The organism is Nonomuraea sp. NPDC052634 (genome assembly GCF_040678535.1).
Lineage (GTDB): Bacteria > Actinomycetota > Actinomycetes > Streptosporangiales > Streptosporangiaceae > Nonomuraea > Nonomuraea fastidiosa.
Window position 1 is genome coordinate 113,644 of the sequence record NZ_JBFATY010000010.1, and the last position, 112,029, is coordinate 225,672.

Annotated in this window: 103 protein-coding genes and 4 pseudogenes (1 of these 107 only partly in view); 59 read left to right on the plus strand and 48 right to left on the minus strand. The window is 72.0% G+C overall.

Going from position 1 to position 112,029, the window contains the following annotated elements; genetic code table 11:
* Positions 1-2,076, minus strand: the 5' portion of a protein-coding gene (locus AB0K67_RS32290; protein ID WP_364067857.1) for a BTAD domain-containing putative transcriptional regulator. It extends 957 nt beyond the left edge of the window; the window shows 2,076 of its 3,033 coding nt (coding positions 1-2,076); its start codon is at positions 2,074-2,076; its stop codon lies beyond the left edge, outside the window.
* Positions 2,077-2,355: 279 nt separating this feature from the next.
* Between AB0K67_RS32290 and AB0K67_RS32295 the strand changes: the two genes are divergently transcribed.
* A complete protein-coding gene (locus AB0K67_RS32295) occupies positions 2,356-3,519 on the plus strand; it encodes a low temperature requirement protein A (RefSeq protein WP_364067859.1) in 1,164 nt (387 codons plus the stop codon).
* 3 nt (positions 3,520-3,522) lie between these two features.
* Here AB0K67_RS32295 and AB0K67_RS32300 read toward each other — a convergent pair whose 3' ends face one another.
* Positions 3,523-4,044 carry a cupin domain-containing protein gene (locus AB0K67_RS32300; protein ID WP_364067860.1) on the minus strand — a complete coding sequence of 174 codons (522 nt, stop codon included), beginning with the start codon at positions 4,042-4,044 and terminating at the stop codon, positions 3,523-3,525.
* 123 nt (positions 4,045-4,167) lie between these two features.
* Between AB0K67_RS32300 and AB0K67_RS32305 the strand changes: the two genes are divergently transcribed.
* Complete coding sequence (locus AB0K67_RS32305; protein ID WP_364067862.1) at positions 4,168-4,827, plus strand: TetR/AcrR family transcriptional regulator; 660 nt, start codon at positions 4,168-4,170, stop codon at positions 4,825-4,827.
* A gap of 174 nt (positions 4,828-5,001) precedes the next feature.
* On the opposite strand, the gene AB0K67_RS32310 is transcribed toward AB0K67_RS32305, so the two are convergent.
* Positions 5,002-11,274: an RHS repeat-associated core domain-containing protein gene (locus AB0K67_RS32310; RefSeq protein ID WP_364067864.1), complete on the minus strand. Its 6,273-nt coding sequence runs from the start codon at positions 11,272-11,274 to the stop codon at positions 5,002-5,004.
* Positions 11,275-11,685: 411 nt separating this feature from the next.
* On the opposite strand from AB0K67_RS32310, the gene AB0K67_RS32315 reads away from it, so the two are divergent.
* Genes AB0K67_RS32315 through AB0K67_RS32330 form a run of 4 tightly spaced genes read left to right on the plus strand, consistent with a single transcriptional unit; the run spans position 11,686 to position 13,976 of the window.
* A complete protein-coding gene (locus AB0K67_RS32315; RefSeq protein ID WP_364067866.1) occupies positions 11,686-12,021 on the plus strand; it encodes a PadR family transcriptional regulator in 336 nt (111 codons plus the stop codon).
* Positions 12,018-12,407: a DUF1048 domain-containing protein gene (locus AB0K67_RS32320; protein WP_364067868.1), complete on the plus strand. Its 390-nt coding sequence runs from the start codon at positions 12,018-12,020 to the stop codon at positions 12,405-12,407. Before AB0K67_RS32315 ends, AB0K67_RS32320 begins: the two co-directional genes overlap by 4 nt.
* A gap of 34 nt (positions 12,408-12,441) precedes the next feature.
* Positions 12,442-13,218, plus strand: a complete 777-nt coding sequence (locus AB0K67_RS32325; protein WP_364067870.1) for an ATP-binding cassette domain-containing protein — start codon at positions 12,442-12,444, stop codon at positions 13,216-13,218.
* Positions 13,215-13,976: an ABC transporter permease gene (locus AB0K67_RS32330; RefSeq protein ID WP_364067872.1), complete on the plus strand. Its 762-nt coding sequence runs from the start codon at positions 13,215-13,217 to the stop codon at positions 13,974-13,976. Before AB0K67_RS32325 ends, AB0K67_RS32330 begins: the two co-directional genes overlap by 4 nt.
* Positions 13,977-13,985: 9 nt before the next feature.
* Here AB0K67_RS32330 and AB0K67_RS32335 read toward each other — a convergent pair whose 3' ends face one another.
* From AB0K67_RS32335 to AB0K67_RS32355, 5 genes are all read right to left on the minus strand, one after another.
* Positions 13,986-14,732 (minus strand): class I SAM-dependent methyltransferase, encoded by a 747-nt coding sequence (locus AB0K67_RS32335; protein ID WP_364067874.1) that lies wholly within the window; start codon positions 14,730-14,732, stop codon positions 13,986-13,988.
* A gap of 556 nt (positions 14,733-15,288) precedes the next feature.
* On the minus strand, positions 15,289-17,409 hold the full coding sequence (locus tag AB0K67_RS32340) for an alpha-galactosidase (protein ID WP_364067876.1): 2,121 nt from the start codon (positions 17,407-17,409) through the stop codon (positions 15,289-15,291).
* 41 nt (positions 17,410-17,450) lie between these two features.
* On the minus strand, positions 17,451-18,356 hold the full coding sequence (locus tag AB0K67_RS32345; protein WP_364067878.1) for a carbohydrate ABC transporter permease: 906 nt from the start codon (positions 18,354-18,356) through the stop codon (positions 17,451-17,453).
* Positions 18,353-19,267 (minus strand): sugar ABC transporter permease, encoded by a 915-nt coding sequence (locus tag AB0K67_RS32350; RefSeq protein ID WP_364067880.1) that lies wholly within the window; start codon positions 19,265-19,267, stop codon positions 18,353-18,355. The genes AB0K67_RS32345 and AB0K67_RS32350 overlap by 4 nt, the downstream gene beginning before the upstream one ends.
* On the minus strand, positions 19,264-20,589 hold the full coding sequence (locus tag AB0K67_RS32355) for an extracellular solute-binding protein (protein WP_364067882.1): 1,326 nt from the start codon (positions 20,587-20,589) through the stop codon (positions 19,264-19,266). Before AB0K67_RS32355 ends, AB0K67_RS32350 begins: the two co-directional genes overlap by 4 nt.
* Positions 20,590-20,785: 196 nt before the next feature.
* Here AB0K67_RS32355 and AB0K67_RS32360 point away from each other — a divergent pair, with 196 nt between their 5' ends.
* From AB0K67_RS32360 to AB0K67_RS32370, 3 genes are all read left to right on the plus strand, one after another.
* Positions 20,786-21,922: an ROK family transcriptional regulator gene (locus AB0K67_RS32360; RefSeq protein ID WP_364067884.1), complete on the plus strand. Its 1,137-nt coding sequence runs from the start codon at positions 20,786-20,788 to the stop codon at positions 21,920-21,922.
* 277 nt (positions 21,923-22,199) lie between these two features.
* Positions 22,200-23,408, plus strand: coding sequence for a D-mannonate dehydratase ManD (gene manD / locus AB0K67_RS32365; RefSeq protein WP_364067886.1), 1,209 nt, complete (start codon positions 22,200-22,202; stop codon positions 23,406-23,408).
* 75 nt (positions 23,409-23,483) lie between these two features.
* The gene (locus tag AB0K67_RS32370) at positions 23,484-25,055 is read left to right on the plus strand and encodes a glycoside hydrolase family 31 protein (protein WP_364067888.1); all 1,572 of its coding nucleotides are present in this window, start codon (positions 23,484-23,486) and stop codon (positions 25,053-25,055) included.
* A gap of 6 nt (positions 25,056-25,061) precedes the next feature.
* Here AB0K67_RS32370 and AB0K67_RS32375 read toward each other — a convergent pair whose 3' ends face one another.
* Positions 25,062-25,883, minus strand: coding sequence for an FHA domain-containing protein (locus tag AB0K67_RS32375; RefSeq protein ID WP_364067890.1), 822 nt, complete (start codon positions 25,881-25,883; stop codon positions 25,062-25,064).
* A 185-nt stretch (positions 25,884-26,068) separates the two neighbouring features.
* Here AB0K67_RS32375 and AB0K67_RS32380 point away from each other — a divergent pair, with 185 nt between their 5' ends.
* Positions 26,069-26,236 (plus strand): hypothetical protein, encoded by a 168-nt coding sequence (locus AB0K67_RS32380; protein WP_364067892.1) that lies wholly within the window; start codon positions 26,069-26,071, stop codon positions 26,234-26,236.
* 92 nt (positions 26,237-26,328) lie between these two features.
* Here AB0K67_RS32380 and AB0K67_RS32385 read toward each other — a convergent pair whose 3' ends face one another.
* Together AB0K67_RS32385 and AB0K67_RS32390 are read right to left on the minus strand one after the other, a co-directional pair.
* Positions 26,329-27,657 carry an LLM class flavin-dependent oxidoreductase gene (locus AB0K67_RS32385; protein WP_364067894.1) on the minus strand — a complete coding sequence of 443 codons (1,329 nt, stop codon included), beginning with the start codon at positions 27,655-27,657 and terminating at the stop codon, positions 26,329-26,331.
* Between the two features lie 436 nt (positions 27,658-28,093).
* Entirely contained in the window at positions 28,094-28,636 is a 543-nt protein-coding gene (locus AB0K67_RS32390) for a leucine-rich repeat domain-containing protein (RefSeq protein ID WP_364067896.1), read from the minus strand.
* Positions 28,637-28,768: 132 nt separating this feature from the next.
* Between AB0K67_RS32390 and AB0K67_RS32395 the strand changes: the two genes are divergently transcribed.
* A complete protein-coding gene (locus tag AB0K67_RS32395) occupies positions 28,769-29,599 on the plus strand; it encodes an alpha/beta fold hydrolase (RefSeq protein ID WP_364067898.1) in 831 nt (276 codons plus the stop codon).
* Positions 29,600-29,976: 377 nt separating this feature from the next.
* On the opposite strand, the gene AB0K67_RS32400 is transcribed toward AB0K67_RS32395, so the two are convergent.
* From AB0K67_RS32400 to AB0K67_RS32420, 5 genes and pseudogenes are all read right to left on the minus strand, one after another.
* Complete coding sequence (locus AB0K67_RS32400) at positions 29,977-30,267, minus strand: TraR/DksA C4-type zinc finger protein (RefSeq protein WP_364067900.1); 291 nt, start codon at positions 30,265-30,267, stop codon at positions 29,977-29,979.
* A 115-nt stretch (positions 30,268-30,382) separates the two neighbouring features.
* Entirely contained in the window at positions 30,383-30,775 is a 393-nt protein-coding gene (locus AB0K67_RS32405) for a hypothetical protein (RefSeq protein WP_364067902.1), read from the minus strand.
* A 160-nt stretch (positions 30,776-30,935) separates the two neighbouring features.
* Entirely contained in the window at positions 30,936-31,748 is an 813-nt protein-coding gene (locus AB0K67_RS32410) for a hypothetical protein (protein ID WP_364068056.1), read from the minus strand.
* Between the two features lie 70 nt (positions 31,749-31,818).
* Positions 31,819-32,250: pseudogene (locus tag AB0K67_RS32415) on the minus strand (protein kinase); the annotation flags it as partial.
* Between the two features lie 66 nt (positions 32,251-32,316).
* Positions 32,317-33,009, minus strand: a complete 693-nt coding sequence (locus tag AB0K67_RS32420) for a GntR family transcriptional regulator (RefSeq protein WP_364067904.1) — start codon at positions 33,007-33,009, stop codon at positions 32,317-32,319.
* A 101-nt stretch (positions 33,010-33,110) separates the two neighbouring features.
* Here AB0K67_RS32420 and AB0K67_RS32425 point away from each other — a divergent pair, with 101 nt between their 5' ends.
* The 8 genes from AB0K67_RS32425 to AB0K67_RS32460 are packed head-to-tail and all read left to right on the plus strand — an operon-like array spanning position 33,111 to position 40,022.
* The gene (locus AB0K67_RS32425) at positions 33,111-33,890 is read left to right on the plus strand and encodes an FAD binding domain-containing protein (protein ID WP_364068051.1); all 780 of its coding nucleotides are present in this window, start codon (positions 33,111-33,113) and stop codon (positions 33,888-33,890) included.
* 11 nt (positions 33,891-33,901) lie between these two features.
* A complete protein-coding gene (locus tag AB0K67_RS32430) occupies positions 33,902-34,420 on the plus strand; it encodes a (2Fe-2S)-binding protein (RefSeq protein ID WP_364067905.1) in 519 nt (172 codons plus the stop codon).
* On the plus strand, positions 34,417-35,802 hold the full coding sequence (locus tag AB0K67_RS32435) for a molybdopterin cofactor-binding domain-containing protein (RefSeq protein ID WP_364067906.1): 1,386 nt from the start codon (positions 34,417-34,419) through the stop codon (positions 35,800-35,802). The genes AB0K67_RS32430 and AB0K67_RS32435 overlap by 4 nt, the downstream gene beginning before the upstream one ends.
* Positions 35,803-35,805: 3 nt before the next feature.
* On the plus strand, positions 35,806-36,822 hold the full coding sequence (locus tag AB0K67_RS32440; RefSeq protein ID WP_364067908.1) for a molybdopterin cofactor-binding domain-containing protein: 1,017 nt from the start codon (positions 35,806-35,808) through the stop codon (positions 36,820-36,822).
* Positions 36,812-37,696, plus strand: a complete 885-nt coding sequence (locus AB0K67_RS32445) for a MoxR family ATPase (protein ID WP_364067909.1) — start codon at positions 36,812-36,814, stop codon at positions 37,694-37,696. Before AB0K67_RS32440 ends, AB0K67_RS32445 begins: the two co-directional genes overlap by 11 nt.
* On the plus strand, positions 37,689-38,804 hold the full coding sequence (locus AB0K67_RS32450; RefSeq protein WP_364067911.1) for a VWA domain-containing protein: 1,116 nt from the start codon (positions 37,689-37,691) through the stop codon (positions 38,802-38,804). The genes AB0K67_RS32445 and AB0K67_RS32450 overlap by 8 nt, the downstream gene beginning before the upstream one ends.
* Positions 38,805-38,809: 5 nt before the next feature.
* Positions 38,810-39,703 (plus strand): amidohydrolase family protein, encoded by an 894-nt coding sequence (locus AB0K67_RS32455; RefSeq protein ID WP_364067913.1) that lies wholly within the window; start codon positions 38,810-38,812, stop codon positions 39,701-39,703.
* Positions 39,704-39,737: 34 nt separating this feature from the next.
* A complete protein-coding gene (locus AB0K67_RS32460; protein WP_364067915.1) occupies positions 39,738-40,022 on the plus strand; it encodes a YciI family protein in 285 nt (94 codons plus the stop codon).
* Positions 40,023-40,080: 58 nt separating this feature from the next.
* On the opposite strand, the gene AB0K67_RS32465 is transcribed toward AB0K67_RS32460, so the two are convergent.
* The gene (locus AB0K67_RS32465) at positions 40,081-40,512 is read right to left on the minus strand and encodes a nitroreductase family deazaflavin-dependent oxidoreductase (RefSeq protein WP_364067917.1); all 432 of its coding nucleotides are present in this window, start codon (positions 40,510-40,512) and stop codon (positions 40,081-40,083) included.
* Between the two features lie 48 nt (positions 40,513-40,560).
* Positions 40,561-41,358 (minus strand): GNAT family N-acetyltransferase, encoded by a 798-nt coding sequence (locus AB0K67_RS32470; protein WP_364067919.1) that lies wholly within the window; start codon positions 41,356-41,358, stop codon positions 40,561-40,563.
* Positions 41,359-41,526: 168 nt separating this feature from the next.
* On the opposite strand from AB0K67_RS32470, the gene AB0K67_RS32475 reads away from it, so the two are divergent.
* The 3 genes from AB0K67_RS32475 (at position 41,527) to AB0K67_RS32485 (ending at position 44,533) form a co-directional block, all read left to right on the plus strand.
* Entirely contained in the window at positions 41,527-43,020 is a 1,494-nt protein-coding gene (locus AB0K67_RS32475) for a phosphoesterase (RefSeq protein ID WP_364067921.1), read from the plus strand.
* A gap of 590 nt (positions 43,021-43,610) precedes the next feature.
* Positions 43,611-44,261: an SPFH domain-containing protein gene (locus AB0K67_RS32480; protein ID WP_364067923.1), complete on the plus strand. Its 651-nt coding sequence runs from the start codon at positions 43,611-43,613 to the stop codon at positions 44,259-44,261.
* Positions 44,258-44,533 carry a hypothetical protein gene (locus AB0K67_RS32485; protein WP_364067925.1) on the plus strand — a complete coding sequence of 92 codons (276 nt, stop codon included), beginning with the start codon at positions 44,258-44,260 and terminating at the stop codon, positions 44,531-44,533. The genes AB0K67_RS32480 and AB0K67_RS32485 overlap by 4 nt, the downstream gene beginning before the upstream one ends.
* A 196-nt stretch (positions 44,534-44,729) precedes the next feature.
* Here the strand turns inward: AB0K67_RS32485 and AB0K67_RS32490 are convergent, their stop codons facing one another.
* From AB0K67_RS32490 to AB0K67_RS32500, 3 genes are all read right to left on the minus strand, one after another.
* Complete coding sequence (locus tag AB0K67_RS32490) at positions 44,730-45,038, minus strand: hypothetical protein (RefSeq protein WP_364067927.1); 309 nt, start codon at positions 45,036-45,038, stop codon at positions 44,730-44,732.
* 103 nt (positions 45,039-45,141) lie between these two features.
* Complete coding sequence (locus AB0K67_RS32495; RefSeq protein ID WP_364067929.1) at positions 45,142-46,380, minus strand: Ig-like domain-containing protein; 1,239 nt, start codon at positions 46,378-46,380, stop codon at positions 45,142-45,144.
* 192 nt (positions 46,381-46,572) lie between these two features.
* Entirely contained in the window at positions 46,573-48,405 is a 1,833-nt protein-coding gene (locus AB0K67_RS32500; protein WP_364067931.1) for a serine hydrolase domain-containing protein, read from the minus strand.
* Between the two features lie 119 nt (positions 48,406-48,524).
* On the opposite strand from AB0K67_RS32500, the gene AB0K67_RS32505 reads away from it, so the two are divergent.
* On the plus strand, positions 48,525-48,662 hold the full coding sequence (locus AB0K67_RS32505) for a hypothetical protein (RefSeq protein ID WP_364067933.1): 138 nt from the start codon (positions 48,525-48,527) through the stop codon (positions 48,660-48,662).
* Here AB0K67_RS32505 and AB0K67_RS32510 read toward each other — a convergent pair.
* Complete coding sequence (locus AB0K67_RS32510) at positions 48,646-50,151, minus strand: alkaline phosphatase D family protein (protein WP_364067935.1); 1,506 nt, start codon at positions 50,149-50,151, stop codon at positions 48,646-48,648. The genes AB0K67_RS32505 and AB0K67_RS32510 overlap by 17 nt on opposite strands.
* A gap of 224 nt (positions 50,152-50,375) precedes the next feature.
* Between AB0K67_RS32510 and AB0K67_RS32515 the strand changes: the two genes are divergently transcribed.
* On the plus strand, positions 50,376-51,326 hold the full coding sequence (locus tag AB0K67_RS32515) for a teichoic acid biosynthesis protein C (protein WP_364067937.1): 951 nt from the start codon (positions 50,376-50,378) through the stop codon (positions 51,324-51,326).
* A 123-nt stretch (positions 51,327-51,449) separates the two neighbouring features.
* Here AB0K67_RS32515 and AB0K67_RS32520 read toward each other — a convergent pair whose 3' ends face one another.
* Entirely contained in the window at positions 51,450-51,824 is a 375-nt protein-coding gene (locus AB0K67_RS32520; RefSeq protein ID WP_364067939.1) for a helix-turn-helix domain-containing protein, read from the minus strand.
* A 102-nt stretch (positions 51,825-51,926) separates the two neighbouring features.
* Between AB0K67_RS32520 and AB0K67_RS32525 the strand changes: the two genes are divergently transcribed.
* The 4 genes from AB0K67_RS32525 to AB0K67_RS32540 all read left to right on the plus strand — a co-directional run bounded on the left by AB0K67_RS32525 (position 51,927) and on the right by AB0K67_RS32540 (position 55,161).
* Positions 51,927-52,529, plus strand: a complete 603-nt coding sequence (locus AB0K67_RS32525; RefSeq protein WP_364067941.1) for an LLM class flavin-dependent oxidoreductase — start codon at positions 51,927-51,929, stop codon at positions 52,527-52,529.
* Between the two features lie 26 nt (positions 52,530-52,555).
* Positions 52,556-53,569: an NADPH:quinone reductase gene (locus AB0K67_RS32530; RefSeq protein WP_364067943.1), complete on the plus strand. Its 1,014-nt coding sequence runs from the start codon at positions 52,556-52,558 to the stop codon at positions 53,567-53,569.
* A 229-nt stretch (positions 53,570-53,798) separates the two neighbouring features.
* The gene (locus AB0K67_RS32535) at positions 53,799-54,200 is read left to right on the plus strand and encodes a hypothetical protein (protein WP_364067945.1); all 402 of its coding nucleotides are present in this window, start codon (positions 53,799-53,801) and stop codon (positions 54,198-54,200) included.
* Between the two features lie 10 nt (positions 54,201-54,210).
* Positions 54,211-55,161: a hypothetical protein gene (locus AB0K67_RS32540; RefSeq protein ID WP_364067946.1), complete on the plus strand. Its 951-nt coding sequence runs from the start codon at positions 54,211-54,213 to the stop codon at positions 55,159-55,161.
* Between the two features lie 165 nt (positions 55,162-55,326).
* On the opposite strand, the gene AB0K67_RS32545 is transcribed toward AB0K67_RS32540, so the two are convergent.
* The 3 genes from AB0K67_RS32545 to AB0K67_RS32555 all read right to left on the minus strand — a co-directional run bounded on the left by AB0K67_RS32545 (position 55,327) and on the right by AB0K67_RS32555 (position 57,652).
* On the minus strand, positions 55,327-55,635 hold the full coding sequence (locus AB0K67_RS32545) for a YbaB/EbfC family nucleoid-associated protein (protein ID WP_364067947.1): 309 nt from the start codon (positions 55,633-55,635) through the stop codon (positions 55,327-55,329).
* A 215-nt stretch (positions 55,636-55,850) separates the two neighbouring features.
* Positions 55,851-57,107, minus strand: coding sequence for an FAD-dependent oxidoreductase (locus AB0K67_RS32550; RefSeq protein WP_364068052.1), 1,257 nt, complete (start codon positions 57,105-57,107; stop codon positions 55,851-55,853).
* On the minus strand, positions 57,104-57,652 hold the full coding sequence (locus AB0K67_RS32555) for an OsmC family protein (RefSeq protein ID WP_364067948.1): 549 nt from the start codon (positions 57,650-57,652) through the stop codon (positions 57,104-57,106). Before AB0K67_RS32555 ends, AB0K67_RS32550 begins: the two co-directional genes overlap by 4 nt.
* Before the next feature lie 79 nt (positions 57,653-57,731).
* On the opposite strand from AB0K67_RS32555, the gene AB0K67_RS32560 reads away from it, so the two are divergent.
* The 8 genes and pseudogenes from AB0K67_RS32560 (at position 57,732) to AB0K67_RS32595 (ending at position 68,427) form a co-directional block, all read left to right on the plus strand.
* Complete coding sequence (locus AB0K67_RS32560; protein WP_364067949.1) at positions 57,732-58,952, plus strand: homoserine O-acetyltransferase; 1,221 nt, start codon at positions 57,732-57,734, stop codon at positions 58,950-58,952.
* The gene (locus AB0K67_RS32565) at positions 58,949-60,307 is read left to right on the plus strand and encodes an O-acetylhomoserine aminocarboxypropyltransferase/cysteine synthase family protein (RefSeq protein ID WP_364067950.1); all 1,359 of its coding nucleotides are present in this window, start codon (positions 58,949-58,951) and stop codon (positions 60,305-60,307) included. Before AB0K67_RS32560 ends, AB0K67_RS32565 begins: the two co-directional genes overlap by 4 nt.
* On the plus strand, positions 60,304-60,786 hold the full coding sequence (locus AB0K67_RS32570; RefSeq protein WP_364067951.1) for a CoA-binding protein: 483 nt from the start codon (positions 60,304-60,306) through the stop codon (positions 60,784-60,786). The genes AB0K67_RS32565 and AB0K67_RS32570 overlap by 4 nt, the downstream gene beginning before the upstream one ends.
* A gap of 93 nt (positions 60,787-60,879) precedes the next feature.
* Entirely contained in the window at positions 60,880-61,647 is a 768-nt protein-coding gene (locus AB0K67_RS32575) for a DUF899 family protein (protein ID WP_364067952.1), read from the plus strand.
* Between the two features lie 21 nt (positions 61,648-61,668).
* Positions 61,669-61,800: pseudogene (locus AB0K67_RS32580) on the plus strand (S-adenosylmethionine--2-demethylmenaquinone methyltransferase); the annotation flags it as partial.
* A 424-nt stretch (positions 61,801-62,224) separates the two neighbouring features.
* Positions 62,225-62,440 (plus strand): hypothetical protein, encoded by a 216-nt coding sequence (locus tag AB0K67_RS32585; RefSeq protein WP_364067953.1) that lies wholly within the window; start codon positions 62,225-62,227, stop codon positions 62,438-62,440.
* A 10-nt stretch (positions 62,441-62,450) separates the two neighbouring features.
* Positions 62,451-67,895, plus strand: coding sequence for an amidoligase family protein (locus AB0K67_RS32590; RefSeq protein ID WP_364067954.1), 5,445 nt, complete (start codon positions 62,451-62,453; stop codon positions 67,893-67,895).
* 28 nt (positions 67,896-67,923) lie between these two features.
* The gene (locus AB0K67_RS32595) at positions 67,924-68,427 is read left to right on the plus strand and encodes a hypothetical protein (RefSeq protein ID WP_364067955.1); all 504 of its coding nucleotides are present in this window, start codon (positions 67,924-67,926) and stop codon (positions 68,425-68,427) included.
* 12 nt (positions 68,428-68,439) lie between these two features.
* Here the strand turns inward: AB0K67_RS32595 and AB0K67_RS32600 are convergent, their stop codons facing one another.
* On the minus strand, positions 68,440-68,784 hold the full coding sequence (locus tag AB0K67_RS32600) for an STAS domain-containing protein (RefSeq protein WP_364067956.1): 345 nt from the start codon (positions 68,782-68,784) through the stop codon (positions 68,440-68,442).
* A 411-nt stretch (positions 68,785-69,195) separates the two neighbouring features.
* Between AB0K67_RS32600 and AB0K67_RS32605 the strand changes: the two genes are divergently transcribed.
* On the plus strand, positions 69,196-70,734 hold the full coding sequence (locus AB0K67_RS32605; protein ID WP_364067957.1) for a pectate lyase: 1,539 nt from the start codon (positions 69,196-69,198) through the stop codon (positions 70,732-70,734).
* Positions 70,735-70,925: 191 nt separating this feature from the next.
* Here AB0K67_RS32605 and AB0K67_RS32610 read toward each other — a convergent pair whose 3' ends face one another.
* Positions 70,926-71,279: a helix-turn-helix domain-containing protein gene (locus AB0K67_RS32610; protein WP_364067958.1), complete on the minus strand. Its 354-nt coding sequence runs from the start codon at positions 71,277-71,279 to the stop codon at positions 70,926-70,928.
* A 64-nt stretch (positions 71,280-71,343) separates the two neighbouring features.
* On the opposite strand from AB0K67_RS32610, the gene AB0K67_RS32615 reads away from it, so the two are divergent.
* The gene (locus AB0K67_RS32615) at positions 71,344-72,237 is read left to right on the plus strand and encodes an LLM class flavin-dependent oxidoreductase (protein WP_364067959.1); all 894 of its coding nucleotides are present in this window, start codon (positions 71,344-71,346) and stop codon (positions 72,235-72,237) included.
* Between the two features lie 133 nt (positions 72,238-72,370).
* A pseudogene (locus AB0K67_RS32620) lies at positions 72,371-72,493 on the plus strand (FAD-binding protein); the annotation flags it as partial.
* Positions 72,494-72,754: 261 nt separating this feature from the next.
* Here the strand turns inward: AB0K67_RS32620 and AB0K67_RS32625 are convergent.
* From AB0K67_RS32625 to AB0K67_RS32660, 8 genes are all read right to left on the minus strand, one after another.
* Positions 72,755-73,573 (minus strand): carbohydrate ABC transporter permease, encoded by an 819-nt coding sequence (locus AB0K67_RS32625; RefSeq protein ID WP_364067960.1) that lies wholly within the window; start codon positions 73,571-73,573, stop codon positions 72,755-72,757.
* Positions 73,563-74,480: a sugar ABC transporter permease gene (locus AB0K67_RS32630; RefSeq protein ID WP_364067961.1), complete on the minus strand. Its 918-nt coding sequence runs from the start codon at positions 74,478-74,480 to the stop codon at positions 73,563-73,565. Before AB0K67_RS32630 ends, AB0K67_RS32625 begins: the two co-directional genes overlap by 11 nt.
* Positions 74,481-74,482: 2 nt before the next feature.
* Complete coding sequence (locus tag AB0K67_RS32635; RefSeq protein WP_364067962.1) at positions 74,483-75,703, minus strand: sugar ABC transporter substrate-binding protein; 1,221 nt, start codon at positions 75,701-75,703, stop codon at positions 74,483-74,485.
* Between the two features lie 12 nt (positions 75,704-75,715).
* A complete protein-coding gene (locus AB0K67_RS32640) occupies positions 75,716-77,284 on the minus strand; it encodes an FAD-dependent oxidoreductase (protein WP_364068053.1) in 1,569 nt (522 codons plus the stop codon).
* A gap of 17 nt (positions 77,285-77,301) precedes the next feature.
* A complete protein-coding gene (locus tag AB0K67_RS32645) occupies positions 77,302-78,309 on the minus strand; it encodes a LacI family DNA-binding transcriptional regulator (RefSeq protein WP_364067963.1) in 1,008 nt (335 codons plus the stop codon).
* Between the two features lie 167 nt (positions 78,310-78,476).
* Entirely contained in the window at positions 78,477-78,794 is a 318-nt protein-coding gene (locus AB0K67_RS32650) for a DUF3040 domain-containing protein (RefSeq protein ID WP_364067964.1), read from the minus strand.
* A gap of 658 nt (positions 78,795-79,452) precedes the next feature.
* A complete protein-coding gene (locus tag AB0K67_RS32655; protein WP_364067965.1) occupies positions 79,453-79,869 on the minus strand; it encodes a nitroreductase family deazaflavin-dependent oxidoreductase in 417 nt (138 codons plus the stop codon).
* A gap of 143 nt (positions 79,870-80,012) precedes the next feature.
* Positions 80,013-80,441, minus strand: coding sequence for a hypothetical protein (locus tag AB0K67_RS32660; protein WP_364067966.1), 429 nt, complete (start codon positions 80,439-80,441; stop codon positions 80,013-80,015).
* Between the two features lie 123 nt (positions 80,442-80,564).
* Between AB0K67_RS32660 and AB0K67_RS32665 the strand changes: the two genes are divergently transcribed.
* Positions 80,565-81,155: a TetR/AcrR family transcriptional regulator gene (locus AB0K67_RS32665; protein WP_364067967.1), complete on the plus strand. Its 591-nt coding sequence runs from the start codon at positions 80,565-80,567 to the stop codon at positions 81,153-81,155.
* The gene (locus tag AB0K67_RS32670) at positions 81,152-81,397 is read left to right on the plus strand and encodes a hypothetical protein (protein ID WP_364067968.1); all 246 of its coding nucleotides are present in this window, start codon (positions 81,152-81,154) and stop codon (positions 81,395-81,397) included. Before AB0K67_RS32665 ends, AB0K67_RS32670 begins: the two co-directional genes overlap by 4 nt.
* Before the next feature lie 12 nt (positions 81,398-81,409).
* On the opposite strand, the gene AB0K67_RS32675 is transcribed toward AB0K67_RS32670, so the two are convergent.
* Together AB0K67_RS32675 and AB0K67_RS32680 are read right to left on the minus strand one after the other, a co-directional pair.
* On the minus strand, positions 81,410-82,255 hold the full coding sequence (locus tag AB0K67_RS32675; RefSeq protein WP_364067969.1) for a universal stress protein: 846 nt from the start codon (positions 82,253-82,255) through the stop codon (positions 81,410-81,412).
* A gap of 75 nt (positions 82,256-82,330) precedes the next feature.
* Positions 82,331-83,767: a cellulase family glycosylhydrolase gene (locus AB0K67_RS32680; protein ID WP_364067970.1), complete on the minus strand. Its 1,437-nt coding sequence runs from the start codon at positions 83,765-83,767 to the stop codon at positions 82,331-82,333.
* A 471-nt stretch (positions 83,768-84,238) separates the two neighbouring features.
* Here AB0K67_RS32680 and AB0K67_RS32685 point away from each other — a divergent pair, with 471 nt between their 5' ends.
* On the plus strand, positions 84,239-85,069 hold the full coding sequence (locus tag AB0K67_RS32685) for an alpha/beta hydrolase (protein WP_364067971.1): 831 nt from the start codon (positions 84,239-84,241) through the stop codon (positions 85,067-85,069).
* 8 nt (positions 85,070-85,077) lie between these two features.
* On the opposite strand, the gene AB0K67_RS32690 is transcribed toward AB0K67_RS32685, so the two are convergent.
* Positions 85,078-86,082, minus strand: a complete 1,005-nt coding sequence (locus tag AB0K67_RS32690) for a substrate-binding domain-containing protein (RefSeq protein ID WP_364067972.1) — start codon at positions 86,080-86,082, stop codon at positions 85,078-85,080.
* Between the two features lie 153 nt (positions 86,083-86,235).
* Positions 86,236-86,667, minus strand: coding sequence for an STAS domain-containing protein (locus AB0K67_RS32695; RefSeq protein WP_364067973.1), 432 nt, complete (start codon positions 86,665-86,667; stop codon positions 86,236-86,238).
* A gap of 161 nt (positions 86,668-86,828) precedes the next feature.
* Here AB0K67_RS32695 and AB0K67_RS32700 point away from each other — a divergent pair, with 161 nt between their 5' ends.
* From AB0K67_RS32700 to AB0K67_RS32715, 4 genes are all read left to right on the plus strand, one after another.
* The gene (locus tag AB0K67_RS32700) at positions 86,829-87,158 is read left to right on the plus strand and encodes a helix-turn-helix domain-containing protein (RefSeq protein WP_364067974.1); all 330 of its coding nucleotides are present in this window, start codon (positions 86,829-86,831) and stop codon (positions 87,156-87,158) included.
* Between the two features lie 21 nt (positions 87,159-87,179).
* Positions 87,180-87,857 carry an alanyl-tRNA editing protein gene (locus tag AB0K67_RS32705; protein WP_364067975.1) on the plus strand — a complete coding sequence of 226 codons (678 nt, stop codon included), beginning with the start codon at positions 87,180-87,182 and terminating at the stop codon, positions 87,855-87,857.
* Positions 87,858-88,206: 349 nt separating this feature from the next.
* Positions 88,207-91,551 carry a family 16 glycoside hydrolase gene (locus tag AB0K67_RS32710; protein ID WP_364067976.1) on the plus strand — a complete coding sequence of 1,115 codons (3,345 nt, stop codon included), beginning with the start codon at positions 88,207-88,209 and terminating at the stop codon, positions 91,549-91,551.
* Positions 91,552-91,833: 282 nt separating this feature from the next.
* Positions 91,834-92,067: a DUF6289 family protein gene (locus AB0K67_RS32715; RefSeq protein ID WP_364067977.1), complete on the plus strand. Its 234-nt coding sequence runs from the start codon at positions 91,834-91,836 to the stop codon at positions 92,065-92,067.
* A 1,018-nt stretch (positions 92,068-93,085) separates the two neighbouring features.
* On the opposite strand, the pseudogene AB0K67_RS32720 reads toward AB0K67_RS32715, so the two are convergent.
* Together AB0K67_RS32720 and AB0K67_RS32725 are read right to left on the minus strand one after the other, a co-directional pair.
* Positions 93,086-93,274 (minus strand): annotated as a pseudogene (locus AB0K67_RS32720) (histidine kinase dimerization/phosphoacceptor domain-containing protein); the annotation flags it as partial.
* Positions 93,275-93,621: 347 nt separating this feature from the next.
* The gene (locus AB0K67_RS32725; RefSeq protein ID WP_364067978.1) at positions 93,622-93,768 is read right to left on the minus strand and encodes a hypothetical protein; all 147 of its coding nucleotides are present in this window, start codon (positions 93,766-93,768) and stop codon (positions 93,622-93,624) included.
* Positions 93,769-93,910: 142 nt separating this feature from the next.
* Between AB0K67_RS32725 and AB0K67_RS32730 the strand changes: the two genes are divergently transcribed.
* Both AB0K67_RS32730 and AB0K67_RS32735 read left to right on the plus strand, forming a co-directional pair.
* The gene (locus AB0K67_RS32730; RefSeq protein WP_364067979.1) at positions 93,911-94,213 is read left to right on the plus strand and encodes a hypothetical protein; all 303 of its coding nucleotides are present in this window, start codon (positions 93,911-93,913) and stop codon (positions 94,211-94,213) included.
* Positions 94,210-94,620, plus strand: a complete 411-nt coding sequence (locus AB0K67_RS32735) for a hypothetical protein (RefSeq protein ID WP_364067980.1) — start codon at positions 94,210-94,212, stop codon at positions 94,618-94,620. Before AB0K67_RS32730 ends, AB0K67_RS32735 begins: the two co-directional genes overlap by 4 nt.
* A gap of 128 nt (positions 94,621-94,748) precedes the next feature.
* Here AB0K67_RS32735 and AB0K67_RS32740 read toward each other — a convergent pair whose 3' ends face one another.
* Both AB0K67_RS32740 and AB0K67_RS32745 read right to left on the minus strand, forming a co-directional pair.
* On the minus strand, positions 94,749-95,651 hold the full coding sequence (locus AB0K67_RS32740) for an alpha/beta hydrolase (RefSeq protein ID WP_364067981.1): 903 nt from the start codon (positions 95,649-95,651) through the stop codon (positions 94,749-94,751).
* 78 nt (positions 95,652-95,729) lie between these two features.
* Entirely contained in the window at positions 95,730-96,704 is a 975-nt protein-coding gene (locus AB0K67_RS32745; protein WP_364067982.1) for a helix-turn-helix domain-containing protein, read from the minus strand.
* 142 nt (positions 96,705-96,846) lie between these two features.
* Here AB0K67_RS32745 and eno point away from each other — a divergent pair, with 142 nt between their 5' ends.
* Positions 96,847-98,124: a phosphopyruvate hydratase gene (gene eno / locus AB0K67_RS32750; RefSeq protein ID WP_364067983.1), complete on the plus strand. Its 1,278-nt coding sequence runs from the start codon at positions 96,847-96,849 to the stop codon at positions 98,122-98,124.
* A 109-nt stretch (positions 98,125-98,233) separates the two neighbouring features.
* On the opposite strand, the gene AB0K67_RS32755 is transcribed toward eno, so the two are convergent.
* Positions 98,234-98,758 carry a CGNR zinc finger domain-containing protein gene (locus AB0K67_RS32755; RefSeq protein ID WP_364067984.1) on the minus strand — a complete coding sequence of 175 codons (525 nt, stop codon included), beginning with the start codon at positions 98,756-98,758 and terminating at the stop codon, positions 98,234-98,236.
* A 92-nt stretch (positions 98,759-98,850) separates the two neighbouring features.
* Between AB0K67_RS32755 and AB0K67_RS32760 the strand changes: the two genes are divergently transcribed.
* The 4 genes from AB0K67_RS32760 to AB0K67_RS32775 all read left to right on the plus strand — a co-directional run bounded on the left by AB0K67_RS32760 (position 98,851) and on the right by AB0K67_RS32775 (position 102,203).
* Complete coding sequence (locus AB0K67_RS32760; protein WP_364067985.1) at positions 98,851-99,810, plus strand: DUF523 and DUF1722 domain-containing protein; 960 nt, start codon at positions 98,851-98,853, stop codon at positions 99,808-99,810.
* A gap of 61 nt (positions 99,811-99,871) precedes the next feature.
* Positions 99,872-100,714, plus strand: coding sequence for a hypothetical protein (locus tag AB0K67_RS32765; RefSeq protein WP_364067986.1), 843 nt, complete (start codon positions 99,872-99,874; stop codon positions 100,712-100,714).
* Positions 100,630-101,157, plus strand: a complete 528-nt coding sequence (locus AB0K67_RS32770; protein WP_364067987.1) for an MATE family efflux transporter — start codon at positions 100,630-100,632, stop codon at positions 101,155-101,157. The genes AB0K67_RS32765 and AB0K67_RS32770 overlap by 85 nt, the downstream gene beginning before the upstream one ends.
* Positions 101,158-101,231: 74 nt before the next feature.
* A complete protein-coding gene (locus tag AB0K67_RS32775) occupies positions 101,232-102,203 on the plus strand; it encodes a threo-3-hydroxy-L-aspartate ammonia-lyase (protein WP_364067988.1) in 972 nt (323 codons plus the stop codon).
* Positions 102,204-102,692: 489 nt separating this feature from the next.
* Here the strand turns inward: AB0K67_RS32775 and AB0K67_RS32780 are convergent, their stop codons facing one another.
* Both AB0K67_RS32780 and AB0K67_RS32785 read right to left on the minus strand, forming a co-directional pair.
* Positions 102,693-103,283, minus strand: coding sequence for a WHG domain-containing protein (locus tag AB0K67_RS32780; protein ID WP_364067989.1), 591 nt, complete (start codon positions 103,281-103,283; stop codon positions 102,693-102,695).
* Positions 103,284-103,354: 71 nt separating this feature from the next.
* A complete protein-coding gene (locus tag AB0K67_RS32785) occupies positions 103,355-104,338 on the minus strand; it encodes a BtrH N-terminal domain-containing protein (RefSeq protein WP_364067990.1) in 984 nt (327 codons plus the stop codon).
* A gap of 91 nt (positions 104,339-104,429) precedes the next feature.
* On the opposite strand from AB0K67_RS32785, the gene AB0K67_RS32790 reads away from it, so the two are divergent.
* The 4 genes from AB0K67_RS32790 (at position 104,430) to AB0K67_RS32805 (ending at position 108,965) form a co-directional block, all read left to right on the plus strand.
* The gene (locus AB0K67_RS32790) at positions 104,430-104,786 is read left to right on the plus strand and encodes a bacteriocin fulvocin C-related protein (RefSeq protein ID WP_364067991.1); all 357 of its coding nucleotides are present in this window, start codon (positions 104,430-104,432) and stop codon (positions 104,784-104,786) included.
* A 405-nt stretch (positions 104,787-105,191) separates the two neighbouring features.
* Positions 105,192-106,085 (plus strand): NmrA family NAD(P)-binding protein, encoded by an 894-nt coding sequence (locus AB0K67_RS32795; RefSeq protein ID WP_364067992.1) that lies wholly within the window; start codon positions 105,192-105,194, stop codon positions 106,083-106,085.
* 53 nt (positions 106,086-106,138) lie between these two features.
* Positions 106,139-106,318, plus strand: coding sequence for a hypothetical protein (locus tag AB0K67_RS32800; RefSeq protein ID WP_364067993.1), 180 nt, complete (start codon positions 106,139-106,141; stop codon positions 106,316-106,318).
* Positions 106,319-106,445: 127 nt separating this feature from the next.
* Complete coding sequence (locus AB0K67_RS32805; protein WP_364067994.1) at positions 106,446-108,965, plus strand: polysaccharide lyase family 8 super-sandwich domain-containing protein; 2,520 nt, start codon at positions 106,446-106,448, stop codon at positions 108,963-108,965.
* On the opposite strand, the gene AB0K67_RS32810 is transcribed toward AB0K67_RS32805, so the two are convergent.
* Positions 108,946-109,824: an alpha/beta hydrolase gene (locus AB0K67_RS32810; protein ID WP_364067995.1), complete on the minus strand. Its 879-nt coding sequence runs from the start codon at positions 109,822-109,824 to the stop codon at positions 108,946-108,948. The genes AB0K67_RS32805 and AB0K67_RS32810 overlap by 20 nt on opposite strands.
* 85 nt (positions 109,825-109,909) lie before the next feature.
* On the opposite strand from AB0K67_RS32810, the gene AB0K67_RS32815 reads away from it, so the two are divergent.
* Positions 109,910-110,476: a CGNR zinc finger domain-containing protein gene (locus AB0K67_RS32815; protein WP_364067996.1), complete on the plus strand. Its 567-nt coding sequence runs from the start codon at positions 109,910-109,912 to the stop codon at positions 110,474-110,476.
* Between the two features lie 103 nt (positions 110,477-110,579).
* Complete coding sequence (locus AB0K67_RS32820) at positions 110,580-111,815, plus strand: lectin (protein ID WP_364067997.1); 1,236 nt, start codon at positions 110,580-110,582, stop codon at positions 111,813-111,815.
* The last annotated feature ends 214 nt before the right edge of the window (positions 111,816-112,029 follow it).

The following is a 112,029-nucleotide window of genomic DNA, read 5'->3' on the forward strand; positions in this document are numbered from 1 at the left end:
GTGCAGGCCGCGGGTCTCGAACAGGTTCATGGCGCTGGTCGCCCAGTCCCAGGACAGCTCGCCGAACCCGAGCGCGGCGCACTGGCGGACGCCCGCGACGACGTTCGCCCGCTCGGCCTCGATCCAGGCCAGCGGGTCGCCCGCCAGGCGGTCGGCGCTCGCCTGGCCGGGCCGCCAGGTGATGCCGTCGCCGTGGACCACGCGGTAGTCGCCGCCGCACAGACGGCCGTGCGCATGCCGGGTCAGCGCCACCCAGCCGCTGAACGCGCGGCGCAGCGCGGCGGCCCGCTCGTGCTCGTCCTCTTCCTCCTCGGCGCGTTCCCGCGCGTACGCCCTGGTCAGGTCGTGGAAGCGGAACCGCACCGCGCCGTCGGCGCCGTGGCCCGCCACGTCGAGCAGGCGGACGTCGGCGAGCTGCTCGATGAGCTGCTCGGCCGCCTCCTCGGTGGTGTCGAGCAGCGCCGCGCCCGCCCAGACCGGGAACTCGGGCGCCTCGAGCAGGCCGAGCCGGCAGAACATGCGCTGGGCCTGCGGCGGCAGGCCCTGGTAGCCGAGGCCGATGCTGGCCCGCACCTCGTCGGAGCCGTGGGAGAGCTGGCTGAGCCGGCCGCGGACGTCGCTCATGCGCGAGACCAGATGGCCCAGGCTCCAGTGGGGGCGGGCGGCGAGCCTGGCTCCGGCGATCCGCACGGCGAGCGGCAGGCCGCCGCAGAGCCGTACCAGGTCGCGGGCGTCGTCGGGTGACCGCGCGGTCCTGTCGGCCCCGATGATGTTGCCGAGCAGCTCGACCGCGTCCTCGACGGGCAGGACGTCGAGGTCGACGCGCTGCGCGGCGGGCAGCGCGGCCAGGCGGTGCCTGCTGGTGATGAGCACGGCGCAGCCGCGCGTACCGGGTATGAGCGGGCGTAGCTGGGCCTCGTCGGCGGCGTTGTCGAGCACCACGAGGTAGCGCGAGTCGGCCAGGCGCTCGCGGTAGAGCTCGGCGCGCTGGTCGAGATCGCCGGGCAGCGCCGAGCTGTCCAGGCCGAGCGCGCGCAGGAAGCGGGCCAGCGCCTCGGCGGGGTCGAGCGGGTGCCGTTCGGCCCCGCGCAGGTCGATGTAGAGCTGGCCGTCGGGGAACTCGCCGCGCAGCCGGTGCGCGACGTGCACGGCGAGCGTGGTCTTGCCCACGCCGCCGGGACCCGAGATGGCGCTGACCGGCGGCGCGGACGAGTCGTCGCCGCGCACCGATGACAGGGCGGCCGTCACCGTGGCCACTTCGGCCTGCCTGCCGACGAAGTCGGCGTGCACCGGCGGGAGCTGGCAGACGGGTCTGCGCCGCTCCGGCCCGGCCGCCGGGAGAGCGTCGGCCAGGATGACGGCCTGCAGCCGCCGCAGCTCCTCGCCCGGCTCGATGCCCAGCTCGCCGACGAGCCGCTCGCGGGCCTGCCGGTACGCCTCCAGCGCCCGGTGCCGCTGCCCCGCCCGCGCGTAGGCGAGCATGAGCAGCCGCCAGGCCCGTTCGCTGAGCGGCTGCTCGGCGAGGAACGGCCGCAGCTCGCCGATCACCTCGGTGTGCAGGCCGATGCCGAGCATCGCCTCGGCGCGGTCGAGCCGCGTCTCGCCGAGCCGCTCCTCCAGCTCGGCCGCCCGGGACAGCGCCCAGTCGTGCAGCTGGACGCCCTCGGCCGGGCGGCCCCGCCACAGCCGCAGCGCCTGCTCGAAGCGGTGCACGGCGGCGGCCAGGTCGCCCTGCTCCATTTCGGCACGCGCGCGCCGCGTCTCCTGCTCGAAGACGAGCAGGTCGAGCTCGCCGGGCGCGACCTCCAGCAGGTAGCCGGGGCCGACGGTGGACAGCCGGATGTCGGCGGCGAACGTCTTGCGGACGCGCGCGACGTGCGTCTGCAGGTTGGGCACGGCGGAGGCGGGCGGCGTCTCCCACAGGGCGTCGATGAGCCGCCTGCGCGAGACCGGCACGCCCGCGTTGAGGAGCAGCGCGGTCAGCAGCGCGTACTCCTTGCCCTTGAGTGCGACCTCCCGCCCGTCCGCCCGGCGCGCGTGGACGGGGCCGAGGATGCCGAACGTCGCTCCCGCCATGGCCTCCCCTGGATCGGACTCCGGGTCACCAGTAAGCGGGCAAACGCCCGCACCCGTCAAGATTGCCGATCATGATCGGCGGCCGGCGTCCTGCCGCCATGTGACGTACAGGCGGGTGATGGTGGTCCGCACGAGGGGATGGGCCCGGCGAGGCCGGGGGTTGCGCGGAACGCCGGCAATCTTCGCGGCTTTCGTCCGGATAATGAGGTATGCGGGGTGATCCTCTACGATGCCCGCGACACTCGATTACTTGATTACACGCCTCCTGGAAGGCCCGGCATGCGGCTCCCCCACTGGTTCACCGAGCGGCCCGGCGACGCCGACGACGAGCCCGACCTGCGCGTCTCCACCCTGGAGCTCTTCTTCGACCTGGTCTTCGTCTTCACCGTCACCCAGCTCACCGCGCTGCTGACGGTGGGCATGGAGGAGCCCCGCCCCGGGCATCCGGCGGTGAGCGTCGCAGAGAGCGCGCTGCAGGCGCTGCTGGTCTTCGGCGTGCTGTGGTGGATGTACGCCGGTTACGTCTGGCTGCTCAACGCGGTGCCGCCCGCCCGTCCGGCGCGGCGGATCCTGGTGCTGCTCGGCATGGCCGGGTTCCTGCTCATGGCGCTGGCCATCCCGAGCGCGTTCGACGGCGGCGGGGTCGCGTTCGCCGCCGGCTACCTGCTGCTGATCCTGGTGCACGGCGCGCTCTACGCGCAGGCCACCAACGCGATCGTGCGGGTGCTGCCGTTCAACCTGGCCGCGGCGGCGCTGGTCGGCGTCGCCGGATTCCTCCAGACGCCCTGGTCGTACCTGCCGTGGACGGCCGCGCTGCTCCTGCTGTGGGGCAGCCCGTACGTCATCGGCCAGCGCGGGTTCGCGCTGCGCGCCGCGCACGTGGTGGAGCGGCACGGGCTGCTGGTCATCGTGGTGCTCGGCGAGTCGATGCTGGCGCTCGGCATCGGCGCCAAGGACCTGCCGGTCGACCTCGGCCTCTGCGCGGCGGGGGTGCTCGCGCTGTGCCTGGCGGCCTGCCTGTGGTGGGCGTACTTCGCGGGCGAGGACGAGACGGCCGCCGAGCGCACCCTGGCCGCCACCGAGCCGGTGCGGCGGACCAGGATGATCCTCGGCGCCTACTTCTACGGCCACATCCCGATGCTGCTCGGCGTGGTGGCGGTGTCGGCCGGGATCAAGAAGGTGATCGGGCATCCCGTCGATCCGCTCAAGCCGTCGGCGGCGCTCGTGCTGGCGGTGGGCGTGACCTTGTACCTGGCGGGCGACTTCTGGTTCCGCCGGGTGCTGGAGCTGCCCTGGGCGCGGGTCAAGGGCGTGGTCGCGGTCGCCGCTCCGGCCGCCGCCCTGGCCGGCCTGTGGGCGGGGCTGGCGGAGCTGGCGGTCCTGGTCGCGCTGCTGGTGGCGATGCTGCTCGCCGAGCGCCGGCGGGCTCCCTCCGCCGGATGAGCGTCAGTCCCAGTCGTGGCCGGTGGGCAGCAGCACCATGTTGTGCGCGCCCAGGATGTCGATCATGCCGTTGAACTTCTCGTCCGTCCACGGCTGTGGCTCGCCGTCGGTCTCGCCGTACGCAAGGAAGAAGGACTCGGGGCCCGCGGGCAGGTAGAACACGAGTAGCTGGGCGGGCGCGTCGCCGGCGTTCCTGAAGCCGTGGCGGGTGCCCTTGGGGATGTAGAGGAAGTCGCCCGCGCTCGCGGTGATCTTGCGGTCGCCGTTGATGAACTCGAACGTCCCCGAGACCACGTAGAACGCCTCGTCCTCCTTGGAGTGGACGTGCGGAACGTTGCCGTGCCCCGGCTCGATCATGCCGTCCATGAAGGCGAACGCGCCCTCGGTCTGATCGCCGGTGACCTTGACGGAGAAGACCTCGTGGCCGGAACGGCGGATCACGCCGTCGCCCTTGCGCACGATGAAGCCGTTGGCCGCCGTCCAGACCGGGTTGTCCTTGGACGGCAGCGGCAGGTCCAGAGCCATGGCGGGCTCCTCTCGTAGAGGATCGTATTTTCGTTGAATATAAGTCAATGAATGACAGTCAATCAACGGGCCACCGCTACTCTGAGAGCCGGACATCCGCCCGAGTGCCGGAAGGAACACGACGTGACCCCGCCCGTCACAGGCAAGCCGCCCACCCGGCGGCAGCTCGCCGCCCGGGAGACCCGCCGCAAGCTTTTGGAGGCGGCGCTGGAGCACTTCACCCGGCGTCCGTACGCGGAGGTCACCGTCGGCGACATCGCCCGCACCGCCGGGGTCGCCCACGGGCTGCTGTCCCACCACTTCAACGGCAAGGAGAACCTGTACGCCGAGACCGTCCGCGAGATCGACCGCCGCCTGCGCGCCGCGGCCGCCATCGGCGACGACGGCGCCCCCGTCGAGCGGCTGCGCCGCCATATGGCCGGCCACCTGCGTTTCCTCGCCGCGAACGAGGACGCCGCGCTCAACCTGATCCTGCGCCGCGCGGAGGCCACCGACATCGCCCAGGAGGCGTTCGAGGCGACCCGCCGCGAAGGGCTCGCCGCCATCTGCGGGCTGCTCGGCCTCGACCCCGCCGAGCCGGCTTTGCGGCTGCCGCTGCGCGGCTTCGCCGCGGCCTGCGACGAGACCGCGCTGAGCTGGCTCAGGGACGGCCGGCCCTGCTCGATCGATGACCTGGTGGAGCTGTGGCTCACCTTCCTGAAGGCCGCCGTCGCCGCGGCCCGGGACGCGGCGCGCACGCCCGCCCTCGACGCGGCGTACGAACTGCTCACACCCGGCTCCTGAGGGCCGTGGACGCGGCCGGCCCCCGCGAAGCCCGGCCCGGCCCGTGAAACAGCCGGCCGTGAACGCGGGGAGCCCGCCCTGGAAAGAGCCGGAACGCGGGGAGCCCCCGCTCCGGACGGGGGTTCCGTCCGGAGCGGGGGCTCGGTGCGTCCTTTCTCTTGCGTATCCGATCGATCAGGAGGGAGGCGTGGCCGGCGGCCGCAGGATCTCCCAGATGCGGTAGGCGATCACCCAGCCCCTGCGGTCCGAGCGCGGCGTCTCCGACACGTACGGCTTCGACGCCGGGCCCCAGCCGGTGCCCTGGTGCGCGATGGTGTCCGCCTCCCTCGGCGTCGCCCTGGTGTACGACCCGGTGGGATGCACCCGGCCGAGCTGCTGGTCGATCGAGCGCTTCTGCGCCTCGGTCAGCCCGCGCGGCTGGGAACTGTTCGTCGGCGTCCGCTGGGCCTTGGGCGGCGCCTGCCGCTGCACGGCCTTGCGGCTGGTCGGACGGACCGCCGGACGGTGCCGGTAGGTGGTCTTGGGCTTGCTCGCCCGCCTGGTCACGGCCCTGCGCGCGGCCGCCGCGCGCCGCTTGGCCGCCGCCGCCCGCCGTGCCGCCGCCGCCGCACGCCGCTTGGCCGCCGCCGCCCGCGCCCGCTGCCGGGCCAGCGCCGCCTTACGCCTGGCGATGGCGGCCGCCCGCCGCTTGGCCGCCTCCGCGGCGCGCTTCCTCGCCTCTGCCGCCGCCCGCTTCCTGGCGGCTTCCGCGGCACGCCGCCTGGCCGCCTCGATGGCGCGCTTCCTGGCCAGGGCCGCGGCCCTGCGCCGGGCCGCCGCGAGCGCCGCACGCCGGGCCGCCGCCGCTGCCGCCCGCCGCGCCGCGGCCTGGGCCGCCTTCTTGATCGCCCACCGCGCGGCCACCCGCGCGGCGATGCCGACCACGAACCAGACGATCTGGCCGTCGGGGTCGCTCATCGACACCGGGCTGTTGTTGGCGTAGGCGTAGCCGTTGAGCTGCTGCGGGTCCGCCGCGTCGATGATCGGGTCCACCGACAGGAAGCGGCCGTTGGCGGGGTCGTACTCGCGGGCGCCGAGGTGCACCAGCCCGGTGGTGGCGTCCTTGGTGCCGCCGACGAAGCCGCGTTCACCCGGCCACCATGGTGGCGGTGTCCCGCGATCCTCACCGAACGGGGTCTGCCTGCGGATGGCCACCTCACCGGTGCCGGCGTTCACCATCGCCTGCGCCGTGCCCTGGTGGTCGTTGCCGATGAAGTAGACCTGGTTGTCCGGCGTGCGGACCGCGATGGCCTCGTTGCCGATCGTGTAGTACCGGGTCTGCTCGACGGCGTTCTTGGCGTAGTCGAACCGCAGCTCCATGTCGTCGATGTAGAGGGTGGCGTCGGTCGGCGTCTTGCGCAGCAGCCGATCGCCGTCGGCGTCGTAGATGAACGACGTCGTCTTGCCGCCCTCGGTCACCGACTCCAGGTTGCCCTCGGCGTCCCAGACCAGGGTCTGGTCGGCGTTGCCGACCTTGCGCCTGATCGTGTTGCCCGCCTCGTCATAGGCGAACACGTCGGAGCCGACGCTCTGCAGCGCGTGCGGCTGCTTCTCGCCCGCCTTCGGGTAGGTGAAGGTGCGCACCTTGTCGGCGGTGCCGCCCCAGCCGTGCTTGACCTCCTTCGTACGGTTGCCGGTGACGTCGTACTCGTAGCTGACGGCGTACGGCGCCACGCCGCCGATCTTGTCCGCCTGCGGCGAGCCGCTCGCGCAGTCATCGGTGGCCGTCCACGCCGCGGTGAGCCGGCGCAGATGGTCGTGGGTGAAGCACTGCGTGTCCTGGTTGGCCCGGTCGGCGATCTTGGTGATGTTGCCGACCGCGTCGTAGCTGTAGGTCAGGTCGAGGTCGCTCTTGGACGCCCCGGCCCGGTCCATCCGCATGCTGGTGAGCCTGCGGTTGCCCTCGTCGTAGGTGTAGGTCAGCCAGGTCTTCTTGCTGCCCTCGCCCAGCTCGTACTGGAGCGTCTCGCCCAGCTTGCTGTAGCGGGCCGCGGTCACGTACGCCGACAGGCCCGTGACCTTGACCGGCTGGTTGAGGTCGTCGTAGGTGTAGACGACCTGCTCGGCCTCCAGGCCGCCGCCGGCCGGGAAGCTGATCGACTGCACCTGGTCGTCGAGCGTGTAGCGGGTGTTGAGCTGGTAGGAGCCGGCCAGCTTGCCCTCCCGTTCCGGGATGGTGATGGTCTGGCGCAGCGTGCGGTAGTCGGCGTCGATCGCGTTGATCTCGGCCTTGTACGCCTGCCCGTCCACGTACCGGATGGAGGCGTGCATGTGCCCCTTGGCGAGCCCGTCGTACTTCCACTCCGCCAGGAGCGTGCCGTTCTCCGAGCCTTCGCGCATCTGGGTCTTGCGGCCGAGCGCGTCGTAGCCGTACCAGAGGGTCCTGCCGCGGGCGTCGGTGGTGGTGACGACCTCGTCGGCGTCGTTGTACGTGGTGGTCGTGACGCCCTTGTCGGGGTCCTCGGTCTTGATCTGGCGGCCGCGCATGTCGTAGTGGTACCGCCAGACGTTGCCCGCCGGGTCGGTCACCGACGCGAGCCGGCCGGCGCGGTCATAGGTGTACGTGGTGGACTCGTACTCCCCTGTCGGCGTGGAGCCCTTGTACTGGCGCAGCTCGATGAGCCGGTCGTGGGCGTCGCCGATCCTGGTCGTGGCGGTGTCGCCGGGCAGCGGGGTGATGTGGATCCTGTCACCCTCGTCCTTGACCGAGACGCGGTACTTCTCCACGCCCTTGACCTTGAAGACCTCGGCGTTCGGCTCTCCCGCGCCGTCGTAGAGCTTGACGACCTGGGAGGGCACGGCGGTGTCCGCCACGCCGAGCAGCTCGGTCGAGGGGTTGCCGGTGGCGAAGTAGCCGGTGTTGGCCTTGGACTCCTCGCCCTGCGAGTTGTAGAAGGTGTCGGTGATCGTGCGGCCCTCGCGCAGCGCCGGATCCGGCGCCGTCTCGTCGATGGGCGCGGGTTCCTGGGTCTGGCGCTCGCGCATCAGACCGTCGAACAGCTCGTGGCTGGTGGTGTAGGTGCCGTCGGCGTTGAGCGTCTTGGTGGTGATGACGCTCGGGCCGTCGTTGCGCACCAGGTAGGAGTACTCGGTGCTGGGCGACTGGCCTGCGGCCTTGCTGCGGTCCGGCTGCCAGACCTTGATCAGCCGGCCGAGCGCGTCGTACTCCATGTCCACGCGCCGCCCGGCCGCGTCGATCTCGGCGACCGGCTCGCCCCAGGCCGGCTGGAGCAGCGTGCGCTCGGTGTGACCGAGCTGGTTGGTCTCGGTCGTCTCCGTCGGCAGCGCGCCCGTGGCCGGGCTGTAGGTGGTGACCGACTTGGTGCCGACCGGGTCGGTCTCGGTGAGCTCGCGGCCGTACACGTCGTACGTGTGGGCGCTGCCGGTGATCGTCTTGCCGTCGGGCGAGACGAGCTCCTGCACCGCCGTCACGTCACCCTTGGTCGGGGCCTGGCCGTTCGACTGGCCGTCGTACTGGATCCTCTCGTCGGAGACGATCTCGTCGGCGGACAGCTTGGCCAGCCCGGTCGCGCAGGCGGCCGCCACCTTCTGCACCCTGCTCGGGAAGTCGAGCATCCAGCTCGTGTCGTTGCGGGCGTAGGTGTAGCGGATGCACTGGTCGTCCTCGCCGGTGGCGAGGTCGCCCTTCTCCTCGACCTGCAGCAGCAGGCCATTGGTGTCGTACGTGCGGTCCTCGCCGGTACGCCGCCACTTGCCGCCCGAGACCGCGGTGCGGGTGACCATCGAGCTCGGCTGCACCATGTGCGCGGCCTTGGTGACGCCGCCCTGCGTGGACTCGGCGGTCTTGGCCGACCAGGCGTCCTGGACGGTGGCGGTCAGGACCGAGCCGCCGTCGCCGTCGTAGAGGATCTCCTCACGCTCGAACCCGGCGAGCTGGTCGAGGTCGTCCTTCTTGACGCCCTCGGAGTCCTCCACCTGGACGTTGCGCTTGGAGCCGTCGGCCAGCCGGTCGCCGTGCATGCCGCGGAAGTAGCGGAACTCCGTCAGCGTGCGCTTGCCGTCCTGGCCGTCGCCCTGGCGGACGCGGACCCGGCCGTAGCCGCGGAAGTCGGCCCACGTGCGGTGCTCGGGCTTGACGAGGATGTTGTCGGCGTAGTGCCAGGCGGCGCCGTCGAGGTACTCGTAGTCGGTGACCACGTTCGGCGAGCCGCCCACCCGGTCCACCTCGATGGTCTGGGTGACCACGTACTTGTGGAACCAGTCGGTGACCTCGGACTCGCCCGGCGGCGCCCAGCGCTGCGGGAAGCAGCGCCTGGTGTTCTTGTCGGCCGCCGCGGGCACGTCGCCCGGCTCGCAGTCGGCCGCCGAGTAGTTGATGCGCAGCTCACCGCCGTACTCGTTGTTGATGGCCTGCACCCGCCACTTGACCAGCGGGGCGCGGCCCTCGTTCGAGTCGACCCTGTTGGGCAGCTGCACGCCGGTGAACGTCACCGGCGGCAACGTGATCGTGCCGCCCACGTGCCCGGTCTGCTGGACGGAGGCCAGCCACAGCGCCGGGCTCATGCCGTCGCCGGAGGCGGGGAAGCTGTGCGTCAGCGTCCAGGAGTCCACCGGGGTGAACTGGCCCGAGCTGTCGCGCACCTGCGTGGTGACCTTGGTGAGCCGCTTGCGGGTGAAGAACGTCGGCGCCAGCCGGTCGGTGCACTTGGCGCCGCTGTCGCAGATCTGGTCGAACGGAACGTCCGGCCAGTGACTCGCGGTGTCCTTCTTGAGCTGGTCGGGCGCGCAGGTGATCGAGCCGCTGGGCAGGCAGCGCTCGGCCACGTCGAACACGACGCGAGCGGCGGGCTGCTTGGTGAACAGCTCGCTGCTCAGGTAGCCGTAGTCGATGCGGGTGAGGTAGGCGGCGCGCACGTACTGGGTGCCCTGCTCGGGCTTCATGTTGCGGCCGTAGTAGTTGGTCTCGCGCTCGTACCAGTACGTGGTGGCGTTGCCGTGGGTGTCCACCTCGTAGTCGAGGTTCCAGCGGTAGGCCTGCTGGCACCAGGCGTTGGCCGGGGTGCTGCTGTAGCAGGGCTCGCCGCTGTTGTTGCCGAACACCGGCACGGTCTGCACGGACTTGGTCTCCGGCTTGCCGCTGCTCCAGCCGGGCAGCCGGTTCATGCCGAAGGTGTACTGGGTGCCGTCCGGCGTGGTGACGCGCCAGTACTCACCGTTGTTGTCGCCGTTGGTGGCGCCGGTGAGCAGCTCGATCCTGGTGCCGTCGTCGCGCTTGGGCCGCCACTGCTTGGTGGTGGCGTCCTTGATCAGCTCGACCGACGAGTTGCCGAGCGACATCGTGGCGTTGTCCTGGTCCCAGCACAGGTCGCCGGTCTTCTTGCCGTCGAGCATGCACGCCTTGTAGCGGCGCTCGATGAACCCGCCGGGGTTCAGCTCGAAGCCCTCACCGACCCAGGACGTCTGGTTGTTGGTGGAGACGGTACGGCCGTCCACGCTCTGCGAGGAGTAGCCGAGCGAGATCTCCGGCTCCTCGCCGCCGAGCGACGGCGGCACGCGCATGTCGTAGCTCCAGTTGAAGTCGCCGGACTGGGTGCCGACGCTCCAGTCGGACGCGGGCGACAGCGACGTGGCGGAGTGGTCGCCCGACGGGCCCGACGCGGCGGCGGTGAGCGCGTACAGGCCGTTGGTCTCGACCTCGGCGGTGACCGTGCCGGCGGTGGCGTTGTTGTCGCTCTTGACGGGCTCCGGCGGGGCGCAGTTCGCCGCACCGGTGAGCGCGCACTCCTCCAGCTTCACCACGCGCAGGCGGGAGCCGTAGTCGCCGCCGAAGGCGTGGCGGAAGCCGGAGTAGTCGATCTCGATGCGGGTCTTCTCCGCCGCCTTGGCGGTCGCGGCGCCCTGTCCCGGCGTGATGCGCATGGCCAGGCCGAGCAGGTCGGTGTCGAGCAGCTCGACGGTGATGGGAGCGGCGTCCTTGGCGCTCTCACCAGATTTGGCTGCTTTCTCGGACTTATCAGCACGTGGTGCCAGTCGGACTGGGAAGTCCGACGCGGTGGTCTTGGCGGTGGCGGCGCCGCCCAGCTCGGCCTTCTGGGGCTTGGGCCAGCTGACGGCGGGCGCGGCCTGCCACGCCTGCTTGGCGGCGGGGTCGGGAAGCGGTGGCTTGACCGGGACCTTGGTGCCGGTCACCGGCTTCTCCCGCTGGACGGCGGGCGCGGAACGGGGTTCGGCCTGGGCGGGCATGGCGAAGACCATGTCCACCATCAGGACGACGGAGAGGAAGGGGGCTAATCTGCGGGGCCAGCGCGAGGGCGGTTTGGCCTCCGCCGTCGCGAACCGGTTCCAGGACTGATCCGGGGCGTCGGTGCCGTCGGTACTGTCCGGTGGCCTCTGGCGCAGGCCGGTCCATCGGGAGTCGGGCAGGGCTAACTCGTCTGGCAGATCCATGAGGGCTCTCCAGTGCTTCGGGACGCCGACCGGGCAGGGGTGCGGTGCCCGGCGCGCCGTGCGTACGAGACCCTCGCGGGTCTCGCTTACGGGGGTGAGGAGACGATCACGACGGTGATCGCATCGTCACCTGCGACAAGCCGGAAATCCAGACTTCTGCTCGTTCTGCTCACGATATTTTCCAGCCACACCGTCGCCGTTGAAAATTTTCGCCCGCCACACGCCCGCCACATCGGCGGAGCGTCCCGCGCGGAGCAGGCGCCCGAGCTGCGCCGCGACAGCGGGTACGTGCCGCTCCTGGACGGGCCCGCTTCGTCATGTCCGCAGGAAAAGATGCTTGCGCTCTCGCCGGTATTCAGCATTACTATGTACCGGTACCTAACATTGCTGAGTAGCTGATGAAGGGCGTCCATGGGCAGGCAGCTGACGGAGATGCTGAAGGGCACGTTGGAGGGGATCGTGCTCGCGATCCTGTCCGGCCGCCCGGCGTACGGCTACGAGATCACCGCGTGGCTGCGCGACCAGGGCTTCTCCGAGATCGCCGAGGGCACCGTCTACGCGCTGCTCGTGCGCATCGAGCAACGCGGGCTCGTCGACGTGGAGAAAGTCCCGTCGGAGAAGGGTCCGCCGCGCAAGGTGTACACGCTCAACGCGCAGGGCCGCGAAACCCTCGACGAGTTCTGGAGGAACTGGAGCTTCCTCGCCGAACGCCTCGACCAGCTCCGCGAAGGAGGCCACCCATCATGACCACGGAAGGCGAGCCCAGGAAGGGCCTGCGGCGCTACGTGGAGGTGCTCACCGGATCGTTCGAGCACAAAAAGCGCTACCGCGACTATAAGGCGCGGGTCGAACGGCTTCCCGCGAGCCACCGCACGGCCGTCGAAGCGCTGCAGCGCTACATGGTCTACTTCGGCCCCGGCACCGGCGAGAGCCTGCTGGCGATGCTGGAGGACCTCGCCGACCTCTTCGAGCAGAGCGCGGCGAGCGGGACGCCGGTCCGCGAGATCGTCGGGGACGACCCGGTCGAGTTCGCCGAGACGTTCCTGCGCAACTACCCGGAAGGCCAGTGGCTGAGCCGCGAGCGCAACCGGCTGGCCGACGCCATCGATCGCGTCGCCGACGACCGGCCGTGACCCGGCGGACGTGACCCGAGAGAACGGACCTGACATGACCACCCACCAGGGGCCCGCCATCAGCGTGCGCGGCCTGGAGAAGTCGTACAAGGACCTGCAGGTGCTGCGCGGCGTGGACTTCGAGGTGGCGCGGGGCAGCGTCTTCGCGTTACTCGGCTCGAACGGAGCCGGCAAGACCACGATCGTGCGCATCCTGTCCACGCTGCTCAAGCCGGACGCCGGCCGCGCCGCCGTCAACGGCCTCGACGTCGTCACCCAGGCCGCCGACGTTCGGGCGTCCATCAGCCTCACCGGCCAGTTCGCGGCCGTGGACGGGATGCTCACCGGGCGGGAGAACCTCGTCATGGTCGCCAAGCTGCGCCACCTGAAGCGGCCGGGCGAGGTCGCCGACGACCTGCTCGCCAGGTTCTCGCTCACCGACGCGGGCGGGCGCAGGGTGGCGACCTACTCCGGCGGCATGCGCCGCCGGCTCGACATCGCGATGAGCCTGATCGGCGATCCGCCGGTCATCTTCCTCGACGAGCCCACCACCGGGCTGGACCCCCAGGCGCGCGTCGAGGTCTGGCGGGCGGTCAGGGAGCTCGCCGGACGCGGCACCACGATCCTGCTCACCACGCAGTATCTGGACGAGGCCGAGCAGCTCGCCGACCGCATCGCCATCCTCCACCAGGGCCGGATCATCGTGGACGGCACGCTCGACGAGCTGCGGCGGCTCCTGCCGCCCGCGGAGGTCGAGTACGTCGAGAAGCAGCCGACCCTCGAAGACGTCTTCCTCGCGCTCGTCGGCGCCGGCTCCAAGGAGGCCACATGACCCGGCACTTCCTCGCCGACACCACCGTGATGCTGGGCCGCTCGCTGCGGCACATCGCGCGCAGCCCTGACACGATCATCACCACGACGATCATGCCGATCGCGATGATGCTGCTGTTCGTGTACGTCTTCGGCGGCGCGATCGACACCGGCCCCGTCGCGTACGTGGACTACCTGCTGCCCGGCATCCTGCTCATCACCGTCGCGTCCGGCATCGCCTACACGGCGTTCCGGCTCTTCCTCGACATGCAGAGCGGGATCTTCGAGCGGTTCCAGTCGATGCCGGTCGCCCGGTCGTCGGTGCTGTGGGCGCACGTGCTGACCTCGCTGGTGGCGAACCTGATCTCGCTGGCGGTGGTCGTGCTGGTCGCCGCGCTGATGGGCTTCCGCTCGCCCGCGGGCCTGCCCGCCTGGCTCGCCGTGGCGGGGCTGCTCGTGCTGTTCACGCTCGCGCTGACCTGGCTCGCGGTCATCCCCGGGCTCACCGCCAAGAGCGCCGACGGCGCCGGCGCGTTCTCCTATCCGCTCGTCTTCCTGCCGTTCGTCAGCTCGGCCTTCGTGCCCACCGCCACGATGCCGGGCCCGGTACGCGCCTTCGCCGAGCACCAGCCGGTGACGGCGATCGTCAACGCCATCCGCGACCTGCTGGCCGGGCACCCGGCGGGTCCCGGCGTGTGGAGCGCCGTCGGCTGGTGCGCGGGGCTGCTCGTCGCGACGTACGCCCTGGCCATGGTCATCTACCGCCGCAAGATCGCCTGATGCCGCTGGTCAGGCGATGAGCAGGCGCAATCCCATATCCGCCGCGTCGAGGCCGAGCAGGTCCCGGTTGCGCTCGGCCCACCGGCCGGAGTCCAGGTCGGCGCGGAGGTCCCGGACGGCTCGCCGTTCGGCCTCCGCGCCGGCCTTCGTCCACACCGAGACGCCGCGGCGGACGCGCTCCTCCAGGTACGCCTCGGGCCGCCGCCAGAACGCCTCGAAGAAGCCGTCCGCGCAGTCCCACGGGATCGGCACCGGCTCGATCCCGGCTCCGATCGCGGCGGCGAGTTCGCCGATCGACGGCCGCCCGATCAGCAGATCGGCCACCTCGGGCAGGTAGTCGCGGGTGAGCCAGAACCGGTCCAGCCATCCGGCGCGGCCGGTGTCGTGGGTGAACACCACCACGCGGCGCGCCACCCGCCGCAGCTCGAGCAGCCCGGCGATCGGGTCAGGCCAGTGGTGCACGGACGCGACGGACATCGCGGCGTCGAAGGCTCCGTCGTCGAAGGGCAGGCTTGCGGCCGAGCCGATGAGGCACGGGGCCGCCTCCGGCGGGCGCTGCGACCGCATCACCGCCGACGGCTCCACCGCGAGGACGTAGCGGTCGGCGGGCTCGTACGAGCCGGTACCGGCCCCCACGTTCAGCACGGTCCCGGCGTCGCCGAGCGCGGCCAGGATCCGGGCGGCGATGCGCGGCTCGGTGCGCCGGGTCGCGGTGTAGCCGGCTCCGATGGTGTCGTACAGCCAGGCTTCTGACATCGGCGCCGCCGCCCTTCGCCCGCGATTCCAGGATGCGTCTTTGCCTCCATCCCAGCATCCCGAGCGCTGTTGAAGAAGGAGGCGGGCGCGAGAAGGGGGTGCGGGGCGCGCGAAGAAGCGCGCGGGCACACGAAGAAGCGCGCGGGTACGCGTCCGCAAGCCGCGCGGGCGTGGAGCGAACGCGCGTACAGCCGCCGCGCGGGCGCGCGGAAATGAGGCGCGGGCGCCGCTGCGGGGCGCCCGCGCGCTTTCCCGGCGGAAGATGCCGGCCAGGGCGAGTCCGGCGGGCGCCTGGCCGGTCAAGGGGGAGGTCGCCGGGAGGAGTCGGCGCGGCCGGCCGTGGAGGGGGTGGGGCCGACCAGCCGCGCCTTCCGAGGAGAGCACAGAGTGCACCGGCTCTGCGTCCGCGCCCCGATGTCCGGCGGGGCGCGGCGGCGGAGGCCCGGCACGCCGTCAGGGTGGGTTCGTCAGGGTCCCCTTTCCGCAGGTCCTCGCTGGCGTGCGCCAGCCTAGGAACACCCGCCACACGTGCACCACAATTCCGCTATACGCACGGTCATGCCGTCGTGCTGACGGCCTCGACGTGCACCAGCACCGACTGCTCGGGGAAGAGCGGCGGGGCGGCGATGCCGGCGGCGGCCAGCGCGGAGCCGGGCAGCTCCAGCTCGCCGGAGGCCCAGGCGGGTGCGGCGCCGCGCGAGGTGAACGGCATCAGCGGGCGGACGCGGTAGACGGTCTCGGGGTCGAGGCCGGGCAGCCGGACAGGGCCGGGCGGCCAGGTGGCGGGACGGCCGAGCACGGCGATCTCGTAGACGGCCTCCGATGCGTCGGCGGCGACGACGCCGTGGGCGCGCACGCTCTCCGGGGTGTCGTCCACGCGGACCATCGTGCCGGTGTGCAGCAGCTCGCGGTGGCGCTTGTGCAGCGCGACCCAGGCGGCCAGCTCGTCCAGCTCGGCGCCGGTCAGGGAGGTGAGGTCCCATTCGATGCCGTAGTGCCCGAAGAACGCGGTGGCGGCGCGGAACGACAGGTCGTGCCGGCGGCCGGTGGTGTGGGAGCGCTCGGCGCCGATGTGGCTGCCGATCAGCTCGGGCGGCAGGAGCTGGGCGGTCCAGCGCAGGATGTCCTGCCGTTCGACGGGGTCGATGCAGTCGCTGGCCCAGACGCGGTCGGTGTGCTGGAGCATGCCGAGGTCGACGCGGGCACCGCCGGAGGAGCACGCCTCGATCTCCAGCCGGGGGTGCGCGGCGCGCAGCTCGTCGAGCAGCCGGTAGACGGCCTCGGTCTGGGCGTGCACGGCGGGCCTGCCGCCGTGCGCGGTGGAGCCGGCGTCCACGAGGTCGCGGTTGTGGTCCCACTTGAGGAAGTCGATCTCGTACTCGCCGACGAGGGCGAGCAGCCGCTCCTTGATGTAGGCGTACGCGTCCGGGTCGGTGAGGTCGAGCACCTGCTGGCGGCGGGCGGGCGGGGGCAGCCGGTCGCCCGCCTTGAGCATCCAGTCGGGGTGGGCGCGGGCCAGCTCGGAGTCCGGGTTGACCATCTCGGGCTCGACCCACAGCCCGAACTCCATGCCGAGCGTGCGCACCCGCTCGACCAGGGGGTGCAGCCCGTCGGGCCAGACGGCGGGGTCGACGTACCAGTCGCCGAGCCCCGCGCCGTCGTTGCGGCGGCCGAGGAACCAGCCGTCGTCCAGCACGAACCGCTCCACGCCGACGCGGGCGGCCCGGTCGGCGAGTTCGAGCAGCCGGTCGAGGTCGTGGTCGAAGTAGACGGCCTCCCACGTGTTGAGCACCACAGGGCGGGGGCGCACCGGGTGGGCAGGGCGGGCGCGCAGGTGCTCGTGGAAGCGGTGCGCCGCCTCATCAAGGCCGCGCCCGTACGTGGCGTACACCCAAGGAGTGCGGTACGTCTCCCCCGCGGCCAGCACGATCTCGCCGGGCAGCAGCAGCTCGCCGCCGCCGAGCATGGTGCGGCCGGTGGCGGTGCGCTCGGCGTAGTGGCGGTGGTTGCCGCTGTGGCCGACGTGCACGCCCCACGCCTCGCCGCGACGGAAGCCGATCCCGGCGGTGGCGGCGAACAGCACGGTCGCGGCGTCGGCCCCGGTACGGCCGCGCCGGTTCTCCCGCAGGTGGGTGCCCACGGTGAGGGCGCGGCGCTGCGGCACGCGCTCCTTGGACCACCGGCCCGCCTGGTCGAGCAGCTCGGTGGGGTTGCCGTGGACGGGGAAGACGAGGTTCAGCGCGTCGAGCGTGTAGGGCAGGTCGTGCCCGTTGCGCAGCTCGGCCTGGGCGCGCAGCAGCCCCGACGGGTCCAGCTCGACGGTGACGGTGAGGCCGAGCCGGGAGTGCGGGTCGCCGCCTGCGGCGACGACGCGCTGCCCGTGCTGCTCGCAGGTGACGTCGGTGAAGGCGGGCGACCAGCCGGTCCCCCCGTCGTGGTGCCCGGACAGCCCCGGCTCCCCCATCCACCCGGTACGCGCCTCCGGCACGATCGCGGTGCGGATCGGCACCTCGACGGTCTGGTCGGACCTGGGCCGCAGCTCGGCGGCCAGGTGCTCCAGGTCGTCGCCGCCGAGCGGCCCCAGATCCGGCCCCCAGTGCAGGATCGCGGGGAGCGCGCCGGGCGGGCATTCGAGCACCACCGACACGCCGGCGGCTCGGAGATGGTGAAGATGCATGCGGTGCTTTCCGTTCGGGGGTGGTTCGTGCGGGCGGCCGGTCAGCCCTTGAGTCCGCCGCTGAGCAGGTCGAGCCGCCAGAAGCGCTGCAGGAAGAGCAGCAGCGCGATGAGCGGGATGACGGACACGGCGGCGCCGACGATGGCGATGCCGTACAGGGCGGGCTCGGAGGAGCCCTTGGCGAGCAGGGTGTAGAGGCCGACGGTGATCGGGAACTTCGACTCGTCGGAGAGCATGATGTACGGCAGCAGGAAGTTGTTCCACGTGCTGACGAAGTGCAGCATGAAGATCGTCACCATGCCGGGCACCATCATGGGCAGCCCGATCGAGCCGAAGATGCGGTACTCGCTCGCGCCGTCGATCCTCGCGGCCTCCAGGGTCGCGTCCGGCACCGACGCGATGGCGTACACGCGGGCCAGGTAGATGCTGAACGGCGAGATGAGGCCGGGCAGCAGGACCGACCAGTACGAACCGACGAGCCCGATCTCCGACATGAGCAGGTACTGCGGGATGGCCAGCGTCATGCCGGGCACGAGGACGCCCGCGAGGATCGCGTAGAACAGGACGTTGCGGCCGCGGAAGTCGTACTTGGCCATGCCGTAGCCGGCCACCGTGGAGATGAGGGTCGAGACGACCGAACCGAGACCGGCGTACAGGGCGCTGTTGCCGGCCCAGGTGAGGAAGCGGCCGTCGCCGTAGGTGAACAGGTCGTGCAGGTTCTCCAGCAGGCCCGTGCCGGGGGCGAAGGTGAAGGTGGAGAACAGCTCGGCGCTGGACTTGGTGGCGGCCACGACGACCCAGGCCACCGGCACCAGGCAGTAGAAGGCGCCGATGAGCAGCACGACGGTGGGCAGGATCTTGGCCCGCTGGTGCGGCAGCGGCTTGGCGGCCACCGCCGCGCCCTTCTTCCCCGTCCTGCCGGGGCGGCTCGCGGTGACGGCGCTCATGACATGCCTCCGAAGGCGCGCTTCTGGGTGACCTTCAGCAGCACCACGGAGACGACCAGCGTGCCGACGGCCAGGACGACCGAGGCGGCCGAGGCGAGCGGCAGGTCGTCGCGGACGAAGGCGCTGGTGTAGATGTGCATGAGCGGCACCCAGCCCTGCGAGATCTCCGTGGTCATCGGTTTGAGCGTGGTCGGCTCGCCGTACACCTGGAGGGTGCCGATGAGCGCGAACAGGCCGGTGAGCACGAGCGCGGGCGCCACCAGCGGGATCTTGACGTGCCAGGCGATGCGCCACTCCGATGCGCCGTCGATGCGGGCGGCGTCGGACAGCTCGGCGGGGATGCCGCGCAGCGACGTGAAGATGATGATCATGTTGAAGCCGACGCCGCCCCAGACCGCGATGTTGGCCAGCGCGGGGAAGATGCCGCCCGCTCCGAGGAACGGGATCTCCCCCAGCCCGAGCCGCTCGGTCACATAGCTGAACGGGCTGGTCGAGGGCAGGTACATGAAGCCCCACAGCAGGGAGGCGGTCACGCCGGGGATCGCGTACGGCAGGAAGATCGCCGTACGCGAGAAGCGGCGGGCGCGCGTGCCCGCGTGGTCGAGCAGCAGCGCGAACAGCAGGGCGAGGCCGAGCGTCAGCGGCACGCTGATCAGCCCGTAGACGGCGAGCCGCCCGAACCCGGCCCAGAACTGCGGGTCGGTCAGCGTGGTGGCGTAGTTGTCCAGCCCGACGAAGACCTCCTCGCGGGTGCCGAAGATGCCGCCGCCGGTCAGCCGCAGGCCGCGCACGCTGAGGTAGAGCGCGTAGCCGATGGGGATCGCGAGGAACAGCAGGAACAGCAGCGCGGCGGGCGCGACGAAGACGTACGGCGCCCGCGTCCCGCGCCGGGCCCGGGACGGCGCGCTCACTGGCCCGCGACCTTGAAGCCCGTGGACTTCATGTCGTCCACCACCACCTGCTGCGTCTTCTTCAGCGCGTCGACCAGCGGCGTCTTGTCGCGGATGGCGGCGGACACGGCGTCTCCGAAGGCGCTCTCCGCGGTCTTGACGTTCGGTCCCCAGGTGATGTGCGGGATCGTGCGCTGCGCGGCCTTCGTGGCGACCTCCCAGTAGTCCTTCTGACCGGCGACCAGCGCGGGCGGGTCGCTGTCGGCGGTGGCCTGCTGGCCCGCGATGGCCGCGGGGTACTCGCCGGCGGAGATCTGAATGTCGTAGGCGGTCTTGTCGGTGTTCATCCACGCAGCGAACTCGGCGGCGGCCTTGGCGTGCTTGGAGTTCTTGGACACGGCGATGGCGCTGCCGCCCTGGAAGGCCACCCGGTCGTCGCCCTCCTTCCACTGCGGCAGGGGTGCGATCGCCCAGTCGCCCGCCTGCTTCTCGGCGACGCTGTAGAGCACGCCGGGAGCCCACAGGGCGCTCGGCCAGCTCAGGATCTTGCCCTTGTTGAGCTGGTTGTTCCACTCGGGGGTGAGCAGCGGCTGGGCCTTGACCAGGTCTCTGTCGATGAGGTCCTGCCAGAACGCGGCGACCTCGGTGGAGGGGCCATCGGCGATGCCGACCGTCCAGGTGTCGCCGTCGAGCTTCCACCAGGAGGAGCCGGCCTGCTGGGCGAGCCCGGCGAAGTTGCCGAACTCGCCGGGTGCGAAGGTGGCGAGGTAGGCCTCGGGGTCCTTCTTGCGCACCTCGGCGGCGACGTCGGCGAACTCCTTCCACGTCTTCGGCGGCTCGATCTTCAGCTCGTCGAAGCGCTTCTTGTTGTAGACCATGACCATCGGGCCGACGTCCTGGGGCACGCCGTAGACGGCGCCGTCGAAGCTGGTCAGCGACCACACCTCGGGCGTGAACGCGTCCTTGATGCCGCCGGTGTAGGCGGAGATGTCGGCCAGCGCGCCGGCCACGATCATGGCGGGCAGCGACTGGTACTCCAGGCAGGCGGCGTCGGGCGCGTTGCCGGCCCGGCTGGCCGTGAGCAGTTTCGTGGCGGTGTCGGTGCCGCCGCCGACGTCGGTGTGCCGCACCTGGATGTCCGGGTGGGCCTTGTTGAACGCCTCGACCTTCTCCTTCTTCCCGGAGCCCCAGCACCAGAACTGCAGTGTGACCGGGCCCGTCTCCGCCTCCTGCGCGGCCGTGTCGCCTCCGTCCGCGCCGTTCCCGCCGCCGGACGAGCAGGCGGCGAGGAGCACGGCCATGCCGAGCGCCGCGACGGACCGGGAGACCCCTTTGATACGCATCTCGCGTCTCCTTCCCGCAAAGCCGCCAACTTGGCTTTGCAGGGAAGCCAACTTAGAGAACAAGTGAGGTCTATGTCACTACTTCTGCACAAATTTCCGATGACAGGAGCGAGCTCAGCGGCATGTTAGCTTTGCAGCGAAAGCAACAGGGAGGGAGTCTGGCGTGATGGCCGTCCGGCCCCGAAGATGGGGCGGCATGTGGGACACGTTGCCCGACGCCGCGCGCTCCATCGTCAAGGAGCTGATCATCCACGGCCCGCAGTCCAGGACCGCGCTGGCCAAGACCCTGCACCTGTCCACCGGCAGCCTGACCCGGCTCACCAAGCCGCTGGTCGACGCCGGCCTCCTCGTCGAGCGGGACGTGGTGCACGACCCGGTCAACGGCCGCCCGACCCGCCCGCTCGACGTCGCCGCGGCCGAGCACCGCTTCCTCGGGCTGAAGCTCACCGCCGACCGGATCCACGCGGTGATCACCGGCCTGCGCGCCGAGGTGATCGCCGCCAAGGACGAGCCGATCGATGACCACGACCCCGAGGCGGTCTGCCGGCAGGCCAGGCGGCTGCTGGACGAGCTGACCGGCGCGCCGGTCGTCGGGGCCGGCGTGACGATCGGCGGCAACGGCCGCGCCGCCACCCAGGTCGGCGGCGAGCTGCTGGTGGACGCGCCGTACCTGGGCTGGCACCAGGTGGAGCTGCGGCCGCTCATGGAGCGGGCGCTCGGCGTGCCGTGCGCGGTCACCAACGACGTGGCGGCGCTCGCGCACCAGCACCACTGGTTCGGCCCCGGGCGGGGGTTGCGGGACTTCGCGCTGGTGACGATCGGGGCGGGCATCGGCTACGCGCTCATCCAGCACGACCACCTGGTGGCGGCGGCCGAGGCCGACCTCGGCATGTTCGGCCACCTGGTGCTCGACCCCGGCGGGCCGCCCTGCCCCGAGGGGCATCGCGGGTGCCCGACGGCGTACCTGGCGAGCCGGTCGGTCGAGATGGCCGCCGGGCTGGCGCTGCGGCGGGAGGTCGGCTACGACGAGGTCATGCGGCTCGCCGCGTCCGGCGAGCGGAGCTGCCGGACGCTCGTCCGCGAGTCGGGCCGGGCGCTGGGCAGGCTGATCGCGCTGGTGGCGACGATCTCGCTGGTCAAGACCGTGATCCTGGCGGGCGAGGGCGTGGAGCTGGCCCGCGTCGCCAAGGACGACCTCGACGCTGCGCTCACCGAGCACCGGCGCGGCCTGCCCGGCTCGGTCGAGGTGGTGATCGAGGACGACGACTTCCGCGAGTGGGCGCGCGGTGGCGCGGTGGTCGCCATCCAGAGCTTCGTCACCGGCAGCGACTAGGCCCCGCCGGGCGCGGCTCGCACGAGCCCACCCGCGCGAGCCCACCCGCGCGCAGCCCGCACCAGCCCCACGCGCGCAGCCCGCACCAGCCCCACGCGCGCAGCCGGCACGAGCCCACCCGCGCGCAGCCGGCACGAGCCCACCCGCGCGCAGCCGGCACGAGCCCACCCGCGCGCAGCCGGCACGAGCCCACCCGCGCGCAGCCGGCACGACGGCCCCGGTTAGCGTCATGGAACAGCCCCCGTACGGGGTGCGCGCGCGTACCTAAGGAGACCGCTTGAAGATCACCGACGTCGAAGTGCTCGTCACCAGCCCGGGACGCAACTTCGTGACGATCCGCATCCGCACCGACGAAGGCGTGTACGGGCTCGGCGACGCCACGCTCAACGGCCGCGAGCTGGCCGTCGCCTCCTACCTGCGCGACCACGTCGCCCCTTGCCTGATCGGCCGCAACCCGTTCCAGATCGAGGACATCTGGCAGTACCTGTACCGTGGCGCGTACTGGCGGCGCGGCCCGGTCACGATGACCGCTATCGGCGCGGTGGACATGGCGCTGTGGGACATCAAGGGCAAGGCGCTCAACGTGCCCGTTTACGAGCTGCTCGGCGGCGCCTGCCGCAACGGCGTCATGGTGTACGGCCACGCCAACGGGCAGAGCGTCGGCGAGGCGGTGGAGGCCGTCGGCCGCTACATCGACATGGGCTACAAGGCCGTGCGCGTGCAGGCGGGTGTGCCGGGGCTGAAGGCCACGTACGGGGTGGGCAGGGGCGACCTGTTCTACGAGCCCGCCGGTGAGGGCCTGCCCAGTGAGGACGTCTGGAGCACGGAGAAGTACCTGGCCACCGTGCCCGAGCTGTTCGCCAGGGTGCGCGAGGAGTACGGCAGGGACGTGCACCTGCTGCACGACGCCCACCACCGGCTCACCCCGATCGAGGCGGGCCGGCTCGGGCGGGAGCTGGAACCGTACTCGCTGTTCTGGCTGGAGGACGCGGTGCCGGCCGAGCAGCAGGAGGCGTTCAGGATCGTCCGCCAGCACACCACGACGCCGCTGGCCGTCGGCGAGATCTTCAACACCATCCACGACGCGACCGTGCTGCTGCGCGAGAACCTCATCGACTACCTGCGCATGACCGTCGTGCACGGCGGCGGCATCACCCACCTGCGCACGGCGGCGGCGTACGCGGCGGTGCACCAGGTACGTACCGGCTGCCACGGCGCCACCGACCTGTCGCCCGTCACCATGGCCGCGGCGCTGCACTTCGACCTGTCGATCCCGAACTTCGGCATCCAGGAGTACATGCGGCACACGCCGGAGACGGACGAGGTGTTCCCGCACGCCTACACCTTCTCCGACGGCTACCTGCACCCCGGCGACGCGCCCGGCCTGGGCGTGGACTACCGGGACGACCTGGCCGAGCGGTATCCGTACAAGCGGGCGTACCTGCCGGTCAGCCGCCTGGAGGACGGCACGATGTTCAACTGGTAGGACGGGGTTTGCGGCGGCCGGGCCGTTGCTTTAGCGTCGATCCGAAATCGCGTGCCTGCCCGCGAAGGGTCCCCGATGACACTTTCTCCCCGCCCCGCTGTCGAGCCGCTGCTGGCCGGTGACGAGCTGGAGCTGGCCGTGGAGGCGGGCGAGCGGTGGTGGGGCGGCTCGGTGGACGACGGGCTGTCGATGCCGTACGGCACGCGGCCCTTCACCCGCGATCTCGGCGGGCCCCGCGAACCCGGGGGGCCGTCCAACCAGAGCGCTCCCGTGCTGCTGTCCACCCGGGGGCGGGTGGTGTGGTCGGAGCGGCCGTTCGCGTTCGCGTTCGACGGCGGCCGGCTGCGGCTGTCGGGGCGCGGCATCGAGGTGAGCAGGGCGGGCGGCACGCTGCGCGAGGCGTTCCTGTCCGCCGCGCACCGTTTCTTCCCGCCGTCCGGGCGGGCCCCCGCCCGGCGGCTGTTCTCCGGGCCGCAGTACAGCACCTGGATCGAGCACCCGTACACGCCCACCCAGGAGGGCGTGCTGCGCTTCGCCCGCGACCTCCTGGACGCCGGCCTGCCGCCGGGCGTGGTGCTGATCGACGATCTGTGGGCGGAGGACTACGGCACCTGGCGGTTCGACCGCGCCCGCTTCCCCGACCCGGCCGCGATGGTCGCCCGGCTGCACGAATGGGGCTGCTCGGTGATGCTGTGGGTGGTGCCGTTCGTCAGCCCCGACTCGGCCGCGTTCCGCGAGCTGGAGGGGCGCGGGGTGCTGCTGCGGGACGCCTCAGGCGAGACCGCGATCCGGCGGTGGTGGAACGGGTTCAGCGCCGCCCTCGACCTCACCGACCCCGGCGCCGTCGAGTGGATCACCTCCCGGCTCGACGCGCTCGTCGAGGAGACGGGGGTGGACGGCTTCAAGTTCGATGCCGGTGACGTGCGCGACTACCGGGCCGATGACCGCACCGCCGAGCCGGCCGAGCCGGTCGATCTGTGCGAGGCGTGGGCGCGGGTGGGGCTGCGGTATCCGTACAACGAGTTCCGGGCGTGCTGGCGGATGGGCGGTCAGCCGCTCGCCCAGCGGTTGCAGGACAAGCCGGCGCTGTGGGGGCCGGACGGGATCGGGTCGCTGATCCCGGAGATGCTCGCCCAGGGGCTGATCGGGCACGCGTTCGTCTGCCCCGACATGATCGGCGGCGGCGAGATCGGCTCGGTGTCCGCGCAGGGGGCGACCGATCAGGAGTTCTTCGTCCGGTACGCGCAGGTCGCCGCGCTCGCCCCCATCATGCAGTTCTCCGTGCTGCCCACCCGCGTGCTCGACGCGACGCACCTGGCCGCCGTCCGCGAGGCGCTGGCCGTCCGCGCCGCGCTGCTGCCCCGCATCCTCGGCCTCGTGGACCACGCCGCCGCCACCGGGGAGCCGATCGTGCGCCCGATGGCGTACCACGCGCCGGGGCTCGACGACGTGACCGACCAGTTCTTCCTCGGCCCGGACCTCATCGTGGCCCCAGTGCTCGCGCAGGGCGCCACCGAGCGGGAGGTCGTGCTGCCGGAAGGCCGCTGGCGAGCCGACGACGGCACGGCGGTCGAGGGGCCCGCCCGCGTCACGGTCGCCTGCGACCTGACGCGGCTCCCCCGCTTCGAGCGCCTGCCCGCCCGCTGAGCGCGGTCAGGAGCCGGGATCGTCCGGCTCGTCGAGGAGGCGGAGGTCGGCGGGGCCGATGGTGGCGCTGACCAGCAGGGCGGTGATGAGGTTGTGGTTGAGCGCGTTGCCCAGCGGCGGCGGGATCTCCTCCTCAAGCAGCCCCGGCACCTTCTTGCTCAGCCGCTTGCGCGTCTGGGTGACGATGTGGGCGGCGCGCTTGGCGGTCCACTGCTCGCCGGGGCGCAGGCGGCTCAGCTCGTCGGCGACCTGCGACCAGGTGAGCGGCTGCGGCCACGGCTCGGGCCGCAGGTAGCGCTGGCCGAGGCAGACCAGCACCAGCCGCTCGACATCGGTGAGCACCCAGCCGTTCGGCTCGCGGGTTTCGGCCTCCAGGCGGGCGCGCGTCTCCGCGTCCGCGCCCCGGGGCACGGACGCCCTGACGATCCGCACTTCGAGCAGGTGTTCCTGCTCGGGGGCGACGATGAACAGCGGCGTGTACGCGGCCGTCAACGGTGTCCTGTGCCCGGTGAGCACCAGGCGGCCGCCGGGCAGGCGGATCGGCAGGTTGCCGAGGTTGCACAGCACCCATTGCCCGTCCTCGCGGACGATGGAGCCGTGGCGGCGGCTGACGTACGGGTCGTCGGCGCCCACGCAGACGTGCACGTCCGGCTCCGAGCGCCCGAACACCACCTCGAACCCCGCATCGGGGGCGACCCTGATCCCGCCGCGGCCGCCCCGGACGTACAGGGTGCCGGGCACGTCGGGCGGCAGGCCGGTGATGTCGTCTCCCTGGGACGTCGGCAGCAGGTGCACCTTGCTGCGCGGCCGACGTTCGGTGCGCGCCATATGGCGATCTTTTCTGTCCCTGCCGCACGAAGTCAACGTCAGTCCTGACCAGCCGGTACGAAAGGCGGTCGTCACGTCTCCGGTACCGCAGACGCGATCTCTCTTCGTGACTTTCTGTTGGAGAGCGGACACATCGTGCAAGATGGTCTCCGCACGACCGCGCCTTTCCGGGGGAGGGCTGCGCGGTGAGATGCGTCAGTCACCAGGCCACGGCGGATCGCCTCATCCGTGACGGCGAACGCGCCCTGGACAACGGGGAGCAGGAACGGCTGCGTGCCATCAACATCGAGCTGCGGTCCCTGCTCCCCGAGCCTCCGCCGTCGCCCAGCCTGAGCACGGTGCGGGCCACCTGAGCACGGTACGGGCTACCCGAGCCCGCCCGCCCCCGCCTGGCCGGCCCGCGCCTGGAGCGGCTCGGCGGCCCCGCTCCCCCGGCCCCGGCCGGTCAGACCGCGACGGGTTCGCGGCGGGCGGCGTAACGGGAGGGCGGCCGGGGCAGGCCGTAGTGGGCGCGCAGGGTGCGGGTGTCGTACTCGTGACGGAAGAGCCCGCGTGCCCGCAGCTCCGGTACGACGTGGTCCACGAACACCTCCAGACCGCTGGGCAGCAGGGGCGGCATGATGTTGAAGCCGTCCGCCGCGCCGTTGAAGAACCACTCCTGGAGCTGGTCGGCGATCTGCTCGGGCGTGCCGGTGACGACGCGGTGGCCACGCCCGCCCGCGAGCCGCGACAGCAGCTGCCTGACGGTGAGGCGTTCGCGTCTGGCGAGCTCGACGACGAGCTTGCGGCGGCTCTGCGCGCCCTCGGTCTCGATGGGCACGTCGGGCAGCGGGCCGTCCAGGTGCTCCTCGGTCAGCTCGATGCCGGTCAGGTAGGACAGCTGCGCCAGCCCGTACGCGGGGATGATGAGCTCGTCGAGCTCTCGTTCCAGGGCGCGCGCCTCCTCCTCGGTCGAGCCGATGATCGGTGAGATGCCGGGCAGGACGAGCAGCTCGTCGTGCCGCCGCCCGTAGGCGGCCAGGCGGCGCTTGAGGTCGGCGTAGAACTCCTGGCCGTCCTGCAGGGTCTGCTGCGCGGTGAAGACGGCCTCGGCGTGGCGGGCGGCGAACTCCTTGCCGTCCTCCGACGAGCCGGCCTGGACGAGCAGCGGGCGGCCCTGCGGGGTGCGCGAGGTGTTCAGCGGGCCTTTGACGGAGAAGTGCTCGCCGGTGTGGTCGATGGGGTGGATCTTGTCGGTGTCGGCGTACGTGCCGGCCGCCCGGTCGGCGAGGATCGCGTCGTCCTCCCAGCTGTCCCAGAGCTTGGTGACGACGTCGAGGAACTCGGCGGCCCGAGCGTAGCGGGCGGCGTGTGCGGGGCGCTCGATGCCGAAGTTGGCGGCCTCGGCCTCGCTCGCCGAGGTGACGATGTTCCAGCCGGCCCGGCCACCGCTGATGTGGTCGAGCGAGGCGAACTTGCGCGCCACGTGGAAGGGCTCGTTGTACGTGGTCGAGACGGTGGCGATGAGCCCGATGCGCTCGGTGACGGTGGCCAGGGCCGTCAGCAGGGTCAGCGGTTCGAGGCCGCCGAGCGCGTTGTGGCGTACCTTGCCGCGCAGCGCGAGCCCGTCGGCGAGGAACACCGAGTCGAGCGCGCCGCGCTCGGCGATCTTCGCGAGCTCCTGGTAGTGGCGGACGTCGGCGATCTTGCCGGGTTCGCTGCGGGGGTGGCGCCAGGCCGCCTCGTGGTGGCCGACGCCCATGAGGAAGGCGTTGAGGTGCAGTTTTCTCGTCACGTGGTCCTCCAGGTGGAAAGCGGCGCTCGGCGGTGGTCAGGCTGCGGGCGCGCCGATGCCCGGGTGCCCGGGTGAAAGAGGGGTTCCTCCCCCGTGCCCGCCCCCGAGGCGGGCACGGGGCGAGGAGGATCCGTGATCAGCGACACTGCGCGCTGGAGACGTGGCCGTGGTCCACGTGCGGGCGCCGGGTCAGGAGAAGGCCCTGGCTCATGCACTCGAAGGTACGATCACGCCCTCATAAAGTCAATATTTCCTATAGGCTATACATGAAATACCAGCTCGATGGTCCCGGGCGGGGCTCAGCGGCGGCCCCAGCGGCCTCGGCGGACTCCGGCTGGAGACCGAGGCGGCAGAACCATCGGTGGCGGGGCGGCGGCCTCCGGCCCGTGCTGCGGGCATCACCGGCGCGCGCCTGCGGAGAGGTCGGGCGCGTTCGTCAGGTGAGGACGACGCAGCCGCGTTCCTCCAGCGCGGCCAGCAGGGAGGGGTCGGGGTCGCAAGGGTTCCAGCGCAGGTCGAGCTTCTCCAGGGCGGGCATGCGGGCGACCCAGCCGGGCAGCCGGGTGATGCGGTTGCCCCGCAGGTCCACCTGGCGCAGCAGCGGCAGCTCGGCGATCGGCTCCGGCACCTCGGCGAGCCGGTTGTCGCGCAGCTCGAGGTGGCGCAGCTCGCGCAGATCGGCCACCGAGGGCGGCAGGTGCTCGATGCGGTTGCCGCGCAGCCACAGCTCGCGCAGGCGGTTGTCGTGCAGGTAGAGGCAGCCGCTCAGGCCGGTCAGCCCACCCAGCTCATCGGGCAGGGACGTCAGCTCGTTGTGTCCCAGGTCCAGGGTGACCAGCCGGCGCAGCCGCACGATCTCGGGCGGGAGCGCCATGAGCCCGGTCTCGGCGAGGATCAGCACCTCCAGCCCGGTACGCTCCCAGACCTCGCCGGGCACCTCGCCGAGCGGCTGTCGCCACAGGTTGAGCACGTCGCGCATGCGGTCCTTTCTCGAACGACCGTTCGTGGCCGCACGCACGGGTCCCCGTCAAGCGCCCTCCGGCGTCCGATGCCCGGGTCCCGTCTGACATGCTGCAACCGGCTTGTCCTGACGTGATGCTTGGAGCGTACGATGACCGATCCTCTCGCCGTCGACCCGCCGCTCGACGCCGAGTTCCCCGCCACCACGCCGGCGGTGACGTTCGAGAGCGCGGGCGAGGACCTGCTCGGCGTGCTGCACGTGCCGGCCGGGCGCGGGCCGCACCCCGTGGTCGTGCTGCTCCACGGCTTTCCCGGCAACGAGCGCAACTTCGACCTCGCCCAGGCGCTGCGCAGGGCGGGATACGCGGCGCTGGTGTTCCACTACCGCGGCTCGTGGGGTGTGGGCGGGTCCTGGTCGTGGGGCAACATGCTGGAGGACGCGGCGACCGTGGTGGCCAAGGTCCGCGAGCCGGAGTTCGCCTCCGCGCATCGGCTCGATCCCGCGCGGCTCGCGGTGGCAGGGCACAGCCTCGGCGGTTTCGCCGCGCTGATGACCGCGGCGGCGGACCCGCATATCGCCGCCGTCGCCTCGATCGCCGGTTTCGACTTCGGCGCGGCCGTCGCGCAGTGCCGCGAGGATCCCGGCCGCCGCGCCGCGTACGTCGAGGCGTTCGCCGGCTCGCTCACCCCGCTCAAGGGCACCAGCGGGGAGGCGCTCGTGGCCGAGATGGAGGCCGCCGGTGACGCCTGGCGGCTCGCCGGCCTCGCGCCCCGGCTCGCCGACCGGCCCGTGCTCCTGGTGGGCACCGGCCGCGACGACGTCACTCCGAGCGAGGTGCACCATGACCCGCTCGTGGCGGCGTACGAGAAGCATCCCGTCGAGCGTCTCCACCACCGGGTGCTGCCCACCGACCACGCGCTGTCGGACCAGCGGGTGACGCTGGCCCGCACGCTCTCGGACTTCCTCGCGCGCTACCTCTGACGGCGTGTGCGGCCGGGGCCGGTCGGCCTGGCCTCGGCGGTCGGCGCCGGTGAGCCGCGGCCCCGCAACCCGTACCCGATGGTCGACGTCACCATCGGCGGACGCCACTACGAGCGGGTGCGGGGAGCCGGCCTTCCGGGGGCGGTCCGGCGGGCGTCCATGCGGCAGGCGCTGGCGCTCACGCCGGAGGCCGCCTTCGTCGCGCCGGACATCGCACGCTTCGGCGGCTGCCGCGAGCACTGCCCGCCGCGATCAGCGCATGCCGGAACGGCGGGTCCCGGGGTGGTCGCGGTGCGGGCGGCGGCCACCCCGGGCGCGCCGGTCAGCGGCGCCGGTCAGGCAACGCCGGTGAGACGGCTCCGGTGCAGCGGCTTCGGTCAGGCGGCGGCCTCCTCGCGGCGTACATGCGAACAGCTCGCGCAGGCCGTACGGTCCGGAGCCTGGAGCAACTGGTCGAAGGGGATGAAGATACCGCAGCACTCACAGATGCCGTAGAGCCCGCGGTCCATGCGGTCCAGGGCGTCGCTGATGCGGTGGGCGGCGGCGTGGTCGAGCACGGGGTCGGTGGCGGCGAGCCGCTCGTCGAGCAGCTCGCGCAGCTCCTCGAGCCGGTTCAGGTGCTCGGTGTAGTGCTGCAGGTGGGTGTGGACTGATCTGTCGTCGGCCATGACGCTGATCTGCTCCTCGCTGTACGCGAAAAGGGGATAACGGCGCGTCCGCGTCGGATGCGGGGGCCTCCAGCGCTGCGCTGGAGTGATGGTGATCATGAAGACAGGGGTGGCGTCAGATCAGGGGTGGGCTGCGTGAGCCCGTGGTGCGGTGCCCGAACTGCTGGGGGTCGCCGGTCAGGTCCGCGTCGGGGCGCGGGCCGGGCAGCAGTGCGAGGTGGGCGGCCTCGTCGTGCGTGCCGCGCAGGGGCGGCCACAACGTCAGCACGGGGTGTTCACGGACGCTGGTGGCCTGCGGTGGCAGGCTGGCCAGGCCGTCGTCGCCGGCGTGTTCGTCGTCGGTCGAGGTCGGGGCCAGGGCTGAACGGGTCACCAGGTGAGGGCCGTTCCAGCCCGAGGGCGCGCCGGCCATCAGGCCGGCCGCGAGCAGGGACAGCAGGAGCAGGCCCATCACGCCGCATAGCGCGAGGGAGCCTCGTGGTGTCGTGGTGCCCCACGGTCCCGCCATAAGCCCGACCATAGCCCAGACCGTATGAAAAAGGGCATCCATCCGCGGAACTGAGTACGGCCCGATTCGGCGTACGCGCCCTCAACCGATCTTCTCCGCAGCGCGGTTTCCCCGTGGACGGCGCGGTTTCGTGCGGCGCCCACCCCTGCGGCGGGCAGGGTCAGATTTTGCAGATCGTGAACGTCAGCGTCTTCGACGCCTTGGCGTGGGTGAGCAGGCGGAAGACGATTGTGTGCCGGCCGGCGGGGAACGAGCTGAGCGGACTACGCCGCAGCACGTCGGAGCCGTTGGTGAGGTATCCGGTCAGCCAGCCCTCGTCCTGGCCGTCCACGACCCAGCGGTAGCCGTACGGGATCCGCTTGCCCGTCGGTCCGGACAGCGTGGCGACCGGGAACGCGCTGGGGCTGTAGCAGCCGCCCATCTTCACGCCGTCGAGCGTCACCGACACCAGCCGGACGGTGCCGCCGGATGAGGTGCCGGTCTTCGTGGCTTTCGGGGCGGTGGTCTTGGGCGCGGCCGCCGTGGTCTTCGGCGTGCTCGGACGGGGCGTGGAACGGGCGGTCCGCTCAGGGGTCCGCTCGGGGCTGCTGCTGTGGCGGGGCGTGGGCCTTGTGGAGGGTGAGATGTTCGCTTCGGGGCCTCCGGTCGTGGCGGCCGGCTCATCGCTCTCCTCCGTCCGTTCGAGGGCGGGCGTCTGTACGGGTGGCGCGGCCGCGCCGCTCGTGCCCGGTGGCAGGAACACGACCGCACCCGCCACCAGGGCACCGGCCACCGCGCCCGCACCGATCAGCACCGCCGTCCCTTTGCCGCGCCTGTGAGACCGCCCCGGGGGCGGCACGGTGGCGAGGCCGATCGGCTGCCCGAGCTGCGGCGCCATGGCCGGCCCAGCGGGCGGCACCTGGGAGATCGGGGGTGCCGGGGGCATCGGCGGGGCCGGGCGGGAGCCGAGCAGCCAGAGCAGCACGTCCTGCATGCTCGGCGGCCGGGTTCTTGGCCAGACAGGCCAGCAGGATCGGGCGCAGCGGGGCGGGCACGTCGCCGAGGTACGGCTCGTCGTGCAGGATCCGGCGGATCACGGCGGGCAGCGAGTCGTTGCCGAACGGCGGCGTCCCCGTCGCGGCGAACACCATCACCCCCGCCCACGCGAACACGTCGGCGGCCGGGCCGACGGGCTCGCCCGCGAGCTGCTCGGGAGCCATGTACGCGGGCGTCCCCATGACGCCGCTGACCCCGGACGGCCCGGCCGCCGCCGAGCGGGCGATGCCGAAGTCGATGACGCGCGGCCCGCCGGGGCCGAGCAGCACGTTGGCGGGCTGGAAGTCGCGGTGCACGATGCCGGCCTGGTGGATGGCGGCCAGCGCCGACGGGCGGATCTTTCTCCCAGAGCGGTTCGGCCTGCGGCATGAGTCCCCCGTGTCAGCACTCTGGATCTTCAGCACCTTAGCCGGAAGATCGTGAGTAACACGGAATGTCATAGAAATTCACCGGCCGCTGACCTCGCATGGCCGACATCACGCCGCCATGCCCCGGCCGGCCCAGGGTCAGGACGTCGGCCGCCTCGGCGTCCCGTACGCATCGTGCGGCGTGTCGGCGTACGCCCACTGGTGGTCGCGGGCATGGCGGCAGGCCGCCTCCACGTCCCCCGTGCGCATGACCTCCAGCAGCTCGCGGTGCTCGTCGGCGACGTGCTCCAGCTCAGGCCGGGTGACCATGAGCGCGATGGCGGTGCGGGCCTCGATCTGCAGCGCCTCCCAGGCGCGGGTCAGCAGGCCGTTGCCGCCCGCCTGTACGACGTGGCGGTGGAAGCGGGCGCTGGTCAGGCCGATGCCGGTGACGTCGGAGGCGCGGGCGCAGGCGTACATGTCCTGGACCGCCTCCTCAAGCCGGTCGAGCGGCAGCGCCCCGGCCAGCATGGCGAGGCGCGTCGCGGTCTCCTCCAGCGCCGCCCGCAGGATGTACGCCTCGCGGATCGTCTGCTCGGCGAAGGGCAGCACCCGGCTGCCGTGCCTGGGCCGGCTCTCGATGAGCCCCAGCCCTTCGAGCTGCCGCAGCGCCTCGCGTACGGGGGCCTGGCTGGTGCCGTACTCGGCGGCGATCCTCGTCTCGATCAGCCGCTCCCCCTCGCCCAGTTCGCCGGTGACGATCCGCCGTAGCAGGCCGTCGCGGATCTGCCGGCTCAGGGTCGGCCGGGCGGAGCGCGGCGCGGTGGACGGGTGGACCGGGGATTCCGCCACCAGACCTCCCCTCGAAACTGCCTCTTGACTCTCAAATCCTCTCATCTAGCTTCAAATTATCGATATCGATAATTGGAGCGCAGATGCTGATATCGGTTGAGATGCCGGACAGTGCGGACGCGGCCAGGACATACCTCCGAGACGGAGCCCTCCCCCTGGGTGGCGGCACCCACCTGATGCCCCGGTTGAACGACGCGGCCGGCACCGACGTCCGGCTGGTCAGCCTGCGCAAGGCCGGGCTGCGCGGCATCCAGGTCCAGGACGGCAGCGTGGCGATCGGCGCGGCCACCACGCTCGCGGACGTCGAGGACGACCCCCGGCTCCCCTACCTCTCCCCTTGCGTGCGCTCGATCGCCTCCCCGCCGGTCCGCAACCTCGCCACCGTGGCGGGCAACCTCTTCGTGCCGCAGCCGTACGGCGATCTCGCGGCGGCGCTGCTCGCCCTGGACGCCGAGCTGGACGTGCTCGACGCGGACGGCGTACGCGGTGAGCCCCTGGAGCGGATCGCCGCCGGCGGACTACCCGCCGGCGAGCTGGTGACGCGCATCCGGTTCACCGCCCCTGAGCAGGGCGCCTTCCGCTTCCACAAGGCGGCCAGGCGGCACCTCAACTCGGGCTCCATCGTCACGATCGCGGCCAGGATCGCGGTCGAGGACGGCGTGGTGGCCGGCGTGCGGCTGGCCGTCGGCGGCATGGCGCGCCGCCTGGTACGGGCCGTCGAGGCCGAGCGGGTGCTGCTCGGCGAGCCGCTCACCCCCGAGGTCATCGCCCGCGCGGCCGCGGCGGACGCCTTCGAGCCGTTCGACGACGCGTACGCCTCCGCGTGGTACCGCGCCAGGGTCTACCCCGTCCACCTGCGTCGCGCCCTGCTCGGGGCCTGAAAGGGGATCGCATGCCGTCACAGATCGTCACGCTCACGCTGAACGGCGCGGAGCGGGAGCTGATCGCCCGCCCCTCGATGACGTTGCTGACCGCCCTGCGCGAGACGTTCGGGCTGACGGGCGCCAAGCGCGGCTGCGCCCAGGGAGGCTGCGGCAGCTGCACGGTCCTGCTGGACGGCCGGCCGGTGGTGTCGTGCCTGGTCCCCGTGGTGACGGTCGACGGCTCGTCGGTGGAGACGATCGAGGGCCAGGCGGACGGCGAGCGGCTCAGCGACGTGCAGCAGGCCTTCGTAGATGGGTTCGCCACGCAGTGCGGCTTCTGCACCCCCGGGATGATCATGTCGGCCACGGCGCTGCTCGACCGCAATCCGGATCCGACGCGGCAGGACGTCATAGAGGCGATCTGCGGGAACGTCTGCCGCTGCACCGGGTACGAGCCGATCATCAACGCCGTCCTCGATGCGGCCCGACGCCGCCGCCAAGCAGCGTCCGACAGCGAAGAGCGCGAGCCCGCGGGGGCCGAGCGATGAGCCTCCGCCTCACCCCGATCGACACCTCGTACTTCGCCCGGGAGCGGGGGGACGGCGGTTTCTCCGTCATCGGCTCCCCCGTCCAACGCTCCGACGCCCGCTCCCACGTCACCGGCCGCACGGTCTTCTTCGAGGACATGACGCCGCCGGGCCTGACCCACGTCAAGATCCACCGCTCCACCCGGCACCACGCGCTCATCAACAGCGTGGACGTCTCCGGCGCGCTGCAGGTGCCGGGTGTGCTGCGCGTCATCACGTACAAGGACGTGCCGAACAACTGGTACGTCGTGCTGCGCCTGATCGGGGTGGGGCCCGACGACGAGCCGGTGCTGGCCGAGGATCGGGTGCTCTACCGGGGCGAGCCGATCGTCGCGGTGGTCGGCGAGACCGAGGAGGCCGCCCGCGAGGGCGCCGCCCGGGTCAAGGTGGACTATACGGATCTGCCCGCCGTGCTCGACGTGGAGGAGGCGCTGGCCGAGGGCGCACCGATCATCAAGCAGGCCGGCACCAACCACTTCGTCTACGAGGGGCACCACTGCCGGAGGGTGCGCTTCGGCGACGTGCAGCGGGCCTTCGCCGAGGCCGACCGGATCATCGAGGGCCGCTACGACTCCTCCCCCATCGAGCACGCGCCGGTCGAGCCGACCGGCTGCATCGTCGTGCCGCAGGGCGACGGGCGGCTGCGCATTCACAGTGACACGCAGGCGGCGTTCTTCACGCTCGACAACACCGCGCTCATCCTCGGCGTCCCGCCCACGGACCTGCGGGTGGTCGGCGGCACCGTGGGCGGCGGTTTCGGCGGCAAGGTGGACGTCATCGTGGAGCCGCTGGCCTGCCTGGCGGCGATGCTGACCGGCCGGCCCGCCAAGTACGTCTACAGCCGCGCCGAGGAGATGCAGGTGTCGTCCACGCGGGCGGCCGAGCGCATCTACATCAAGGACGGCGTGATGAACGACGGCCGCATCATCGCCCGCCAGGTCACCTTGTACGTGGACGCGGGCGCGTACTCGCGGCACAGCCCGTACGGCGTGACCAAGGCGGCGGCGCACATGCCGGGCCCGTACACGATCCCGAACGTGCACGTCGACTGCTACTGCGTCTACACGAACCGGACGCCGTCCAGCGCCATGCGCGGTTTCGGCGTCACGATCGGTGACTTCGCGCTGGAGTCGCACATGGACCGGGTGGCCGGGGAACTGGGCATGGACCCGCTACGGCTGCGGCTGCTCAACGCCTACCGGGACGGCGACATGAAGGCGCACCGCAAGATCGCGTCGGGGACGGCGCTGGTCGAAGTGATCCAGCGCGCCGCCGACCTGGTGGGTCACGAGCTGCCGGACGAATACCGGGCGATGTCGTCGGGCGAACGGGCGGAGGGCTGAGCGATGGCGTTGCGGCGCGGGCGCGGGTACGCGGCGGTCAACTACCCGACCGGGATGAACCTGGGCGGCGACCCCTCACAGGCCCTGGTGCACGCCACCACCATGGGCGGGTTCGTGGTGACGCTCTCCTCGGTGGACCTCGGGCAGGGGCTGCGCACGGTCGTCGCGCAGTGCGCGGCGGAGACACTCGGCGTCCCGATCGAGAACGTCATCGTCGACACCGCCGACACCGACACGGGACCGCACTGCATGGGGACGTTCGCCAGCCGCGGCACCCACCGCGTCGGCAACGCGGTGATCATGGCGGCGCGCGAGGCCAGGGAGGTCATGCTGCAGGTGGCGGCCGACGAGCTGGAGGTGGACGCGGACGACCTGGAGACCGACGGCACGGGCCACATCAGGCTCAAGGGCGCGCCGGAGAAGAAGATCCACGTCAGCGAGGTGGCGCTGGCCGCGCACTTCCGCCAGGGCCGCACGATCTCCGGCCGGGGCATGTTCCTGAAGGAGCCGAGCACGGTGGTGCCGGAGACCGGGGAGATGGACCCGGACTCCTGCCAGGCGCACGCGTGCACGGTGGCCGAGGTCGAGGTGGACGACGAGACGGGCGTCATCGAGGTGCTGCGGCTCTACAACACCTACGAGGTGGGCAGGGCGCTCAACCCCGCCATCGCGACGCAGCAGGTGGAGGGCGGCGCCTGGATGGGGCTGTCGCACGCGCTGTTCGAGTCGACGGAGCCGTACTATCCGCACTCGCGCGAGCACGGCCCGCTCGACTTCACCGAGTACCTGATGCCGGGCCCCGCCGACCTTCCGGTGCAGACCAGCGTGTTACTCGAACGTCCCGCCGACAACGGGCCGTTCGGGGCGAAGGGCATCGGCGAGATGACGGCGAACGCGCCGATCCCCGCGATCGCGAACGCGGTGTACGACGCGGTCGGGGTGCGGCTGACGAGCATGCCGTTCACGCCGGAGAAGGTGCTGCGCGGGCTGGACGAGCTGCGGGCCGGCCGTGCGGGCTGAGGAACCGGCCGACGCGGTGCTCGCCGACCAGGACGAGCTGGGCCGGCGGCTCGGCGCGGAGGGCTACCTGGCGGGCGAGGGCCTGCTGACCGCCGTGCACCTGGCCGGGGTGCTCGGGCTGCCGCTGCTGCTGGAGGGCGAGCCCGGCGTCGGCAAGACCGAGATCGCGAACGTGCTGGCCAGGGTGCTCGGCCGCGAGCTGATCAGGTTGCAGTGCTACGAGGGCCTGGACGCCTCCCAGGCCCTGTACGAGTGGGACTACCCGAAGCAGCTCCTGGCGCTGCGGGCCGCCGAGGCCGAGGGTCGGGGCGTCGGCGCGCTGTACCGGGAGGAGTTCCTGCTGCAGCGGCCCCTGCTACGTGCCCTGCGGGCCGAGCGGGGCGCGGTGCTGCTGATCGACGAGATCGACCGCGCCGACAGCGAGTTCGAGGCGTTCCTGCTGGAGTTCCTCGGCGACTTCCAGATCACGATCCCCGAGCTGGGCACGATGCGGGCGGCGAGCCGGCCGTTCGTCGTGCTCACCTCCAACAGGACGCGCGAGCTGCACGACGCGCTCAAGCGGCGCTGCCTCTACCACTGGATCCCCTTCCCCGACGCCGAGCGGGAGCGGGCGATCATCCAGGCGCGCGAGCCCGGCCTGGACGAGCGGAGCGTGGCCCGGCTGGTGGCCGCGGTGCACCGCATCCGCGCGCTGGAGCTGCTGAAGCGGCCGGGCATCGCGGAGTCGGCGTCGTGGGCGCGCGGCGTGCGCACGCTCGCCGGCGAAGGGGCGAGCTGGCCGGAGGCGATGCGCAGGTCGGCCGGGCTGCTCGTCAAGCACGAGGAGGACCTGGCGCTGGTCGAGCGGCACGCGGCGGAGGTGTTCCGTGACTGACCCCGGGTTCGCCGGGCGCGTCGCCGAGCACGTGCACGGGTTCCTGCGCGATCTGCACGAGCAGGGGCTGCGGGTGCCGGTGCCCCGGCGGCTGGTCTTCCTGCGGGCGATCGAGGCCGCGGGCCCGCGCGACGTCACGCACCTGTACTGGATCGGGGCGAGCACCCTCACCGCGTCCCCCGAGGACCTGGAGGTCTACACCCCGGCGTTCGAGCGCTGGTTCGGCACGGCGCGGGCGCGGCCCGTACCTGAGGAGGAGTCCCCCGACGACGAGACGCCCGCGCCGCGCGACAAGGGGGACGAGACGCCCTTCGCGGCGGCGCTCGGCGGCCGGGCGGGCCGCGAGGCCGGGCAGGCCGAGCACGAGCGGCGGCCGGCGTTCGGCCCGGCGAGCGAGGCCGAGCGGGCGGTGCTCACGCTGCTGCGGCGGGAGGTGCGCCGCGCGGTGCCCGTCGTGCGCTCGCGGCGCCGCAGGCCCGCACGGCGCGGCCCGTGGATCGACCTCGGCAGGATCTGCCGCGAGTCGTGGCGCACCCACGGCGAGATCGTGACGCTGCGCCGGCGGGACCGGCCGCGGCGGCCGCGCCGGGTGCTGCTGCTCATCGACGTCTCGGGGTCGATGAAGCAGCACAGCGCCGCCTACCTGCGCTTCGCGCACGCCGTGACCGCGCGGCTGGAGCGGGCCGAGGTGTTCACCTTCGGCACCCGGCTGACCAGGGTGACCGCGACGCTGCGGGCGCGGGATGTGGACACGGCCGTCGCCGCGCTCGGCGAGGTCGTCCTGGACGCCGAGGGCGGCACCAGGATCGGCGCCTCGCTGCGGGCGTTCCTGGGCAACCCGCGCTACGTCACGATGGCGCGCGGCGCGCTGATCATCGTGCTGTCGGACGGCCTGGAGCGCGGCGACTGCGAGCCCATGCGGGCGGCGGTGCGCCGGTTGTCGCTGCTCGGCCACCGGCTGCTGTGGTGGACGCCGCTGGCCTGCGATCCGGCGTACCGGCCGGTCACGCGCGGCATGTCGGCGGTGCTCGGCCATCTGGACGGGCTCGCGGGCGTCCGTGACCTGCGCACGGCGTACGAGCAGCTGAAGACCCTCAGCAGGGAGTGATCGTCATGTACACGGGCCCCATCGTCGACGCGCACCACCACATCTGGCGGAAGGCGGACCTGCCGTGGCTGTCGGGGCCGATGGTGCCGCGCATCTTCGGCCCGTACGAGGCGATCAGGCGCGACTACCTGATCGACGAGTACGTCGCCGAGGCCACCGCCTGCGGCATCACCGAGTCCGTCTACGTGCAGACCAACTGGCCGCTTGACCGGGTCGAGGACGAGGTGCGCTGGCTGCGCGAGGTGCACGAGGAAAGCGGCTGGCCGATGGCCGTGGTCGCGGCGGCGGACATGTTCGACGAGGACGCCCCGCAGGTCATGCGGCGGCAGGCCGCGATCACCCCGCTGGTGCGGGGCGTGCGGCAGCAGCTGCACTGGCACGAGCGGCCCGAGTTCCGCTTCGCCGACGAGCCCGACCGCATGAAGGACCCGGTGTTCAGGAAGAACGTCGGCGCGCTCGCCGACCTCGGCTGGCTGTTCGAGCTGCAGGTCTTCCCCGGCCAGATGGCCGACGCCGCCGACCTGGTGGCCGACTTCCCCGGCGTCACGTTCGTGCTGGTGCACGCCGGGATGCTGATCGGCGACGAGGAGGCCGAGTCGTGGCGGTCGGGGATGGCCGCGCTGGCCGGGCTGCCGAACGTCGTCGTCAAGCTCACCGGGCAGGGCACGTTCGTGCACCGGGTGGACCCGGGCCTGATCTCCATGGTCACCGACGAGGTGATCGCCCGGTTCGGCGCCGGCCGCGCGATGTTCGGCACCAACTTCCCCGTCGAGAAGCTCTGGACCACCATGCCCCCGCTGGTCGGCGCGTGGAAGGACGCGCTGGCCCACCTCCCGCCCGCCGACCAGCAGGCGGTCTTCGCCGGCACCGCACGACGGGTGTACGGGCTGGCACGGTGACACGTATGACACTGATGAAAGGAATCAACCCGCCATGGCACTGTTCGTCCTGACCTACGGCTATCACGACACCCCGCTGCGCGCCGAGCGCCGCGACGACCATCTCGCCCATCTGAACAAGCTGTACGAGCAGGGCAGCCTCGTCGCCGCCGGACCGTACACGGACCTGACGGAAGGCATGATCGTGTTGCGTGCGGAGGACGAGAAGGCGGCGCAGGCGCTCGTCGAGCAGGACCCGTACACGCAGCTCGGCGTCACCAAGGACCGGCGGCTGCGCGAGTGGCGCGTGACGGTCGGCGCCCTGTCCGCCGGATCCTGACACCATGGACTCCGCCGCCGTCGCCTCTTGTGCCGGACGGGCGACGGCGGCGGGCTCGTCACTGCGGATCGAGCACGAACACCGGGATGCGGCGCTCGGTCTTCTCCTGGTACTCGGCGTACGGCGGGAAGGCCGCGACCGCCCGCTCCCACCAGGCCGCCCGCTCCTCACCGTCGACCTCGCGGGCGACGTAGGTGCGGGTCACGGTGCCGTCCTGAAGCCGGATCTCAGGGTGGGCCTTGATGTTGTAGTACCACGTCGGGTGCTCGGGAGCGCCGCCCTTGGACGCCACGACCGCGTAGCTGCCCTCGTGCTCCACCCGCATGACCGGCGTGTAACGCAGCTTGCCGGTCTTCGCTCCGCGCAGGGTCAGCAGCACCACCTGCCGTCCCCCGACGTCGATGCCTTCGGTGGTGCCGGTCTCCAGGATCTTCTTCGTCTGCTCCCGCACCCAGTCGGTGGGGCTCAGCTCGACGTTCTGGTCAGCCATGGGAGCGATAAACAACGGGCGCGCCGATCTCATTCCCGGTTGTGCGGGTCAGGCGGCCACCCAGTCGTGGTTCTCGCGTACGAGGGTGAACCCGGCCGAGCGGTAGAGCGCCACCGCCGGTGTGAGCGACTTCGGAGTGACGACGGCGACCGCGCTCGCCCCGCGCTCGACCAGCGCCGCGCACGTGGCCAGCACCGCTTCGCGGCCGTAGCCGTGGCCCCGGTGATCGGCGTGGGTGCCGACGGGTTCGAGCAGCGCGCACCTGCCCTCGCCCGCGAACCAGCCGGTCACGGCGGCGGCGGGCGCCCCTTCCGGCGTGCGCACGAGCGCCTCCACCGCGAGGTCACCCGCCGGTGAGCGCTTCATGGCGTGCCAGCGCTCGACCGTGAACGTCGAGCCGGGGAACGCCGAGCGCTGCACGAGCACCCGATCGGCGGCGGAGCCGGCGTCGACGAACTCGGCGCGGGGCGTGGCCACCGGGCGCGGGGTCCACGTCAGAGCGACCCAGGGGTCCTCAAGCTCGCGCCGGAACCCGGGCATCGGCAGGCCGTCGGTACGGCGCTCGTCCGGTGCGAGCAGCTCCTCGGCGTCCGCCGCGATCGCCTCCACGTCGGCGCCCGGCGCGGTCGTCACGCGCAGCGCCTTGCCGTCGAGGAACCCGGCCGCCACCGGCGTGCCGCCGGCGGTCCAGAGATACACGACCGCGTCCTCGAACCGGAGATACCACCCGATGTCGCCGGGGTGCACGCCGCCGGCGGGGACGTCTTCCGGGGTCCATTCACTCAGCGCGCGCAGCGCCGGGCCGGCCTGCTCGGGGGCCAGGTGGTGCCGGACAAGCGGAATCATGAACGGCAGGCTAACCAGCGCTCTCCGGCCGTCTCAAACGCTTTTCCGGCGCCGCGACCGCCTGGCGTGCACTGTTCCCCTGGGCGCCAGCGCGGCTTCATACGTCGTTCATGCCCGTATCAGAGATTTGTCGGCTGTCACCCTCTTTATTGCAGGAAAGGCAGCACCGTGAAGAACAAGAAGGCCGAGGAGACCGAGCACTCCGGGCTTTCCCGCCGCCGGCTGGTCAAGTACGCGGGCATCGGCGCGACCCTCGCCGCCGCGGCGCCCCTCGCAGGCGGCACCCCCGCACAGGCCGACGACGAGCGCAAGTTCGGCCACGGCGGCAATCAGGGCCGCATGTGGCGGGCCGGCGACCACCACGTCCACTCCGAGTACAGCGGCGAGTTCGACACCAAGACGAACCCGCCCACCTTCCACAAAGGCGCGGACGCCGTCTACCCGATCGTCACCAACGCCATCATGGCCAAGTACTTCGGCCTGACCTGGGCGATGTGCACCGACCACGGCGGCCCCACGCACTCCAAGGTCAACCTCGAGCAGGCCTACCCCGACCTGCTGCGGTCGCGGGTGCTGGTGCCCGAGGTGCTGCAGTTCTGGGGCATGGAGTTCGACGCGCCCGCGCTCGACCACCACACGCTGATGATCCCCCACCACGAGGGCGAGGCGCAGCAGCTGTTCGAGCTGGAGAGCCGCTTCGCCAAGCACGACGCCTTCCCCGCCGACCCCGGCCGCGACACCGAGGCCAAGATGGTCGAGTTCCTCAAGGCCGCCCGCGCCATGCCGCGCAAGCCGCTGGTGATCGCCCACCACGCCTCCCGGTCGGCGACCGGGCTCGGCGTGTGGGGTCAGGACACGCCGCGCGAGTTCCGTAACGGCAACAACGCCGCACCCGACGTGTACGTCGGCTTCGAGGGCGCGCCCGGACACCAGGCAGGACCGCTCAACGGCGGCGCGCGCGGCGGCTACGGCAACCACCCCACCTACGGCGGCTTCGACCAGATGACCGCCCGCGTCGGCGGCCTGTGGGACGCGCTGCTCGGCGAGGGACGCCACTGGTGGATCACCGCCACGTCCGACTCGCACGTCCACTGGACGCGCGGCGGCTCCGACTTCTGGCCCGGCGAGTACAGCAAGACGTACGTGGCGGCCCGCCAGGACTACGACGACATCATGGACGCCCTGCGCAACGGCCGGATCTTCGTCACCACCGGTGACCTCATCACCGCGCTCGACGTCACCGCCGCCGCCCAGGGTCGCCGCGCCACGGTCAGCGAGACGCTCGTGATCAACTCGCGTGGCCGCGACGACGTCGAGGTGGAGATCCGCTTCCGGCCGCTGAACGGCAGGAACGCCAACGGCGACCACCCCGAGGTGCGGCGCGTCGACCTCATCGTCGGCCAGGTCACCGGCGTCAGCGCCGACCTGGACGCCGACACCAACCCCACCACCAAGGTCGTGGCCCGCTTCGGCCCGAACGACTGGCGCCGCCAGGGCCAGGACCGCGTCATCCGCTACACGCTGCGCGACGTCGGCCACGACAGCTACCTGCGGGTGCGCGGCACCAGCACCGACGAGATGGAGCCGCAGGCGGACGGCAAGGAGAGCCCGTGGGAAGACCTGTGGTTCTACTCGAACCCGGTCTTCATCCGCGTCCGCTGACCCGCCACGCCGGGGACACGCGCCGGTCGCCTCACACCGGGGACACCCGTCGGCGCCTCACACCGGCTGCGGCCCCGCGGCGAAGAACCGCAGCGCGGCCGCCCGGTCCCGACGCAGCGCCGGGCGGATGAACGCGCGCCGCGCACCAGCGGGCCTCGAACAGCTCGTCCACCAGCCGGCCGCTGCACGCGGTGCCAGGCCGCGACGCGACCCCTTCCCGAGATGCGGAGAACACCCGTACACCCGCGCGCCTCGGCCCTTCGGCACGACGGGCGCCAAGGTGAAGCTCAACCGGCCGCCCGCGGCGCCTCCTGAGCGGCCCGCCGCAGCACCTCCCGCCCGACCTGCCCCCACTCCTCACCCACGGATCAGCCACGAACCGGACCTGCCAGGGGGACGAAGATCGGCATACCGGCCATGCTGGCACACCTCGGCCTCCCAGCGTCGGCCTCACCGGAACGCGTCTGCATGGTTTCCACCCGCGGAGATGGGTGCTGAGCCCGATGGTGGCGGCATCAGGCGCCGACCAAGCTGGTAACCAGGCGAACCCGATTCCCGGCAAACGGAACGAACGGTGAGGGGGTGAGGGTATGACGAACGACCGGACGACCTCCCTCTATCAGGCGTTCACGGTGGCGGAGCCGCTGATGTGGCTGTTCGTGGCCCTGCTGCCGCTCGCCGCGCTCGCCGCCCGGACGCTGCGCGTGGTCGGGGAGGACGAGCGGCTCGTGGTGCACCGGCTCGGGCGCGCGGCCGGGGTGCGCGGTCCCGGGCTCGTCGTCGTGTGGCCGCTCATGGAGCGCGCGGTACGGGTGTCGCTGCGCCTGACCTACCTGGACCTGTTCGCCAAGGAGCTGGTCACCCGCGACGGCGTGACCGTGCAGGTCAGGGCGACCGCCGTGGCGGCCGTCGAGGACCCCGTACGGTACGCGAGCGCTGCCGACGGCCCGCTGACCGCCACCACGATCGCCGCCGAGGCGGAGCTGCGCAGGGAGGTCGGCCGTCGGGACCTGGCCGACCTTCCCGGCCTGGTCACGCACGCCGGACCCGACCTCGCGGAGCGGGTCAGCCGGGCGGCGCGGCGGTGGGGCGTACGCGTCACCCTGCTCTCCGTCACCGACGTCCAGGTCCCGCTCCGGGGCGAGCTGATCGCCCGCGTCCGGCGAGCGGAGGTCCCGCGCCGTCCCGACCCCGCCCCCGCGGCAGCAGTGCCCCTCACGGAAGGAGACACCCACCGGTGAACATCACGCACACCCACGTCCCAGGCAATGGCACCGTCCATCACTGCGACACCCGGCGAGGCGACCACCTCGCCGTCATCGTCAGCGCCGGCGGGCAGCGCACGATCATCCTGTACGACCGGCAGAACCCCGACACCCCGGCGGTCACCCTGGAGCTCGACCAGGTGGAGGCCGACCAGCTCGCCGACCTGCTGCACAGCCGTCCGCTCGCCGACCGGCTGGCCGCGGTCGAGCAGCGCCTGGAGGACATCCTGCACGAGGCTCGCGGGTAGCGTCCCGCACGGCGGCGGCGTGCCGCCCTGAGCGGCGGCCCACGGTGGTGGCGGGCCGCCCCTGAGCGGCGGCCCGCCACCGCCAACCTGAAGCCGGCCACCACTCAGCGCGGCCGCACCGCCGGCCAGGACCCGGCCACCACTCAGCGCGGCCGCACCGCCGGCCAGGATCCGGTCGTGTCGGGTCGACGTCGGGTCAGCAGGTGTTCGCGCCGTCGAAGGAGCGGACGCCTCTGAAGACCTGTGAGGAGATGGTCTTACCGGGATCGACGGTCTGGCAGTCGCCGTCCATCCCGCGTCCCCACATGATCTTCAGGCGCAGGCGGGTCTTGCAGTCGTTGCGGGCGAAACCGGTCTTGGTGAACCGGCCTGTGGTCTGCCAGACGGCCACGCACATCGGGGCGTTGCCCTCGGGCGCGGCGCTCCACGCCGGAGCCGGGGCCGAGGCGAACAGGCAGGCCAGGGCGGCGAGTCCGGTGGTCATCGTTCTTGCGGCAAGGTTCATCGGGTTACTCCATCCAAAAGGTCAGGCGTCCATCGACGTCCCAGCAGGTCAAGGCGCCCCTCGAAGCCCCAGCGGGTCAGGCGTCCGTTAAGGGCCTGGTGGGTCAGGCGTCGGTCGAGGTCCCGCCGGGTGAGGTGTCCGTCGAGGTCTTGAGCGCGCTGCCGGCCAGCCACTCCTCCCACGTCTTGGTCCAGGGCGTCGGGCCGTTGCCGAAGCGCAGCTTGCGCGAGGTACCCGTGATCTTGATGATGTCGCCGCGCTGGGTGAAGTTGTAGAACCAGTGGGCGTTGGCGGTGCTGGCGTTGACGCAGCCGTGGCTGACGTTGCGGCGGCCCTGGTCGCCGACCGACCAGGGCGCGGCGTGGAAGAACATGCCGCTGTAGGTGAGCCGGACGTTCCACTTGGTGCGGTGCAGGTACTCGCCCGGGATGCCGATGGTCGCGGAGTCCATGAGGAAGTCCGGCGCCTTCTCCTGGGCGATCATGGTGCCGGAGTAGCTCTCGTAGCCGGGCTTGCCCAGGCTGACCGGGATGGTCTTGACGACCTTGCCGTTGCTGCGGACGACCGCCCTGTGGGTCTTGTTGTTGATCGTGGTGATGTGGCGGGGCCCGACGGTGAAGTGCACGGTACGATCCTTGGCGCCCCACACGTCGCGCCCGATCCGCAGCCCGGCCATGTGGGCGACCACGGTGACCTTCTCCCCGACCGGCCAGTACGTACGGGGCCGGTACTGCACCTCCCGATCGCTCACCCAGCTCCACGCGCCCTCGACCGGTTTGGACATGTGGACCGTGAGCGACCGCTCGACGGCCGCGCGGTCCTTCTGCGTGGTGACCGGCTTCGACAGCAGGAGCTGGATGGGCATGCCGACGCCGACCTTCTCGCCCTCGAGCGGCGACATGCCGGTCTCGAGCACGCGCTTCGGCTTCAGCGTGGTGAACGCGGCCCGCTCGGTGACCGTCTTCCCGCCGTCGGGCGCGGCGGCCTGGGCCCGTACGGTGTAGGCGGACGACGGCTTGAACGGCCACGCCGGACGCCACGTCCCGTCGGCGGCCAGGCGGCCGGGCACCTCGCGGCCTTTGGCGTCGGTGACGGACACCGAGGTGATCTCGCCGCCGGTGACCTTGAGGCCGATCCCGGTGTCCGGCGGCACCCGCTTCGCGCCGTGGGCCGGGGTGATCGACAGCGCGGGCGGCGGGAGCGGGGCCCGGCGCGGCTTCTCCGGCGGCGGGCCGGAGTCACCGGCCGGTGCGCAGGCGGCGGTGCCGAGCAGCACCGCCGCGCAGGTGCTGATGAGTATGGTGCCGCCGTTCCGCATCGCCGACGCCTCCGATTCCCCCATATGTCCGACTAGGTAGCCCCTTGGCGGGACGGTGAGCGTTATGCCCGTGACTGAGGGTAATCATGCTGACATTCTGTGACCAGTCGGTGATCATCGGTGATGCACGTCTTGGGACCCCTGTAGCCGGTCGGCGTCCGGACACCTTCAGGGCCGCGCGCGGGGCGGCGGCCGGGCCGGGCTCGGCCGCGACGGTCAGCCCCAGCCGTACACCTTCTTGATGGCCGCGCCGATCTCCGTCACCAGCGCCGTGTCGCTGCCGTTCGCCAGCACCGCATACCCGGCGCCCAGCTTCGGGAAGCCCTCGAACAGCGACCTGAAGCCGTAGTTGGAGCCGTCGTGCCGGTACGAGAAGCGGTCGGTGCCGGCGCCTGCGAGGAACACGCCGCGGCCCATGGTGGGCTGCGGGCCCTTGGTGAGCATGGTGTGCACCGAGGCCCTGGTCAGCGGGCCGTCGATGTCACCCGACGCGGTGTAGGCGCGGTTGAGGTAGGAGATGAGGCGGCACAGGTCGAGGACCGTGGTGTAGAGGCCGGCGGCGGCCGACTCGGGGTAGCGGTTGCGCTTGCCGGGGATGACCGCGCCGGTCGAGGTGTGGCCGGCGGCCAGCTCGAAGCCGGGCGACAGGGCGTACGAGCTGGACGTCATGCCGAGCGGCGCGAACACCTCGTCGGCCATGTACGCGGCGAAGGGCCGCCCGGTCTGCTGCTCCACCATGCGCTGCAGCAGGACGAACCCGGCGCCCGAGTAGTGGTACTCGGCTCCGGGCGCCGTGGTCAGCTCGATCTTCGGCGAGTTGCCCTCGCCGTTCATGACCTGCAGCAGCGTCGGCACGGTGGCGCTCGGGCCGTAGCCGGCGAAGCCGCCGCCGCCCGCGTCGAAGCCGGAGCAGACGCCGGCCGGCGAGGTGGAGCCGCGGCCGATGACGCCGGCGCGGTGGGTCAGCAGCCGGTCGATGGTGGGCACGGCGTTCGAGGTGAGGCAGGAGCGGCGGCCGAGCGTCCAGCCGAGGAGGGGGCGGACGTCCGCATCGAGGGCGATCTTGCGGGTCTGCAGCAGGCGCAGCACGCCGACCGTGGCGACCGCCTTGCTGATGGAGGCGGCCTGGAACGCGGTCTCGGGGTGCGCCGCCGCGCCGCTGCCGGCCTCCAGCCAGCCGTAGCCGGTGGACCAGGCGATCTTGTTGCCGGTGACCACCGCGACCGCCACGCCGGGCGTCTTGTAGGCGTTCATCCGCTGCCAGATGGTGCCGCCGCCCACGGAGTTCTCGACCTTGCGCACCTTGTCGGCGGGCAGGGACGGCATCTTGCCGCGCGTGCTGAGCGCCCAGCCGCCGGACGGGCTGAAGGCCAGCGAGTGCGTCTGCCAGCCGCCGTTGTAGAGGGTGCCCATGCGGGAGAAGCAGGCGTCGGGGATGCCGCGGGCGAAGTAGGTGTCCTGCGCGACGACCACCCAGCCCTTGGCCTTGGGGAAGGCGACGTGCGTGATGCGGCGGCCGCCCTGCGTCAGGTTGCGCATCATCTGGTAGCACTCGTCGTCGACGCCGCGCGCGTAGAAGCCGTTGGAGGCGAGGACGACCCAGCGGTCGCCGCCGGCCGGTGGGAAGGCGACGCACACGACCTGCTGCCCCGCGTCGTAGTACGCGTCGATGCGCTGGCGGCACTCTTCGGGCAGGCCGCGCGCCGACACGCCCTTGTCCGTGGTGATCACCCAGCGGTCGCCGCCCTCGGGCGGGAAGGCCACGCAGGTGATCTGCCGACCGGCCTTCACCAGCGAGCCGAGCTCGGCGAAGCACGCGTCGGGGATGCCGCGGGCGAAGTAGCGGCCGTCCTTGGTGACGATCACCCAGCCGCCGGACGGCGTGAAGGCCAGCGCCGTGATGCCGTACGGGGCCAGCTCGGCGAGCTTGCCGTGCATCTCCTCCGGTACGCCGCTGTCATAGCAGGGGTAGCTCGCGGCGTAGGCGGGCGCGGCGATGCCCGCGCCTGCGGCGGCACCGGCCAATGCCAGGAAACGGCGGCGGTCCATACGATCACTCACTCCTCGCAGAAGGCAATAGCGGGTGATCTTAGCGGCAGACCCATCGTCATGCGCGCGTCCGCGAACCCCCTGGAACGGGCCAACGTTCCGGACGCGGTGGCCGCCGCGTGGCCGCCGCCGTGGAGCCGGGCACGACCGTGGTGGTCGCCGGCGACGGCGCGGCCGGGCTGTGCGCGGTGCCGGCCAACCGGCGGGCGATGAACGCGCGCCGCACCGTCGAGGTGCTCCTCACGCCAGAGCCGTGACCAGGCCGGGGACGCGGTCCTGCAGGGCGAGCGTGGCCGCGGTCTCGGCGGTCGCGCCGGGACGGCTGACGTAGCGCACGATCTTGAAGGCGGCGGTCAGCGTGGTCATGGTGACGTCCACCATGAGGTAGCCGCGGTGGCTCAGGTGGAGCTTCAGGTGCGGGTTCCCGTTCAGCAGCGCATCGGTGGCCGGGTCGATGTCGCGGCCGTCGCCACCGCTGGTGATGGAGGTGACGGCGAGCTCGGCGCCGATCGGGCGCGATGCCGGGTCGTCGTAGTCGAGCACGATGTCGCCCGCCCAGTGCGCGTGGACGTCCCCGGTCAGCACGGCGACGTTGCGAGCGCCCGCCTGCAGCCAGCCCTCGCTGACGCGCATCCGGGCGGCGGTGTAGCCGTCCCAGGCGTCCTGGCGCACCAGGCGGCCCGGTCCGGGGTCGCGGTCGCGCTGGCCGAAGAAGATCTGCTGGCAGACCAGGTCCCAGCGGGCGCGCGAGCGGTGGAAGCCGTCCAGCAGCCACTGCTCCTGGTCCAGGCCGAGCATCGTCCTGCTGGGCCCGTCGGGCGCCGGGCAGTCGTGGAAGCCGGCGCCGCACAGGTGCGGGTCGCGGTACTGGCGGGTGTCGAGCACGTGCAGGGTGGCCAGGCCGCCCCAGCGCAGGCGGCGGTAGAGCTGCATGGCGGTGCCGCCGGGGCGGGCGGCGGGCCGGAGCGGCATGTGCTCGTAGTAGGCGCGGAAGGCGGCCGCGCGGCGTACGGCGGGGATGAGGTTGGTCCAGTTGTTGAGCACCTCGTGGTCGTCCATGACGGCCACCCACGGGGCGGCGGCGTGGGCGGCCCGCAGGTCGGGGTCGGTCTTGTAGAGGGCGTGGCGGCGCCGGTAGTCGGTGAGCGTCATGGCCTCGGGGCCGCCGTGGTCGCGGACGTTGCCGCCGGGGCCGAGCAGGTGGTCGCTGCCCTGCTCGTAGATGTAGTCGCCGAGGTTCACCACGAGGTCGGGACGCTCCGCGGCGAGCGCCGCGTACGCGGTGAAGTAGCCGTGCTGGTAGTTGGCGCAGGAGCAGACGGCCATGCGCAGCGGGGTGCCGGTCGTGCCGGGCGCGGGCGCGGTGAGCGCGCGGCCGATGGGCGAGACGTACGGGCCGGCCTTGAAGCGGTACCAGTACGGCCGGCCGGGCCGCAGGCCCGTCACGGTGACGTGCACGCTGTGGACCCATTCGCGTACGGCGAGGTGGGTGCCGCTGCGGACGACGCGCTTGCCCGCCGGGTCGGCGAAGACCTGCCAGTCGACCGGCACCGGCGTGTCCGGCATGCCGCCGAACCCGTCCTCGGCCAGCGGCTCCGGCGCGAGCCTGGTCCACAGCACGAACCCGCCGGGATCGGGGTCGCCGCTGGCGATGCCGAGCGTGAACGGCTCGCCGAAGCCGGCCGACGGCACCAGGGACGGCAGGCCCGAGGTGAGCCCGGCCGCCAGGAAGGATCTCCTGCTCAACACAGCAAGCATGATCGCCGCGATCGGCATCTATGCGGACGATGACACGCCAGCCACCAGGCAAAGAGCAGATCCGGATCACCCGGTACGGCGGATTATGTCGGTGATGTTACGGCAGTAACACAAGACCCTCGCCTACCTGACACCCCGGTGTTAACCTGACGGCGCGCCTTACCCCCAAGTGCGCGCCCAGCCTGGGCTGTTGAGGAAGGTGACCGCCACGCATGCTTCCTGTAAACGTTTCCCGCAGGCACCTGTTCACCATCGGCGCAGGAGCGGCGGCCGCCGCCGCGCTGGCGGCCGAGCCCGCCGCGGCCGCCGAAGGCCGATTCCAGCTCACCGCCCCATCGACCTCGCTCATCTGGAAGAAGCCGCTGTATGACGAGACCGTCATGCAGTCCTTCGCCTTCGACAACCGCAACGGCCACATCTACACGCTCCAGGTGAAGAACGGCTCCGGCTCCAACGCGGCCGGTGACCTCTGCCTGACCAAGCTCAGCCTGTCCGGCTCGATCCTCGGTCACATGTACCTCATGGGCTTCGGCCACGGCGTGCAGTTCGGCGTCGAGCCGTCGGGCTCGAGCGCGTACATGTGGACGGAGACCGACGGCGTCAGCGACGGCGACAGCTCGCGCGGCACCAGGCTGGCGCGGTTCAAGTTCGTCAACGGGCAGACGCTCACCACGTCGTCGTCGGCGCTCACCAAGCACACGCCGATCCCCGGCGTGCGCAACGTCACCTGCACGATCGACCCGTCGACCAACCGGCTGGTCATGCGCTACTACGACGGCAGCACCTTCCATTTCGCGGCCTACAACCTGGCGGACGTCAAGGCGGGCAGTTACGAGCCGATCTTCCACATCGCCCAGCCGTCCGGGCTCGGCACCTTCCAGGGGTACGCCGCGTACGGCAACTTCGTCTACTTCCTGACCGGCACCGCCTACAGCGACGACAATCCCCCGCCGGGCAACACCTACATCACCTGCCTCGACCTGCGCACCGGCGCCCAGGTGCAGCGGGCCCGCACCGAGGCCGGCCGGTCGCTGGACTTCCGCGAGCCCGAGGGCATGGGCATCCAGATCGCGAGCGGTCAGCCGCGCCTGTGCCTGGGCCTCGCCTCGGGCGTGGCGGGGGCCCGGCTGGCCAGCATCTTCTACAAGAGCCAGATGATCTGACCCGTTCGCCGGTGAGGGCCGGGCGTGACCGGCCCTCACTCCGGTGGGTCCGTGCCCTCACCCCGGCCAGTCCACGCCCTCACCCCGGTCAGTCCACGCCCTCACCCCGGCCAGTCCACGCCCTTACTCCGGTGGGTCCGTGCCGACGTCCGGCCACCGCTGGAGGTAATCCGCGATGGGGCGGATCGCGGCGAGCAGGTCGGTGCCGCGCGGCGTGAGCCGGTAGCGCACCGAGACCGGGGTCGTGGGGATGACCGTGCGCTCGACCAGCTTGGCGGTTTCGAGCTGCTTGAGCCGGACGGTGAGCATGCGCGCGGAGATGCCGTCGACCGACGCGGCGATCTCGGTGAACCGCTCGGCGCCCCTGGCCAGCGCGAGCAGTACGCCGGGGGCCCAGCGCTGCCCGACGACCTCGATCGCGCGACCGGCGCGGCGGCACTCGGCCTCGTCGCTGTGGTCCCACAGGGTGCGCGGCGCGTACGTTCTCGGGATGGTCACTTACCCAGCGTAAGTCGGTTCCCAGAAATCTGCGTACTTACTTTTCGTAAGTCGGTTACCGGGCGTTTGTGCGGTCTCGCGGGCGTCGGCAAGCCTTGAGCCATGCCCGACTACGGTCACGAGCTGCGCTCCGGCAGCTTCGTCACACCCATCGCCGACCGGCCGCAAGCGCACGACATCCCCATCTGGCTGGGCGCGTTCAAGCCGCGCATGCAGCGCGTCATCGGCCGCAAGGGCGACGGGTGGCTGCCCAGCCTGCCCCGGCTCGAGCCGGGCGGCCTCGCCCGCGGCAACCGCGTCATCGGCGAGGCCGCCACCCGGGCGGGCCGCGACCCGCGCGCCATCACCCGCCTGCTCAACGTCACCCCCGCCGACAAGGCCGAGGACCTCGCCAGGCTCGCCGTCGAAGACGGGGTGCGCGTGTTCATCGTCGCCAGTGACGATCCGGACGAGCTGCGCCGGTTCGCCCGCGAGATCGCCCCCGAGATCCGCGAACGCGTCGCCGAGGCCCGCGCGGAGGACGGCGGCGGCCGGGCCGCCACATTCGACGGCGCGTACCTGAGCTGCGAGACCGACACCGGACCGCAGGCCCTGGCCCGCGCCTTCCCGCCCGGCCACCTGCGGCGGCTGCGGGAGCTCAAGCGCCGCTGGGACCCGACCGGCCTGTTCCGCGACAACTTCCCCATCGACCCTGCGGGCTCCTGACCCGCCACATCCCCGAGGAGAGACAGATGAGAGCCATCCTGTACCGCGAGATCGGCGACCCGTCCGTGCTGAAGCTCATCGAGCGCGACGTGCCCGAGCCGGGGCCCGGCGAGGTCCGGGTACGCGTGCTCACCTCCGGCGTCAACCCCACCGACTGGCGGTCGCGCTCCACGCCCGGCTGGCCGATGCAGTACCCCGAGGTCATCCCGCACCACGACGGCGCCGGCGTGATCGACGCGGTCGGCCCCGATGTCGAGACGTTCGCGCCCGGCGACCGGGTGTGGGTGATGGCGGCGAGCTTCGGCCACCTCACCGGGACCGCGCAGGAGTACACCGTGCTGCCCGTCTCCAAGGTGCGGCCGCTTCCGGACGACGCCTCGTACGAGCTGGGCGCGGCGCTGGGAGTGCCCGCGCTCACCGCGCACCGGGCGCTCACCGTCGCCGAGAACGGGCCGCGCCGCCTGGCCCCGAAGGCGCTGGACGGCCGCACCGTGCTGGTGGCGGGCGGCGCGGGCGCCGTCGGGAACGCCGCGATCCAGCTCGCCCGCTGGGCCGGGGCCACCGTGATCAGCACGGTCAGCGGCCCCGGGAAGGCGGCGCTGGCCACGGCCGCCGGCGCGCACCACGTGGTCAACTACCGCGAGGGCGACCCGGTGGCCGGGATCCGCGCGGCGGCCCCCGAGGGCGTGGACATCGTCGTCGAGGTCGCCATCGCCCACAACAAGGACCTCGACCTCGCGGTCATCAAGAACGGCGCCACGATCGCGGTCTACGCCGACGACCGGCCCACGATCGAGCTGGACATCCTCAGCAACCTCCGGCTCGACGTCCGCTACCAGTTCCTGATCCTCTTCACCGACTTCGCGCGGATGGCCGCCGCGGCGGACGACGTCACCGCGGCGCTGCGGGACGGCGCGTTCGGCGCGGGCGAGGAGCACGGCCTGCCCATCCACCGCTTCCCGCTGTCCGAGACGGGCGCGGCCCAGGACGCCGTCCAGATGGGCGCGGTGGGCAAGGTGATCGTCGACCCCACCGCCTGACGTCTGGGTGGTGTCCGCGCGCCGCCTTCGCCCGTACCGGTCCCGCCGAGCGGCAGTGCGGCAAGGCGAGCGGTGGCGGCGCCCCGGCTTACCGCCCCCAAGCGCACACCGGAAATATCATCATTCGTCCCGTTCGCACCTTCGCCTACGCAACGGCAACCGAATGGTCATCTGGTCGAAATGAACGGTGCAGAGACTGGCCACCCAGGCGTCACGCGGGAGGAGTCACGTGAGAATCGATCACTTGGTCATGCGCAACAGCGGGCTGGAGATCCACGACGGAGCGATCGAGTTCGCCATGGCCGTGAGCCGGACCCGGGGGGACCTCGAGCCGCTGCTCCCCTATTTCGGCAACCCCGACAGTGACGAGGCCGCGCGCATCTTCCGCCACGGCACGGAGGGCCACCCCGGATTCGACAACGCCCTGGAGGACCTGGACCAGGCGCTGCGCAACCTGGCGGAGTCGTACAAGGCGATCGGGCAGGGCGTCGTGGCGATGAGCACGAACGTCAAGGCGGCCGAGTGGGCCAGCATGATCGACAAGAACGCGTACCTGAAGAACCTCATCGAGTTCGCCCACCGCGGCGACGATGAGATCCCCGTGCCGTCCACCCCCGTCGAGCGAGACTGAGGAGCGGCACGTGCCCATCGGGCTCGCGACCAAGGTCGCCCTCGGCGGCATGGCGGGCGCCGGCGCCGCCGGCATCCTGGCGCCCGAGTTCCTGTTCGGCATCTCCTACCTGGAGGGCGACCCCCAGAAGATCAGTGAGGCCGCCGACATCCTCGACGAGATCGCCGACGCCATCGACAAGCAGTTCCGCGCGGCGAGCGAAGAGGCCGCCAAGGTGTGGAGTGCGAACGGCGGCCCCGCCGTCGAGGAGTTCACGAGGTTCTGGAACGAGGACTTCGGTCCGGCCGTCATGGCGGTCTCGCTCAAGTACCGCCGGGCCGCCAACGCCTGCCGCGCCTATGCCGACGTCATCGAGAAGGTCAACCACGCGCTCAGGGTGCTGTGCTACATCCTCACGGTGGACATGATGTACACCATCGGCTACCAGGTGGTCACCTGGAAGCTGTTCCAGGCGATCATGAAGCGGCAGGCGCTGCTGCTCATGTTCACGGCGAAGCGGTTCGTCACCATGTTGCTGCCGGCGTTCGCGTACTGGGTGGCCGACAGCGCCCTCTACGCCTCGGGCGAGGTGCTGCTGCCCCTGGGCATCAACAAGCTGGGCGGCATCAAGACCGACATGTCGGGCAACGAGGTGCAGTCGCTCGACCACAACCTCCGGACGTTCCGCGAGAACTTCGTGGCCAACATGGTCTTCGACGGGGTGGTGGACGGCGGCGCCGCGCTGATGGCCAAGGTGCCCGGGCTGCGCGCCGTGGCCACCAACGTGGAGCTGCCGAACGGCGTGACGCTCAACACCGGCAACTTCCTGCCCCGCCTGACGGCCTCGACCGCGTACTCGATGACGCTGGACGTCCAGCACGGCGACAACCCGCTGCCGGGCACCGAGCACGGGCTGACCAAGGAGGACATGTACCAGAAGTTCATCGTGCACGGCACCCGCAGCCTCATCCCGCGCCTGTGACGCGCCGGCCTGCCGCACCTTCGACGCCGGGACGCCGGCCTCATCGCCGGGCGCGGGTCCTGCACTGCCCGGGTCGCGGGCCTACGCCACTCGGGTGCGGGACCTTCGCCACCGGGCGCGGGCCGCGCTCGTCGGCGCGGGTCCCGCGTCACCGGTGCCGGCGGGTCACAGGTAGGGGCGGGTCACCTCCATGAGGCGGCGGGCCGCGTCCTCCGTCGCCCGCCGCGACGCGTCCAGGATCACGTCGGCCAGCTCCTGCGAGCCCATCCGCATCGCGCGCGGGTCGATGTGCAGGCCGGTCAGCTGGCCCGTCGCGGTGACGCGCACGCGGACCTTGCCGTCACGACTCGCCGCCTCGCCGGTGACCTCGCCGACCTGGGCCATGACGTCGGAGAACTCGCGGGAGTTCGCCCGGAACTCCGCCATGACCCGGTCGAGCTCGAGGTCGCCGGTCCGTAGATCACGTTCTGCCATCCCGCATTATTTACAGATCACCCATATAGGTGGCAATGGGTAAAAATCGGGATATAGCGGGTGTGAGGGTGGACGTCCCCGACGCACGGGCACAGACCCCACGGTCGGCCCCGTCACGGCCGCCCGGCCCCGTCACGGCCCCGTCACGGCCGCCCGGTCACGGCCGGCCCCGTCACGGCCCCGTCACGGGGCGCCCCCATCACGAGGCGCCTCCGTCACAGCCGTCCGGCCAGGTGGTCGGCGAGATGGGCGATCACCTCGCGGGCGTCGTCCTCGATCCCGTTGATGAACGTGGACCTGCGCCGCCGCAGCACCGGCAGGCCGAGCGCGTACATCCCCGGACTGTCCACCACCCCGCCGTCGTGACGCAGGTGACCCTTCTCGTCGAGCACCGGCACGTCGAGCCACCGGTAGTCCGGCCGGAAACCGGTCGCCCAGATGATCGTGCTGAACTCGCCGCTGCCGAGGTCGATCTGCCAGCGAGCCGACGCGGGCACCCGGGTCGGCTCGAACCGCTCGACCGGCCCCACCTCGCCGTCGCGGCCGCTCTCGCGCGCCCATTCGTCGAACGTGCCGAGCAGCCGGTTCATCTTCAGGTCGGCGAGCGAGAACACGTTGCGCAGGCCGCCGGAGAACAGCGCCTTGCCATCGCGTACCGCGGCCCAGCGACCCACGAGTTCGACGCCCATGTCGGTGAGCGCGTTGAGGTCGAGCGTGGCCCGCTCGGGCGTGCCCACGAGCTGCGGCGACGGCAGCCGCCGCGCCCTGGTCAGGTCGTCGAGCTCGTCGTAGCGCTGGTCCCATACGCCGGAGGCGTCCATCCACCACAGCACGTCGCGCCCGCGGTAGGTGCGGGGCAGCCGGACGTGCTCGCCCACCGAGAGCGTCACCGGCCTGCCGGAGGCGCGGACCTCGGCGGCCAGCTGCACGCCGGTCGCCGAGGCGCCCACGACGAGCACGCCCCCGTCGGGCAGCCGGCCGGGCTCGCGGTACTCGTACGGGGTGATCTGACGCACCCCCGCCGGCACCGCCTCGCTGAAGGACGGCACCGACGGCAGGTTGCAGGCACCGCTGGCGATCACCACCGTGCGGCAGGCGATCTCCCCGCGGTCCGTGGTCACGTGGTAGCCGTCGCCGGAGCGACGTACGGACGTGACGGTCGTCCCGGTGCGCACGGGCGCTCCGGCAAGCGCGGCGAAGCGCTCGATGAACTGCGTCACTTCCTTCGTGGTCATGTAGCCGTCGGGGTCGGGCCCGTCGTAGGCCAGGCCCGGCAGGCGGCTCTGCCAGTTGGGAGTGAGCAGCCGGAAAGAGTCCCATCGCTCGCGCCGCCAGGAGTTGGCGACCTCGCCGCGCTCTATGACCACGTGATCGATCGAGCGCGCGCCCAGGAAGCAGGAGGCGGCGAGGCCGGCGTGCCCCGCGCCGATGACGACCGTCGTGACCCGTTCGATGATGGCCGGCTCCCTCAGGCGACTTCGACGGTGACGTTCGTCGGGTTGGTGAGGGCGTCGAACACGGCCGAGCGCTTCTGCGACTGGGCGACCAGGGCCTCGATGTCCTCGCGGGAGGCGTCGGCGTCGATGTTGAACGTCACCTTGATGTCGTTGAAGCCGTTGCGCACGTCGCTGTCGGCGCCGAGGATGCCGCGGATGTCGTGGGTGCCTTCGAGCTTGGCCTCGACCGAGCGGAGCTGGATGCCGCGGTTCTGCGCCACGGAGGCGACGCCGGCCGTCAGGCAGCTCGCCAGGCCGACGAGCAGGTACTCGATCGGGGTGATGCCGTTGTCCTCGGCCGCGAAGACCTCGGGGTGGTCGGCGTCGAAGACGGACTCCTTACGGTGGGCGCGCTCCTCGCCGAGACCGTAGAACTCCTTCACGGTGATCGTGCTGTGCACGCCGTTCTGCCACTTCGAGGTGGCCTTCCAGACGAACTGGGCGGCCTCGGGCGCGCCCTTCAACGCGTCGCGCGCCTCAAGGAGTGCCTGCACGTTGACACCGTTGCTGACCGTGGTCATACCTTCGCCCTTCCAGCAGTTCCCGGTTTTCCGGTAGGTATTTGACCATATACCTGGCGTGGCGGCTAGCATAAGCGTCATGTCGCAGCCAGCAAGGACGCCCGCGACCGGCCAGGCCGGCTCCGTGGGCGTCGTCGAGACGCACTATCTCGACCTGCCGGACCCCGTACGGCTCGACTGCGGCACACAGCTGCACCCCGTGCGGGTGGCCTACGAGACCTATGGAACGCTCTCCCCCGAGCGCGACAACGTCATCCTCGTCTGCCACGCGCTCAGCGGCGACGCCCACGCGGCCGGCATCGCCAAGGCGCCGCCCGAGGCGGGCACCCGCGACGGGTTCGGCGCCGAGGAGCGCGACGGCGCGAGCGCCAAGGCACTCGGCTGGTGGGACGGCATGATCGGCCCCGGCAAGGCGTTCGACACCGACCGCTACTTTGTGGTCTCCACCAACCTGCTCGGCGGCTGCCGCGGCACCACGGGCCCGTCCTCCATCGACCCGGCCACCGGCCGCCCGTACGGCTCCGGCTTCCCCGTCATCACGGTCGGCGACATGGTCCGCACCCAGCGGGCCTTCCTCGACGCGCTCGGCATCGAGCGGCTCGCCGCGGTGGCCGGCGGCTCGCTCGGCGGCATGCAGGCGCTCGAATGGGCGGTCAGCTATCCCGACCAGGTCGACTCCATCGTGGTCATCGCCAGCACCCACGCGCTGCACCCGCAGGGCGTCGCATGGAACGCGATCGCCCGCGAGTCGATCATGCGCGACCCGGCCTGGCAGGGCGGCCACTACTACGGCACCGGCCGCGCCCCCGACGCCGGCATGGGCGTCGGACGCATGGTCGGCCACATCACCTACCTGTCGGGGCCCGCGCTTGAGAACAAGTTCGGCCGGCGGCTGCAGTTCTCCGACGACCTGCGCTACACGATCACCGAGCCCGAGTTCGAGGTGGAGAGCTACCTCCGCCACCAGGCCGACTCCTTCGTCAAGCGCTTCGACGCCAACACCTACCTGTACATCTCGCGCGCGCTGACGTACTTCGACCTCGCGCGCCAGCACGGCGGCGGCTCACTCGAACGCGCGCTGGAGCACGTGCGCGCGCGGACGCTGCTGATCGCCTTCAGCTCCGACTGGCTCTACCCGCCGTCGGCGTCCCAGGACATCGAGCAGGCGCTGCGCTCCCTGGGCAAACCGGTAGAGTTCGAAGTGATCGACGCGCCGTACGGCCACGATTGCTTCCTGCTGGAAGAAGCGCGACAGACGCCCATCATCCGCCGGTTCCTTGCCCGTGGCGGGGCCGGGTGAACGTCGAGGAAGAGGCCCTGGTGACCGAGCAACACCCCCGTCAAGAGCAGGCCCGCGCGTTCGGGTTCGAGACCCGGCAGCTGCACGCCGGGCAGCGGCCCGATCCCAACACCGGAGCGCGTGCCGTACCGATTTTCCAGACCACCAGCTACGTCTTCGAGGACCCCGAGTCCGCCGCGGCGTACTTCAACCTCCAGGAGTACGGCAACACCTACTCCCGGATCATGAACCCGACGGTCGCCGTGCTGGAGGAGCGGGTGGCCAACCTGGAGGGCGGCAGCGGCGCGGTGGCCTTCGCCAGCGGCATCGCCGCCCAGGCGGCCGCCCTGTTCACGCTGCTGCAGCCCGGCGACCACGTGGTGTCCTCATCGGCCCTGTACGGCGGCACCGTCAACCAGCTCAAGCACCTGCTGCGCAAGATGAACGTCGAGCTGAGCTGGGTCGATCCCGACGACCCCGACGCCTGGCGCACGGCGGTGCGCCCCAACACCAAGGCGTTCTTCGCCGAGACGATCGGCAACCCGGCGGGCAACGTGCTCGACATCGAGACCGTGGCCGGCATCGCCCACGAGCACGAGCTGCCGCTGATCGTGGACAACACGTTCGCCACGCCGTACCTGTGCCGGCCGATCGAGTGGGGCGCCGACATCGTGGTCCACTCGGCGACCAAGTTCATCGGCGGCCACGGCACCAGCATCGGCGGCGTGGTCGTCGAGGCCGGCACGTTCGACTGGTCCAACGGCCGCTTCCCGGTGGTCGCCGACCCGTCACCCGCCTACCACGGGCTGCGCTTCCACGAGACGTTCGGCATGTACGGCTACCTGATGAAGCTGCGCGCCGAGACGCTGCGCGACCTGGGCGCGGCGATGTCGCCGTTCAACGCCTTCCTGTTCCTGCAGGGCCTGGAGACGCTGTCGCTGCGGATGGAGCGGCACGTCGAGAACGCGCTCGCGGTCGCCGAGTTCCTCGACGGGCACGAGCTGGCCTGTAAGGTCACCTACCCGGGCCTGCCGAGCAGCCCGTACAAGCCGCTGGTCGACAAATACCTGCCGCGCGGCGCGGGCGCGGTGTTCTCCTTCGACTGCGCGGGCGGCCGGGCCGGCGGGCAGGGCCTCATCAGCGGCCTGACGCTCTGGTCCCACCTCGCCAACGTGGGCGACGCCAAGAGCCTGGTCATCCACCCCGCGAGCACGACTCACCGCCAGCTCAGCGACGACGAGCTGACCGCCGCCGGCGTCGGTCCCGGCACGGTGCGGCTGTCGGTCGGCACCGAGTCGGTCGCCGACCTCATCTGGGACCTCGAGCAGGGCTTCGCCCGCGTCGCCGCGACGATCGGCAAGGAGGAGACGGCATGACCGACCTCGCGCGCTACCAGGACCCGCTGACGATCCAGCGGGTGCTGCACGCCACCCGCACGATCGCGATCGTCGGCCTGTCCGGCAACGAGCTGCGGCCCAGCAACTTCGTCGGCTACTACCTCAAGCGCCACGGCTACCAGGTCATCCCGGTCAACCCGCGCGAGAAGGAGATCCTCGGCGAGACCAGCTACCCGAGCCTGTCCGACGTGCCGGTGCCGATCGACCTCGTCGACGTCTTCCGCGCGCCCGACGCCCTGCCCGGCATCGCCCGCGAGGCCGTGGAGGTCAAGGCGGGGGCGCTGTGGTGCCAGTTCGGGGTGATCAACGAGGAGGGCGCGCGGATCGCCGAGGACGCCGGCCTGCCCGTGATCATGGACAGGTGCCTGAAGGTCGAGCACGCCCGCTACGTCGGGCGCATGCACTGGCTCGGCTTCAACACCCAGCGCATCACGTCCGTGCGGTCGGGGCTGCAGTAGCCGGTCCGGGCTCCGATGAGTTTCCCGCGGGTCTCTGGTCTGTCCAGGTGCGGGTAGGAGGCTCCTACCTGGACACACATACCGGAGGACACCGTGACCACCACGCCCGGCGGCACCGGCCGCCCGCCCATCGTCGATCTGGCCACCTGGCAGGCCGCCCGCGACGAGCTGTTGCTCCGCGAGAAGGCCCACACCCGCGAGGGCGACGCCATCGCCGCCGCCCGCCGCAGGCTGCCGATGGTGGAGTTCGACGGTTCCGTGGAGGTGACCGGGCCCGACGGCCCGGTCCCGTTCATCGAGCTGTTCCAGGGGCGCGACGAGCTCATCGTCTACAAGCACATGTGGTACGACGGCGCGCCGCCGCAGGGCCAGTGCGAGGGCTGCACCACCACGGCCTGGCACCTGCGGGACGCCGTCTACCTCAACGCGCGCGGCGTCTCCTTCGCCATCGTGACCACCGGCGCGTGGGACGAGGTCGCCGAGTACGTCGCGTTCATGGGCTACACCCAGCCCTGGTACTCCGTGCGCGACATCGAAGGCCCTGCCGGCGGGCCGATGGGCTACCTCACCAGCTACCTGCGCGACGGCGACCGCACCTTTCTCACCTACTCCACGACCGGCCGCGGCACCGAACCGGCCAACCCGACCATGGCGCTGCTCGACATGACGCCGTACGGGCGCGGCGAGACCTGGGAGGACAAGCCCGACGGCTGGCCCGAGGGGCGGCACGCCTGCTGGTACTGGCGCACGGACGCCGACGGGAACTCCACGTGGGGCCCCACCAGCCGCCCCACCGCGCAGTGGACCCGCCCCGGCGCCACCCCCGTCACCACCCTCGGCCGCCACGGCACCTACCACTGACCCTCGCCGGCCGCGCCATCCGGCGGGCGCCGCGCCTTCTCCGGCCGGATCGTGACCGTGCGCTGCCACGAGGCCAACGCCCTGCTCAAGTCCGTGCTGTCGGAGCCCGGTGAGGGGCGCGTGCTGGTGGTGGACGGCGGCGCCAGCTTCCGGCCAGGGGCCGAGCTGTTCTCCGACGACGACGGCATCCTGGTGACGCGAGGTTGAGCGCCCCGGCCTTTACAACGTAGATCACCGAATGTGCCGACCGGGCCCGTTGCGGCGGGCAGGGCCATCGAGCCTTCCACGGCCGCCCGGCGCGGCGAGCCGGCCGCGGCGGCGGCGGCCATCAGCGTGACGGCACCATACGCGGCGCTCCGGCGGGCGGGCTCACCGCACGACGCTCGGGGAACAGCGCGTCACAATTCGGCAGAGTTACGGGGCAAAACCCCCATTTCGGGGCATTCTCCCAGCGTTTTTTGTGGTCCGAGTGATAGAAGTTTCCGAAGTGCCGAGACGCCGATTCGTTCGAGGTTCATGGTCGGACGGCGGCGCAAGATCGTGATGGCCCGGCTTGTGCAGGACATGGGAGGTGCCGGTGACGGAGGAGCGGCAGGGCGCCATCGCCGAACCGGTGATGGAGCGGCGGATGTCGGCCCGGCCCGCGACCGGCGAGGAGGCCGGCCGGAGCCTGCCACGGCGAACGGGGGAAACACTGGACGCCGCTGACCGGTTGCGCGCCGCGATCGACAGCACGTTGCAGACGGACGCCGACATCCGGCACGGCCTGACCCGAATGACGCGGGAAGTCTGAACGGCGGTTCATGGCGGCGCACTCGGGGGGCCCGAACATCCAGACCCCTGGCGGGTACTTCGCCGGGGACCAGATCGTCCGGATCGACAGCGACGTTCAGCCTGCTTGGGAGAGCGAGTCGCTGCCGGATTGGGTGAATCACTGGCTGATTCCGATGTTGTCGGCCGGTCAGAAGTGGCCGGAGGCCAGCGAGGCCGGGCTGTCGGAGCTGGCGCGCCGTTACGCGGCGCTGTCGGACGGCTCTATGTCGTCTGCCGAGCCGGCGGGCCTGGCGGTGCGGACGATCGTGTCGGGGTGGGCGACGCCGGCGACCGCGACGTTCGCGGGCCGGGCGCGTGAGCTGTACGGCAACGAGGGCGGCATCTCGGGGGTCGGCAACAACGCGCGCGCATACGCGGTGCAGGCCAGCAACTTCGCGGTGCAGACGCAGTACTCGAAGCTGACGATCAACGTGGCCTTCTGGGTGACGGTGACCGCGATCGCGATCACGCTGCTGGCGGCGTTCTTCAGCGCGGGCGTCTCGACGCCGTTGATCGGTCCGTACGCGGCGGCGGCACGCGCGGCGATCAGCCGCATCCTGGCCAAGCTGGTGGCCGCTGCCGGGCAGAAGGTCACTGCGGCCCACCTGGCGAAGGTGGCGGCGTTGAGCGGCCCGACCGGGAAGGCTCTGGTGCTGCGGCTGCTGGCCTCGCCGTTCGGCAGGGAGCTGGTGGAGGAGGTCGGTGAGGAGTTCTTCATCGAATTCGTCGCCCAGCTCCAGCAGAACCAGATGGGCACCAGGAACGGCTTCGACTGGCAGCAGCTGGCCGTTGCCGGGCTGAGTGGCGGGACCGGTGCGGCGGCGGGCTCGGTGGTGGCGGGGCCGCTCTCGCGGGTCACTCAGGTGATGCCGGGGTTCGCCGGGCGGGCGCTGACGACGGGTGCGACGAACGTGATCGCGTCGCCGGTCGGCGGCTTCGTGGGCAACGGGCTGGTGTACGGGCAGTGGTCGAACCCGTTCACCGCCGAGTCCATGGTGGGCGCCTTCATGGGTGGTGTGGGGCGTACCGGGACGATCAGCCCGTTCAGCCCGGATGTGGCCCTGGCTCTGGCGGACCCGGTGACCACGCTGGCCTCCGCGTACGCCGCCGCGACCGGAACCACCGCAGCCTCGACCGGCGCGCCGACCGGCCCTGACGCCAACCCGTCCCACGCCACGGTGAACGTCCGCACTCCGGACCTGGCCACGGTGCCGGCCACCGTGGGTCCGTCCAGCACGACGTCCACGGGTGGCTCCTCCAACATGACGTCCACGGTGGGTTCGTCGTCCGGCGCGACCTCCCGTACGTCCACGGCGGGCTCGTCCAGCGCGACCCTCCGCGTGGGCGCCGATCTGCCCAACGCCGACTCCTCGCCGCGCCGTCACACCCCGAGCCAGCCGTCCGCCCCCGGCCTCGGCCACCCGAACCCGGACCAGACTCCTGACCGAACCTCTGGAACCGGCTCCGGCCGCCCGCCCGCACCCGGCATCGCCGCCACTCCCCCACCCACCACCGGCCAAGGCCCCACCAGTCAAGGCCCCACCGCTCAAGGTCCCACCGCTCAAGGTTCTACCGGCCAGGGTTCTACCGGTCAGGGCTTCACCGGCCAGGGTTCTGCCGGTCCAGACTTCGCCGGCCAGGGTTCGGCGAGCCCCGGCCCCTCGCCTCAAGCCAACCTGCACAACCAGCCGCAGCCCGGCAGCCCCGAGCCGCAGCAGCCGGGGCCCGAACCCCGCCAGCCGAGGACCTCTCCGGAGCCGCACGCAAGCACGACGCCCGCGCCGCACACCGGCAGCACACCGCCCAGCACCGCAACCGGGGGTTCGACCGCCGAGGGCAGACCGACCGTCGCCACGACCGACGCCCCGACGGGGCACACGACCAGCCCGAACACGACGGTGACGGCGGGCGAGCCTGCCGGCCCGCTCCCGCCAGGCCGGCCGCAGCCGCTCACCGGCCCTCACTCCACCACCCCGCCCGCCCAGGGGCCGCTCGACGAAGGCCAGGCCACCGGTCAGGCAGTGCAGGCACCGTACAGTCTCCGCCCAGAGACTCCCGGCAGGCACAGGCCGGCCGATGCGCGCCGGGCTTCGGACGAGGCCCGCCAGAGTGAACCAGCGGGTACGGGCGCCGCCGACCAGGCCGCCTCCGAGCCCGAAGAGGCAGCGGACGGTCCTGCGCAGGGCCACGCATCCGCCGTTCCCGTAACCGCCGAGCCTGACCAGGCTGCGGACGGTCCGGCTCGGCACCACGCGTCCGCGTCGCCCGGCGAGGTCTGGGACACGGCGCTCAGCGAGGGGTACTCGCCGATAGCCGCGCCACACCCGCGCACCTTCGCCGAAGCGGCGGCGATCGTCCACCGCTGGACGCCCGGCGCCCAGCCCGACCCCGACCGCGGCGCTCAACCCGACACCGACGGCCGCCCCGGCCCCGGCAACCGCCCCGAGCCCGGCGCACAGCCCAATCCCGCCGACCGCCGTGACCCCGGCATGCAGCCCGACCCCGGTGTCCGCCCCGACGCCGAGGGTCAGGTCGGTCCCGACCAGCACTCCGGCAGCCAGGTCGGCACCAGCGAAGATTTCTCCCATATCGAGCGGCTGCTCAGCGGCGAGACCGACGACGCCTCCGAGCCGCAAAGCACCCTGGCCCCCACCACAGCGGACTCGGCAGCACCGCAGTCGGTCGCGCCGCAGTCGGAAGCTCCGGAACGGGAAGGGCCGAACCCCACAACCCCGGCCCTCGCCCCGGGAGAGCCGGAAGCATCGCAAGGGGAGACGCCACAGCCGGCAGCCCCATCACCGGAAGGGCCACAGCCGGCAGCCCCGTCACCGGAAGGGCCACAGTCGGCGGCGCCGCGATCGGAGGCGGCGCAACCGGCAGCCGCGCACCCCACCGCCGCCGACCCGGCCCTGGTCGAGAGCGGGCGGCGGCTCATGCGGTCGCTCTTCGTGGCGAACCAAGACGACACCTCGGCGGCCGTCCTGGGCACGCTGCGCGAAATCGTCGCAGACGGAGATCCGAAGACGGCCATACAGGACCTGGCGGACAGGTTCTTCGGCACCCGCCTGGCCATCACCCCCCTCATCGAGCTCTACCAAGACGCCCAACGCCAGGGCCTGAAGCCCGAGGCGGCACGCGACAGGTTCGAGCTCATCGACGTGCTCGACCGCGCCTACCCGGCCGATCATCACCGCTGGCTCGGCTACCGGTACGACGCCGCGTTCTCCGTCAGAACCCCGGAGCAGGCCCGCGCGGCCGGGGTCCTGGCGGAGATCATGGTGACCCCGGACGACAGGAACACCTACAAGGCGTTCATCACGCCCGTGCTGCTCGCCTACGGCCTCCGCAACATCACCGAGCTGCTCCCGGTCGTGCGGGAGGCGTACGACCAGGGCCACCTGCCGCCGCGGGCGGACGGGCCGAAGGCGTTCCACGACGCGTTGCGCCGCTTCTACCAGGAGGACCCGACGTGGTGGGAGGGCCTGCGCGGTCAGGAGACGTACGGGCTGCGCGGTCTCGACGACGCCGGCATCCGGCTGCTCGGCGCCATGATCAGGATTCTCCCGCAACGGGCCACCGCCCGGCCGTCCGCCCCGCTGCCGATGGAGACGCTGGCCCACGAGGTCGGCCTGGCGGGTTCCGTCGCGCACGTGTTCCGCCTGGCCAGGGACGCGCAGGAGCACGGCGCGGACCCGGCGGGCGCGGCGAACCCCCGCGAGCTGGCCGACGTGCTGATCGCGCACAAGGCGCACGACCCCTACCTGTGGAACGGCCTGCGGCTCACCGTCGAGCACGGCCTGACGCCGTCGGACGACGACGCGGTGCGGGTGCTCGCCAGGCTGGCGGAGCTCGCGGGTCCTGAGCCGGCGCGGCCGATCTGGACGTTCCAGCCGCTGCGGCGGCTGGCCGACCGCGCCGGGTACGGCTACGACGTGGGCGAGCTGATGGCGCGCGGGGCCGAGGCGGTGCGGAACGGGTTCGATGTGTTCGGCCCGGTCGATCGCGAGCAGGTGATCGACGCGCTGCGACGCCTGCAGCCGCCCACCGCGCCGGACCCGCGCGCGACGGAGCCCGGCCCGCACGACCCAAGCGCGACGGAGCCCGGCCCGCACGACCCGCACGCCACCGCCACCGGCCCGCACGACTCAAGCGTGACCACTCCTGGCCTGCGCGACCCGCGCACGATCGCTCCGGGCCTGCACGATCTGTCGCCTTCCGCCGTCAGGGAGGCCAGGAAGGCCGCGGCGGCCGAGTACGAACAGGCGCGCAAGAAGCTGCGCGGCGGCTCCCGGCTGCGCCGTTTCCTGCGGCCGGGCTCCACCCTGTGGTGGTCGCCCGATCCGGGGATGGACGAGCTGTACCTCGAGTCGTTGCAGGCCCGCGTCCAGGCGTGGCAGCGCCTGCCGAGGGCTCCCGAGGTGTCGTTCACCCACGACTTCCCCGCCTACCTGCGGGCCTACGAGGCGGCGGCGCGGCGTGCGGAGAGCGGCGAGCCGGTGATCCCGTACATGTACGAGGACGCCACCGCGGGCCTGGGCGCCAGGGACGGCGGGCGCGGGTTCGGCGTGGAGATCGAGTTCGTCCTGCCCCCCGGGGAATCGCTGACGGCCATCGCGGAGGAACTGCACAAGGCCGGTCTTACCGGCGACGCCGACGTGCATGCGTACCACACCTCGGCCGAGACCGGCTACCGGACCGGCCGGAACGGCGGGCGCGGCCTGTGGCGGCTGGAGGAGGACAGCACCGTGTCGGGCGAGCTGGTCTCGCCGATCCTGTACGACGAGCCCGAGACGTGGGAGAACCTCCGCCGCGCCTGCGAGATCATCCGCGCTCACGGTGGCCTGGCGACCGGCGAGACCGGCGGGCACGTGCACGTGAGCGCCGGAGACTACGATCACCTCGTGGCGAACTTCGTCAGCGTGGCCGAGTACGCCGACCACCACGGCGACACGCTCTACCGGCTCGGCCACAACCCTGAGCATGAGGACCATCGAGGGCTGGGGTACTGCATTCCGAGCACGCCGCCGGCCGAGGGATACGACTCGATCGAGCTGGTACGCAGTACGCACGAGCACCACGCGGCGCTGAACCTGTCGGCCGTGAACGGATCCAGGCGGGACCACGTCGAGTTCCGCATGTGGGACGGCTCGCTCGACCCCGCCATCATCCAGGCGCAGGTGAAGGTGTCGCTCGCCCTGGTCGAGGCGGCCTTCCGCACCGCGGCCCTGGGCCTGTCGCCCAACGCGGGCCGGCGGGAGCCTGCGGGTAGCCACGCAGCGCTGCGCCGCCTCGGCTCCGCACCGGACCTCACCGAGGCCGGCAGTCTCTCCTTCCGCCTGCTGATGGACGAGCTGTTCTGGCGGGCATCCGACAAGGAGCAGCTCACCGCCCTGTACGCGATCACGCGCTGGAGCCCGTACCGGATGGAACCATGACCGGACCCGCATCCGGAGGAGTGCGCCCATGGCCGTGATCGTGCGGAACGTCCCCGCCGCGCAGGATCCGCCGCCCGCGCCGCGCAAGGCGGACGGCCGGCCGTACCGCTACGAGATGATCCACGCCGACGGCGCGCTGCGGGGTTACGCGGACGAGCCGGCCCAGCTGGTCGGGATGCTCATCCCCGGCTACGGCGAGATGGGCGAGGGCGCCGAGCGCGCGGCGGCGCGGCTCCGCCTCGCGCTGGACGCGCAGGCCCGGTTGCAGGCGCGGCTCGCGGTGGGGCGGCTGGGCGAATGCGATGAGAGCGAACGTGCGGTGCTGCTGGGCGGACGGCACGAGCCGCCGGCCCCCGAGGAGTGGACGGCGCCCGTGCCGCTCGTCCTGGTGACGTCCTTCTACCGGCCTGAGGGGACGTTGCCGCGGCCGTCGGGACCGCAAGAGTTGCAGGTTTGGCTCGACCCGGCCGACGACTGGACGTTGCTCACCAGCCTGCACAGGGCGGGCGTGATCACGGTGGGCGCCCGCTGACAGAGGGCGGGGTCAGGCGGCGCTCGGCGGGACGCGGCTCATCGTCGGCAGCGCCCGGTCGAGGCCGGTGATGCGCAGCAGCCGCACCATGAACGGGCGGGGCTCGGCCAGCGCGAGCGTGATGCCCATCGGCCGGGCGCGCTGCTGGACGTCGACCAGCACGGCGAGACCGGCGGCGTCGCAGAACGTCACCTCCGACAGGTCGAGGACGAGCAGGCTGTTGCTGTAGTGCAGCGCGCTGAGCAGTTCTTCGCGCAGGGTCGCGCTGGTGTAGAGGTCGATGTCTCCGTAGATGCGCAGGACGGTCGGTTGGCTGCTGCCTGCGACGCCGAGCGGGGCGGTGTCGATGACCCTCATGAGAACACCCCCTCGGACGGGCTGGACGTGGGCGGGGTCACTCCGGGGGCGGCGCCGGCGCGGGCGCCGGTGCTTCGCAGGTCCTCGGTTTCTTCAGCGTAGTCGCCGGTTTCCCGGATGCCGGGCGAGCTAAGCAATCCAGGCCGAGGACTGCCGGAAATTTGACGAAATATCCGATTTAAGGATGCGGCAGCCCCGCCCGTACCCGCCGGATGAAAGTTTCATCGCTCATTGACAGGCGGAAAGCGCTTTCCTACGGTGGCGCTACTTCCACCAACACGGACGTGTTCACTCATGTGAGCGGTGCGCACTCGCTGGGGGGACTCCGGTCGGCGGGTCATCCCGTCGTGCCCGGACCAGCAGGACCGGCTGCGGGCAGCAGCCGGCATCGGACGACGAGATGGGACGAGCATGAGACGAGCAGTCGTGTTACGCGCCGGCGCGGCACTCGCCGCGGCGGTCTTGGCCGCGGCGGCCGGTACGGCCGTGACGGCGATGCAGGCGTCGGCCGCGGCCGGCAGCGCCACCGGCTTCGCCTCCGCCAACGGCGGCACCACCGGCGGGGCCGGCGGGCAGACCGTGCGCGCCACCACGGGAACCGCGATCCACCAGGCCCTGTGCAGCCGGGCCAGCAGCAGCACCCCGATCACCATCCAGGTCGAGGGCACGATCAACCACGGCAACACCAGCAAGGTGTCCGGCGGCAGCTGCAACACCGCGGACGGCGTGATCGAGCTCAAGCAGATCAGCAACGTCACGATCATCGGGGTCGGCAGCGGCGCGGTCTTCGACCAGATCGGCATTCACATCCGCGAGGCCAGCAACATCATCATCCAGAACGTGACGGTCAGGAACGTCAAGAAGTCGGGCTCGCCCACCTCCAACGGCGGCGACGCCATCGGCATGGAGAAGGACGTCCGCAACGTCTGGGTGGACCACGTCACGCTGGAGGCGTCGGGCGGCGAGTCGGAGGGCTTCGACGGCCTGTTCGACATGAAGAACAACACGCAGTACGTGACGCTGTCGTACAGCATCCTGCGCAACTCCGGCCGGGGCGGGCTCATCGGCTCCAGCGAGAGCGACCGCTCGAACGGCAACGTGACGTTCCACCACAACCTGTACCAGAACATCGACTCCCGTACGCCGCTGCTGCGGGGCGGGATCGCCCACATGTACAACAACCACTACCGGAACATCAACGAGTCCGGCATCAACTCCCGGGCGGGCGGCCGGGCGAAGGTGGACAACAACTACTTCGAGGACTCCAAGGACGTCCTCGGCACCTTCTACACCGACGAGGCCGGCTACTGGCAGGTCAGCGGCAACATCTTCGACAACGTGACCTGGGGCGCCCGCGACGACGACCACAACCCGGCCGGTCCCGACCCGCAGTCCAACACCAGCGTCAGCGTCCCCTACTCCTACCGCCTCGACGGCGCGAGCTGCGTGCCGGACATCGTGAGCAGGACGGCGGGCGCCAACAAGGGCCTGCAGGTCTCGGACGGCAACTGCACCCCGACCAACCCGACCGACCCGCCCACCGACCCCACGGATCCGCCGACCGATCCCACGGACCCGCCCACCGGCACGAACCTGAGCATCGGCGCGGGCTCCGACGGGTCGAGCAAGGCCGGCGGCACGAGCTACGGCAACGTGCGTGACGGGAACATGAGCACGTACTGGTCGCCAAATGGCTCGACAGGCGACATCTCGATCAAGTGGGGCTCGGCCACGACGGTCGGCAGGGTCGTGATCCGCGAGGCGTCCGGCGCGACGGGCGTGATCGGGTCGTGGCAGCTCATCAACGCCGACAACGGAGCCGTGCTGAAGTCCGGCACCGGGGCGGGCACGATCAGCTTCACCCCGACGTCCCTGAAGAAGATCACGTTCAGGATCACCGGCTCGAACGGCACCCCCAGGGTCGCCGAGTACGAGACCTACGCCTCCTGACGCCCTCCGGGGGCCGCCCGCGCGGCGGCCCCCGCACCGATCCGGCCGATCAGGCGGTGGCCGAGGCGCTGCGTGGGCGGCTCGATCGCCCGGTGGCTGAGCCCGCTCAGCGGCAGCAGCAGGCGCGGATCGGCCGGCCCCGGCGCAGTTCGGCCGCCCCAGGCAGGGATCGGCCCGCCTCGGCGCGGGGGTCAGCTCGCTGCGGCGGTGGCGCGGCGGTGGCCCCACTCCACCAGGGGTTGCAGGAGCCGCATCAGCTCCTCGCCGTCGGGCGACAGCTCGTAGCGGACCTGCACCGGCGTGGTGGGGATCACCGTACGCACCATCAACCCCTCGGCTTCGAGCTCCTTGAGCCGCTGGGCGAGCAGCCGGTCGGAGATGCCCGGCACCGACAGGCGGTATTCGCCGAAGCGGCGCGCGCCGCGCTGCCCGGCCAGCAGGATCGCGCTGGTCCAGCGGCGGCCGACGGTCTCCATGATGTTCTGGAAGCTGCGGCAGCTCGGCTCGTGGATCATCGGGTCGCGAGGCTGGGATGCAGTGGTCACTTACTCAAGATTAGTACCTAACCTGACCTTTGCCCAGAAGCGCCGCCGTCCGGAGCATGGAGGCATGACTGACTACGGACATGACCTCTCCTTCGGTGTGAGCCTCGACCCCGGCGTGCACCGGCTCTCCGAGAGCCTGCGCATGGCGGCCGTCGCCGACGAGAACGGGATCGACTACCTGGCCGTTCAGGACCACCCGTACCAGCCCGGACACCTTGAGACGCTCACGTGGATCACGCATGTGGCGGCGGTGACCCGGCGCGTGTCGTTGCTGACCGATGTGGCCGACCTGCAGTTGCGCCCGCCGGCGATGCTGGCCAAGGCCGCGGCCTCGCTCGGCGTGCTGTCCGGCGGCCGGCTGGTGCTGGGCGTGGGCGGCGGCGGGTTCGCCGACGCGATCACCAGCATGGGCGGTGGACGGCGCACCGGCGCGCAGATGGTCGCCTACACGGAGGAGTCGCTGCACATCCTGCGGGCGGCGCTGGCGGGCGGCGTTGTGCGGCTGCGCAGCGAGCACCACGACGTCGAGGGCTACCAGGCGGGCCCGGTGCCGCCCTCCCCCGTTCCGCTGTGGCTGGGCAGCATGAAGCCGAAGATGCTGGGCGTGACCGGCAGGGCCGCCGACGGCTGGATCTCGCCGATGAACATCTACGTCGCCCCTGACGAGGTGCCCGGCAAGCAGAAGCTCATCGACGAGGCGGCCCGCGCCGCCGGGCGCGACCCGGCCGCGATCCGGCGGGCGTACAACGTGCTCGGCACGATCGGCGACGTGCGCGGCGGGCACGGCCTGGCGGGCGACGTACGCCTGTGGACGGACACGCTCACCAGGTGGGCGCTCGAGCTGGGCTTCGACACGTTCATCTTCTGGCCGGTGTCCGACCATCTGGCGCAGCTTGAGGTGTTCGCGGCGGAGGTCGTGCCGGCCGTACGCGAGCAGGTGGCCAGGGGGCGGCGATGAGCCTCACGCCGGTCCCGCCCGGGCTGCGGGGCAGGTCGTCACGCCCGGCGACCGGCGGTACGCGCTGCTGCGCTCCACGTACACCGCCGTGTCGAGCCCCGCCGCGGTGCTGCTGCCCGAGAGCGCCGGGGAGGTGGCCGCCGCGCTGCGCTACGCGCGCGAGCAGGGGTTAGCGCTGTCGGTGCGCAGCGGCGGGCACGGCCTGTCGGGGCGGTCGTCGAACGACGGCGGCATCGTCATCGACCTGTCCGCGATGAACCGGATCGAGGTGCTCGACCGGGAGGCGCGGCTGGTCCGGGTCGAGGCCGGGCACGAGCCCGACCTGCTGTGGGCGGCGGTCGAGCCGCTGCTGGGCATCGGGCCCATGCTCGACCGGCACGCGCAGCTCGCGCCGTACCCGGCGCTGGTCTCCACCGCGCACCTGCACCCCCACGTCGGCCGGCAGCCGAACACCACCACCAACGGGCTGCTGAGAGCCATGACCGACGAGGACGCGGCGGCGGGAGCGGATCCGCGGTCAGCCCTTGAGCCCGGTGTGGGCGAGGCCCTCGATGAAGTGGCGCTGGGCGAGGACGAAGACCACCAGGATCGGTACGGCGGTCATCGAGGCGGCGGCGAGCTGCACGTTCCAGAGGGGTCCGCCGTAGGCGTCGACGAACTGGGTGAGCGCCTGGGGCAGCGTGAACATGTCGGGCGTCGACAGGTACACGATCGGCTCCAGGTACAGGTTCCACGAGTGCAGGAACGTGAAGATCGCCACCGCGCCGAGCGCGGGCCTGGCCAGCGGCAGCGCGACCCGGTAGAAGGTGCCGAAGCGGCCCAGGCCGTCCACTCTGGCGGCCTCCTCCAGCTCGCCGGGCAGCGTGAGGAAGAACTGCCGCATGATGAACGTGGCCAGCACGCTCGGCGCGCCCAGGATCGGCACGACGATCAGCGGCCAGTGGGTGTTGATCAGGCCGAGCCGGTTGAACATCTGAAACAGCGGCACGATCGTGACCTCGCTCGGGATGAGCAGGCCCACCAGGACGACGACGAAGAGCACGTTCTGGCCGGGGAAGCGGATGCGGGCGAAGGCGTACCCGGCCATCGCGGCCACCGCCATCGTGCCGGCGGTGACCACGGCGGCGATGTAGAGGCTGTTGAGGTACTGCTGCCCGAACGGCTGCATCTCGAAGACGCGGGCGTAGCTGGACAGGTCCCACACCTGGGGGATGAGGGAGAAGTCGAAGACCTCGCTGATGGGCTTCATCGACGTGGTGATCATCCACCAGGTCGGGAAGACGAACGGCACGCAGAGCACGCACAGCACCGCGTACAGGATGAGCTTACGTCTCAAGGTGGACCCACTTCCTCCGCATCCGCCACTGCACGAGCGTCAGCGCACCGACGATGAGGAACAGCAGCACGGAGATCGTCGCGCCGTACCCGAAATGGTGAAACGGGAAGGCCTGCTGGTAGAGGTAGTAGACGAGGACGGTGGTGGAGGTGCCGGGGCCGCCCTGGGTGAGCACGGCGATCTGGGCGAACACCTGGAGCGAGCCGACCACCGTGATGATCGAGGTGAGCAGGATCGTCGGGCTGATGAGCGGCACCGTGATGCGGCGGAACCTGGTCCAGGCGCCGGCCCCGTCGAGCTGGGCGGCCTCGTAGAGCTGCTTCGGCACGCCCTGCAGCGCGGCCAGGAAGAGCACCATGTTGAGGCCGACGTTCTTGATCACCTGGACGACGATGACCGACAGCATCGCGGTGCCCGAGCCGCGCAGCCAGTTGGGCCCGCCCCCGAAGAGAGCGTTGATGCCGCCGTTCGGCTGGAGCAGGAACTGCCAGACGATCGTCCAGGCCACCAGCGACACCAGCACCGGTGAGAAGAACAGCGCGCGGAAGACCACGGTGCCGCGCAGCTTCTGGTTGAGCAGCACCGCGAGCAGCAGGGCGAGGGTCAGGTTGAGCGTGACGAGCCCGGCGGAGAAGATCGCGGTCGCGGTCAGCGAGTCGCGCAGCGCCGGGTCGGCGGCCAGCCTGGCGTAGTTGTCCAGGCCGACGTACTCGAACGTGCCGGCCAGGACGTTCCACTCGTTGAGGCTGAACCAGCCGACCAGCGCCAGCGGCAGCAGCACGAACAGCACGCTGCCGGCGAGCTGCGGGGCGATGAGCAGGTAGCCGACGAGGTTGTCGCGGCGCCGCACGGTCCAGAAGCGGCTCGCGCTGCGGCTCCCGGCCTTCGCGGCGGTGAGCACGGCCATCGTTACGACCCCAGCAGCGGCTGGATCTTCGTACACACGCCGTCGAGCACCGCCTTGACGTCGGCGCCGGGCTGCCAGAGCGGGTCGAGCGCGGCGCGGGCGGTCTGGATGAGCTCCTCCTGGCCCTTGTGGCTGGGCTTGACCACGCCGTTGGGGATGCCGTCGATGACGACGGCCTGCAGCTGCTCGGGCTTGAGCAGCGGGTTCGACTTGGCCAGCGTCTCGACGTTGAGCTGCGAGGTGCGGGCGGGCGGGAAGTACTGGGCGAGCTTGGCGGAGTTCTCGGCATTGGTGAAGTAGCCGAGGAAGTCGGCGGCCAGCTCGGCGTTGGGCGACTTCTTGATGACGCCGATGCCGGCCTGCCCGATCACGGAGTACTCCCCTGCGGGGCCGTGCGGCAGCGGCAGCAGCGTCCAGTCGAACGTCGCGTCCTTGAGCAGGCTCGCCCGCGAGATCTGAGTGACGATCATGGCGGCGTCGCCGGAGTAGAAGTCGACGGTCTCGCCGGGGCCGGGCAGCGCCTTGTCCGTGAAGATCGACTTGTGCAGGAACGTCATCGCCTCGACCATCGGCGGCTGGTTGAAGCCGCAGGTCGCGCCGTCCTCGCTCCACGCCTTGGCGCCCCAGCCCTCCCACAGGGTGGCGAGGTTGGTCCAGTTCTTGTAGTCCCAGTCGCCGACGATCAGCCCGGCCTTGCCCTTCTTCGCCACGGCGGCGGCCGCGTCCATGGCCTCCTGCCAGGTCCAGCCCTTGGCGGGCACCTTTTTGCCGGCCTCGCGCAGCAGATCGGTGTTGACGAACACGCCGAACGGCGAGGTGGAGAACGGGTAGGCGTACAGCTCGCCGTCCTTCTGCCACAGCCGGGTCGCGGCGGGCGCCAGCTCGGCGGCGTTCTGGATCTTGCTCGACAGCGGCGCGAGCGCGCCGGACTCGACGAAGTCGGGGGCCGAGCCCTCCAGGATCCAGGCCAGGTCGGGCGCCTTGCCGCCGGCGATCTGCGTGGTGAGCGTGGTGGTGTAGCTGTCGATCGGGATCGACTCGAACGTCACCTTGGCCTTGGTGTAGCCGGCGGCGATCTCGTTGAAGAGCTTGAGATGGTCCTCGTTGGCCGTCCAGATCGACATGCGCAGTGTCGCGGGGCCGGACTGCGCGGTCTGCTCCGCGCCGCTTCCGCAGGCGGCGGCCAGGGTGAGCAGGGCGACGGCGGGGATCAGTGCCCTCATGGCGGGGTCTCCCTAATACGCGGTGACAGCGGGCCAGCGCAGCTCGACGCCGTCCCGGGTGAGCCTGTGCTGGAAGTCGGCGAGCAGGGACTCGCTCTCTCGTACGGCGTGCGGCGTGGTGCCGTGGTCGAGGCAGAACGCCGCCAGGGCGCCCGCGGCCTCGCCGATGTTCCACTCGACCGGGTGCAGCCGGTAGGCGCCGTTGGTGATGTGGGTGGTGCCGATGTTCTTGGAGGCGGGCAGCAGGTTCGTCATGCGCTGCGGGATCAGCGCGCCGAGCGGGATCTCGAACGGGCAGCTCGCCACGTCGATGTAGTTGTCGCCGCCGGTCGACGGGTGCAGGTCGATCCGGTACATGCCGACGCCGACCGAGTCGGGGTAGCTGACCGCACCCCTGTCGCCGCGCACCGCGTACGACAGGTCCTGCTCGACCACCGTGTAGAGGGCCTTGATGCGGCGCGACTCGCGGATGTAGGGCGCCTGGGCGAGACCGTCGGCGCTGCCGGTGATGTCGCCGCGCAGCCGCAGCCCGGGGAAGCCGGCCTCGGTCTGCATCCAGTACAGCACCGACAGCGACAGCTCGCGGGCGGCCTTCAGGTGCCGCTCGGCGTCCGGCACGTCGATGACCGGGCCCTCCAGGTAGTCGATCATCGGCCAGTTGACCAGCGTGATGTCGCTTTCGTACGCGCCTTCGACGAACGTCTTGCGCGCGGCGATCCGCCGGAACGTCCACAGGTTGGCGTCGCCCGGGTTGACCCGCTGGTCCGCCTCGACGAGCAGCGGGTCGTCGTCGGGGTTGGGGGTGAAGGCGCGTTCGACGATCTCCAGCGTGCGCGGGTGGGGGCAGCGCCACGACAGCAGCTTGTCGCCCCAGAACGGCGGCTGGTACTCGCGCCAGAAGTCGTACGACTCCGGCTTGTCGATCGTGTGGTCGCCGTCCACGTGGTCGATGGCGAAGCACACCGAGATGGCCTGCATGTTGAGCGGCTGCGCCTCGCTGGGGGCGCTGGGCTCGCCGGTGTCGGCCTGCGACTCGAAGCCGGTGACGTACTCGGTGCCGGTCAGCGGCAGCAGCTCGCCGGTCTCGGTGGCGTCGATGATGTACGGGGCGCTCGCCCACACCTCGCGCCCCTCGCCGCTGAGCAGCACCGCGCTCACCCGGTCGCCGTCGTAGGAGGCGGCGATCGGCCGGTACGGCTGCAGCACCCGCAGCCGGCCCGAGCCCCGGTAGGGCGCGAGCATGGCCTCGATGACGGCGACCGCGACGCGCGGCTCGTGACAGAGCCTGCTCACGTGGCCGCCGCCGGGGTTCAGGTCCCGCTTGGCCCTGGCGGCAGGGGTGAGCGGGTAATGGTCGCGGTAGTACTGGCGGATGCCGTCGCGCAGCGCCCGGTAGCTCGCGGTGACGCCGAAGCGCTCCACCCAGGAGTGCTCGTCCGGCGGCACGGCCTGGCTGGTGAGCTGGCCGCCCAGCCAGGCGTACTCCTCCGACAGCAGCACCGTGCGGCCCGCCCGCAGCAGGGCCAGCGCGGCGGCCACGCCGCCCAGCCCGCCGCCGACCACGACCGCGTCCGCTTTCATCTCGACCACGTGAGGGGTCACCTTCCGATCAGTGTGGAGCCCTCGATCAGCTCGCAGGGCAGGAGTTCCTGGGGTGTGCCGCCGGACTCGATCACCCCGGTCAGCAGCTCAACGGCCCTGCGGCCCATCTCGCGGCGGGGGATGAGGAAGCCGGTGAAGTCGATGTCGGTGTGCACGGGGCGGGTCGCCGAGCCGAGCGTGACCAGGGACAGGTCACCGGGGATCGCGAGGCCGCGTTCCTTTGCCGCCTGGACGAAGAGGACCGCATCGGCCTGCTCTTCGAAGAAGGCGGCGGTGGCGCCGGTGTCGCGTACGGCGTCGAGGAGATCGGACACGTCCGGAGCCAGGTGGAGCCCTTCCACGTCGAACTCCGCGACGGCGGCGCGGAAGCCGGCGTACCGGTCGGCCGTGGACTCGGCCCCTCCCCCGGTGCCGACGTAGACGAGCCTGCGGTGCCCGAGCCGCACCGCCCGTTCCACCAGCGCGCGGGTGGCCGTGGGGTAGTCGGCGCCGACGTACGGGACGGGCCCGCCGGCGTCGTCGCGGCGGCCGACGGACACGAACGGGATCTGGTCGGCGATCAGCCTGGCCAGGTCGTCGCGGTCGACCATGCGGCCGAGCAGCACGCACCCGTCGGCGAGCCGTACCCGGCTGTCCTCGTTGAAGATCCGCCGCCGCCCGCCGCCCGAGGCCCGCGCGCTGGTGAACAGCAGCAGGTCGCAGCCGACCTCCTCGGCGCACTCCTCGATGCCGACCAGGAACGGGTGGTAGAAGTCGGCGCTGGTGGCGGGGAAGACCGCCTCGTAGGTGAAGACGCCGAGTATGCGGTTGCGTCCCTCGGCGAGCCTGCGGGCCGCGGGGTCGGCGATGTAGCCGGTCTCCCTGATCACCCGCAGCACCCGTTGCCGGGTCTCGGGCGAGATGCGCACCTCGCTGTCGGCTCGATTGTTGAGCACCAGCGACACGGTGGTCTGGCTCACTCCCGCCATGCGGGCGATGTCCTGCTGGGTCAGGCGTCTTGCCACGGTTGGGTCTCCTCGCTAATGCGCATTAGCCAACGAGTGTGGGACCTTGCCGTGCTTGCCGTCAAGAGGTGATGGCCCAGTAATAATTCGTATTAGCAGATCGGCAGGAGGTCTCCTGGGCGATCGCGGCCGTTCTGTGAGATCCGTTCTGTGAGATCCCGGACCGCTCAGCGGCCGCCGGCCTCGTGCAGGGGCGCCTGCACCGTGACGGGCTGCGACGGGGCGAGCGACGGGCCGGACGGCGCGGGCGACGACGCGTGCCCGGTGAAGACGACCAGGAACACCATCAACAAGGTCAGGACGGCGACCGCCGCCAGCAGGCCCGCGATCTCCTTGCGACTGGTCCCCGGGCCGAAGCGGTACACCCTCTTGCGGCGGGCGGCGGCGTTGAGCGCGTCGATGCGGCGGGCGAAGGCACGATCGCTCCTGCGCAGCGCCATCTCGATCTCGGCGAGGATCCGGCGTTCCCGGTCCGACAGGTGCATCGCTCATCACCGCCCTACATCGTCAATTGTGGTCCGCTCGGCCGCGCTCGCCGCCGCCGGGGTGCTCACGTCCGGAGGTGTGGTGGTCGTGCCGCGGGAAGCGGAGGGGCGGCACGGCGGCTGCGGGCAGGCGGCGGCCCGTTCGAGTGAGCGGCGGCCCGTACGCGTGAGTCGCCGGGGCCCCACGGATCATCCACAGAGACCTTCATGCCCTTTCGGGCGGTATGCCAGACGTTGTAGGGGAATGCGAGTGTGCGCCGGATCGGCCGCTCGGCAGGGCGGGCAGGCGGCGGCCGGGGCGTCCGCGGCGAGCCGCCGGCCTGTCGCCCTGCGCGCGCCTCGCCGGCTGCGGGGGCCGGTGTGAGAAGCGCCCTGTGGGCTCCTGCGGCGCCACCCGAAATCTCCGCCTCTTTCGGGCGGGCTCCGGCGGCGAAGCCAGGGCGCCACCCTCCAGAAGGCGGTCGCAGCGGCGGAGGAGCCCCGGCGCCTCAGAGGCTGTGGCGCCTGGGGGGATGGTCGCGGCCGGGGAACGGCCGGGACGGCGGGTGGCCGCGCCGAGCCGACCACGTGGTCACGACGGCAGGGCGACCACGTGGTCGCGGCATGGAGCGCGGTGGGCGGGGGCGCGGCAGGGGTTGCCGTGGCGGCAGGCTACCTCTCAGGGGCGGTCGTAGATGCGGTACACCGGGTGGCGGTCTTCGATGCGGCGGAAGGACGCCAGCGGCGCATCCGGGCCCAGCCCCACGTGGGGGCGGGCGCCGGGGGCGATGGCGACGTACCGGCGCAGGATCTCCGCGCGCTGCCCGACGGGGACCTCGCGCAGCATGATCGGCTGGTCGCGGCCCCGGCGGCGCAGTACGGCCGCGCCACCGGCTGCCTGCACGTTCAGCACCCAGCTCGCCTTCGACCCGAGCATCGAGACGAGGTACTCCCCGCCGCCGTGGCGGGCGACCGCGACCGGCACCGACGTGACGGCCCCGCTGCGCCGCCCGACCACCTTCAGCACGGCGGCCTGGCTCGGCGTCAGCCACCCGGCCCCGTACATCAGTGCGTCGAGCCTGTTCACGAGCCGCATGAACGCGTTCGGACGATCGCCCCTGTACATCGCCCGCTTGAGCGCTCCGGCCGCGCGTGCCACGACACCGATCAAGCCGCCCGGACCGCCTGGACTCCTCCCCAAGTCGCCCGTGCCGCCCTGACCTCGTGTGATCTTCTGCGTCATCGCGCCCTTCTCCACAGCGCGACCGCGGCGAGCCCGGGAACGCACGGCAGGGCCAGCAGCCAGCCGAACAGCGGCGCCAGGCCGACATCGCCCGAGTTGTCCTTCACGGTCAGCCCGGCGATCGCGATGAGCAGTGCGATCACCAGCAGCCCGACGGCCATCCAGATCGCCCAGTCCTTCCCGGCGTTGACGGCCCAGACCGTGCTGAACCAGCCGAGCAGCCCCAGGAACCCGATGGTGCCGAGGATGATCAGGTACGCGTTGACGGCGGCGTCGATCTCGCCGGGCGTGTAGGCGGGGTAACCGGCCCTGATGTGGTCGGCGAGCGTCCCCTTGGCGAAGAACGGAAGCAGGGCGGCGATCGCGGTGAGCGCCGCGCCCACGTACAGCAGCGCCGGGACGGCCCGGCCGCGTGGCGTGGTCATGGCATGACCCCTTTCAGAAAGTGACTGTCTGGAGCAAGTGACTCTAAGCACGCAGGTTTTAGAAAGTCAATTTCTAGAGACAGCGACATGCTTGAGACAGTGACTTGCTGATAAGGTGAGTGCATGAGCGGGCTTCGCGAGCGCTGGCGACTCAAGGCCATGCGCGCCATCCAGGAACACGCCCTCGACCTGTTCGACGAGCGTGGATTCGACGCTGTCACCATCGAGGAGATCGCGGCGGCCGCCGAGGTCTCGCCCTCGACGGTCTACCGGATCTTCGGCACCAAAGAGGGCATCGTGGTCACCGACATCGAGTTCGACGCCATGAGCCCCGAGGCGCTGGCCGCCATCTTCGACCCGGCCGACCCGGTGGGCAGCCTGGTGCAGGCCGTCCGCGCGTACGAGGCCCCGCGCGAGGAGCGGCAGGCCGGCAAGGGCCCGTGGCGGCGGGTCCGCTACTTCTTCGCCACGCCCTCGGTGCGCATGGCCGTCTGCGCCACCCTCGACCAGGCCGGGCAGCGCATCGCCCCGCTGATCACCAAGACGGGCAAGGTGAACGAGACGCAGGCCAGGGTGATCGCCAACGCCCTCGCGTTCGGCTACTTCGCCGCGCTCGAACAGTGGTATCTGAACGGCAGCGACCGCCCCATCGCCACCTACGTGGAGGACGGCCTGCGCCCCCTGCGCGACGTGCTCAGCGCGTCCTCCTCATGATCGCGCGGGAGATCTCCGCGCGTGCGGGAGCGGAGACCGCGAACTTCCGCCCCCGCCAGGCCGCCCGCCCGGCCGGCCTGCGGACGATCCACGTCGACCCGTGGCACATCCGGCCAGGCGAGACCCTGGTGATGGAGTTCCGCGGCAACCGCAGGCGCCGGGCTGCCGCGGGCTCGCCCGTACGGCCGTGCACGCTCGCCGGACGGCACCCGGCCGTCCGGCGAGAACGGGCCGCCCGCTGACCGTCCGAGCCCTCAAGGGCGGACGACGGCCACCGGGCAGGACACGTGATGCAGCACGTTCCTGCTGACCGAGCCGAGCAGGGCCGAGCCGAGCGCGCCCCGGCCCTGCGAGCCGACGACCAGCAGGTCCGCCTCCCGTGAGGCGGCGACGAGCGCATCGACCGGATGCGCTCGTCGCACGTCCTCGACGACCGTGACCTGCGGGTGGGCCTCCTTGAGCCGCTTCAGCCGGTCCCGTACGACCTGCTGCTGCGCGGTGCGCACCTCGTCCATGGTGAACGGGGCCTCAGGCGTGTACAGGGCGGGAAGCTGCCAGGCGTGGACGGCTCTGAGCGTGGCGCCGCGTGCCGCGGCCTGTTCGAAGGCGTAGGCCAGGGCCGCCTCGCACTCGGGTGCGTCGTCCACCCCGGCCACGACCTCGCCGCGTTCCTGCCGCCGCCCCTCGCGTACCACCACGACGGGGCAGCGGAGGTGACCGGCCAGGCTCGCGCCGACCGAGCCGAGCAGCGCGCCGGAGAACCCGCCGAGCCCGCGGCTGCCGACGACCAGCGCCTCGGCGCCGTCCTCCTCGGCCTGGTCGCGCAGGACGGCGACGGGCTCGCCCTCCACCTCGTGCGTGACCACCTCGACGGACGGCCGCCGCTCCCGGACCAGCGCCTCGGCCTCGTCCAGCACCCGCCGCCCCTCGCGCAGCACCTTCTCCGACAGCGTGGCGTCGGGGCGGGCGCCGACGAGGTACCACGAGGTGTCGGCCGCGTGCACGAGCCGCAGCGCCGAACCCCTGCGGAAGGCGTCGTCCGCGGCCCACTCCACGGCCGCGCGGGCGGCGTCGGAGCCATCGACACCAACGATGATCATGCTTGTCCTCCTTCGCTCACCTCCCATCGCACCTCAAGAACGGCCGCGAAGACAGGGCCCCAGGTCACGTGCGGGTCAGAAGTCGTCGGGGGTGCGGATCCTGTCGCGGATCCACACGCCGGCCTCCTTCAGCCTGCTCGTTCCGGCGAACGGGCCGTTCGGGCAGGTGCCGGTGGTGAAGACCGCGCCGGAGCGGAAGTCGTCGGAGAAGTTCCAGTTCACCCAGCTGATCTTCTTCTGGGCCAGCAGGTCGAGGTATTGCTGTGACCTGGTGAAGTTGTTCGCCCCGTCGCCGGAGGCGCTCTGCGTCCCGAACTCGGTGACGAAGATGGGCAGCCGGTCGGCGGCGCGGGAGAGGGTGTTCAGGTATTCGGTGCCGTGCGAGGCCGCGTAGAAGTGGAACGTGTACATGATGTTGTCGGCGTTGACCGGGTTGTTGACGATCTCGGTCTCGTCCGAGCCGGCCGAGACGCCGAGCGACGACCACGCGCGGGTGCCGATCAGGATCGGCGCGTCCGGGTCGTACTGCCTGATCACCGGGATGAGCTGGTGCGCGTAGTCGCGGATGACGGCCCAGGTGACGGAGTCGCCGTTCGGCTCGTTGGCGATCTCGTACAGAACGTTCTTCTTGCCGTTGTGGCGCTGGGCGATCTCCGTGAAGAACGTCTTGGCCCTGCCGAGGTTGTACATCGGGTCGCCGGGGTCGAGCATGTGCCAGTCGACGATCGCGTACATGCCGCGGGCGGTGGCCATCTCGATCAGGTTGTGCACCCGGTCGGTGAACAGGCGGGGGTTGGTCTCGTACCCGTCCTCCTGGATGTACATCGAGATGCGCAGCACGTCGGCCTTCCAGTCGCCGGCCAGGGCGTCGAGCGAGGCGTCGGTGAGGCACTGCGGGTACCACTGGATGCCGTGGCTGCTCATGCCGCGCAGCTGGATCTGCTTGCCGTGCTCGTTGCAGAGCTTGATGCCGCACACCCTCAGCTGGCCGTTCGCCTCGACCGGGGTGCCCGCGCCGCCGCCGCCGGTGGGCGTGCCGTAGACCTCCAGCTCCCACAGGCTGTAGCCCCAGGGTGTGCCGCGCTGGGTGCCGTACACGCGGACGTAGCGGCCGGTGCCGCTGACCGTGAGATCGTCGGTGCCGCCGTCGCCGGTGGTGGTCGAGTAGACGTCGGTCCAGGTGGATCCGTCGGGCGAGGTCTGCACGCGGTAGGCCGTGGCGTACGCGGCCTCCCAGACCAGCCGTACCCGGGAGACGGTGTGCGTGGAGCCGAGGTCCACCCGGATCCACTGCGGGTCCGCACCCTCGGCGCTGGCCCACCGCGTGGCGGTGCTGCCGTCCACCGCCTTACCCGGCTCCAGTCCCGCCGCCTCGACGGAGGAGGCCGTCGCCGTCTTACCCTGCGAGACCAGGGGGTCGGCGGCCGCCGCGCTCGCGCCCGACGGCGCCGAGAGCGGCACCATCAGCGCGGCCAGGACTGCGACGAGGCCCGCACGTGCGCTTCTCCTCACGAACGACTCCGTTTCCGTTAGGAAAGTTTCTTAACTTCCGGCGCAGCATAAGTTGACACCCGACCTCACACAAGGCCCAATTCTCAGAAAACCCGGGTGATGGGGCCCGCATCTGGCGAAGGCGGACACACCAAGCGAAGGGAGTAGCGGGGTTCCGTCCTTCGGGGTGGGAGGGGCACGGCGAACCCAGATGCTGCCGGTCCGTATCGGATATGGCCCAGGAGAAGCGGCGACGAGAGGCGCGACGGCGGCAAGGAGAAAGTCCCCCGCCGAGGCGCATCCGGCGTGGCAGGCGACGGCACACGCGCCGGGTGAAGGCGGTCAGCCGAGCGGCCGCCGAGGCGCGCGCAGAGCGACAGGCCGGCGGCTCGCCGTGGACGCCCCCACTCTCGCCGTGGCGGGTGCCGAGGTTAGCGGCGGCGCTGCTGAGGTAGCTGTTCGAGGTTCCCCCACCGGCACGATTGGGGACGCATGGTGAACGGCATCCGGATCACGGCCCTGGCGGCGCTGGCCTCGGCCGCGCTCCACCCCGCACCGGCGCAGGCGGGCAGCCCCGCGCCCTGCCCGGCGCAGAACGGCACCAGGCCGACGGTCGTCCTGGTGCACGGGGCGTGGGCCGACACGTCGAGCTGGAGCGGCGAGGTGGACGCGCTGCGCAGGGCCGGGCTGACCGCCCGCGCGATCGCCAACCCCCTCCGTGGCCTCGACGGCGACGCCGCAACCGTCGCCGACTTCCTGAAGACGGTCTCCGGCCCGGTGGTGCTGGTGGGCCACTCCTACGGCGGCTCGGTCATCACGAACGCCGCCGCGTCGGCGCCCAACGTCAAGGCCCTGGTGTACGTGGACGCGGCCGTGCCCGACGTCGGGGAGACCACCGCCCAGCTCAGCGGCTCGGGCTCGGCGCTCGAAGCCTCACCCGAGTCGCTCTACGACACGGCCACCTACCCGGACGCTCCCCAGGGCGCCCAAGACCTGTACCTGAAGCGGGACGTGTTCGTGCGCTCGTTCGCCTCCGACCTGCCCCCGGACACCGCGATCCGGCTCTGGGCCACCCAGCGGGCCGCCTCCACCAACGCCTTCCAGTCGCCGTCGAAACAGGCGGCGTGGAAGAAGATCCCGTCCTGGTACTTCGCCAGCACGGGTGACCGCATCATCACCCCGCAGTCGCAGCTCGCCATGGCCAAGCGGGCCGGGTCGAAGGTGACGACGTTCCCGGGCGGCTCCCACCTGACCCTCGTCTCGCACCCGGAGGAGGTCGCCCGCGTGATCACCACGGCGGCCTGCTCGGTCAAGGGCGGCTGAGCCGGGGTTCAGACGGCCTGGGTGGAGTCGCGGACGATCAGTTCGGTGGCGAGCTCGAGGTGGCGGGACTCGATGCGTTCTCCGGCCGCCAGGCGCAGGGCCGTGCGCAGCGCCACCGCGCCCATCTCGCGCAGCGGCTGGCGTACGGTGGTCAGCGCCGGGGCGTGCATGGCGGCGATCTGGGTGTCGTCGAAGCCGACCACGCTGAGGTCCTCGGGAATGCGCAGCCCCTTGCCCCTGGCGACCTGGATGGCGCCGAGCGCGCTCTCGTCGCTGGCGGCGAAGACGGCGGTGGGCGGCTCCGGCAGGTCGAACAGGACGGCGCCCTCGCGCACGCCGTCCTCGAAGCAGTAGCCGGGGGTGCGGACGTACTCGGGGCGCACGGGCACGCCGGCGGCCTCCATGGCGGCGCGGTAGCCGTGCATGCGGGCCTGGTTGGAGGCGGCGTGGGCGGGACCGCCGAGGTAGGCGATGCGGCGGTGGCCGAGCGAGAGCAGGTGCTGGGTGGCGGCCATGCCGCCGGCGAAGTTGGTGGGGCCGACGCTCGTGACGGGGCTCGCGGGCACGTTGAGCGGGTCGATGACGACGATCGGCAGGTTGGCCTCCAGCAGCACGTCGAGCTGGGCCTGGCTGGGCGCGGCGACGAGGGTGATCACGGCGTGCCGTCCCGAGTCGACCAGGCCGCGCGCCCAGGACAGGCCGTCGGACATGTGGTCGGTGCTGGTCACGACGAGGGCGGCGCCGGCCGTGGCCGCCTCCTGCATCGCGCCCATGACGATCTCGGCGGAGTGTCCGCAGAGCCGGCCGTCGAGCTGCAGCTCCACCGTGGTGCCTCGTTTGGCGCGGGCCTGGCGCTGCACGTAGCCGTGCTCGGCCAGCAGCCGCCGCACCAGTGCGCGGGTGGCGGGGGCGACGTCGCCGCGGTCGTTGAGCACCTTCGACACCGTGGCCACGGACACGCCCGCGGCGGCGGCGACGGTGGCCAGGGTGGCCGGTTTGGTCGCGCTCGTCATCGTCGTCTCCTCCTCCGCGGCACCCGTGTGCTGCGGGTCCCTCGATGCCGCGGCATTCACCGTAACGTCGCGCGCGTCCCCGACGCATCCGCGTTCTGCGACGATTTCGAGCAGACGATTCGAGCGGACGATTCCGAGCAGGCGTGCGGAGGATCAGACGGCGGAGGAGGCGCAGGACTGCGCGGGCGGCGCCCCGGACCGTGCGGCGTGCACGGCGTCGGCGGCGCTGTCGTGGACGTTCAGCAGGTCCCACAGGCCGGTGATCTGCAGCAGCCGCGCCGGCATGCCGCGCACGCCCGCCAGGTGCAGCGCCGAGCCCTCCTTCGAGCAGGAGGTGTGCAGGCGTTCGATGACGCGCAGGCCGTTGCTGTCCATGAACGTCAGAAGGGTCAGGTCGAGCACCATCGGCCTGCCGGGAAGCATCCGGCGGCGCAGGTAGGTCTCCAGGCGGGAGGCGTTGGTGATATCCGCCTCGCCGCTCGCTGTGATCAGCACGCCGTCATCCATCGTGTGGCATCCCAAGGTCAGGGGCGATGCGGCGGACTGCCGTCCGCCACCAGACAGGCAAGCGATGAGTACGTGCATGACTTCCTCAGGGGCATGTGACCGGGGGCCGGCTCGCTTCTCCTGCTCTGAAGCATATTACCCGAAATGTAATACCGGAAGCATTCTTCGTATGTGATCATGAGTAGAGGCGCTCGATCACGCTGCGCCGAGCCGCCGCCCGGCAGAAGAGGAGAGAATCAGTGAGCGCATCCGCCGACCGTCAGAACGGCTGGACCTTCCTGACGAACCACGCCCGGGTGCTGCTGGAGATCGCCCGCGCCCCCCAGGCCAGGGTGCGCGACATCGCGGCGAGCATCGGCATCACCGAGCGCGCCGTGCAGGGCATCGTCTCGGATCTGCACCAGGCCGGGTACGTCACGATCGAGCGCGTCGGCCGGCGCAACCAGTACAAGCTCAACCCCGACGGCCGCTTCCGCTACCCGACGGAGGCCGGCCTGCCGGTGCGGCTGCTCATCGACATGTTCGCCGAGCACGACCTGCCGGACCCGGGAGCTCAAAGCACTGGCTGACCGCCGGGGCGCCTCCCTAGTATGCGGATGATGTTGTACTTCGAGGACCCGTACCGCACCGAGGCCGACACCTCCGTGGTGCGGTCCGGCACGGACGACCGCGGCCCGTACGTCGTGCTCGCCGAGCCGCTCTTCTACCCGCAGGGCGGCGGCCAGAAGGGCGACCGCGGGCGGCTGCGCCTCGCCGGCGGCCTCGTGCTCGACGTCGTCGGCACCCGCAAGGCCGAGGACGAGATCCGCCACTACCTCGCCGCCGGCCAGGAGCCGCCCGCGCCCGGCCCGGCCCGCCAGGAGCTGGACTGGCCGTTCCGCTACCACCAGATGCGGCTGCACTCGGCCGCCCACTTCCTGCACGTGGCGCTGGAACGCGAGATCGGCGCGAGCCTGCCCTACCCCGTACGCGCGCCGCTGTCGGAGACCGGCGGCGAGTGTCACTACGCCTTCGCCGGCCGCTTCGGCCCCGACCAGCTCGAACGCGCCGTCAAGGCGGCCAACGCGCACACCGCCCAGGGCCATCCGATCGTCACCAGGGCAGATGAGGAGCGCGGCCCCGGCATGCGCTCGTGGCACTGCGCCGGCGACACCGTGGCCTGTGGCGGGCTGCACCCGCGCGACTCGTCCGAGGTCGGTGACATCACGGCGAGCATGCGGATCAAGCGCGGCAAGACACTGGTGTCGTTCGCACTCGCCCACCCCTGAGCGCCCCTGAGCACCCCTGAGCGCCCCTGGCGTCTGTCCGCGCCCTCGCGCGCCTGCTTCCGGCACGCCCCTCACGCGGCCGCCGGCGGCTTCTTACCATCCGGCGTTTCGTGACGCGCTTCTGCCGGAGTTTCACGCACCCCTTTCGCCCCGCCATATCCCGACTTTTATCGATTTCCAGCGAAAGGGTATGGGCAAGTCATAAATCCGGGCTTACATTACGACGCAGAGCAGCGTTATCCCCCGTACTTACCGATTCACGAGACCCGGCATCCGCCGACGGCCGGCCCGGCGGTGCCGCACCCCCACCGCGCCGCACCATGGGCGCCCTCTCGAGATGGGATAAGTCATGCGGAGATCACCCCTCTTATCCGCTGCGCTGATCATCGCGCTCTCCTTCCTGACCGCTCCCGCACGCGCGAACGACGACCTGCCGCCGCAGGAGCCCGGCGTCACGCTGCGCACGTACGACGTCCAGATCGAGCTGTCCCGGTTATGCACGCTCAAGCCCGGCCAGACGCCGAACGTGGACAAGCTGATGCCCACGATCGACTGGACGTCCGACGCCGACTTCGGCCTCACCGACATGTTCGTCACCGAGGTGACCGGCTATCTGCACACGCCGTCCGCCGGGACGTACGAGTTCCGGCTCACCAGCGACGACGGCTCCCGGCTGACCATCGGCGACACCGCCGTGATCGTCAACGACGGACGACACGCCCCGGTCTCGGTCGACGGTACGATCACGCTGACCGAGGGCCATCACCCGCTGCGCATCGACCACTTCGAGCACCTGTACGGCCAGCAGCTCAAGCTGGAGTGGAAGCCGCCGGGCGCCCAGGCGTTCACGCTGGTGCCGACCGAGGCGCTGAGCACGGACGCCGACGTGGTGCGGGTGACCTCCCCTGGCCGCAAGGAGTGCGAGAGCGGCGCCGACTCCCCCGGCGACGGGCTGCCGCTGCGGGACGTGCACCCCGACTACACGCTCACCGACCTGCGGCCGGCCGGGTTCGAGCCGCAGGTGAGCGCGATGGACTGGCTGCCTGACGGGCGGCTGGCGATCACCACGTGGGGCGGCTCGGAGACCAGGCTCGGCGAGGTGTACCTGCTCAGCGGCGTGACCGGCGCGACCTCACCCGAGAAGGTGACGGCCAAGAAGATCGCCGAGGGGCTGCAGGAGCCCATGGGCATCAAGTACGTGGACGGCAAGCTGTACGTGTCGGAGAAATCCCGCCTTGTCGAGCTGAACGACACCGATGGCGACGAGGTCATCGACGACTACCGAACCGTCGCGACCTGGCCGTTCGGCGGGAACTTCCACGAGTTCGCCTTCGGCCTGCTCTACCGCGACGGCCACTTCTACCTGAACCTGTCGGTGGCCATCGACTACGGCGGGGCCACCACCGTCCCGCAGCCGGCCCGCGACCGGGGCGTCACGATCAAGGTCAGCGAGAAGACCGGGAAGATCGAATACCTCGCGGGCGGCCTGCGCACCCCGAACGGCATCGGCTGGGGACCGGGCGACGACCTGTTCGTGCTGGACAACCAGGGCGGCTGGCTGCCGGCGTCGAAGCTCGTGCACATCGAGAAGGGCCGCTTCTTCAACCACTACACGACGCCGGAGGGCCCGTTCGACGCGAACGCGGTGACCCCGCCGGTGCTGTGGCTGCCGCACAACGAGATCGCCAACTCCCCTAGCACGCCGGCGCTGATGAAGCGCGGCAGGTACGCGGGGCAGCTGCTGTTCGGCGACGTCACCTACGGCGGGATCCAGCGCGCGTACCTGGAGAAGGTGAACGGCGCCTACCAGGGCGCGGTGTTCCGCTTCACCCAGGGCCTGGAGGCGGGGGTGAACCGGATCAGCCTCGGCCCTGACGGCGCCATCTACGCGGGCGGCCTGGGCGCGGGCGGCAACTGGGGGCAGCCGGGCAAGCTCACGTACGGGCTGCAGAAGCTGACGCCCGGCGAGGAGAAGGCGTTCGACATGCTGAAGATGCGGGCCATCGAGGGCGGCTTCGAGCTGGAGTACACCGAGCCGCTGTCGGCGGAGACGGCCGCGTCGCTCGCGAGCCGCTACCGGCTCACCCAGTGGCGGTACGTCGCCGCCGTCACCTACGGCGGCCCGAAGGTGGACGAGGAGCCGCTGACCGTCACCTCGGCGAAGGCGAAGGGCAGGAAGGTCACGCTGAAGGTCGCGGGCCTGAAGCCGGGGCGGGTGGTGCACCTGCGCTCGCCGCGCCCGTTCACCTCGGCGTCGGGGCGGCCGCTGTGGAGCACGGAAGCCTGGTACACGCTCAACTCGCTGCCCGGCGCCACGACCACGGAGACCACGGAGACGCTGTACGAGGCGGAGAGCGCGGCGCAGAGCGGCGGCGCGACGTTCAACACCGACCACCGCTCCTACTCGGGTGCCGGTTTCGTGGACGGCTACTGGAACGAGGGGGCCACGACGCGGTTCGCCGTACGGGTGCGCGAGCCCGGCACGTACCACGTGGGCCTGCGCTACTCCAACGGCCCCGACCCGTCGCCCGGCACCAAGTCCTTGACCGTGTACGTCAACGGCACCAAGGTCCGGCAGGTGCCGCTGCCGTCCACGGGCACCTGGGACCTGTGGGCCACCAGGGTCGAGCCGCTGGCGCTGAAGGCGGGCGTCAACACCATCGCCTACCGGTACGATCCCGGCGACGCGGGCAACGTCAACCTCGACGCGATCACCGTGGCCGCCCGCCCGGTGCTGGAGGCGGAGCGGGCCACGCTGCGCGGCGGCGCGACCGTCAGCAGCGCGCACCGGGGCTTCACCGGCACGGGCTTCGTCGACGGGTACACCAAGCCGGGCGCGAGCACGTCGTTCACGGTGCGGGCCGAGAGCGCCGGCACGTACAACGTGGGCCTGCGCTACGCGGCGGAGTCCACCACGTCAGTGAGCGTGCACGTCAACGGCAAGAAGGTCAGGCAGGTACGGCTGGCCGCCACCGGCGGTCGGGACGCCTGGGCGGTGCAGGCCGAGCCGCTGCGGCTGCGGCGCGGCACGAACACCGTCACCTACCGCTACGACGCCGGTGACGGCGGGAACGCCGGGCTCGACCACATCACGGTGGCCAGGGCCGAGCGGATCACGCTGTTCGACGGCTCTCACCTCGCGGCGTGGGAGAAGCGGTCGGGCGGGGCGGCGACGTGGCCGGTCGCGGGCGGCTCGATGGAGTCGTACGGCGGCGACATCCAGACCCGGCGCACGTTCGGCGACTTCCGCCTGCACGTCGAGTGGTACGAGCCGGACTACCCGCCGGACGTGACCGGCCAGCAGCGCGGCAACAGCGGCGTCTACCTCCAGGAACGCTACGAGGTGCAGGTGCTGGAGTCGTACGGCGACACCACGCCGGCGGCCGATGAGGCGGGCGCGATCTACTCCAAGCGCGCACCCGACCGCAACATGGCCACCGCGCCCGGCACGTGGCAGACGTACGACATCACCTTCCGCGCGGCCCGCTACACCGGCACGGGCGAGAAGGTGGACGACGCGCGGGTCACCGTCGTCTGGAACGGCACGGTGGTGCACGACGACGTCGCCATCGACGGCGGCACCGGCGACAGCATCCCCGAGAACGCGGCCGAAGCCGGCATCCGCCTCCAGGACCACGGCGACCCCGGCGAGAACCCCCGCTTCCGCGACATCTGGATCGAACCCGTCACCTGACCCCGGTGAATGCGTGAGCCGCCCGCCCCGCCGAGGGCCGGGCGGCTCACGCCTTGGGGCCCGCCGCACGGGCCGCTGCGGCTCTGTCCTGGCGGGCGACTCTCGCTGGATGAGCGCCCCTCGCTGGGTGAGCGGCTCTCGCTGGGTGGGCCAGGGGCTTCGCCGGACGGGCCCGTGCGGCTTGTGCCGGGCGGCCGGGCCGGGCTGGCAGCGGGCTCTTGCCGGGCCGGGCACCTGAGCCGATCATCAAGGCAGCACCCCCGCCCCTCCAGGAGGAAGCCCATGATCCGCCGCCTGCTGCCCGCCACCGTCCTTGCCGTGGCCGCCGTCACGGCCGTCACCGCGAGCCCCGCCGAAGCCCGCGCCTGCAAGATCGGCCATGCCTGCGTCACCGTCTTCTACAGCGACTCCACCAAGACCACCGTGGTCGGCGAGAAGTACGAGGAGTGCGACGGAAGGGTGGACTCGTGGGGCGTCCGCACCGGCTACCTCGACTTCTACGAGAGCCCGTGCTGACCGGCTGACCACGAGGACCTTCACCCGGGGGCCGGGGGCTGCGGTCGGCCCCCGGCCTGGCGGATCAGAGGTCGCGGACGCTCAGCGGGTCAGAGGTCGCGGGCGCTCCGCGGGTCAGAGGTCGCGGACGCTCCGCGGGTCAGAGGTCGCGGGCGCTCCGCGGGTCAGAGGTCGCGGGCGCTCCGCCGCCTCACGGGGAGCGTCACTCCGGGAGCGTCGCGGGGATGACGGCCGTGATCACGAAGGTGCCGTCCGGGCGGCGCTCCTGGTGGAACTCGCCGCCCAGCGCCTCCACCCGCGCCCGCACCCCCGCCAAGTCCTGCCCGGTCGCGGCGTGGAAGACCGCGCCGTCGGTGCGCACCCGCAGGGTGACCTCCCGTACGCCGTGCCGCACCTCGACCGACGTACGGCTACCGGGCGCGTACCGGAGCGCGTCGACGAGGGCCGCCTGGATGACCCGGTAGGCGACGAGTTCGGCGGCGCGGGAGGACGGCGCCGCCTGTCCCGCCTCGGCGAACTCCACCGGCTGCCCGGCCCGGCGCATCTCCTCGACCAGCGCGTGCAGGTCACCATCGCAGGGCGCCCCGATCTCAAGCCCGCCGGCCCGATCGGAGGAAACCACGGCGGCGCCCAAGCCGACGGACTCGGCCGCCATGACGGTCCCCGCGCCGGCGGCTCCCGGAATCCCAGCCGCTCCGGGCCTCCCGGTGAAGCCCGAACCAGACATCCCAGCCGCTCCCGGCATCCCGATGAAGCCCGAACCAGACATCCCGGTGCTGTCCGGATCAGGCATCCCGGTGCCGCCCGGACCAGCGGTGCCCGGCCTCCCGATGGCGCCAGGGGTCGCGGTCCCGAACGTCCCCGTGCTGCTCGGACCAGCGGCTCCGGATGTCCCGGCGGCGTCCGGGGCGGCCGGTTGGGGTGGGATGACGGCGGTCTCCGCGTTCTGGGCGGCGGAGGTGAGCGCTCCTCTCGTGGCTTCACCGACCGCGGCCCTGCCCGGGCCGGGGTCGTAGGCGAGCAGGCCGTACAGGTATCGCAGGTCGGCGATGGCCCGTCGGCCGGTGTCGGTGACGGCGGTCAGGGCGGCGTCGAGGCGTTCCGGGGTGCCGGTCAGGTAGCGGGCCGCCTCCGCCTGCACGATCATCGCCGCCACCTGGTGGGTCACGACGTCGTGGAGGTCGCGGACGATCCGGTGGCGTTCGGCGTCCCAGGCGGACGCGGCGTCGCCCGCCCCTGCGGCCTCGGTGCCGCCGGCGGCAGCGTCGGCCTCGGTGGGCGGGGTGCTTTCACGGCGGGGTTCGATGGTCAAGGCACTTTCCGGGCGATCGTGGGCGGTGGATGCGCGGTGTGCGGCGGCGAGAGCGCTGTCAGAACGGCGCTCGGGGGCCGGAGCGGGCTCAGGAGGACGATCAGGGGCGGGTTCAGTGCGATGTGCGGCGAGGGCCCGGCGCGGGCGCAGCCACCCGCTGATCCCCCACATGCCGGCCAGCATCAGACAGAGCACGACGAATCCCTCTTCGGGCCGCACCGAGCGGACCCGCATCACGCCGCTCACCAGAGGTACGCGGGGGTAAGGCCGATCGGCAGACCCACTCCCAGGATCGGCGTGCGGAGCGCCATCCCCGGCGCCGCCCCCGCGATGGCGCTGCCCACGAAGGAGGCCGCCGCGACGGCCACGAGTTGCGTCAACAATCGCATGACAACTCCCAGACGAGATCCGATCGGCCCCTAGCGGCCTCAGGAAAAACGCTAGAGATCGGGGAGTCGCCGATCGTCACCGTAGGGAGGACATTCGCGGGTAGCTCGCACGGGGGACAGCGCTTTTGGCAGAGTCTTCTCCGTGCCTATGAACGATATGCCGGATTGGCTGCCGGACTGGTGTCGCGCCCACCTCGGCAGCGAACCCGCGGGTGTGCTGTTCCGGCTGCAGCAGACGTCGATGGTGTTCGGCCTGCGGCTGGCCGACGGCGCCGACGTGGTGGTGAAGGCCCGTCCCGGCACCGGACGGGCGGCGTCGTGCGTCGCGGCGCAGGCCAGGCTCGCCGAACGCGGCTTTCCGTGCGCGCGGCCGTTGACGCCGGTGGTGGAGGTGGAGTCGCTGGCCGTGCACGCCGAGGAGTTCCGGCCCGGGGGCGAGGTGTGAGCAGGCGCAAGCGGCTGCTGGCGACCGGCCTGCCACGCGTGCTGGGACACGCCGACTTCGAGGCGCAGAACCTCCGCTGGCAGGACGGGCGGCTGTGGACGGTGCACGACTGGGACAGTCTCGCCTGGCAGCCGGAGGCGGCGCTGGTGGGTGCGGCGAGCGGGATGTTCGCCGGCTCGGGGCAGCCGACGCTGGCCCCGATCGAGAGCTCGCAAGCCTTCCTCGCGGCCTATCAGGAGGCGAGGGGGCGGGCGTTCACCGGCGAGGAGCGTGAGGTCGCCTGGGCGGCGAGCCTGTGGACCGCCGCGCACAACGCCCGCTACGAGGCCCTGTACGGTCACACGCCGGTCTCCGGCGACGCGGTCCGCGCCCAGGCCGCAGAACGCCTCCGCCGCGCGAACGCCTGACGCCCCCTCGGGCTCCGGCGTTCGGCGAGGTCACGCCGGCCTCAGGGTCTGGACGGCTGCCGCCGGGACCGATCACCGAGCTCTGGTAGGTCGCGTTCGGCGGGAGGTCGCGCAGGCTTGGCCGGCATTCATGCGGCGGCCGCGGTGCGGTAGGCGTGCGCGAGGAAGCGCGCCGCGTCGTCGAGCGCCTCCCCTGCCTCCTCCACCAGGGCGGTGTGGTGCTGGAAGACGTGCGACAGGCCGCCCCAGACGCGCAGCGTCACGTCCACGCCGTCCGCCGCCGCGCGGCCGGCAAGGCGTACCGAGTCGTCCAGCAGCAGCTCGCTCGACCCGGCCTGGACTAGCAGCGGCGGCAGCCCCGTCAGGTCGGCGAGCGCGGGGCTGGCCAGCGGCGCGGCCGGGTCGCCCGCGCCCAGGTAGTGGGTGCGGTAGCCCTCCAGGTCGGCGCGGGCGAAGATGGGATCGGCCCCCAGCTTCTCCTCGATGCTGGCCCCGGTCAGCGTCAGGTCGGTCCACGGGGAGAACAGCACGGCTCCCGCCGGCATCGGCAGCCCGGCGCCGCGGGCCGCGAGCAGCGTCGCGACGGACAGCCCGCCGCCCGCCGAGTCGCCGCCCAGCGCGATGGCGGCCGGGCTCGTGCCGCCATCCAGCAGCTCGCGGTAGGCGGCCAGGGCGTCGTCCACCGCCGCGGGGAACGGATGCTCGGGAGCGAGCCGGTAGTCCAGCGAGACGATCCTGATGCGGGCGCGTCTGGCCAGCTCGCCGGTGAGGGCGGCGTGCGTGCGCGGTGAGCCGATGACGTAGCCGCCGCCGTGCAGGTACAGCACCATCGCGTCACCGGCCACATCGGCGGGCGTGAACTCCAGCGCCGGGCGGCCGGCGAGCGTGGTCTCGCGGACGGCCACGCCGTCGGGGGCCTGGGCGTCGAAGAGCGCGGCGAAGTCCGCACGGGCCTGCTCGACAGTGGTGATCTGCGCCTTGGGCGCGTTGCGCAGCAGGGCGTCCAGCTCCTGGCGCTGCTGACGGCTCATCGGTGACCTTTCGTCCGGGAGATCACGGGGATGCCAGACGCAACACGCCGCTCGGCGGCGGCATTCCGCGCGGCGCGGTCACCGGACGAAACGACTGGTCACGCCGGTCGCCAGGCGGAGGGCGTCCTTGATCGCGGCGCCGGCGTCGGCGATCGGGTAGAGCACGTGGCGGATCGTCCGGCGAGCGTCGGCGACGATGACGGCGGGCTTGAGGTGCAGCGTGTGACCGGTACGGAACGTCGGCAGCCGCAGCGCGGCGCACAGCGTCAGCTCGGCGTCCGACAGCACCGGGAACGCCCGCCCCGGACCCGACTCCCTCGCAGCACGCGACTCCGCATCCGGCCGCCCCGCACCCGACGCCTCCGCGCCCGGCAGCTCCGTAGGCGCCTCCGCACCTGACGCGTCCGCGCCCGGCGGCTCGCCCGGCTCCCGCGTGGTGACCGCACGCACCGCCACCCCGGCCTCGGCGAACGCGGCGGCCGACGCACCCAGCGCACCCAGAAATGCGGCCAGCGCATCACCGGGAGCGGCGAGGAGGACCGTGACGCGGGCATCGGAGGCCACCACGTCCAGCCCGCCCTTCTCGGCCGCAACCACGTCCAGCCCGCCATCCCCGGCGACCTCGCCACCACCTATCACCGGCAGCGCCAGCGGATGCGGAACGGCGGTGCCGACCAGACCGTGCATGCGGTCGATCTCGGTGGGCGTCGCGCCGGGGCCAGAAGTGCCGTCGCCGAGGACGAAGCGTTCACCCCAGTCCTGCAGCCCGGCCAGCACCGGGGCGAGCGCCCGGCCGGCCGCCGTCAGCCGGTACTCGTAGCGGGTGGGCCGCTGCTGGTACGGCCGCCGTTCGAGCACCCCGTTGTCGAGCAGGTGCTTCAGCCGTTCGGCGAGCACCCGGCGCGAGATGCCCAGCTCCGCGTGCAGGTCGTCGAAACGGTGGCGGCCACGGGTGACCTCGCGCACGATGAGCAGGCTCCACCACTCCCCCACCACCGCCGCGGCCTGCGCGATCGCGCATCCGGCGTCCTGCTCCCGCAGCTCCCGTGCCACCAGCTCGCCTCCTAGCCCGCTTTCAAAGGGGGTACGGAATGGCGCCCGCGCCCGGAGCAAGTGTAAGTTCCTTCCTGGAACTGAGTGAGTTCCGATCTGAAATCCACGCAGACGGGACCTCTGACGCAGGGGGTAGGCAGACATGACGACAATCGTCCGGGTGGCGGGCCGGGAGATCCTCGACAGCCGGGGCAATCCGACCGTGGAAGTGGACGTCATCCTGGAGGACGGTTCACTGGGCCGCGCGGCCGTGCCTTCCGGCGCGTCGACGGGCACGAACGAGGCGGTGGAGCGGCGCGACGGCGACCCGCGCCGCTTCCACGGCAAGGGCGTGCGCCGCGCGATCGAGTCGGTCACCGGGGAGATCGCCGCGGCCGTCACCGGCATGGACGCCGAGGACCAGGCGGCCGTGGACGAGGCGATGATCGCGCTCGACGGCACCCCGGGCAAGTCCAGGCTCGGCGCGAACGCGCTGCTCGGCGTCTCGCTGGCCACGGCCAAGGCCGCCGCGGCCTCGCATCGGCTGCCGCTCTACCGCTACCTCGACCCGGAAGCGGCGCTGCTGCCGCTGCCGATGATGAACATCATCAACGGCGGCGCGCACGCCGACAATCCGCTCGACTTCCAGGAGTTCATGATCGCGCCGGTGGGCGCGACGACGTTCGCCGACGCCGTACGGATGGGCTCGGAGGTCTTCCACACCCTGCGCGCCACGCTCAAGAAGGCCGGCCACCACACCGGCGTCGGCGACGAGGGCGGCTTCGCCCCCGACCTGCGCACCGCCGAGGAGGCGCTCGACCTCATCGTCACCGCGATCTCCGACGCCGGCTACTCCCCCGGCACGCACATCGCCGTCATGCTCGACCCGGCCGCGTCGGAGTTCTACCGCGACGGCGCCTACCACTACGCGGGCGAGGGCGTGCGGCGCACCGTCGAGGAGCACGCCGCCTACCTGTCGAGGCTCGTCTCCGCCTACCCCATCGTGTCCATCGAGGACCCCATGGCCCAGGACGACACCGAGGGCTGGCGGCTGGTCACCCGCGAGCTGGGCGCGACCTGCCGGCTCGTCGGCGACGACGTCTTCTGCACCAACGCCGCGCTGCTGCGCGCGGGCATCGACGCCGGCATCGCGAACTCCATCCTGGTCAAGGTCAACCAGATCGGCACGCTCACCGAGATGCTGGACACGGTGCGGACCGCCGAGGAGGCCGGGTACGGGGTCGTGATGTCGCACCGTTCGGGCGAGACCGAGGACACCACGATCGCCGACCTCGCCGTGGCCGCCGGCTGCGGCCAGATCAAGACCGGCTCGCTGTCCCGCTCCGAGCGGACCGCCAAGTACAACCAGCTCATCCGCATCGAGGAGGAGCTCGGCACGGAGGCCCGCTACGCCGGACGCTCGGCGCTCAAAAGCGGCTGAACCTCCGCACTCGGCGCGCAAGCGCAAGGGCGGCTGAACCCCCGCGCCCGGCCCGCATGAGCAGCAGAACCACCGCGCCCGGCCCGCAAGGGCGGCTGAGCCCCTCGCGTCAGCGGCCCTTACGGGCCGACGCGCGCCTGCGGTAGGCGGCGACCTTGTGCCGGTTGAGGCAGGTGGCCGAGCAGAACCGGCGCTGCCCCGCAGGCGAGGAGTCGGTGAAGACGTCGGCGCACCTGGCCGCCTGGCAGATGCCGAGCCGGGCCTGCCCGTGGGTCATGAGCCAGGCGAGCAGGCAGGTGGCCAGCGCGGCGGGCAGCACGTCGGCGGGGTCGCCGACCGTCCAGCGCAGGCCGCCGGGGGCGGCGACGGGCAGCGGACGTACGGCGCGCAGCAGGGCGTTCAGCTCGTCGAGCGCCCGGCCGTCACGCGCGGCGGCGAAGACGGGGAAGACGGCGTTCGCCGCCTTGACGAGGTCGCCGCCCGCGGGCAGCGGCAGGCCGTCGGGCCAGTCCAGCAGGGGGGCCGGGTCGGGATACGGTGTCTCCTGCTCGCCCGCGGCCTCGCGCGGCGGGTCGGCGTACTCGTTGACGAACGCGACGACGTGGCTCACGTCAAACGCGGGAACGACCGGCACCCGCACAGTGTAACCGGAACACGCGAATCTGAGGGTTACACGAGGGCCGCGTGGCCGCGCGTGCGACCCCCTGTTGTGGGCAGCTGACCAGCATGGGGGACGGTCACGTCTGCGGCAGGCCACGGGTGGCGGTGTCGAGCTGCCTGCTCGGCGAGCCGGTACGGCACAACGGCGGCCACAGCCGCAGCCGTTACCTCACCGACGAGCTGGCGCCGTTCGTCGACTGGGTGCCGCTCTGCCCGGAGATGGAGATCGGCCTCGGCGCGCCCCGCGAGGCGCTGCGCCTGGAGCGCTCGCCCTCCGGCCCCCGGCTGATGACCAGGCGCAGCCGCCGCGACCTGACCCCCGCCATGGCGGAGCTGGCGGCCGAGCGGTCGGCGGGGCTGGCCGCCGACGGTTACGTGTTCAAGGCCAAGAGCCCGAGCTGCGGCATCCACGGCATCCCGCTCTACGCCGGCGACGCCGCGGTGACCCGGCAGCAGCGCGGCATGTTCGCCGACGCGGTGATCGAGGCCCACCCGCTGCTGCCGGTCGAGGACGACGGCCGGCTGAACGACCCGGTGCGGCGGGAGGCGTTCACCGAGCGGATCTTCGCGCACGCCCGGCTGCGCGAGCTGCTGGCAGGACCGTGGCGGCCGCGCGACCTGATGGCGTTCCAGGCCCGGCACAAGATGCAGCTGCTCGCCCACAGCACCGAGGGCTACCGGGAGACCGGCAGGGTCGCGGCGCAGGCCGGCGTCCGGCCGCGCGAGGAGGTGGCCGCGGCCTACAGCGCGGCGTTCCGCTCGGCGCTCGCGGTGCCTGCGACGGTCGGGCGGCACGTGAACGTGCTCCAGCATTGCCTGGGCATGATCGGCGACGGGCTGGACCCGGTGCGCCGCGCCGACGTGGCCGAGGTCATCGCCTCCTACCAGGCGCGCCGGGTGGCGCTCAGCGTGCCGCTCGCGCTGCTGCGCCACCACGCCAGGGGCGCGGCGGCCACGTACGTGGCGGAGCAGACGTACTTCGAGCCCTATCCGGAGGAGCTGTGCCTGCGTAACCATGTCGTCTGAGGCGCGTATGCGGTAGAATGATCATGTCCCGAGCGGTCCGCCGCCCGGGATTCTCCGTTTCATGTCTTCTTCTTTCCGCATCGTGCTGGGCGCGGCCGTGCCGCTGCTGCTGTCCATGAGCGCCGGCATCGTCGCGCAGCTTCTCGGCACCTCTCTGCTCGGCCGCCACGCGACCGCGGACTTGGCGGCGTTCGCGCTGGCGAGCGCCGTGCTCAACCCGGTGAACGCCGCGGTGGCGGGCGGGCTGCGCGGTCTGTCGCCGTTCGCCGCCGCCTGCCGGGAGCGTCCCGCCGAGGCGGTGGCGGTGCTGAAGGACGCGCGCTGGCTCGCGCTCGCTCTCGGGTCCGCGGGTGCCTGCGTGATGCTCGCCGTCCCCCTCATCGCGCGGGCCGGGGGTGCGCCTGAGGCGGCGGTCGCCGGGCTGGGCGCGCTGCCCGCGCTGCTGGCGGCGCAGGTGCTGCTGTCGGCGGCGGGCGGCGGCGCGGCAGGCATGCTGGTCGCGCTGCGGCACAGCGGGAAGGTGCTGTGGTCCGGGCTGGCGGGCACGGCGGCGCAGGTCGTCCTGCTGCTCGCGCTCGTGCCTCCGTACGGCGTGCCGGGCACCGGCGTGGCGATGGTGGCCGCCACCGCCGTGCACGTCGCGGTCTCCAACCTGCTGCTGCGGCGGCTGCCGGAGCTGGCGGGGCAGTCGTGGTGGCCGGGGCGGCCGCGCGTGCGGCGGATCGTGCGGATGGCCGGGGTGGGGCTGCCGCTGTCGGCCACGCTGATCGTCAAGTTCACGGTGATGGGCGGTGTCGCGTACGCCGCCGCGGCACCGGCGTGCAGCAGGCCGCCGCTCACGCGATCCTGCTCTCGCTCGACGGCTTCCTGGGGCTCGCGGCGGCGTCCGCCGCGCGGGCGGTGACGCCCGAGGTGGCGCGGGCGACGTCGGCCCGCGAGGCCAGGCGGCTCGTCGTGGCGGCCGTCACGGTCGGCGCGGCCGGGGTGCTCGCGGGCGGGGCGGCGCTGCTCGTCGCGGGCGAGGCGGTGCTGCGGCTGTTCACGCGGGACGCGGCCGTGCTCGCCCTGGCCTCGGGGCTGTCGCCGCTGCTCGTGGGGTTCGCGCTGGCGAACGGCTGCGCGATCGTCACCGCGTACGGGCTGGTCGGACTCAAACGCTCGACCTGGCAACTCGCCGCGGTCGGCACCGGCTACGGCCTGCTCGCCCTGGCCGTGATCCCGGTGTCCGGCACCTGGGGGCTGGCCGGGCTGTGGGCCGCCATGACCGCGACCGGCGCGCTCATCTGGGTGCTGCAGATCACCGGATTCGTCCGGCACAGCGCCGCCATCGCGCCCGCCGCGGCCTAGGATCGGAAGATCAACTGATCATGCCGGCCGGTCCCCACCCCCCGACCGGCCCCCGGCCGCCTTGAGGTGACACCATGGCCACCGCCACGTCCGTGACCTTCGACGACGTCCGCGCCGCAGCAGCCAGGCTCGACGGCATCGCCCACCGCACGCCCGTGCTCACCTCGCGCATCCTGAACGCCCGTGCCGGCGCCGAGGTGTTCATCAAGTGCGAGAACCTGCAGCGCGTGGGCGCCTTCAAGTTCCGCGGCGCCTACAACGCGGTCGCCCTGCTCTCCCCCGAGCAGCGGGCGCGCGGCGTCGTCGCCCACTCGTCGGGCAACCACGCCCAGGCCATCGCCCTGGCCGCCCGCGAGCTGGGCACCTCGGCCGTCGTCCTGATGCCCGAGGACGCGCCGCGTCTCAAGCGCGAGGCCACCGCCGGCTACGGCGCGGAGATCGTCACCTACGACCGCTACAAGGAGGACCGCATCGCGCTCTCCCGCGCCCTCGCCGACGAGCGCGGCATGACCCTCATCCCGCCCTTCGATCACCCCGACGTCATCGCCGGCCAGGGCACCGCCACCCTGGAACTGCTGGACGAGGTCGGCGAGCTGGACGCGCTGCTCGCGCCCGTCGGCGGTGGCGGGCTGCTCGCGGGCACCGCCATCGCGGCCAAGGCGCTGCGGCCCGCCACCCGGGTCATCGGCGTCGAGCCGGAGGCCGGCGACGACACCAAGCGGTCGCTCGAACGCGGCGAGCGCGTCACCATCCCCGTCCCCAGGACGATCGCCGACGGTCAGGCGCTGCCGACGCCGGGCGAGCTGACGTTCGGCATCAACCGGCGGCTCGCCGACGGGGTCGTCCTGGTGAGCGACGCGGAGATCGTGGAGGCGATGCGGTTCGCGTTCGAGTACCTGAAGATCGTCCTTGAGCCCAGCGGCGCGACGGCGCTCGCCGCCGTGCTGTCCGGCCGCGTGGAGGGCACACCGCGCCGGATCGGGCTCATCGCCTCGGGCGGGAACGTCGACAGCCGCCGCTTCGCCGACCTGCTCGCCGCTCACTGACCACAAGACCCCTGGAGCCGCGAGCACCAGCCGGTCCGACAGCTCACGCAGGCGGCCGAGGTCGGGGACGTACGCCATGAAGCCCGGCACGATGCGGCCGAGGAAGTACGGCCGTCGTCGGCCATCGTGCGGCGCAAGCGCGGGGGCGGCCGCTTCCCCGCGTGGCCGAGCCGGGGCGGGCGCTCGGAGGCCGGCCGCGAAGACGGCCGCCGCGGGCATCAGGCCCTCCCTGCGCAGGGTGTCCTGGACGCGGGCGATCAGCGCCCGGTGGACGGCGGCGTCCGGCAGCACCTCGACCACCGGCGGCTCGTGCGCGATCACCCGTTCGGCCCGCTCCGGATGGGCGGTGAGCAGGTGGAGCGCGGTGATCGCGCCGGAGCTGCACCCGGCCACGCGGACGGGCGCGTCCGGCGACAGCCCCGCTGCCGCGTACCTCGTAGTGCAGGGTGGCGCCGTCGACGCGCAGCCGTCCCGTGGTCACGGGGGTCATCAGGGGTCTCCTCCGGTGCGGGAGGGCCAGTGTTCGAGTGCGTTGTGCAGGGCTTCCACGCAGCGGACCCAGGAGTCGCCGGCCGGTCGCGCGTGCGCGAACCCGCCCGCGGCCTCGATGCTGACGAATCCGTGCAGCGCGCTGCGGATCAGCCGGACCGCGTCGGTCAGGTCGGGCTCCTCCAGCCGGTACGCGCGCAGCATGCTGTAGGTCAGCTCGACCGCCCGGCGCGGCCCGGCCGCCTTGGCGGCCAGCTCGGGGTCGATGGGGATCGGGACCTGGGTCGCGGTGTACCTGCCCGGGTGGTCGTGGGCGTAGGACCGCCAGGCGTCGGCGTAGGCGACGAGCGCGTCCTTGCCGGCCCGCCCTGCGGTGGCCTCGGCGATGCGGATGGTCTTCTCGTCCGCGCCCAGCAGCGCGATGCGCCCGCGCAGGTCCTCCAGGTTGCGTACGTGGGCGTACAGGCTGGCGTCCTTGACGCCGAGCCGGCGCGCCACCGCCGACATCGTGACGTGGTCGAGCCCGACCTCGTCGGCCAGTTCCGCGGCGGCGAGCGTCACGCGTTCCACGGTCAGCCCGGCACGCGCCATAGGTCACCGACCCTTCCTAGGTTGTTGGCTTGCCTTCCTAGGCTATACCTAGGACTCCTAGGAACGGTGCGTCACAGGCGGGCCAGCGCCTCCATGGCCTCGCGCTCGATGCGGGCCAGGTCGCGCAGGACCGTCCCGGCCTCCTCCAGGTGGCCGGGGTCGCCGCTCTCGCCGGCCTTGCCGATCAGCGCCGCCACATCGGTCCACAGGGCCGCCGCCTCGGCGTACAGCCGGTGGCCCGTACGCAGGTCCGCACCGCCGACCAGCTCGGCGCACTGGGCGAGGAAGTCCCGGTACAGCGCGCGGAACAGGCCGCCGCCGGTGCCGCCCCGCTCCATGAGGAGGGCCGCCTGCGGCAGGTCGCGGCGCGGGTCCTGCGCCCGCTCCCACCAGCCGGGCACCTTCGTCGCGGCCTTGGCGACGCCCCGGTGACCGAGGTTCGCGATGGGCGGGGAGAGGAACGCGGCCGCGCAGTCCCTGATGGCGGGGACGAGCTGCTCCTGCCAGGCGACGGGGTGCGGCGGCAGGGTGATGGTGAACGAGCGGTTCCTCGCGGTCATCGGGCCGCGCTCGGCCCGGGCGCGGGCGAGCGCGTCGAGACTCGTGCGCACCGCGCCGCCCTGCTGCGCGGTGTCCACGAGGTAGGCGTCGCGGTCGTCGTAGCCGTACATGGCGACCACATGGCCGCCGAAGTGCACCTTCGAGGTGAAGTAGTCGAGGTGGTAGCAGTCGAGCTGGAGGCCGGCCGGGCGGCCGCCGTCGATGACCGCGGCCACGTTCTCCCAGGCCCGGCGGGGCGAGGTGGTCTCCTGGACGGCCAGCGTCAGCCCCAGCCTGGCGGCCAGGTTCCTGGTCAGCTCGAACGGCTTGACCCGGCCGCCGAGGAAGGGCACCGGCATCGCCTTGGCGTCCCAGTAGACGAAGGACAGGCCGGAGCCGAGCCCGAACATCAGCGGCTCCGGCAGGTCGAGTCCTTCGTGGCGGAGCAGCACACCGAGCGCCGTGGTCTCGCAGTGGTGCAGGCCGCGGGGCTCGACGCCGGTCACGATGGTCATACTTCGCTTCTCCTCAGGGCTGATCGTGCTCCGGGTAGCATGGGGTCTCCCCCAGGGGGAGAGTCCACCCGTCTCGACCCGGCAGGTGTCCATGGACGACGAACAGCGTTCCGCGGCGTACGACGAGTTCATCACCCATCCCGTGAGCCGCAGACGCGAGCTCTACCAGGACCTGCCGGCGGAAGTGCGCAGCGGGCTCTGGCTGGAGCAGCTCATCCGCTTTCGCGCCGCGCGTCCTGATCTGACCGCCGAGCAGCGGAGCCTGCTCGACGAGATGGAGGCGCTGGTCCGCGACGAGACGACGTTCGCGCCCGGCAGCCCGCCCGCGCCCGCGCCCGAGCTCGAGCGGATGGGCGAGGCGGCCATCGCCGCCTTCGGCAAGGACACCGCCTTCCAGCTCCTCGCCCGCCTCGGCCCCGCCGACGGCACCACCCGCCGGATCGCCTGACAGGTCACACACCTGAGCCCCGACGGCTCACACACCTGAGCCCCGGGCACCGAAGCCCCGCGCCCGCCCCTGCATGCCACCCTGCGCCCGCTGCACACCTGAGCCACCCGGGCACTGAAACCCTGCGGCCGCCCCTGCCCGCCGCCCCGCGCCCGCCCCGGGCGTCTCGGGCACGGCAGCCACGGCGGGCCAGGCGCCCCGGGCACGGCGAGCGCGGTGGCGGGCCGGGCGCCTCGGGTACGGGGAGGCGGCGGGCCAGGCGCGGCGCCCCTCCCTCGCACGTCCGCCCCCTTCTCCCCTCCCACCATTTATCTGCACAAGCAACAATATGCAATAGTTGCCTGTGCAGATAGATTCCGGCCTCTGCGGCACCTCGCGCCCAGGGCCAGGGAAGGGAAGGCATTCATGTCCACCGTGTTCGTGGCCGGCGCCACCGGCGCTCTCGGCCGTCTCGTTATCGACAGCCTCCACAGGCGGGGCGCGCGGGTCCGCGCTCTCGTCAGGCCGGGCAACGTCGAGGGCCGCCGGGCGCTCGATCCTGCCGTCGAGGTCGTCGAGGGCGACATCCGCGACCCCGCGGACCGGCTCGCCCGCGCGCTGGAGGGCGCCGACGCCGTGATCTCGACCGTCCAGGGCGGCGCGGACGTCATCATCGACGGCCAGCTCAACCTGCTGCGCGCCGCCGAGCAGGCGGGGGTCGCCCGGCTGATCCCGTCCGACTTCTCTCTCGCCATCGACCGGCTCGACTACGGCGACATCGACTTCGCCGACCTGCGCAAGAAGGCCGCCGGGTCGTTCGCGGGCAGCCCGGTGGCGATCACGTCGGTGCTCTGCGGGGCGTTCCTCGAAGTGCTCAACCAGCCCTTCTACAACTGGGTGGACTGGGAGTCCGGCACGTTCAGCTACTGGGGCGACGGCGACCAGCCGGTGGACTTCAGCACCATGCCCGACACCGCCGAGTGGACGGCGGAGGCGGCGCTGGACCCGGCCGCCGCAGGGCGGATCGTGCGGGTCGCCGGAGACGTGCTGACGCTCAGGGAGCTGCACCAGGCCATGGAACGCGGCTCGGGGCGGCGGCTGCGGCCCAGGCGGCTCGGCGGGGTCGATGAGCTGGAGGCCGAGATCGCGCGGCTCAAGACGGCCGGCGCCGACCCGTTCGCGTGGCTGCTGCTGCAGTACACGTGGGCGATGGTGAGCGGCAAGGGCAAGCTCGACCCGCTCGACAACGACCGCTACCCGGGAGTCCGGCCGACCACCGCCGAGGAGTTCTTCCGCCAGGCCATGAGCCCCTCGGCCTGAGCGCTCCGTGGCGGCGCTTGCGTGCGGCGGGCGTCCGGCAGCAGAGTGGCGTCATGGATCGTACGGATATCGCCCGATTAAGAGGTGAGCGGGCGGTTCGTCGTGCCATGCGGCACCAGCGGCGGGTCAACCGGGCGCTGCGCCGGGCGTCGGTCGCGGCGGCCGCGATCGTGATCGCCTTCGCGGTGCTGCTCGCGGTCGTGATCACGGTCGTCGGCATCAAGCAGTGGTGAGAGCCTTCCTCGGAGCCCCCACGGAGACCCCCACGGAGGCGGCTCGCGCCCTGTGAAGCGCGTCGGCGATCATGTACGGTGAGCCCCAGCGTATCCCCCCAACGGCCTGGAGTTCGCAGTGCCGCACATGTCCCGCCGCCAAGTGCTCACCCTCGTCCCCGCCACCGGCCTGCTGGCGGTGGCCGCCCCCGCCCGCGCCGCCACGACCGGCCCCGTCATGACCGGCCCTGTCATGACCGGCACGGCCGCCGCACAGGCCATCGACCACGCCCGGCTGCTCGCCAACTCCGTCGCCATCCTCGCCGGCACCCCCGAGGTCAACGCCCGCCCCGAAGTGGCGGGCAAGCTCGCCGCCATCGCCGGCACCGCCAGGCAGCGGCTGACCGCTATGGACCAGGCGGGCGACGGCGAGCTGTTCGCCGGCCTGGCGCTCGGCACCGACGACGTGAACCTCCGCCTGGCCTACCAGTACCTGTACGAGATCGCGCTGGCCACCCGCGCCCCCGGCAGCGCGCTGGAGGGCGACGCCGCCGCCGCGCGGCGGGTGGCCGACGGCCTGGCCTGGCTGCACGAGCGTTACTTCGGCGACCAGTCGGCCGGCTACTACGGCAACTGGCACAACTGGGAGATCGGCATCCCCACCCACGTCAGCAGGACCCTCGCCCTGCTGCCCGAGGAGCTGCGCGGCGAGCTGACCGCGCCGTACATCGCCTCGATGGACGCCTACCTGCGCAACGGCAAGGACGGCGACGTCGACCTCGACTCCCGCTTCCACACCGGCGCGAACCTGGCCGACATCACCGCCAACCGCATCCTGCAGGGCGCGCTGACCGGCGACGACGCCCGCGTCAACAAGGCCATCGCCGACCAGTCCACGGTGTTCGCCACGATCGATCCGTACAACCTGCAGCACGGCAACACCGACGGCTACTACGCCGACGGCTCGTTCATCCAGCACCACTCGGTCGCCTACACCGGCTCGTACGGCCGCGCCCTGCTGACCCGCGTCGTGCAGACGCTCAACATGCTGCAGGGCGTCACGTCCGGCTCCGGCGATCTGCCGTCCGTGGTGTACCGGTGGATCACCGACGGCTTCGCCCCGCTGATCTTCGAGGGTTGGATGATGGAGATCGTCAAGGGGCGGGCGGTCTCGCGTACCGCCAGCGGCTACACCGATCTCAACGTGGTCGTGGAGGCCATCGCCGACCTGACCGAGCACGTCGAGGACGCGCTGCCGCTGAAGAAGTACCTCAAATTCCTGCCGGCCGCCGACACCACCGCCTTCGTCTCGCCGGGCAGCATCGCCCGCTACGCCGCCGTGCGCGCCGACGCGTCCATCCCGGCGGCCGACCTCAACCCGCCCGCGCGGTCGGTGGCGTTCAACGCGATGGACCGCACCGTGCACCGCCGCCCCGGCTACGCGTTCGCGCTGGCCCGCAGCTCGGAGCGGATCAGCAAGTACGAGTACATGAGCGGCGAGAACCTCATGCCCTGGTTCCAGGGCGACGGCGCCTACTACCTCTACCTGTCGGGCGAGGACCAGGGGCAGGTGTACGGGGTCGACTACTACACGACCGTGTCGCCGTACCGGCTGGCCGGGGTGACCGCTCCGGTGGAGGAGCGGCGGACGGTCCCCGAGCTGTACGGGCGGCTGTGGTACGAGAACCCGGACCACCCGCTCAACTTCACCTCGTCGTCGGAGTCGCAGAACACCTACGTGTACTTCCCGTGCGGCGAGAACGCCTTCTCCGGCGGCGCCACGCTCGGCGCGTACGGCGTGGCGGGCATGGTGCAGTCGGACGACGTCGCCTACACCGCCAAGCAGCAGGGCCTGCTGCCCGACGACTTCGTGGCCTACCGCAACGCCCGCGCCACCAAGTCGTGGTTCATGTTCGACGACGAGATCGTGGTGCTGGCGGCGGACGTCGCAGGTCAGGGCGGCCGCGACGTGGTGACGACCGTCGACAGCCGCATCGCCGCGCCCGGCGACGCGGTCACGCTCACCGGCGAGCGCTGGGACGGGCGCGGCTGGCGGCCGGGCGGCGCGGCCACGCCCCTGCGGTGGCTGCGCTACGCCAACGGCACCCGCCGTACCTCCATCGGCTACGTCTTCCTCGACCGGCGGCCGGTCGCGGCCGGGCTGGAGACCGTCACCCGCAGCCGCAGGGTGGTGCGGACCGGCAACCCCGACACCGCCGTCACCAAGAACGTCTTCACCGCCACCATCGCGGGCGAGGGCGAGCTGGCGTACGCGCTGGTGCCGAACGCCACCGAGGACGCGCTGCGCCGCTACGCGCGCGGCCCGGTGAGCGTGCTGGCGAACAACCGCCACGTGCAGGCCGTGCGGCACCAGAAGCTCGGCATCATCGCGTGCAACGTCTTCTCCAAGGGCCCGCGCCAGGCCGGCCGCCTGCTCGTGGACGGTCCCGCCTCGGTCATCGTGCGGGAGTCCGGCAGACGCACGTCCGTCGCCCTGTCCGACCCGACGATGAAGCGCGACCGCGTCTCCGTGGTCGTGCCGGGCCGCCCGCTGCGGGTGGCGGAGGCCGACGAGGGCGTCACCGTACGGCGAGTGCCGGGCGGCACCCTGGTGCAGGCGACGACCCGGCACGCGTACGGCCGTACGTTCACCGCCACTCTTCGTTGAGCCGGTCGAGGAAGCCCGCGACGAGCGGGGCGATCTCCTCGGCGTGCGTCTCCAGCGCGAAGTGCCCGGTGTCGAAGAGGTGCAGCTCGGCATCGGGCAGGTCGCGCCGGTAGGCGCGGGCTCCGGCCTCGGTGAAGAACGGGTCGTTCTCGCCCCACACGATGAGGGCGGGCGGGGTGTGCTTGCGCAGCCACGCCTGCCAGCGGTCGTAGCTCTCGACGTTGGTGTGGTAGTCGAACAGCAGCGCCGCCTGGGCCTCCCTGTGCCCCGGCAGGCCGAGGAAGTGGTGGTCGAGCGTCCAGTTGTCGGGCGCGACCAGGCTCGGGTCGGGGACGCCGGTGAGGTATTGGCCGCGTACGGCCTCCAGGGTCAGCTCGGCGTGCACCCGCTCCGGGCCGCCGGGCGTGTCGGGACGCTGTGCGAGCAGGTCGCGGGCGGCCTCTGACAGGCCGTCTGCGTAGGCGTTGCCGTTCTGGACGATCAGGCCGGCGATCCACTCGGGGTTCCGCTCGGCGACGCGGAAGCCGATCGGGGCGCCGAAGTCGAAGACGTACAGGGCGAAGCGGGTCAGGCCGAGCGCGCGGACGAAGCCCTCGGTGAGGTCGGCGAGCCGGTCGAACGAGTAGGTGTAACCGGCGGGCGCCTCGGTGTGCCCGGAGCCCGGGTGGTCCGGCGCGATGAGCCGGTAGCGGGACCCGAGCCGGTCGAACAGCGCGCGGTACTGGTGCGAGGCGGACGGGAAGCCGTGCAACAGCAGCAGCACGGGCGCGTCGGCCCGGTCGGGCAGGGACTCGCGGTAGAAGACGCGGACTCCTTCGACGTCCACGTAGCGGTGCGCGGTGCGGGCTGGTGCGGTCATCTTTAATGCCTTTCTGAGCGGCTGACACATTAGGTCTACCCGTATGCTTCCTAATGCGTCAAATGCGTCAGGTAGCATTAGAAGCATGAACAACCCCGGTCCCCTGGTCGGCGAGCCCCTGGCGCTCGACCTGGTCAACACCCGCAACGCCGACGGTGAGCACCTGGCCACGCCGGAGAGCCTGCGCGCCTGGCTCGACCTGGAGGCCGCCCGGTTCCCCGAGGCGCGCGACCTCGCCGCCGCCGACCTGGGCGAGCCCGAGCTGGCGACCGCACGCGAGCTGCGCGGTCACACGGCACGGGCATTGGAGCACGTACGGCGGGGCGAGCGACCGCCTCAGGAAGCCCTCGACGCGATCAACCGCGCCCAGCGCGCCGCGCCCGCCGTCACCGAGCTGACCTGGGATGACGGCGCGCTCACCGCCACCCGCAGGCGCGACGGCTCCGCGGCGGAGCGACTGGCGGCCTGGCTCGCCGAGGCTGCCGCCGACCTGCTGGCGAACCCGGCGGTGGCCACGATCCGCAAGTGCGAGGCGGACGACTGCGTGACGCTGTTCCTGCCCGCCCATCCGCGCCGCCGCTGGTGCGCCGCCGCCCGCTGCGGCAACCGGGTCCGCGTCGCCCGCCACTACCAGCGGCACAAGCCAGCCTGAAAACGGGCGGGGGAAAGCGAGAGAGCGCTCTCTTGACAGGAGCGCTCACGTTGCCGGAAGGTTTCCGTAAACTCACACCCCGTGGACCCATGAGGTAACCCACATGGCACGCACCCCCCGCAAAAGATTGCTGTTCGCCATCGGTACCGTCCTCGCCGCGATCGCCGCGCTGGTCGTCCCCATGACCGGCACCGCGAGCGCCGCGCCCGCCCCCGGCCCGCTCGTGTGGTCGGACGAGTTCGACGGTCCCGCAGGAAGCCCGGTCGACGGCTCCAAGTGGCGCTTCGACATCGGCGGTGGCGGCTGGGGCAACAACGAGCACCAGTACTACACCGACAGCACCCGCAACGCCGCCCTCGACGGCAACGGCAACCTGGTGATCACCGCCCGCCGCGAGAACCCGGCCGGCTACCAGTGCCACTACGGCACCTGCCTGTACACCTCCGCCCGCCTGCTCACGCTCGGCACCTTCAGCCAGACGTACGGGCGGTTCGAAGCACGCATGAAGCTGCCGCGCGGGCAGGGCATCTGGCCGGCGTTCTGGATGCTCGGCGGCACCAACTGGCCGGACGACGGCGAGATCGACATCATGGAGAACATCGGCCGCGAGCCGAACACCGTCCACGGCACCATCCACGGCCCCGGCTACAGCGGTGGCGGCGGCATCGGCGCCGGCTACACGATCGGCTCCCCCTTCGCCGACGCGTTCCACACCTTCGCCGTCGACTGGTCGCCCAACCTCATCGTCTGGTACGTGGACGGCGTCGAGTACCAGCGCCGCACCCCCGCCGACCTGGGCGGCCGCCGCTGGGTCTTCGACCACCCGTTCTTCATGATCATGAACGTCGCGGTCGGCGGCGACTGGCCCGGTTACCCCGACGGCACCACCACGTTCCCGCAGACGCTGACCGTCGACTACGTCCGCGTCTACGCCCCGCCCACCGACAGCGGCGGCTCCGGCGGCCAGATCACCGGGATCGGCGGCAAGTGCGTCGACGTCGCCGGCGCCGAGACCGCCAACGGCACCCCCATCCAGCTCTGGGACTGCAACGGCACCGCCGCCCAGTCCTGGACCTGGAACTCCGACGGCTCCGTCCGCGCGCTCGGCAAGTGCATGGACGTCACCGCCGGCTCCACGGCGAACGGCGCCAAGGTGCAGCTCTACGACTGCAACGGCACCGGGGCGCAGCGCTGGACGTACGACTCCGGCACGGGGCAGATCGTCAACCCGCAGTCCGGCAAGTGCCTCGACGCGACCGACGTCAGCTCCGCCAACGGCACCCGCCTGCAGATCTGGGACTGCACGGGCGGCACCAACCAGCGCTGGACCCGCACCTGACCCGATCGGGGTCCCGCACGTGACCGGCTGGAAGGCCCCGTGCACCCGCACCGCGCGGCCCCATCCCGACCGCCCACCCCACGCGGCGGTCGGGATGGGGCAGGCCGGCCGCACCCACCCGGCCGGTCAGGGTGGGCGCAGGCCGGCACCGCCAAGGCACAGGCCGTGGGGGACGGTCCCCCGGCACCCACCACCAGCCAGCCCTATCACGCGA

What these genes read in the sequence shown, in the direction of transcription:
- AB0K67_RS32775 (WP_364067988.1), top strand. Translation starts at nt 101,232, where the DNA reads ATGGCCACCGCCACGTCCGTGACCTTCGACGACGTCCGCGCCGCAGCA.
- AB0K67_RS32490 (WP_364067927.1), bottom strand. Translation starts at nt 45,038, where the DNA reads ATGAACCTTGCCGCAAGAACGATGACCACCGGACTCGCCGCCCTGGCC.
- AB0K67_RS32810 (WP_364067995.1), bottom strand. Translation starts at nt 109,824, where the DNA reads ATGACCGCACCAGCCCGCACCGCGCACCGCTACGTGGACGTCGAAGGA.
- AB0K67_RS32325 (WP_364067870.1), top strand. Translation starts at nt 12,442, where the DNA reads ATGACCACCCACCAGGGGCCCGCCATCAGCGTGCGCGGCCTGGAGAAG.
- AB0K67_RS32395 (WP_364067898.1), top strand. Translation starts at nt 28,769, where the DNA reads ATGACCGATCCTCTCGCCGTCGACCCGCCGCTCGACGCCGAGTTCCCC.
- AB0K67_RS32650 (WP_364067964.1), bottom strand. Translation starts at nt 78,794, where the DNA reads ATGCACCTGTCGGACCGGGAACGCCGGATCCTCGCCGAGATCGAGATG.
- AB0K67_RS32630 (WP_364067961.1), bottom strand. Translation starts at nt 74,480, where the DNA reads ATGGCCGTGCTCACCGCCGCGAAGGCCGGGAGCCGCAGCGCGAGCCGC.
- AB0K67_RS32375 (WP_364067890.1), bottom strand. Translation starts at nt 25,883, where the DNA reads ATGGCGCGCACCGAACGTCGGCCGCGCAGCAAGGTGCACCTGCTGCCG.
- AB0K67_RS32570 (WP_364067951.1), top strand. Translation starts at nt 60,304, where the DNA reads ATGACCGACCTCGCGCGCTACCAGGACCCGCTGACGATCCAGCGGGTG.
- AB0K67_RS32600 (WP_364067956.1), bottom strand. Translation starts at nt 68,784, where the DNA reads ATGAGGGTCATCGACACCGCCCCGCTCGGCGTCGCAGGCAGCAGCCAA.
- AB0K67_RS32685 (WP_364067971.1), top strand. Translation starts at nt 84,239, where the DNA reads ATGGTGAACGGCATCCGGATCACGGCCCTGGCGGCGCTGGCCTCGGCC.
- AB0K67_RS32785 (WP_364067990.1), bottom strand. Translation starts at nt 104,338, where the DNA reads ATGACCATCGTGACCGGCGTCGAGCCCCGCGGCCTGCACCACTGCGAG.
- AB0K67_RS32715 (WP_364067977.1), top strand. Translation starts at nt 91,834, where the DNA reads ATGATCCGCCGCCTGCTGCCCGCCACCGTCCTTGCCGTGGCCGCCGTC.
- AB0K67_RS32800 (WP_364067993.1), top strand. Translation starts at nt 106,139, where the DNA reads ATGGATCGTACGGATATCGCCCGATTAAGAGGTGAGCGGGCGGTTCGT.
- AB0K67_RS32795 (WP_364067992.1), top strand. Translation starts at nt 105,192, where the DNA reads ATGTCCACCGTGTTCGTGGCCGGCGCCACCGGCGCTCTCGGCCGTCTC.
- AB0K67_RS32440 (WP_364067908.1), top strand. Translation starts at nt 35,806, where the DNA reads ATGGCGTTGCGGCGCGGGCGCGGGTACGCGGCGGTCAACTACCCGACC.
- AB0K67_RS32405 (WP_364067902.1), bottom strand. Translation starts at nt 30,775, where the DNA reads ATGGCGGGACCGTGGGGCACCACGACACCACGAGGCTCCCTCGCGCTA.
- AB0K67_RS32340 (WP_364067876.1), bottom strand. Translation starts at nt 17,409, where the DNA reads ATGCATCTTCACCATCTCCGAGCCGCCGGCGTGTCGGTGGTGCTCGAA.
- AB0K67_RS32695 (WP_364067973.1), bottom strand. Translation starts at nt 86,667, where the DNA reads ATGCACGTACTCATCGCTTGCCTGTCTGGTGGCGGACGGCAGTCCGCC.
- AB0K67_RS32545 (WP_364067947.1), bottom strand. Translation starts at nt 55,635, where the DNA reads ATGGCAGAACGTGATCTACGGACCGGCGACCTCGAGCTCGACCGGGTC.
- AB0K67_RS32465 (WP_364067917.1), bottom strand. Translation starts at nt 40,512, where the DNA reads ATGGCTGACCAGAACGTCGAGCTGAGCCCCACCGACTGGGTGCGGGAG.
- AB0K67_RS32670 (WP_364067968.1), top strand. Translation starts at nt 81,152, where the DNA reads ATGATCGCGCGGGAGATCTCCGCGCGTGCGGGAGCGGAGACCGCGAAC.
- AB0K67_RS32370 (WP_364067888.1), top strand. Translation starts at nt 23,484, where the DNA reads ATGACACTTTCTCCCCGCCCCGCTGTCGAGCCGCTGCTGGCCGGTGAC.
- AB0K67_RS32300 (WP_364067860.1), bottom strand. Translation starts at nt 4,044, where the DNA reads ATGGCTCTGGACCTGCCGCTGCCGTCCAAGGACAACCCGGTCTGGACG.
- AB0K67_RS32515 (WP_364067937.1), top strand. Translation starts at nt 50,376, where the DNA reads ATGCTTCCTGTAAACGTTTCCCGCAGGCACCTGTTCACCATCGGCGCA.
- AB0K67_RS32460 (WP_364067915.1), top strand. Translation starts at nt 39,738, where the DNA reads ATGGCACTGTTCGTCCTGACCTACGGCTATCACGACACCCCGCTGCGC.
- AB0K67_RS32335 (WP_364067874.1), bottom strand. Translation starts at nt 14,732, where the DNA reads ATGTCAGAAGCCTGGCTGTACGACACCATCGGAGCCGGCTACACCGCG.
- eno (WP_364067983.1), top strand. Translation starts at nt 96,847, where the DNA reads ATGACGACAATCGTCCGGGTGGCGGGCCGGGAGATCCTCGACAGCCGG.
- AB0K67_RS32435 (WP_364067906.1), top strand. Translation starts at nt 34,417, where the DNA reads ATGAGCCTCCGCCTCACCCCGATCGACACCTCGTACTTCGCCCGGGAG.
- AB0K67_RS32615 (WP_364067959.1), top strand. Translation starts at nt 71,344, where the DNA reads ATGACTGACTACGGACATGACCTCTCCTTCGGTGTGAGCCTCGACCCC.
- AB0K67_RS32765 (WP_364067986.1), top strand. Translation starts at nt 99,872, where the DNA reads ATGTCTTCTTCTTTCCGCATCGTGCTGGGCGCGGCCGTGCCGCTGCTG.
- AB0K67_RS32500 (WP_364067931.1), bottom strand. Translation starts at nt 48,405, where the DNA reads ATGGACCGCCGCCGTTTCCTGGCATTGGCCGGTGCCGCCGCAGGCGCG.
- AB0K67_RS32480 (WP_364067923.1), top strand. Translation starts at nt 43,611, where the DNA reads ATGACGAACGACCGGACGACCTCCCTCTATCAGGCGTTCACGGTGGCG.
- AB0K67_RS32725 (WP_364067978.1), bottom strand. Translation starts at nt 93,768, where the DNA reads ATGCGATTGTTGACGCAACTCGTGGCCGTCGCGGCGGCCTCCTTCGTG.
- AB0K67_RS32330 (WP_364067872.1), top strand. Translation starts at nt 13,215, where the DNA reads ATGACCCGGCACTTCCTCGCCGACACCACCGTGATGCTGGGCCGCTCG.
- AB0K67_RS32740 (WP_364067981.1), bottom strand. Translation starts at nt 95,651, where the DNA reads ATGAGCCGTCAGCAGCGCCAGGAGCTGGACGCCCTGCTGCGCAACGCG.
- AB0K67_RS32320 (WP_364067868.1), top strand. Translation starts at nt 12,018, where the DNA reads ATGACCACGGAAGGCGAGCCCAGGAAGGGCCTGCGGCGCTACGTGGAG.
- AB0K67_RS32425 (WP_364068051.1), top strand. Translation starts at nt 33,111, where the DNA reads ATGCCGGACAGTGCGGACGCGGCCAGGACATACCTCCGAGACGGAGCC.
- AB0K67_RS32310 (WP_364067864.1), bottom strand. Translation starts at nt 11,274, where the DNA reads ATGGATCTGCCAGACGAGTTAGCCCTGCCCGACTCCCGATGGACCGGC.
- AB0K67_RS32815 (WP_364067996.1), top strand. Translation starts at nt 109,910, where the DNA reads ATGAACAACCCCGGTCCCCTGGTCGGCGAGCCCCTGGCGCTCGACCTG.
- AB0K67_RS32605 (WP_364067957.1), top strand. Translation starts at nt 69,196, where the DNA reads ATGAGACGAGCAGTCGTGTTACGCGCCGGCGCGGCACTCGCCGCGGCG.
- AB0K67_RS32345 (WP_364067878.1), bottom strand. Translation starts at nt 18,356, where the DNA reads ATGAGCGCCGTCACCGCGAGCCGCCCCGGCAGGACGGGGAAGAAGGGC.
- AB0K67_RS32675 (WP_364067969.1), bottom strand. Translation starts at nt 82,255, where the DNA reads ATGATCATCGTTGGTGTCGATGGCTCCGACGCCGCCCGCGCGGCCGTG.
- AB0K67_RS32495 (WP_364067929.1), bottom strand. Translation starts at nt 46,380, where the DNA reads ATGGGGGAATCGGAGGCGTCGGCGATGCGGAACGGCGGCACCATACTC.
- AB0K67_RS32805 (WP_364067994.1), top strand. Translation starts at nt 106,446, where the DNA reads ATGTCCCGCCGCCAAGTGCTCACCCTCGTCCCCGCCACCGGCCTGCTG.
- AB0K67_RS32410 (WP_364068056.1), bottom strand. Translation starts at nt 31,748, where the DNA reads ATGCAGGACGTGCTGCTCTGGCTGCTCGGCTCCCGCCCGGCCCCGCCG.
- AB0K67_RS32655 (WP_364067965.1), bottom strand. Translation starts at nt 79,869, where the DNA reads ATGCGGCTCGTGAACAGGCTCGACGCACTGATGTACGGGGCCGGGTGG.
- AB0K67_RS32530 (WP_364067943.1), top strand. Translation starts at nt 52,556, where the DNA reads ATGAGAGCCATCCTGTACCGCGAGATCGGCGACCCGTCCGTGCTGAAG.
- AB0K67_RS32660 (WP_364067966.1), bottom strand. Translation starts at nt 80,441, where the DNA reads ATGACCACGCCACGCGGCCGGGCCGTCCCGGCGCTGCTGTACGTGGGC.
- AB0K67_RS32430 (WP_364067905.1), top strand. Translation starts at nt 33,902, where the DNA reads ATGCCGTCACAGATCGTCACGCTCACGCTGAACGGCGCGGAGCGGGAG.
- AB0K67_RS32690 (WP_364067972.1), bottom strand. Translation starts at nt 86,082, where the DNA reads ATGACGAGCGCGACCAAACCGGCCACCCTGGCCACCGTCGCCGCCGCC.
- AB0K67_RS32635 (WP_364067962.1), bottom strand. Translation starts at nt 75,703, where the DNA reads ATGAGGGCACTGATCCCCGCCGTCGCCCTGCTCACCCTGGCCGCCGCC.
- AB0K67_RS32555 (WP_364067948.1), bottom strand. Translation starts at nt 57,652, where the DNA reads ATGACCACGGTCAGCAACGGTGTCAACGTGCAGGCACTCCTTGAGGCG.
- AB0K67_RS32790 (WP_364067991.1), top strand. Translation starts at nt 104,430, where the DNA reads ATGGACGACGAACAGCGTTCCGCGGCGTACGACGAGTTCATCACCCAT.
- AB0K67_RS32640 (WP_364068053.1), bottom strand. Translation starts at nt 77,284, where the DNA reads ATGAAAGCGGACGCGGTCGTGGTCGGCGGCGGGCTGGGCGGCGTGGCC.
- AB0K67_RS32455 (WP_364067913.1), top strand. Translation starts at nt 38,810, where the DNA reads ATGTACACGGGCCCCATCGTCGACGCGCACCACCACATCTGGCGGAAG.
- AB0K67_RS32590 (WP_364067954.1), top strand. Translation starts at nt 62,451, where the DNA reads ATGGCGGCGCACTCGGGGGGCCCGAACATCCAGACCCCTGGCGGGTAC.
- AB0K67_RS32400 (WP_364067900.1), bottom strand. Translation starts at nt 30,267, where the DNA reads ATGGCCGACGACAGATCAGTCCACACCCACCTGCAGCACTACACCGAG.
- AB0K67_RS32760 (WP_364067985.1), top strand. Translation starts at nt 98,851, where the DNA reads ATGGGGGACGGTCACGTCTGCGGCAGGCCACGGGTGGCGGTGTCGAGC.
- AB0K67_RS32710 (WP_364067976.1), top strand. Translation starts at nt 88,207, where the DNA reads ATGCGGAGATCACCCCTCTTATCCGCTGCGCTGATCATCGCGCTCTCC.
- AB0K67_RS32390 (WP_364067896.1), bottom strand. Translation starts at nt 28,636, where the DNA reads ATGCGCGACGTGCTCAACCTGTGGCGACAGCCGCTCGGCGAGGTGCCC.
- AB0K67_RS32665 (WP_364067967.1), top strand. Translation starts at nt 80,565, where the DNA reads ATGAGCGGGCTTCGCGAGCGCTGGCGACTCAAGGCCATGCGCGCCATC.
- AB0K67_RS32525 (WP_364067941.1), top strand. Translation starts at nt 51,927, where the DNA reads ATGCCCGACTACGGTCACGAGCTGCGCTCCGGCAGCTTCGTCACACCC.
- AB0K67_RS32780 (WP_364067989.1), bottom strand. Translation starts at nt 103,283, where the DNA reads ATGGCGCGTGCCGGGCTGACCGTGGAACGCGTGACGCTCGCCGCCGCG.
- AB0K67_RS32595 (WP_364067955.1), top strand. Translation starts at nt 67,924, where the DNA reads ATGGCCGTGATCGTGCGGAACGTCCCCGCCGCGCAGGATCCGCCGCCC.
- AB0K67_RS32360 (WP_364067884.1), top strand. Translation starts at nt 20,786, where the DNA reads ATGTGGGACACGTTGCCCGACGCCGCGCGCTCCATCGTCAAGGAGCTG.
- AB0K67_RS32705 (WP_364067975.1), top strand. Translation starts at nt 87,180, where the DNA reads ATGCGGATGATGTTGTACTTCGAGGACCCGTACCGCACCGAGGCCGAC.
- AB0K67_RS32470 (WP_364067919.1), bottom strand. Translation starts at nt 41,358, where the DNA reads ATGATTCCGCTTGTCCGGCACCACCTGGCCCCCGAGCAGGCCGGCCCG.
- AB0K67_RS32315 (WP_364067866.1), top strand. Translation starts at nt 11,686, where the DNA reads ATGGGCAGGCAGCTGACGGAGATGCTGAAGGGCACGTTGGAGGGGATC.
- AB0K67_RS32560 (WP_364067949.1), top strand. Translation starts at nt 57,732, where the DNA reads ATGTCGCAGCCAGCAAGGACGCCCGCGACCGGCCAGGCCGGCTCCGTG.
- AB0K67_RS32820 (WP_364067997.1), top strand. Translation starts at nt 110,580, where the DNA reads ATGGCACGCACCCCCCGCAAAAGATTGCTGTTCGCCATCGGTACCGTC.
- AB0K67_RS32295 (WP_364067859.1), top strand. Translation starts at nt 2,356, where the DNA reads ATGCGGCTCCCCCACTGGTTCACCGAGCGGCCCGGCGACGCCGACGAC.
- AB0K67_RS32355 (WP_364067882.1), bottom strand. Translation starts at nt 20,589, where the DNA reads ATGCGTATCAAAGGGGTCTCCCGGTCCGTCGCGGCGCTCGGCATGGCC.